The sequence below is a fragment of the Streptomyces sp. NBC_00012 genome, assembly GCF_045040875.1.
GTDB lineage: Bacteria > Actinomycetota > Actinomycetes > Streptomycetales > Streptomycetaceae > Streptomyces.
In genome coordinates this window covers 8,189,561-8,303,009 of record NZ_CP108309.1, presented here as the reverse complement: position 1 = coordinate 8,303,009, position 113,449 = coordinate 8,189,561, and the positions used below count along the sequence as shown (strand labels likewise).

At 69.9% G+C, this 113,449-nt stretch carries 106 protein-coding genes and 4 pseudogenes (1 of these 110 only partly in view); 47 read left to right on the top strand and 63 right to left on the bottom strand.

What is annotated here, in order from left to right; translation table 11 throughout:
- Positions 1-544: the 5' portion of a MurR/RpiR family transcriptional regulator gene (locus tag OHA19_RS37400; protein ID WP_405708645.1), read on the bottom strand. It extends 311 nt beyond the left edge of the window; only the first 544 of its 855 coding nucleotides appear in the window; it begins with the start codon at positions 542-544; its stop codon lies beyond the left edge, outside the window.
- Positions 545-606: 62 nt separating this feature from the next.
- Between OHA19_RS37400 and OHA19_RS37395 the strand changes: the two genes are divergently transcribed.
- Positions 607-1,473 carry an EamA family transporter gene (locus OHA19_RS37395; protein WP_405708648.1) on the top strand — a complete coding sequence of 289 codons (867 nt, stop codon included), beginning with the start codon at positions 607-609 and terminating at the stop codon, positions 1,471-1,473.
- Between the two features lie 19 nt (positions 1,474-1,492).
- On the opposite strand, the gene OHA19_RS37390 is transcribed toward OHA19_RS37395, so the two are convergent.
- Entirely contained in the window at positions 1,493-2,602 is a 1,110-nt protein-coding gene (locus OHA19_RS37390) for a LacI family DNA-binding transcriptional regulator (RefSeq protein WP_405708651.1), read from the bottom strand.
- Between the two features lie 226 nt (positions 2,603-2,828).
- On the opposite strand from OHA19_RS37390, the gene OHA19_RS37385 reads away from it, so the two are divergent.
- From OHA19_RS37385 to OHA19_RS37335, 11 genes are all read left to right on the top strand, one after another.
- Positions 2,829-4,097 (top strand): ABC transporter substrate-binding protein, encoded by a 1,269-nt coding sequence (locus tag OHA19_RS37385; RefSeq protein ID WP_405708654.1) that lies wholly within the window; start codon positions 2,829-2,831, stop codon positions 4,095-4,097.
- A gap of 12 nt (positions 4,098-4,109) precedes the next feature.
- Positions 4,110-5,078 carry a carbohydrate ABC transporter permease gene (locus tag OHA19_RS37380; RefSeq protein WP_405708657.1) on the top strand — a complete coding sequence of 323 codons (969 nt, stop codon included), beginning with the start codon at positions 4,110-4,112 and terminating at the stop codon, positions 5,076-5,078.
- A complete protein-coding gene (locus tag OHA19_RS37375) occupies positions 5,065-5,988 on the top strand; it encodes a carbohydrate ABC transporter permease (RefSeq protein WP_405708660.1) in 924 nt (307 codons plus the stop codon). Before OHA19_RS37380 ends, OHA19_RS37375 begins: the two co-directional genes overlap by 14 nt.
- Before the next feature lie 84 nt (positions 5,989-6,072).
- On the top strand, positions 6,073-6,837 hold the full coding sequence (locus OHA19_RS37370) for an SDR family NAD(P)-dependent oxidoreductase (RefSeq protein ID WP_405708663.1): 765 nt from the start codon (positions 6,073-6,075) through the stop codon (positions 6,835-6,837).
- Positions 6,825-8,615, top strand: a complete 1,791-nt coding sequence (locus tag OHA19_RS37365) for a heparinase II/III family protein (protein WP_405708666.1) — start codon at positions 6,825-6,827, stop codon at positions 8,613-8,615. Before OHA19_RS37370 ends, OHA19_RS37365 begins: the two co-directional genes overlap by 13 nt.
- A 3-nt stretch (positions 8,616-8,618) precedes the next feature.
- The gene (locus OHA19_RS37360) at positions 8,619-10,604 is read left to right on the top strand and encodes a hypothetical protein (protein WP_405708668.1); all 1,986 of its coding nucleotides are present in this window, start codon (positions 8,619-8,621) and stop codon (positions 10,602-10,604) included.
- Between the two features lie 3 nt (positions 10,605-10,607).
- Complete coding sequence (locus OHA19_RS37355) at positions 10,608-11,210, top strand: hypothetical protein (RefSeq protein ID WP_405708671.1); 603 nt, start codon at positions 10,608-10,610, stop codon at positions 11,208-11,210.
- Positions 11,207-12,286 (top strand): DUF1565 domain-containing protein, encoded by a 1,080-nt coding sequence (locus OHA19_RS37350; RefSeq protein ID WP_405708674.1) that lies wholly within the window; start codon positions 11,207-11,209, stop codon positions 12,284-12,286. The genes OHA19_RS37355 and OHA19_RS37350 overlap by 4 nt, the downstream gene beginning before the upstream one ends.
- 35 nt (positions 12,287-12,321) lie before the next feature.
- Entirely contained in the window at positions 12,322-13,434 is a 1,113-nt protein-coding gene (locus OHA19_RS37345) for an SGNH/GDSL hydrolase family protein (protein WP_405708676.1), read from the top strand.
- Positions 13,391-15,874 carry a polysaccharide lyase 8 family protein gene (locus tag OHA19_RS37340; protein ID WP_405708679.1) on the top strand — a complete coding sequence of 828 codons (2,484 nt, stop codon included), beginning with the start codon at positions 13,391-13,393 and terminating at the stop codon, positions 15,872-15,874. The genes OHA19_RS37345 and OHA19_RS37340 overlap by 44 nt, the downstream gene beginning before the upstream one ends.
- 4 nt (positions 15,875-15,878) lie before the next feature.
- Positions 15,879-16,853: an acetylxylan esterase gene (locus OHA19_RS37335; RefSeq protein WP_405753094.1), complete on the top strand. Its 975-nt coding sequence runs from the start codon at positions 15,879-15,881 to the stop codon at positions 16,851-16,853.
- A 10-nt stretch (positions 16,854-16,863) separates the two neighbouring features.
- Here OHA19_RS37335 and OHA19_RS37330 read toward each other — a convergent pair whose 3' ends face one another.
- The 4 genes from OHA19_RS37330 to OHA19_RS37315 form a co-directional block, all read right to left on the bottom strand.
- A complete protein-coding gene (locus OHA19_RS37330; protein WP_405753092.1) occupies positions 16,864-18,408 on the bottom strand; it encodes a phytoene desaturase family protein in 1,545 nt (514 codons plus the stop codon).
- A 52-nt stretch (positions 18,409-18,460) separates the two neighbouring features.
- A complete protein-coding gene (locus OHA19_RS37325; protein ID WP_405753089.1) occupies positions 18,461-20,704 on the bottom strand; it encodes a tetratricopeptide repeat protein in 2,244 nt (747 codons plus the stop codon).
- Between the two features lie 35 nt (positions 20,705-20,739).
- Positions 20,740-21,627 carry an oxygenase MpaB family protein gene (locus OHA19_RS37320; protein WP_405708691.1) on the bottom strand — a complete coding sequence of 296 codons (888 nt, stop codon included), beginning with the start codon at positions 21,625-21,627 and terminating at the stop codon, positions 20,740-20,742.
- Positions 21,628-21,860: 233 nt separating this feature from the next.
- The gene (locus tag OHA19_RS37315) at positions 21,861-22,739 is read right to left on the bottom strand and encodes a universal stress protein (RefSeq protein ID WP_405708694.1); all 879 of its coding nucleotides are present in this window, start codon (positions 22,737-22,739) and stop codon (positions 21,861-21,863) included.
- A 427-nt stretch (positions 22,740-23,166) separates the two neighbouring features.
- Between OHA19_RS37315 and OHA19_RS37310 the strand changes: the two genes are divergently transcribed.
- The 3 genes from OHA19_RS37310 (at position 23,167) to OHA19_RS37300 (ending at position 25,720) form a co-directional block, all read left to right on the top strand.
- Positions 23,167-23,628: a Crp/Fnr family transcriptional regulator gene (locus OHA19_RS37310; RefSeq protein WP_405708697.1), complete on the top strand. Its 462-nt coding sequence runs from the start codon at positions 23,167-23,169 to the stop codon at positions 23,626-23,628.
- Between the two features lie 136 nt (positions 23,629-23,764).
- On the top strand, positions 23,765-25,036 hold the full coding sequence (locus OHA19_RS37305; protein WP_405708700.1) for a cation:proton antiporter: 1,272 nt from the start codon (positions 23,765-23,767) through the stop codon (positions 25,034-25,036).
- Between the two features lie 354 nt (positions 25,037-25,390).
- Positions 25,391-25,720 carry a hypothetical protein gene (locus OHA19_RS37300; RefSeq protein WP_405708703.1) on the top strand — a complete coding sequence of 110 codons (330 nt, stop codon included), beginning with the start codon at positions 25,391-25,393 and terminating at the stop codon, positions 25,718-25,720.
- Positions 25,721-25,739: 19 nt separating this feature from the next.
- Here the strand turns inward: OHA19_RS37300 and OHA19_RS37295 are convergent.
- Together OHA19_RS37295 and OHA19_RS37290 are read right to left on the bottom strand one after the other, a co-directional pair.
- Positions 25,740-26,740 (bottom strand): annotated as a pseudogene (locus OHA19_RS37295) (IS5 family transposase).
- A 71-nt stretch (positions 26,741-26,811) separates the two neighbouring features.
- On the bottom strand, positions 26,812-27,852 hold the full coding sequence (locus tag OHA19_RS37290) for an NAD(P)/FAD-dependent oxidoreductase (RefSeq protein ID WP_405753086.1): 1,041 nt from the start codon (positions 27,850-27,852) through the stop codon (positions 26,812-26,814).
- A gap of 468 nt (positions 27,853-28,320) precedes the next feature.
- Here OHA19_RS37290 and OHA19_RS37285 point away from each other — a divergent pair, with 468 nt between their 5' ends.
- Positions 28,321-28,458, top strand: a complete 138-nt coding sequence (locus tag OHA19_RS37285) for a hypothetical protein (RefSeq protein WP_405708709.1) — start codon at positions 28,321-28,323, stop codon at positions 28,456-28,458.
- 68 nt (positions 28,459-28,526) lie between these two features.
- Here the strand turns inward: OHA19_RS37285 and OHA19_RS37280 are convergent.
- Positions 28,527-29,376 (bottom strand): annotated as a pseudogene (locus OHA19_RS37280) (IS5 family transposase).
- A gap of 127 nt (positions 29,377-29,503) precedes the next feature.
- A complete protein-coding gene (locus tag OHA19_RS37275; RefSeq protein ID WP_405708711.1) occupies positions 29,504-30,400 on the bottom strand; it encodes an IS982 family transposase in 897 nt (298 codons plus the stop codon).
- Between the two features lie 205 nt (positions 30,401-30,605).
- On the opposite strand from OHA19_RS37275, the gene OHA19_RS37270 reads away from it, so the two are divergent.
- Together OHA19_RS37270 and OHA19_RS37265 are read left to right on the top strand one after the other, a co-directional pair.
- Positions 30,606-31,250, top strand: a complete 645-nt coding sequence (locus OHA19_RS37270; protein WP_266501864.1) for a TetR/AcrR family transcriptional regulator — start codon at positions 30,606-30,608, stop codon at positions 31,248-31,250.
- The gene (locus tag OHA19_RS37265) at positions 31,225-31,920 is read left to right on the top strand and encodes a hypothetical protein (protein ID WP_405753083.1); all 696 of its coding nucleotides are present in this window, start codon (positions 31,225-31,227) and stop codon (positions 31,918-31,920) included. The genes OHA19_RS37270 and OHA19_RS37265 overlap by 26 nt, the downstream gene beginning before the upstream one ends.
- 335 nt (positions 31,921-32,255) lie before the next feature.
- On the opposite strand, the gene OHA19_RS37260 is transcribed toward OHA19_RS37265, so the two are convergent.
- From OHA19_RS37260 to OHA19_RS37250, 3 genes are all read right to left on the bottom strand, one after another.
- On the bottom strand, positions 32,256-33,434 hold the full coding sequence (locus OHA19_RS37260; protein WP_405708720.1) for an acyl-CoA dehydrogenase family protein: 1,179 nt from the start codon (positions 33,432-33,434) through the stop codon (positions 32,256-32,258).
- 101 nt (positions 33,435-33,535) lie between these two features.
- Entirely contained in the window at positions 33,536-34,693 is a 1,158-nt protein-coding gene (locus tag OHA19_RS37255) for a methyltransferase (protein ID WP_405708723.1), read from the bottom strand.
- 80 nt (positions 34,694-34,773) lie between these two features.
- Positions 34,774-34,974, bottom strand: a complete 201-nt coding sequence (locus tag OHA19_RS37250; protein WP_405708726.1) for a hypothetical protein — start codon at positions 34,972-34,974, stop codon at positions 34,774-34,776.
- Positions 34,975-35,225: 251 nt separating this feature from the next.
- Between OHA19_RS37250 and OHA19_RS37245 the strand changes: the two genes are divergently transcribed.
- Positions 35,226-36,050: an endonuclease I family protein gene (locus tag OHA19_RS37245; protein ID WP_405708729.1), complete on the top strand. Its 825-nt coding sequence runs from the start codon at positions 35,226-35,228 to the stop codon at positions 36,048-36,050.
- Between the two features lie 51 nt (positions 36,051-36,101).
- Here OHA19_RS37245 and glsA read toward each other — a convergent pair whose 3' ends face one another.
- Together glsA and OHA19_RS37235 are read right to left on the bottom strand one after the other, a co-directional pair.
- Positions 36,102-37,448, bottom strand: coding sequence for a glutaminase A (gene glsA, locus OHA19_RS37240; RefSeq protein ID WP_405708732.1), 1,347 nt, complete (start codon positions 37,446-37,448; stop codon positions 36,102-36,104).
- 12 nt (positions 37,449-37,460) lie between these two features.
- Complete coding sequence (locus OHA19_RS37235) at positions 37,461-38,027, bottom strand: hypothetical protein (RefSeq protein WP_405753081.1); 567 nt, start codon at positions 38,025-38,027, stop codon at positions 37,461-37,463.
- Between the two features lie 274 nt (positions 38,028-38,301).
- Between OHA19_RS37235 and OHA19_RS37230 the strand changes: the two genes are divergently transcribed.
- On the top strand, positions 38,302-39,417 hold the full coding sequence (locus tag OHA19_RS37230) for a chemotaxis protein (protein WP_405753078.1): 1,116 nt from the start codon (positions 38,302-38,304) through the stop codon (positions 39,415-39,417).
- A gap of 133 nt (positions 39,418-39,550) precedes the next feature.
- Complete coding sequence (locus OHA19_RS37225) at positions 39,551-39,874, top strand: plasmid stabilization protein (protein WP_405708740.1); 324 nt, start codon at positions 39,551-39,553, stop codon at positions 39,872-39,874.
- Between the two features lie 27 nt (positions 39,875-39,901).
- Here OHA19_RS37225 and OHA19_RS37220 read toward each other — a convergent pair whose 3' ends face one another.
- From OHA19_RS37220 to OHA19_RS37190, 7 genes are all read right to left on the bottom strand, one after another.
- Complete coding sequence (locus tag OHA19_RS37220; protein ID WP_405708742.1) at positions 39,902-42,298, bottom strand: phosphoketolase; 2,397 nt, start codon at positions 42,296-42,298, stop codon at positions 39,902-39,904.
- Positions 42,299-42,319: 21 nt separating this feature from the next.
- On the bottom strand, positions 42,320-43,738 hold the full coding sequence (locus OHA19_RS37215; RefSeq protein WP_405753076.1) for an NADP-dependent succinic semialdehyde dehydrogenase: 1,419 nt from the start codon (positions 43,736-43,738) through the stop codon (positions 42,320-42,322).
- Positions 43,739-43,923: 185 nt separating this feature from the next.
- Entirely contained in the window at positions 43,924-44,427 is a 504-nt protein-coding gene (locus OHA19_RS37210) for an ATP-binding protein (RefSeq protein ID WP_405708748.1), read from the bottom strand.
- Between the two features lie 173 nt (positions 44,428-44,600).
- Positions 44,601-46,700: a xanthine dehydrogenase family protein molybdopterin-binding subunit gene (locus tag OHA19_RS37205; protein ID WP_405708751.1), complete on the bottom strand. Its 2,100-nt coding sequence runs from the start codon at positions 46,698-46,700 to the stop codon at positions 44,601-44,603.
- A 73-nt stretch (positions 46,701-46,773) separates the two neighbouring features.
- Positions 46,774-47,760 carry an FAD binding domain-containing protein gene (locus OHA19_RS37200; protein WP_405708754.1) on the bottom strand — a complete coding sequence of 329 codons (987 nt, stop codon included), beginning with the start codon at positions 47,758-47,760 and terminating at the stop codon, positions 46,774-46,776.
- On the bottom strand, positions 47,757-48,323 hold the full coding sequence (locus OHA19_RS37195) for a 2Fe-2S iron-sulfur cluster-binding protein (protein ID WP_405708757.1): 567 nt from the start codon (positions 48,321-48,323) through the stop codon (positions 47,757-47,759). Before OHA19_RS37195 ends, OHA19_RS37200 begins: the two co-directional genes overlap by 4 nt.
- A gap of 107 nt (positions 48,324-48,430) precedes the next feature.
- On the bottom strand, positions 48,431-48,820 hold the full coding sequence (locus tag OHA19_RS37190) for a hypothetical protein (RefSeq protein ID WP_405708760.1): 390 nt from the start codon (positions 48,818-48,820) through the stop codon (positions 48,431-48,433).
- 206 nt (positions 48,821-49,026) lie between these two features.
- Here OHA19_RS37190 and OHA19_RS37185 point away from each other — a divergent pair, with 206 nt between their 5' ends.
- Positions 49,027-49,359, top strand: a complete 333-nt coding sequence (locus OHA19_RS37185; protein WP_405708763.1) for a DUF6479 family protein — start codon at positions 49,027-49,029, stop codon at positions 49,357-49,359.
- A gap of 137 nt (positions 49,360-49,496) precedes the next feature.
- Positions 49,497-50,324 carry a VOC family protein gene (locus tag OHA19_RS37180; protein WP_405708765.1) on the top strand — a complete coding sequence of 276 codons (828 nt, stop codon included), beginning with the start codon at positions 49,497-49,499 and terminating at the stop codon, positions 50,322-50,324.
- A gap of 27 nt (positions 50,325-50,351) precedes the next feature.
- On the opposite strand, the gene OHA19_RS37175 is transcribed toward OHA19_RS37180, so the two are convergent.
- Positions 50,352-50,867: a DUF6328 family protein gene (locus OHA19_RS37175; RefSeq protein WP_405708768.1), complete on the bottom strand. Its 516-nt coding sequence runs from the start codon at positions 50,865-50,867 to the stop codon at positions 50,352-50,354.
- Between the two features lie 214 nt (positions 50,868-51,081).
- Between OHA19_RS37175 and OHA19_RS37170 the strand changes: the two genes are divergently transcribed.
- Positions 51,082-51,471 (top strand): VOC family protein, encoded by a 390-nt coding sequence (locus tag OHA19_RS37170; RefSeq protein ID WP_405708771.1) that lies wholly within the window; start codon positions 51,082-51,084, stop codon positions 51,469-51,471.
- Positions 51,472-51,542: 71 nt separating this feature from the next.
- On the opposite strand, the gene OHA19_RS37165 is transcribed toward OHA19_RS37170, so the two are convergent.
- From OHA19_RS37165 to OHA19_RS37135, 7 genes are all read right to left on the bottom strand, one after another.
- The gene (locus tag OHA19_RS37165) at positions 51,543-52,034 is read right to left on the bottom strand and encodes a GNAT family N-acetyltransferase (RefSeq protein ID WP_405708774.1); all 492 of its coding nucleotides are present in this window, start codon (positions 52,032-52,034) and stop codon (positions 51,543-51,545) included.
- Positions 52,035-52,103: 69 nt separating this feature from the next.
- The gene (locus OHA19_RS37160; RefSeq protein WP_405708777.1) at positions 52,104-52,508 is read right to left on the bottom strand and encodes a DUF1992 domain-containing protein; all 405 of its coding nucleotides are present in this window, start codon (positions 52,506-52,508) and stop codon (positions 52,104-52,106) included.
- Between the two features lie 136 nt (positions 52,509-52,644).
- On the bottom strand, positions 52,645-53,586 hold the full coding sequence (locus OHA19_RS37155) for a hypothetical protein (RefSeq protein WP_405708780.1): 942 nt from the start codon (positions 53,584-53,586) through the stop codon (positions 52,645-52,647).
- A 105-nt stretch (positions 53,587-53,691) separates the two neighbouring features.
- Complete coding sequence (locus OHA19_RS37150) at positions 53,692-54,489, bottom strand: tyrosine-protein phosphatase (RefSeq protein ID WP_405708783.1); 798 nt, start codon at positions 54,487-54,489, stop codon at positions 53,692-53,694.
- Between the two features lie 319 nt (positions 54,490-54,808).
- A complete protein-coding gene (locus OHA19_RS37145; RefSeq protein WP_405708786.1) occupies positions 54,809-56,749 on the bottom strand; it encodes an ABC transporter permease in 1,941 nt (646 codons plus the stop codon).
- Between the two features lie 88 nt (positions 56,750-56,837).
- Positions 56,838-57,632, bottom strand: a complete 795-nt coding sequence (gene modA / locus OHA19_RS37140; protein ID WP_405708789.1) for a molybdate ABC transporter substrate-binding protein — start codon at positions 57,630-57,632, stop codon at positions 56,838-56,840.
- Between the two features lie 47 nt (positions 57,633-57,679).
- On the bottom strand, positions 57,680-58,075 hold the full coding sequence (locus OHA19_RS37135) for a molybdopterin-binding protein (protein ID WP_405708792.1): 396 nt from the start codon (positions 58,073-58,075) through the stop codon (positions 57,680-57,682).
- A 217-nt stretch (positions 58,076-58,292) separates the two neighbouring features.
- Here OHA19_RS37135 and mutA point away from each other — a divergent pair, with 217 nt between their 5' ends.
- From mutA to meaB, 3 genes are read left to right on the top strand one after another with little or no spacing between them, the layout of a single operon-like run.
- Positions 58,293-60,155: a methylmalonyl-CoA mutase small subunit gene (gene mutA / locus OHA19_RS37130; RefSeq protein WP_405708795.1), complete on the top strand. Its 1,863-nt coding sequence runs from the start codon at positions 58,293-58,295 to the stop codon at positions 60,153-60,155.
- Positions 60,155-62,356 carry a methylmalonyl-CoA mutase gene (gene scpA / locus OHA19_RS37125; RefSeq protein WP_405708798.1) on the top strand — a complete coding sequence of 734 codons (2,202 nt, stop codon included), beginning with the start codon at positions 60,155-60,157 and terminating at the stop codon, positions 62,354-62,356. The genes mutA and scpA overlap by 1 nt, the downstream gene beginning before the upstream one ends.
- Before the next feature lie 12 nt (positions 62,357-62,368).
- Positions 62,369-63,394 carry a methylmalonyl Co-A mutase-associated GTPase MeaB gene (gene meaB / locus OHA19_RS37120; RefSeq protein ID WP_405708801.1) on the top strand — a complete coding sequence of 342 codons (1,026 nt, stop codon included), beginning with the start codon at positions 62,369-62,371 and terminating at the stop codon, positions 63,392-63,394.
- A 93-nt stretch (positions 63,395-63,487) separates the two neighbouring features.
- On the opposite strand, the gene OHA19_RS37115 is transcribed toward meaB, so the two are convergent.
- The gene (locus tag OHA19_RS37115) at positions 63,488-64,369 is read right to left on the bottom strand and encodes a GNAT family N-acetyltransferase (protein ID WP_405708804.1); all 882 of its coding nucleotides are present in this window, start codon (positions 64,367-64,369) and stop codon (positions 63,488-63,490) included.
- A 396-nt stretch (positions 64,370-64,765) separates the two neighbouring features.
- On the opposite strand from OHA19_RS37115, the gene rho reads away from it, so the two are divergent.
- Both rho and OHA19_RS37105 read left to right on the top strand, forming a co-directional pair.
- A complete protein-coding gene (rho, locus tag OHA19_RS37110; RefSeq protein WP_405753073.1) occupies positions 64,766-65,956 on the top strand; it encodes a transcription termination factor Rho in 1,191 nt (396 codons plus the stop codon).
- Positions 65,957-66,010: 54 nt separating this feature from the next.
- Positions 66,011-67,009: an aldo/keto reductase family protein gene (locus OHA19_RS37105; protein ID WP_405708810.1), complete on the top strand. Its 999-nt coding sequence runs from the start codon at positions 66,011-66,013 to the stop codon at positions 67,007-67,009.
- A gap of 67 nt (positions 67,010-67,076) precedes the next feature.
- On the opposite strand, the gene OHA19_RS37100 is transcribed toward OHA19_RS37105, so the two are convergent.
- From OHA19_RS37100 to OHA19_RS37085, 4 genes are all read right to left on the bottom strand, one after another.
- Positions 67,077-68,438 (bottom strand): NAD(P)/FAD-dependent oxidoreductase, encoded by a 1,362-nt coding sequence (locus OHA19_RS37100; protein WP_405708812.1) that lies wholly within the window; start codon positions 68,436-68,438, stop codon positions 67,077-67,079.
- Positions 68,439-68,570: 132 nt separating this feature from the next.
- Positions 68,571-68,912 carry a hypothetical protein gene (locus OHA19_RS37095; protein ID WP_405708815.1) on the bottom strand — a complete coding sequence of 114 codons (342 nt, stop codon included), beginning with the start codon at positions 68,910-68,912 and terminating at the stop codon, positions 68,571-68,573.
- Positions 68,913-68,941: 29 nt separating this feature from the next.
- Positions 68,942-70,672, bottom strand: coding sequence for a cytochrome c oxidase subunit I (ctaD, locus tag OHA19_RS37090; RefSeq protein WP_405708818.1), 1,731 nt, complete (start codon positions 70,670-70,672; stop codon positions 68,942-68,944).
- A 464-nt stretch (positions 70,673-71,136) separates the two neighbouring features.
- Complete coding sequence (locus OHA19_RS37085) at positions 71,137-73,359, bottom strand: NADP-dependent isocitrate dehydrogenase (protein WP_405708821.1); 2,223 nt, start codon at positions 73,357-73,359, stop codon at positions 71,137-71,139.
- Between the two features lie 307 nt (positions 73,360-73,666).
- Between OHA19_RS37085 and OHA19_RS37080 the strand changes: the two genes are divergently transcribed.
- Both OHA19_RS37080 and OHA19_RS37075 read left to right on the top strand, forming a co-directional pair.
- Positions 73,667-74,596, top strand: coding sequence for an LLM class F420-dependent oxidoreductase (locus OHA19_RS37080; protein ID WP_405708825.1), 930 nt, complete (start codon positions 73,667-73,669; stop codon positions 74,594-74,596).
- Between the two features lie 818 nt (positions 74,597-75,414).
- A complete protein-coding gene (locus OHA19_RS37075) occupies positions 75,415-76,539 on the top strand; it encodes a tyrosine-type recombinase/integrase (RefSeq protein WP_405708828.1) in 1,125 nt (374 codons plus the stop codon).
- Positions 76,540-77,035: 496 nt separating this feature from the next.
- On the opposite strand, the gene OHA19_RS37070 is transcribed toward OHA19_RS37075, so the two are convergent.
- Together OHA19_RS37070 and OHA19_RS37065 are read right to left on the bottom strand one after the other, a co-directional pair.
- Positions 77,036-77,611 (bottom strand): DJ-1/PfpI/YhbO family deglycase/protease, encoded by a 576-nt coding sequence (locus OHA19_RS37070; protein ID WP_405708831.1) that lies wholly within the window; start codon positions 77,609-77,611, stop codon positions 77,036-77,038.
- Positions 77,604-78,404 carry a VOC family protein gene (locus tag OHA19_RS37065; protein WP_405708834.1) on the bottom strand — a complete coding sequence of 267 codons (801 nt, stop codon included), beginning with the start codon at positions 78,402-78,404 and terminating at the stop codon, positions 77,604-77,606. Before OHA19_RS37065 ends, OHA19_RS37070 begins: the two co-directional genes overlap by 8 nt.
- Before the next feature lie 1,292 nt (positions 78,405-79,696).
- On the opposite strand from OHA19_RS37065, the gene OHA19_RS37060 reads away from it, so the two are divergent.
- The 4 genes from OHA19_RS37060 to OHA19_RS37045 all read left to right on the top strand — a co-directional run bounded on the left by OHA19_RS37060 (position 79,697) and on the right by OHA19_RS37045 (position 81,424).
- Positions 79,697-79,870 carry a CsbD family protein gene (locus tag OHA19_RS37060; protein WP_405708838.1) on the top strand — a complete coding sequence of 58 codons (174 nt, stop codon included), beginning with the start codon at positions 79,697-79,699 and terminating at the stop codon, positions 79,868-79,870.
- 316 nt (positions 79,871-80,186) lie between these two features.
- A complete protein-coding gene (locus tag OHA19_RS37055; protein WP_405708841.1) occupies positions 80,187-80,444 on the top strand; it encodes a DUF5133 domain-containing protein in 258 nt (85 codons plus the stop codon).
- 76 nt (positions 80,445-80,520) lie between these two features.
- A complete protein-coding gene (locus tag OHA19_RS37050) occupies positions 80,521-81,183 on the top strand; it encodes a HemK2/MTQ2 family protein methyltransferase (protein WP_405708844.1) in 663 nt (220 codons plus the stop codon).
- Positions 81,184-81,220: 37 nt separating this feature from the next.
- Positions 81,221-81,424 (top strand): CDGSH iron-sulfur domain-containing protein, encoded by a 204-nt coding sequence (locus tag OHA19_RS37045; protein WP_405753372.1) that lies wholly within the window; start codon positions 81,221-81,223, stop codon positions 81,422-81,424.
- Here the strand turns inward: OHA19_RS37045 and OHA19_RS37040 are convergent.
- From OHA19_RS37040 to OHA19_RS36990, 11 genes are all read right to left on the bottom strand, one after another.
- Positions 81,404-82,402, bottom strand: a complete 999-nt coding sequence (locus OHA19_RS37040; RefSeq protein ID WP_405708850.1) for an iron-containing redox enzyme family protein — start codon at positions 82,400-82,402, stop codon at positions 81,404-81,406. The two genes, OHA19_RS37045 and OHA19_RS37040, sit on opposite strands and share 21 nt — an antisense overlap.
- A 345-nt stretch (positions 82,403-82,747) precedes the next feature.
- Entirely contained in the window at positions 82,748-82,921 is a 174-nt protein-coding gene (locus OHA19_RS37035; RefSeq protein WP_405708853.1) for a CsbD family protein, read from the bottom strand.
- 16 nt (positions 82,922-82,937) lie between these two features.
- On the bottom strand, positions 82,938-83,345 hold the full coding sequence (locus OHA19_RS37030; protein ID WP_405708856.1) for a gas vesicle protein K: 408 nt from the start codon (positions 83,343-83,345) through the stop codon (positions 82,938-82,940).
- Positions 83,335-83,583, bottom strand: a complete 249-nt coding sequence (locus OHA19_RS37025; protein WP_266735695.1) for a gas vesicle protein — start codon at positions 83,581-83,583, stop codon at positions 83,335-83,337. The genes OHA19_RS37030 and OHA19_RS37025 overlap by 11 nt, the downstream gene beginning before the upstream one ends.
- Positions 83,580-84,395, bottom strand: coding sequence for a GvpL/GvpF family gas vesicle protein (locus OHA19_RS37020; protein WP_405753071.1), 816 nt, complete (start codon positions 84,393-84,395; stop codon positions 83,580-83,582). The genes OHA19_RS37025 and OHA19_RS37020 overlap by 4 nt, the downstream gene beginning before the upstream one ends.
- A complete protein-coding gene (locus tag OHA19_RS37015) occupies positions 84,392-84,835 on the bottom strand; it encodes a gas vesicle protein (RefSeq protein ID WP_405708863.1) in 444 nt (147 codons plus the stop codon). Before OHA19_RS37015 ends, OHA19_RS37020 begins: the two co-directional genes overlap by 4 nt.
- An 81-nt stretch (positions 84,836-84,916) precedes the next feature.
- Positions 84,917-85,168, bottom strand: a complete 252-nt coding sequence (locus OHA19_RS37010) for a gas vesicle protein GvpG (protein WP_405708866.1) — start codon at positions 85,166-85,168, stop codon at positions 84,917-84,919.
- Positions 85,169-85,177: 9 nt separating this feature from the next.
- Positions 85,178-85,891: a GvpL/GvpF family gas vesicle protein gene (locus tag OHA19_RS37005; RefSeq protein WP_405708869.1), complete on the bottom strand. Its 714-nt coding sequence runs from the start codon at positions 85,889-85,891 to the stop codon at positions 85,178-85,180.
- A gap of 3 nt (positions 85,892-85,894) precedes the next feature.
- On the bottom strand, positions 85,895-86,359 hold the full coding sequence (locus OHA19_RS37000) for a gas vesicle structural protein GvpA (RefSeq protein WP_405753069.1): 465 nt from the start codon (positions 86,357-86,359) through the stop codon (positions 85,895-85,897).
- Positions 86,360-86,446: 87 nt separating this feature from the next.
- Positions 86,447-86,842, bottom strand: a complete 396-nt coding sequence (locus OHA19_RS36995; protein ID WP_405708875.1) for a gas vesicle protein — start codon at positions 86,840-86,842, stop codon at positions 86,447-86,449.
- Positions 86,843-87,169: 327 nt separating this feature from the next.
- The gene (locus OHA19_RS36990) at positions 87,170-88,396 is read right to left on the bottom strand and encodes an IS701 family transposase (RefSeq protein WP_405707965.1); all 1,227 of its coding nucleotides are present in this window, start codon (positions 88,394-88,396) and stop codon (positions 87,170-87,172) included.
- Between the two features lie 461 nt (positions 88,397-88,857).
- Between OHA19_RS36990 and OHA19_RS36985 the strand changes: the two genes are divergently transcribed.
- A complete protein-coding gene (locus tag OHA19_RS36985; RefSeq protein WP_229846355.1) occupies positions 88,858-89,013 on the top strand; it encodes a DUF6131 family protein in 156 nt (51 codons plus the stop codon).
- A gap of 211 nt (positions 89,014-89,224) precedes the next feature.
- Here the strand turns inward: OHA19_RS36985 and OHA19_RS36980 are convergent, their stop codons facing one another.
- The 6 genes and pseudogenes from OHA19_RS36980 to OHA19_RS36955 all read right to left on the bottom strand — a co-directional run.
- The gene (locus OHA19_RS36980) at positions 89,225-89,350 is read right to left on the bottom strand and encodes a hypothetical protein (RefSeq protein ID WP_405708882.1); all 126 of its coding nucleotides are present in this window, start codon (positions 89,348-89,350) and stop codon (positions 89,225-89,227) included.
- Positions 89,351-89,865: 515 nt separating this feature from the next.
- Entirely contained in the window at positions 89,866-90,903 is a 1,038-nt protein-coding gene (locus OHA19_RS36975) for an SRPBCC family protein (protein ID WP_405753066.1), read from the bottom strand.
- A 6-nt stretch (positions 90,904-90,909) separates the two neighbouring features.
- Entirely contained in the window at positions 90,910-91,749 is an 840-nt protein-coding gene (locus tag OHA19_RS36970) for a histone protein (protein ID WP_405753063.1), read from the bottom strand.
- 887 nt (positions 91,750-92,636) lie between these two features.
- On the bottom strand, positions 92,637-93,095 hold the full coding sequence (locus OHA19_RS36965; protein WP_405721186.1) for an SRPBCC family protein: 459 nt from the start codon (positions 93,093-93,095) through the stop codon (positions 92,637-92,639).
- 113 nt (positions 93,096-93,208) lie between these two features.
- Positions 93,209-93,364: a DUF6131 family protein gene (locus tag OHA19_RS36960; RefSeq protein WP_405721189.1), complete on the bottom strand. Its 156-nt coding sequence runs from the start codon at positions 93,362-93,364 to the stop codon at positions 93,209-93,211.
- A 691-nt stretch (positions 93,365-94,055) separates the two neighbouring features.
- A pseudogene (locus OHA19_RS36955) lies at positions 94,056-95,255 on the bottom strand (IS4 family transposase); the annotation flags it as partial.
- A gap of 169 nt (positions 95,256-95,424) precedes the next feature.
- Here OHA19_RS36955 and OHA19_RS36950 point away from each other — a divergent pair.
- Positions 95,425-96,822 carry an IS1380 family transposase gene (locus OHA19_RS36950; RefSeq protein WP_405753060.1) on the top strand — a complete coding sequence of 466 codons (1,398 nt, stop codon included), beginning with the start codon at positions 95,425-95,427 and terminating at the stop codon, positions 96,820-96,822.
- A gap of 160 nt (positions 96,823-96,982) precedes the next feature.
- On the opposite strand, the gene amaP is transcribed toward OHA19_RS36950, so the two are convergent.
- The 5 genes from amaP to OHA19_RS36925 form a co-directional block, all read right to left on the bottom strand.
- Positions 96,983-97,579 (bottom strand): alkaline shock response membrane anchor protein AmaP, encoded by a 597-nt coding sequence (amaP, locus tag OHA19_RS36945; RefSeq protein WP_405753058.1) that lies wholly within the window; start codon positions 97,577-97,579, stop codon positions 96,983-96,985.
- An 8-nt stretch (positions 97,580-97,587) separates the two neighbouring features.
- Positions 97,588-98,265: a DUF6286 domain-containing protein gene (locus tag OHA19_RS36940; RefSeq protein ID WP_405753056.1), complete on the bottom strand. Its 678-nt coding sequence runs from the start codon at positions 98,263-98,265 to the stop codon at positions 97,588-97,590.
- A complete protein-coding gene (locus OHA19_RS36935) occupies positions 98,262-98,546 on the bottom strand; it encodes a hypothetical protein (RefSeq protein ID WP_405708896.1) in 285 nt (94 codons plus the stop codon). Before OHA19_RS36935 ends, OHA19_RS36940 begins: the two co-directional genes overlap by 4 nt.
- Positions 98,547-98,719: 173 nt before the next feature.
- The gene (locus OHA19_RS36930) at positions 98,720-98,941 is read right to left on the bottom strand and encodes a hypothetical protein (RefSeq protein WP_259930015.1); all 222 of its coding nucleotides are present in this window, start codon (positions 98,939-98,941) and stop codon (positions 98,720-98,722) included.
- Positions 98,942-98,979: 38 nt separating this feature from the next.
- Positions 98,980-99,408 carry an Asp23/Gls24 family envelope stress response protein gene (locus tag OHA19_RS36925; RefSeq protein WP_266735721.1) on the bottom strand — a complete coding sequence of 143 codons (429 nt, stop codon included), beginning with the start codon at positions 99,406-99,408 and terminating at the stop codon, positions 98,980-98,982.
- Positions 99,409-100,454: 1,046 nt separating this feature from the next.
- Here OHA19_RS36925 and OHA19_RS36920 point away from each other — a divergent pair.
- The 7 genes and pseudogenes from OHA19_RS36920 to OHA19_RS36890 all read left to right on the top strand — a co-directional run bounded on the left by OHA19_RS36920 (position 100,455) and on the right by OHA19_RS36890 (position 105,689).
- Entirely contained in the window at positions 100,455-100,943 is a 489-nt protein-coding gene (locus tag OHA19_RS36920; RefSeq protein ID WP_405753371.1) for a transposase, read from the top strand.
- 54 nt (positions 100,944-100,997) lie between these two features.
- Complete coding sequence (locus OHA19_RS36915; protein ID WP_405720615.1) at positions 100,998-101,372, top strand: transposase domain-containing protein; 375 nt, start codon at positions 100,998-101,000, stop codon at positions 101,370-101,372.
- Positions 101,345-102,187 carry an IS4 family transposase gene (locus tag OHA19_RS36910; RefSeq protein WP_405753053.1) on the top strand — a complete coding sequence of 281 codons (843 nt, stop codon included), beginning with the start codon at positions 101,345-101,347 and terminating at the stop codon, positions 102,185-102,187. The genes OHA19_RS36915 and OHA19_RS36910 overlap by 28 nt, the downstream gene beginning before the upstream one ends.
- Positions 102,188-102,378: 191 nt before the next feature.
- A pseudogene (locus OHA19_RS36905) lies at positions 102,379-102,765 on the top strand (hypothetical protein); the annotation flags it as partial.
- Between the two features lie 863 nt (positions 102,766-103,628).
- Positions 103,629-104,621, top strand: a complete 993-nt coding sequence (gene dhaK, locus OHA19_RS36900) for a dihydroxyacetone kinase subunit DhaK (RefSeq protein ID WP_405708909.1) — start codon at positions 103,629-103,631, stop codon at positions 104,619-104,621.
- 46 nt (positions 104,622-104,667) lie between these two features.
- Positions 104,668-105,282 carry a dihydroxyacetone kinase subunit DhaL gene (gene dhaL / locus OHA19_RS36895; RefSeq protein WP_405753051.1) on the top strand — a complete coding sequence of 205 codons (615 nt, stop codon included), beginning with the start codon at positions 104,668-104,670 and terminating at the stop codon, positions 105,280-105,282.
- The gene (locus OHA19_RS36890) at positions 105,279-105,689 is read left to right on the top strand and encodes a PTS-dependent dihydroxyacetone kinase phosphotransferase subunit DhaM (protein ID WP_405708915.1); all 411 of its coding nucleotides are present in this window, start codon (positions 105,279-105,281) and stop codon (positions 105,687-105,689) included. Before dhaL ends, OHA19_RS36890 begins: the two co-directional genes overlap by 4 nt.
- A gap of 68 nt (positions 105,690-105,757) precedes the next feature.
- On the opposite strand, the gene OHA19_RS36885 is transcribed toward OHA19_RS36890, so the two are convergent.
- Positions 105,758-109,213 (bottom strand): phosphodiester glycosidase family protein, encoded by a 3,456-nt coding sequence (locus OHA19_RS36885; RefSeq protein WP_405753369.1) that lies wholly within the window; start codon positions 109,211-109,213, stop codon positions 105,758-105,760.
- A 286-nt stretch (positions 109,214-109,499) separates the two neighbouring features.
- On the opposite strand from OHA19_RS36885, the gene OHA19_RS36880 reads away from it, so the two are divergent.
- A complete protein-coding gene (locus OHA19_RS36880; RefSeq protein ID WP_405753049.1) occupies positions 109,500-110,042 on the top strand; it encodes an NUDIX domain-containing protein in 543 nt (180 codons plus the stop codon).
- Positions 110,043-110,227: 185 nt separating this feature from the next.
- On the opposite strand, the gene OHA19_RS36875 is transcribed toward OHA19_RS36880, so the two are convergent.
- Positions 110,228-111,172 (bottom strand): M56 family metallopeptidase, encoded by a 945-nt coding sequence (locus OHA19_RS36875; RefSeq protein WP_405753046.1) that lies wholly within the window; start codon positions 111,170-111,172, stop codon positions 110,228-110,230.
- 58 nt (positions 111,173-111,230) lie between these two features.
- Positions 111,231-111,563: a BlaI/MecI/CopY family transcriptional regulator gene (locus OHA19_RS36870; RefSeq protein ID WP_405721195.1), complete on the bottom strand. Its 333-nt coding sequence runs from the start codon at positions 111,561-111,563 to the stop codon at positions 111,231-111,233.
- A 255-nt stretch (positions 111,564-111,818) separates the two neighbouring features.
- Between OHA19_RS36870 and OHA19_RS36865 the strand changes: the two genes are divergently transcribed.
- Both OHA19_RS36865 and OHA19_RS36860 read left to right on the top strand, forming a co-directional pair.
- Positions 111,819-112,487, top strand: a complete 669-nt coding sequence (locus OHA19_RS36865) for a DedA family protein (RefSeq protein ID WP_405753043.1) — start codon at positions 111,819-111,821, stop codon at positions 112,485-112,487.
- Positions 112,487-113,080, top strand: coding sequence for a phosphatase PAP2 family protein (locus tag OHA19_RS36860; protein WP_405753041.1), 594 nt, complete (start codon positions 112,487-112,489; stop codon positions 113,078-113,080). Before OHA19_RS36865 ends, OHA19_RS36860 begins: the two co-directional genes overlap by 1 nt.
- Before the next feature lie 25 nt (positions 113,081-113,105).
- Here the strand turns inward: OHA19_RS36860 and OHA19_RS36855 are convergent, their stop codons facing one another.
- A complete protein-coding gene (locus tag OHA19_RS36855) occupies positions 113,106-113,429 on the bottom strand; it encodes a DUF6191 domain-containing protein (protein WP_405753038.1) in 324 nt (107 codons plus the stop codon).
- Between the last annotated feature and the right edge of the window lie 20 nt (positions 113,430-113,449).

Sequence of the window (113,449 nt, the reverse complement as noted above, 5' to 3'; positions counted from 1 at the left end):
CACCCGAGGGCAGTTGGGCGGCGGCGAGCTGGGCGGTGAGGGGGTCGGCGGGGGCGTCGACGACGCACCCGAGGGCACGCAGGCGGTAGGCGGCATCGACGGCCACGGCGGCGGAGAGGCCGGCCGCCGCGACCACGATGCGGGGCGCGGCGTTCAGCGCGGCGGCCGCGGCGAGCAGCCGGTCGGCGGTCAGCGTGGTGGCGAGGTCGCCGAGGGCTTCACGGGAGGCATGGATCGTGTCGGCCAGGGCGCGGGCGGCCGGGTCACCCTGGGGGTCCGGCGCCGGTGCGCGGGTGGGACTCTGGCGCGCTGCCGCGATCTTCAGTTCCTGGTAGCCACGGAAGCCGAGGCGTTGGCAGGCGCGGACGACCGATGACGGCGCCGTGCCGGCCAGGGCGGCGACGTCGCTGACGCTGAGCCGGACGAGGTCGGCCCCCTGGTCGAGGATCACCTGCGCGACGCGGGCCTCGGTCTCGCGGAGCTCCGGCAGCTTGGCCCGTACGTGAGCGCCGAGCCGGTACTCATCGGCGGAATTCTGTTCCATGTGATTAGAGTAGCGCGGAATCCCATTCCAGATAGTCTGCTGCCGCCTGGAGCCCTTTCGTCATGCCCTCGTTTCTCCCGGCGGGCACAGCCGTGCCCGCAGCCGTGCTCACCGCCGCCGTTCTGCATGCCCTGTGGAACGCGATGGCCCACCGCATCACCGACAAACTCGTCGGTTTCACCCTCATCAATCTCGCGTACACCGGCTGCGCGGCGGTCATGGTCTGTTTCACACCGATACCCGAGGCCGGGGCCTGGCCGTTCATCCTGGTTTCCGCCGCGCTGGAGGTGCTCTCCCAGCTCTTCCTGCTGCGCGCCTACCAGCTCGGGGACTTCGGCCAGATGTACCCCATCGCCCGAGGCACCGCCCCGCTGCTCGTGGCCGTCGCCTCCGTGACCGTGCTGGGCCAACCGCTCACCGTCGCCGAAATGGCGGGGGTGCTGGTGATTTCCGCAGGCCTGGCCGGCCTGGCCTTCGCGGACGGGTGGCCCGGGCGCGCCCAACTGCCCGCGCTCGCCGCGGCGGTGGCCACCGGAGTCGTCATCGCCGGCTACACAGTCGTCGACGGCACGGGCGTCCACCGCTCCCAGACCGTGATCGGCTACATCGCGTGGCTCTTCCTGTGCCAGGGCCCCGTCCTGCCGCTGCTGGCACTGGCCCGACGCGGCCGCCCCCTGTTCGCACAGCTCAAGCCGGTCTGCGGGATCGGCCTTACGGGCGGTGCCGTCTCCTTGCTCGCCTACGGCCTCGTCATCTGGGCGCAGGCCCACGGCGACCTGGCGACCGTCGCCGCCCTGCGTGAAACCAGCATCCTCATCGCGGCGCTGATCGCCACGCTGCTCTTCCGCGAACGGTTCGGGCGGCTGCGCCTCACCGCCGGCGCCGCCGTCCTCGCCGGCATCGTCGTACTCGAACTCGCCCATCCCTGAGCCGCCGGATACGCCCCTGCTACGCCGTCCGGCCCGCGACCGGCTGCTCCGCGCCGGCCGGTGCGGGGATCACGGCGGCAGCACCGGCCGGCGCCGGGGCCGTCGACTCCCGTACGACCAGCCTCGGCCGGATGAGCAGCGACCGTCCTGCCGCCGGGGCAGAGTCGATCCGGGCCCGCAGCTGCTGGAAGGTCTCAGCGGCCATCTCCGGCAGCGGCTGGCGGACCGTGGTGAGCGGCGGTTCGAAGAGGTCGGCGAGGAGGATGTCGTCGAAGCCGACCACGGAGACGTCCTGTCCGGCGCTGCGCCCGGCATCCTTGGCCCCCCGGCAGATCCCGATCGCGCACATGTCGTTGATGGCGACGAACGCGGTGGGCGGGCGCGGGCCGCCGAGGAGCTCCCTGGCGGCGTTCCGCCCCAGTTCGGCCGCGTCCTTGTCGCCGAACTCGGTGGCGTCCGCGCCGGGCCAGACGATCGCGTCGGCCGGGTCGAGACCGGCCGCCTCCAGCGCGGCCCGGAATCCGCGCAGTCGTTCGCGGCGGTTGACGCTGTTGACCGAGCCGGAGACGAACGCCAGTCGGCGGTGGCCGAGTTCGATCAGATGGCGGGTGGCGATCTCGGCACCCATCGCGTTGTCGACGCTGATCGAGGCGAGCGACGGCGGATCCCCCGCCTGCGCGGTGCGGTCGAAGGCGATCATCTTCAGCCCTCGGCTCAGCAGCGGTGTCATATGGTCGAGCGAGGGCAGCGAGGAGCAGAGCACCACTCCGCTCACCCCGTCCGCGAGCAGTTCCTCGCCGTACTTGAGCTCACGGGCCGCATCGCGCTCGCTGTTGCAGAGCAGTACGTGGTACCCCTCGGCGAGGGCGATGGCCTCCAGCTCGCGGGCGAGCGCCCCCCAGAAGGGGTTGGCCACCGACGGCACGATGAGACCGATGACCTTGATGCGGCCGGTGCGCAGCATCCGGGCAGCACGGTTCGGCCGGTAGCTGAGCTGCTCGATCACCTGCTCCACGCGGGCCAGCGTGGCCGCCTGCATACGGTCCGTCCGCCCGTTGAGGACGTTGGAGACCGTGCTCGCGGAGACCCCCGCGGCCTCCGCGACCTGATGGATCGTTACCCCGCTCATGCCACCTCCGGTTCGGAACCCGATGAACCATACCAGTGTATCGATTTACTGAACTTCGTTTACCGGTACACCCGTTAACACTCCCGAAAATTCATGTGCATCAGCTGTTGACGTCCCTCTGACGACGTTCCTAGCATCAGTGCATCGATTTACCAGCGCTTCTCAGCCATGGCCGGGATGCCATCGCTGGATCGATCCACAATCTCCACCTCAAAAGGGGTGTCCCATGGAACTCAAAAGACGGTCGCTGCTTGCTGCCATCGGCGCCGGCACCGCTGCCGCCGCCCTCAGTGCGTGCGGCACCGGCACTTCGGCGGGCGGCTCCGCCGACGGCCCCGCCGAGGGTGAGATCACTCTGCTCACCCCGATCTACGAAGGCGCCGACGGCAAGACGCTGTTGGAGAAGGAGATACTCGGCGGCTTCCGGAAGAAGTACCCGGACGTCAAGGTGAACGTGGACTACACCACGTACGACCAGCTCAACGAGAAGATCACCACAGGGCTCGCGGGCGGTCTGCTGCCCGACGTGCTGATGATGGGCGTGGGCTGGATCCCGCCGTTCGCCGCGAAGAAGGCGATCGCGGAGCTGCCCGAGAAGTTCGCCACCGCGCACGACTACGAGAAGCGGGTGCTTGAGCCGTCCCGGTACGACGGCAAGCTGTACGCGCTGCCGGTCGTCCTCGACACCCGCATCGTCGTCTACCGCAAGGACCACTTCGCCGAGGCCGGCATCAAGAAGACCCCGGCGAACTGGGCCGAACTGCGCGCCGTGGCCAAGCAGCTGACCAAGAACGGCCGGTTCGGATTCGACCCGTTCTCCATCCATCTGCGCCAGTGCTGGGAGACCTTCCTCTTCGCCAACGGCGGCCAGCTGTTCAGCGCGGACGGCAAGAAGGTGCTGTTCACCGACGCCCGCGGGGTCGAGGCGCTGCAGTTCTTCAAGGACCTGATCAAGGACGGCTCCGCCGACTACGCCAAGAAGACGGACCTCGGGGCCCCGACCAACGTACAGACCGGCAAGGCGTCGATGATGATGACGAGCAGTGCCCTGTGGAAGCAGGTCGGAGAACAGAATCCGGAACTCCTCAAGGACGACAAGCTCGGCGCGTTCGTCCTCGCCAACCGCAAGCCCGCGATGCTCCAGGGCGGCACGCTCGTCACCCAGTCCGCCACTTCCAAGCACCCCGCGGCGGCCCGTGCGCTCGTCGAGTACCTCGCGACGCCCGAGTCGATCCTCGGTGCGGCCAAGCAGCGAGGATCGGTTCCCGGGCTGAAGGATCTCAGCGACTCCAGCTATGTGAAGGAGAACAAGTTCGTCGATCTCTCCCTGCAGAGCATGGGTGACGCGTGTTCGGAGGGCGGCACCGCTGCCTGGATGGAGATCCGCGAAAAGATCAAGCCCACGCTGGAGCCCGCCATCGTGGGCAACCAGTCGGCGAAGGACGCCATCGCGGAACTCGGCCGGCTAGCCGAGGCCGCCATCGGCCGGATGTAAGGACCCGTCACTGTGGGAGCGACATCCGTATTGAAGGCGAGGCCCGCGCGGCCGCCTTCCCCGACCGAGCACACGGTCGCGAAGAAGCGCACCGGCCGGGCACCCACCGGCCCGGGGCGCCGCAGGCAACGCGCCGGCATGCTGATGGTGGCGCCCGCGCTGCTGCACGCCTCGCTCTGGATCGGCCTGCCGGTCGTCGCGTCGGTGGTTCTGGCCTTCACGAAGTACGACGTGCTGACGGCGCCGCAGTTCGTGGGCCTGGACAACTTCCGGGACATGCTGGACGACGCGGTGTTCCGCAAGTCCATCGTCAACACCGTCATCTACACCTTCTTCACCGTTCCGTTCGGCATGATGCTGGGGCTGCTCGTGGCCCTGGCGCTGCACACCGGGCTGAAGGCGCGGGGCATCTTCCGTACCGCGGTCTTCATTCCCCAGGTGACGGCGACCGTCGCGATCGCCCTGGTCTGGCTGTGGATCTACAACCCGGGCAACGGGCTGCTGAACACACTCCTGTCGTTCCTCGGCATCCAAGGCCCGGCCTGGCTGTCGTCGACCTCGTGGGCGATGCCGTCGGTGATCCTGGTCGGCATCTGGCAGGGCATCGGCATGAAGATGCTCATCTACTTGGCCGCGCTGCAGTCCCTGCCGAAGGAACTGTACGAGGCGGCTTCGGTGGACGGCGCGTCCAAGGTGCGCCAGTTCTTCTCGATCACTCTGCCGCTGCTGAAACCCGCGACGTTCTTCGTCCTCATCACGTCGATGATCAGCGCGTTCCAGTCCTTCGACCAGATCTACATCCTGACCGACGGCGGCCCGGGCAACAGCACCACGATGATGACGTTCGAGATCTACAAGTCCGCCTTCCGGGAGTTCCGCATCGGGTACGCCTCCGCCCAGTCACTTGTGCTGTTCGTGCTGCTGATGGGCTTCACCCTGGTCAACCGGCGGATCATGGGAGGCACCCGTGGCCACAACTGAGCTGCACGCGCCGGGGGCCGCAACCAAGTCCCGGCCGGTGAAGAACGGCAAGCCGCTCACCGCCGGCCGGATCGCGCTCTACGTGACCCTCACCGTCGTCTCGCTACTGATGGTGGTGCCGTTCGTCTGGATGGTGCTCACCTCGCTCAAGACCCCGGTGGAGATCGCCTCCCAGGACGCCGGACTGCTGCCGGAACACTGGGAGTTCGGCAACTACGTCGACGCGCTGAAGGCGGCGCCGTTCGCGACGTACGCACGCAACAGCTTCATCATCGCGTTCAGTCACACCCTCATCAACGTGGTCGTGGCGTCGATGGCTGGTTACTCGCTGGCGCGGATCAAGTTCCGGGGCAGCGAGGTCATCTTCTACCTCTTCATCGCCGCGCTGATGATCCCGACGTACACCAAGGTGCTGCCGGAGTTCCTGATCGTCCGCTTCATGCCGCTGGCCGGCGGGAACGACATCTTCGGCCAGGGCGGCAGCGGCTGGCTGGACTCCTGGTGGGCGCTGATCATCCCCGGTGCCGTCACCCCGTTCGCGGTCTTCCTCTTCCGGCAGTTCTACCTGGATCTCCCGGTGGAGCTGGAGGAGGCGGCCAGGCTCGACGGTCTGGGCGAGTTCCGGATCTACGCCCGGATCATGACGCCGCAGGTCAAGCCCGCGCTCACCACCGTGGCGCTGCTGACCTTCGAGTCGTCGTGGAACAACTTCCTCTGGCCGCTGCTGGTGACCCGAACGGACAGCCTGCGAGTGATCCAGGTCGGGCTCTCCGTCTTCAAGACGGAGAACGGCCCCCAGTGGCACTTCCTGATGGCCGGCACCACGCTGGCCACCCTGCCCATGGTCATTCTCTTCCTCATCGGCCAGCGCTACTTCGTGCAGGGCTTCGCGACCGCCGGTCTCAAGTGACCGGTTCCGGTCCCCGGTGACCGGAGCAGTCCCGAAGCCACCGGCTTTCGCCCGAACGACCGTTCTTCGAAAGGTACTTACTCCATGTCTGCTGATCTCAACGGCTCCCGCGCACTGGTGACAGGGGCGGGCCACGGCATCGGCCGCGCCATCGCCGTCGCGCTCGCCGAGGCCGGCGCGGACGTCGCCGTCCACTACCACTCCTCCGCCGACGAGGCCGCGAAGACGGTCTCCGCCATCGAGGCTCTGGGCCGCCGGGCGAAGGCGTTCAAGGCAGATGTCACGGTGACCGGCGATGTGGACCGGCTCGTCGACGAGGCGACCGGCTTCCTCGGCGGACTGGACGTGCTGGTCTGCAACGCGGGTCATCTGATCGGCCGGGCCACCATCGCCGAGATGTCCGACGACCACTTCGACCAGGTTCTCTCCACCAATCTGACGTCCACGTTCCGCACCGTGCGCGCCGCGATCCCCCACCTGACGCAGTCGTCGGCCGGCCGCATCATCACGATGTCCTCGCTGGCCGCGCACAACGGCGGCGGCCCCGGCTCGGTGGCCTACGCGGCGGCCAAGGCCGGGGTACGCGGCTTCACCAAGGGTCTGGCCAAGGAGCTCGGCTCCACCGGCATCACCGTCAACGCCGTCGCGCCCGGCTTCATCAAGGGCACCGCCTTCCACGACACGTTCACCGCGCCCGAGGCGCAGCAGGCGATGGAGGCGGGCATCCCGGTCGGCCGGGCCGGCACCCCGGAGGACGTCGGCGCCGCGGTCGTCCACCTGGCGTCGCCGTCGTCCGGCTTCCTCACCGCCACCACCGTGGACATCGACGGTGGCGTGTGGCCGCGTTGAGGCGGATCGCCCGGGAGCGGGGCGGCTGGTGGCACGCGTACGTCTGCCCGGCGCACGGCGTGGAGCTCGACCACGGCGACCTGCTCTCCGGGGTGTTCCCCCAGGACGGTGCGCGCTGTGCGTACGGCTGCCGGGTGGACGACGAGGCGGTGCGCGGCGCCTGGCTGGTGCTCTCGCACCAGGCGTGGGCGCGGCACCTGCGGGTGCTCGCCCACCGCAAGGAGCGCGCCGAGTCCGTGTCGCGGCTGGTGGAGTACGCGGGGCTGTACGCCTCGCTGGCCACCGAGCGGCACGGCGAGGCCCAGTCCTGGATGCTGCGCGGCCGGCTCTTCCACCAGGCGCTGACCGACGCCATCTGGGCGGTGAACGTCGGGCACGCCGTGATCACGCTGGCCGAGCAGTCGACCGAGGACCTGGCGCCGGTGCTGCCGCTGCTGGACGCGCTGGAACAGGCCGCTCTCGACGCCCGGTCCGTGCTGACCGGCCAGGGCCACCTCGCGTCCAACTACACCGCCTGGCTCAACGCGGCCGGTGTGGCGGCGAGCCGGGGTGCCGCGGCGGCCCGTGGCCGGGAGTGGGACGGCGCCGGGCAGTGGCTGGAGGGCGAGCACGGGCTGTACGCGCATCTGCGGGTCGCGGTCGCCGATGACGGCTGGGAGTGGGAGGGCAGTACCTACTACCACGGGTTCGTGCTGCGGGCGGCGCTGCTGGCGCTGCGGGGCACCGACCCCGCGGCGGTTCCGTCCGATGTGGTGGGCGTGCTGGCCGGGATGACGGATGTGCTGGCGACGATCGCCACCCCGGGCGGCATCCTGCCGGCGCTGCACGACGGCCCGTATCTGCGCGCTCCACTCGCTCTGGAGTGGCTCGAACTCGTCGCGCTGGCCCAGCAGTTGGTGCCGTCCCCGGCGTTGGAGGCGGTGGCCGGGCGGGCCCGGTCCGAGCTGGGCGCGCAGGACGACGGACTCGACCGGGAGCTGGGTGGCTGGTTCGCCGGTCCGCCGCTGCCCGAGCGCCCGGCGCCCGGCCCGCTGACGGTGTTCCCGACCGCCGGGTACGCGGTGCTGCACCACGCGGGCGTCCACGCGCTGCTGGACTTCGGTCCGCACGGCGGCTCGCACGGCCACCGCGACAAGCTGTCGCTGTATCTGTACGGCGACACCACCCCCTGGCAGCCCGACCCCGGGCAAGTGCCCTACGCACACGCCGAGTTCCGGGATCTGTACGCATCGACCGAGGCCCATCCGGCGTTCCGGGTGGACGGCGGCGAACAGGCCGAGTGCAGCGGGCGGCTGCTCGACTCGGACGGTTCATCCGTCACCGCCGAGGTGACGACCGCGTACGAGGGTGTGCGCGCGGTGCGCCGTGTGGTGCTCGGTGGCAGCTATCTGGTCGATCTGCTGACGGTGCGGGCCGAGGACGAGCGGTGCCTCGCCGCGCAACTGCGCCCCGGAGTCGCGCTGGACGTCCAGCTCCAGGCCTCGGGCGAGGTCCGCACCACCTGGTACGGCGACGAGACCCTGCACGGCTGGCACACCCACACCCCCGGTGCGACCGTGCGTCCGGTCTCCCGGCCGGGCCCGGGTCCGGCCGACGACCCGCAGCGGGTGCGCACCCGGGTCGATTTCACTACTCGGTCGGACCGGGTCGTCTTCGCCTCGGTGTACCAGGCGGCGTCGGCCGGGCCCGCCGTGGCCGACGTGACGCTGGACGGTGACGGGGTGCTGGCGGTCTCGCTGACCAATGGCGACACCGCACGGTTCCGGACGGAGGACTGACCCTTGTTGCTCTCGGCGACCCCGCCGCCCGGCCCGCGCCCCGCACAGCAGGCGCGGCTGTACGAGGAGGCCGCCCGCCACCGCGGGCTGACCCCGCCGCGTACACACCCCCTGGCCAGCATCACCTGGCTCGGCCCCGCCGCCTCCAACCCGGCGCTGGCCTACCGGGTGAGCGGCGACCCGGTCCATCTGGCGGAGAGCCGGCGCTGGATCGAGGCCGCGGTGCGACTTCCGCACTGGGGCAAGGCCCATATGCCGGACCACGATCTGGACGCCGGCTGGCTGCTGCACCATCTCTCGATGGCCTACCGGTGGATCGGCGACGACCTGCCGGACGGGGTGCGGGCACTGCTGCGGTACAAACTGCTGCTCCAGGGGCGGCGGATGTACGAGTTCGCGGTGGCGAGCGAGGGCCGCTGGTGGTCGTCGTCGTACTGGCAGAACCACAACTGGATCTGCTACGCGGGTCTGGCGACGGCCGGTTATGTGCTGGGCAAGGAGGCGTGGACCGAGCGCGCCAAGGACAACCTCGGTACGGTCCTCGATCTGATGCCGGACGACGGTTCGCACGCCGAAGGGGTCGTCTACTGGCGCTACGGCGTGCCGTTCCTCGCCATCCACCTGGACCTCCTCCAGGAGGCGGAGGGCGTCGACTGGTGGGGGCGGGGCGGCTTCCTGACGAACACCTTCCGCTACCGGCTGCACCAGCTGGCCCCGGGCTTCGCGTTCAACGTCGACCACGGCGACTGCCACGACCGGCGCAGCGGACACAGCGCCGGTCTGTACTACCGGCTCGCGGCGCAGTACGGGATTCCCCAGGCGCAGTGGCTGGGCGATCTCGCCTCGGGTGAACTGCTGTGGCAGGAGGCGGCGGAGAGCGGGGTGCGGCCGGGGATCCTGCCGGAGGCGTATCTGGAATACCTCTGGTACGACCCGTCGGTGGCCGGTGCCCGTCCCACCGAGACCAGGGCGTTCTTCCCGGACCTCGGGCTGCTCGCGGCCCGGACCGGGTGGGACGACGACGCCAGTCTCGTCTCGTTCAAGGCGAGCCCCGGCGGTGGTCACAAGGCGTGGGAGACCTCCGCGAAGCACCGGGCCGAGCTGGGCTGGGAAACCCTCAACCAGGGGCACCACCACCCCGATTCGGGATCGTTCGTGCTGGTGTCGCAGGGTGCGTTCCTCGCGGTCGACGAGGGGTACAGCAACCGCAAGCGGGCCGCACATCACAATCTGCTCCTGGTGGACGGCCAGGGGTACGCGGACGAGGACCGCTACCACGTCTACAAGGACATCCCGTACGAGCGGCAGGCCCGGCAGCGCGATGTGCTCGCCGGTCCCGACTGCGGCTGGGCGCACGCCACCGCGGAGATCGCCGCGATGTACGACCCCGCGCTCGGGGTGCGGCGGCTGGACCGGACGCTGGTGTTCACCCCGTCGGGACGGCTCGTGCTGCTGGACCTCGCCGAGGCGGACACGGAGCGGGAGTGGTCGTTCCTGCTCCAGACCGACCGGCCCACCGAACCCGGGCCGGACGGCGGCCGGCTGATCCGGTCCGGGGCGGCCTCCGCCCTGGTGCGGCGGTTCGCGCCGCAGGATGCCTCGGTCGTCTCCGAGGCCACCGAGGTCGAGGCCAATCCGACGTCGAGCACGCCTGAACTGCGCCTCACCCGCACGCTGCACACACTGCGTGCGACGACCACGCGCTCGACGGACGCGCTCTTCCTCACCGCGATCGTCCCGGGAGCGGCACCGGCCTCGGCCGAGCAGGTCGTGTGCGCGCAGGGCCAGGGCGTCACCTTCGGCGAGGAGACCGTGCTCCTGTCCCCCGTCGCCCGCCGGATCCGCACCGCGACGGTGTCGGCCGACGCGGCGGCGGTGCTGCTCGGCGCGGAAGGCTCGGCGCCGTACGTGGTGGCGGCCACCCGGCTGGAGCTGGACGGCCGCGTGGTGCTCGAAGTCCCGGAGCCGTACACAGGAAAGGTCGGCTGAATCATGCAGGCAACCCTCTCGTCCGGCTGGCCGACGCTGCTGCGGCGGCTGGAGTTCGTGGCCTACCCGGCCGCCGCCGGGGCCGCCTTCACCCTGCTGTCGCTCGGTGCCGTGACCTGGCTTCCCGCACTCGCCGCGATGGGGCACGCGCTCCAGCGGTGGCGGGCGGAGGGCGACAGCCGCTGTTTCACCAACACCTTCGCCGCCTTCCCGCAGTACTGGCGGTCCCTGTGGCGCCACTCTCTGGCGTCCACCGCGGCAGGCGTCGTCCTGGCCGCCAACATCGTCCATCTGCTGGGCCGTCCGGAGCCGTGGACGTTCGTGCTGCTCGCCGCTCAGGTGGGCATCGCGGCCGCGCTCGCCATTCACCATGTGGCGCTCGCGGCCGAGGCGGGCCGCTCTCCGCGCGGAACGGTCCGCACCTGGTCGCGCGGTGCACTGGCCCTCGGCTTCGGGTCGGCGGCCCGTGGCACCGCACTGCTCGGCGCGGTGATCTCCGCCGCGCTGATCTCCCTCGTCGTACCGCTGGGGCCCCTGCTCCTCGGCCCCAGCATCCCCGTACTGCTCGCTCTGTCCTTCGCAGACCCCAGGAGGCACACCTCATGAGCCGTGTACTGCGCACCACCCTCGTCGCCGCGCTCGCCGCCGGCGCACCGCTCGCCTTCCCCCCGCCGTCGGTGGCCGCCGAGGCCGCCACCGCGTACTACGTGTCGCCGTCCGGCAGCGACTCCAATGCCGGTACGTCGGCGAGCACCCCGTTCGCCACGATCCAGAAGGCGGTCGATCTGGCGCCGACGGGCGCGGTGGTGAACCTCGCCGCCGGTACGTACAAGCAGGACGTCGTGACCAAGCGCTCCGGAGTCACCATCACCGGTCCGGCGAACGCCGTGGTGAAGGGGGCCGGCGACGCCCGGATCATCCAGGTGCAGCACGACTCGACGACGCTCAGCGGCTTCACCGTGGACGGGCTGCACGGGTCATCCACCGATGTGTCGGGGTACCGCCTCAAGCTCATCTATGTCATGAGCACGACTCCCGGCAACGGGGTGGGCGCTCTGCGGATCACCGGGATGACGCTGAAGAACGCCGCCGACGAGTGTCTGCGGGTGCGCTATCTGGTGACCGGGGCGGACATCTCCGACAACACGATCACCAACTGCGGGGTCGCCGACTTCAAGTTCGGCGGCGGCGGCAAGAACGGCGAGGGCATCTACCTCGGCACGGCCCCGGAGCAGCAGGGGGCGAACGGCGCCCCGGACGCGGCCCCCGACATCAGCAAGAACAACCGCATCCATCACAACACCATCGCCACCCAGGGCAACGAGTGCGTCGATGTGAAGGAGAACTCGACCAACAACTACGTCGAGTACAACGACTGCAGCGGGCAGAAGGACTCCAGCTCCGGCGGCCTGGACGCCCGCGGCAGCGGCAACATCTTCCGCTACAACACCATTCACGACAACGTCGGCGCGGGCATCCGGCTCGGCGGTGACACCGCGACCGACGGCATCGACACCAGTGTTTACGGCAACACCATCACCGGGAACGCGGGCGGCGGCATCAAGTTCATGCGCACCCCGCAGGGCCCGGTGTGCACCAATACCATGAGCGGCAACACCGGTGGCGACGCGGTCGGCACCTACGGCAGCGCGTACGACCCGACGGGTGCGTGCCCCCAGTGACCGGGCGGGGACCCGCGAGACGCGGGGTACTGACGGTGGCGGCCGGTCTGGCGGCGGTCGCTGCCACGGCGCCGGGGGCGCAGGCGGCCGAGCGGTCGGGCAGCGGAGCGAGCCGGTCGCGCTGGACGACGTCCTGGGCGACCGCGCAGACCGCTCCCACCGCGACGGACACGGTGGCGAGCGCCGGCCTGACCGGCGGCACCTGCGTCGCCAACGTACGGCTCTCCGCCGGCGGAACCGTCCGGCTGCGTTACGGGCATGCCTTCGGCACGGTCCCGGTCCTCGTGGGCCCGGTGACGGCGGGCGGCCTGCCGGTGACGTTCGGCGGGCGGCAGCAGGCATGGCTCGCCGCGGGCGGGTCGCTGACCAGCGACGCGGTCGCCGGGCTGCGTGTGGCCGAGGCCTCACGGCTGACGGTGGAGACCCGACTCCCCGGCCCCACCGGTCCGCTCTCCTTCCACCGCAACACCCATGCCTCGCACTCCGTGAACGGCGAGCGCACCACATCGGTGTTCCTGCTGACCGGCGTCGAGGTGACGGGCGCGCACGGGCCCGTGATCGCGGTGCTCGGCGACTCCATCACGGAGGGCGTCGGCACACCCGACGACGCCGATCTGCGCTGGCCCGACCAGCTGGCCAGGCGGCTTCCCGGTTCCGCCGTCGCCAATCTCGGCATCAGCGGCAACCGGCTGCTGCTGGACGACGCCCGGTTCGGGCCGGGCGGACAGGCGCGCTTCGACCGCGATGTGCTCTCGCTGCCCGGACTGCGCACCGTACTCGTCCACCTCGGCGTCAACGACCTCCAGCAGCCGCCGAGCCAGACCGACCCGGCGCTCGTCCTGGCCGGGTACCGGCAGCTGGTGCTGCGCGCCCGCAACGCCGAACTGCTGACGGTCGGCGCGACCATCGCCCCGTTCGGCGGCTGGACCCGCTGGACACCCGAGCTCGAAGCGGTACGGCAGCGGATCAACGCGGCGGTGCGTACCGGCCGGGTCTTCGACGCCGTCGTCGACTTCGACGCGGCGCTGCGCGACGCGGAACACCCGGCACGACTGCTGCCCGCGTACGACAGCGGGGACGGACTCCACCCCAACCCTTCCGGTCATGCCGCGCTGGCAGCGGCCGTCGACCGCCGACATCTCCTGTGAGGGCCGCATGACGAACCCAGCCACCACTGCGGGCACCACCCGGCGCACCGTTCTCGCCGGGGCGGCGGCGCTCGGCGCGGCCGCCGCGCTGCCGCTGACGCTCACCACCGCCGCGGACACCGCGCACGCGTCGGACGGGGCCGCCGTCATCGACGACGCCACCGCGCTGCGCTCCCGCTGGCACACCCTGCTCACCGGAGGCCCCGGTCTCGACCTGACGGACCCGCAGATCGCCGCGGCCGTGGCGAGGATCGGCAAGGCCGCGACCACCTCGGTCAAGGGCCTCGACCCGGCCCGGACGGACGGGCTGTTCCCCGATCTGACCAGCACCACGCTCTCCAACCACGTGACGACGTCGTTCAAACGGCTCGCCACGGTCGCGACCGCGTGGGCCGTCCCCGGCACCCCGCAGTACGGCGACACCGCGCTGCGCGATCTGCTGCTGGCGGGCCTCGACTGGATGCTGACCAACCGCTACGGCGCCGGCCACACCCGGTTCGACAACGACTGGGACTGGGAGATCGGCTCCGCGCTCGCCCTCAACGACGCGACCGTGCTGCTGTACGACGCGCTCGGCACGGAGCGGCTGGGCCGGATCACCGCAGCGGTACGGCACTACACACCCGACCCGAACCTCTGGCGGGCCGACCGGCAGATCGCCACCGGCGCCAACCGGGTGTGGATCTCCACCGTGGTCGCCGTCAACGCGGTGCTCACCGGCACGGGCGGCGATCTGGCGCGGGTCCGTGACGCTCTTTCGGACGTCGAGGGTTCGGGCGCCAACAGCGTCCTCGCCTTCAACGACGCGAGCGCCGCGGCGGAGGGCACCGGCGAGGGCTTCTACTCCGACGGTTCGTTCCTCCAGCACTACAAGCATCCGTACAACGGCGGGTACGGCAAGGAGCTGCTGAACAACCTGTCCCGGCTGCTGAACCTCCTCGCCGGGACCGCGTGGGCCGTCACCGACCCCGACCTCGACAACATCCGCGGCTGGGTCGACGAGGGCTTCGACCCGCTGCTGGTGCGCGGCGACGTGATGGCGTCGGTGTGCGGGCGGGAGATCGCCCGCCCCAGCAAGCAGGGCCATGTGTCGGCGCAGACGGTCATCGAGGCGGTGGTGCGGCTGATCCCGAGCTTCCCCGGCGAGACGGCGGACCGGTTCACCTCCCTGGTCAAGCAGTGGATCGCCGAGGACACCTACCGTGACTTCCTGGCCGTCACCGACCTGGCCTCACTGGTCGCCGCCCGGCAGGTCATCGCCTCCCCGGTGCCGGCCCGGGGACCGCTGGTCGCGCACAAGCAGCACCCGCGGATGGACAAGGCGGCCCACCACCGGCCGTCGTTCGCGCTCGGCATCTCCGCGTACTCGTCCCGGATCTACAACTACGAGTCGATCCAGAACGAGAACCTGCACGCCTGGCACCTCTCCGACGGCATGGTCCTGCTCTACACCGACGACCTCGGCCACTACAGCGAGGACTACTGGCCGACCGTCGACCCGGCCCGGCTGCCGGGCACCACGGTCATCGCCGGCCGCCCCGCGGACGCGGCGGGCCAGCGCACCACCAGTACGGCCGACTGGACGGGCGGCACCGCGCTGCCGGGCACCACGCTCGGCGCGTACGGCATGGAGCTGCGCGCGTACGGCAGTTCGCTGCACGGGCTGAAGAGCTGGTTCTGCCTGGACGACGTGATCGCCTGCGTCGGCTCGGGCATCGGCGCCGACGCGGGCACGGCCGAGACGGTCGTGGAGAACCGGAAACTGCGCGACCCGAAGGCCGCCCTGCTGGTCAACGGCACGGCAGTGTCCCCGGACGCCGGCTGGTCGGCCCGCCTCGACAAGGTCCGGTGGCTGCATGTGGCCGGAACCGGCGGCTATATCTTCCCCGAGCCCGCCACGCTGAACGGTCTGCGCGAGGACCGCACCGCGACCTGGCGCGAGATCAACCTCAAGTACGGCACGGACACCTCGGTCACCCGCCCGTATCTGACGCTGTGGCAGGACCACGGCGCCGCACCGAGCGGGGCGGGCTACTACTGGCTCCAGGCCCCGGCGGCCTCGGCCGAGCGGACGAAGCAGTGGTCGTCCGCGCCGCCGGTGAAGCTGATCGCCCGCTCCACCGCCGTGCACGCGGTACGCCGGTGCGCGGACGGGCTGCTCGCCGCGAACTTCTGGACGGCCGGCACCGCGCAGGAGCTGACCTCGGACGGACCCGCCTCGGTGCTCGTCAGGCCGGACGGGAAGACGGTGAAGGTGTCGCTGTCCGACCCGACACAGCTGCGGTCCTCGGTCGTGCTGGACCTGGCGCAGCGCGGCCTGAGTGTCGTCTCCGCCGATCCGGGCGTCAGCGCCCGGTCAACCGGCGACGGCATCCGGATCACCGCCGACACCGCCGGACGCCACGGTGCAACCCTCAACCTCACCCTGAAGAGGAGCTAGACCCTTGCTGTTCGACATGCCTCTGGACCGGCTGCGCGACTACCGGCCGGAACCGGAGGAGCCGGCCGACTTCGACGCCTTCTGGGAGAAGACGCTCGCCGAGACGGCCCGCCACGACCTGGACGCCGAGTTCGTCCCGTATGACGCCGGTTTCGCGACCGTCGACGTGTTCGACGTGACCTTCCGGGGCTGGGGCGGGCAGCCGGTGAAGGCCTGGCTGATGCTGCCGAGGACGCGTTCGGGCCCGTTGCCGGCCGTGGTGCAGTACATCGGCTACAACGGCGGCCGGGGCATTCCGTACTCCTGGCTGACCTGGAGCGCGCTCGGGTACGCCCATCTGGTGATGGACAACCGGGGCCAGGGCGGCGGCGGCAAGAACACCGCGGACACCCCGGACATCGGCCCGGACGGGCACGGCTCCTCCTCCCCCGGCTTCCTGACCCGGGGCATCGAGGACCCGTACCGCCACTACTACCGGCGGCTGATCACGGACGCGGTGCGGGCGGTGGACGCGGCGAAGGCCCACGAGGCGGTGGACGCCTCACGGGTGGCGGTGCTCGGCGGCAGCCAGGGCGGCGGGCTCGCGCTGGCCGTCGCCGGGCTGCGGGACGACATCGTGGCCGCCGTCGCCGATGTGCCGTTCCTCTGCCACTACCGGCGTGCCTCGCAGATCACGGACGCCGGACCGTACGCGGAGATCGCCCGCTGGCTGTCCGGGCACCGCTTCCGGATCGACGAGGCGATGGAGAGCCTGTCCTACTTCGACGGGGTCAACTTCGCGGCACGGGCGACCGCCCCGGCGTGGTTCTCGGTCGGCCTGATGGACAAGATCTGCCCCTCGTCCACGGTGTTCGCCGCCTACCACCGCTATGCGGGTCCGGCCGAGATCGAGGTGTTCACGTACAACGGGCACGAGGGCGGCGCCGAGTACGACCTGCCCCGCAAGCTCGGCGCGCTGCGGGGCGTGTTCGGCGGGTAGCGCACCGCGGTCACCGGCCCAGCGCCGCCATCGCGGCGTTGTGGCCGGGCACCCCGCTGACCCCGCCGCCGCGCACCGCACCCGCCCCGCACAGCAGCACATTGGCGTGCGCCGTCTCCACACCCCACCGGTCGGTGGACTCCGTGGCGTAGGGGAAGGCGAGGTCGCGGTGGAAGATGTGGCCGCCGGGCAGGCGAAGATCCCGCTCCAGGTCGAGCGGTGTCTTCGCCTCGATGCACGGCTCGCCGTTCCCGTCGCGGGCCAGGCAGTCGGTGACCGGCTCGTCCAGGTGCGCGTCGAGTTCGGCGAGCGTCGCCGCGAGCAGTTCGGCCCGGGTCGCCTCGTTGTCGGCGGCGAAGAGCCGGGCGGGGGCGTGCAGGCCGAAGAGGGTGAGGGTCTGGTAGCCGCGGGCGGCCAGGTCCGGGCCCAGGATCGACGGATCGGTCAGCGAGTGACAGTAGATCTCGGACGGCGGGGCGGCGGGCAGCCGCCCCGCCGCGGCGTCCCGGTAGGCGTCGGCGAGCTGTCCGTATCCCTCGGCGATGTGGAACGTCCCGGCGAAGGCCTCGCGCGGATCGACGGAGCGGTCGCGGAGCCGGGGCAGCCGGGTGAGCAGCATGTTCACCTTCAGCTGCGCGCCCTCGGCCGGGGCGGGCAGTTCGTCCCCGAGGAGCGCGGCGAGCGCCTGCGGCGAGGCGTTGACCAGGACCTTGCGGGCCGCGACGACCTGCTCCCCCTCGGGTGAGCGGACGGCGATCTCGGCCCGTGTTCCGTCGGTGTCGATACGGGTGGCCTCGTGCCGGACCCGGATCTCTGCCCCGGCCTCGCGGGCGGCCCGCGCCAGGGCGTCGGTGAGCGCGCCCATCCCGCCGACGGGAACGTCCCAGTCACCGGTCGCGCCGCCGATGACGTGGTAGAGGAAGCAGCGGTTCTGGAGCAGCGAGGGATCGTGCGCGTCGGCGAAGGTGCCGATCAGGGCGTCGGTGAGGACGACTCCGCGCACCAGGTCGTCGGTGAAGTTCTTCTCGACGGCGACGCCGATTGGCTCCTCGAAGAGCGTCCGCCAGGCCTGCGGGTCATCGATCCGCTCGCGCAGGGCGTCACGGCCGGGCAGCGGCTCGGTGAGGGTCGGGAAGACGCGTTCGGCGACGCGCCGCGTCATGCCGTAGAACCGCTGCCACGCCTCGTACTCCCGGTCGGAGCCGGTGAGCGCGGCGAAGGAGTCCCGGGTGCGTTCCCCGCCGACGAGCAGCCCGGTGGCGCGGCCGCCGCGCACGGTCGGGGTGTACGAGGAGACGGTCCGCTTCCGTACCGCGAAGTCCAGGCCGAGATCACTGACGATCTTCCTCGGGAGCAGGGACACCAGGTACGAGTAGCGCGACAGACGGGCATCGACCCCTTCGAAGGGGCGGGTCGAGACGGCCGCTCCCCCGGTGCTGGCCAGCCGCTCCAGGACCAGGACGGACTGCCCGGCACGGGCGAGGTAGGCGGCGGCGACCAGACCGTTGTGGCCGCCGCCCACGATCACTGCGTCATAGCTCTCGGATGCGGGCATGACCCTTCGTAGCACGGCGCGATCGCCCGTGGCCAGAGGCCGTGCTGCCCGCTCAGTGCGGCGGCTGCTGACCGCTGCGCAACGCCGCGACCTGCCGGTAGAGCTCGACGGCCTCCGTTCCTCGGCCGAGCTGCTCCAGACAGTGCGCCTCGTCGTTGCGGGCGGCGAGGGCATCGGGGTGGCCGGCGCCCAGGAGCCGGTCGCGGGCCGCGGCGACGGTGCGGTAGACGGTGAGGGCGTCGGCCCAGCGGCCGAGCCAGCCGAGGCCGACGGCGACCTCGCGGCGGCTGACGAGGGTGTCGGCGTGGTCCGGGCCCAGGACGCGTTCGCGGATCGCGCACACGTCGCGCGCCTCGTCGAGCGCCTCCTCCCAGCGGGCGAGGCGCCCCAGGTTGACACCGAGGCCATGGCGGGCGCGGAGCGTCTCGGGGTCGGCGGCGCCGCCCACCCTGGTCCGGTCCGCCACGAGGGCGCGGTACAGCTCCAGGGCCTCCTCGCTGCGGCCCAGGCGGCCGAGGCTGATGCCGACCTCGTAGCGGGCGGAGAGCGTCTCGGGGTGGTCGGGGCCGAGCGCTCTCGACCGGGCCTGGGCGACTTCGCGGTACGCCTGCAGGGCCTCCGTCCAGCGCCCCAGCCGGCCCAGGGTGTACGCCACTTCGTAGAGCGTTACCAGGGTGTCGGGGTGGTCGGCGCCCAGCAGCCGGCTGCGGGCCGCGGCCACGTCCCTGGCCATCCGGTACGAGTCCTCCAGCCGGCCGAGCCTGCTGAGGTTGAAGGCGAGGTTGTGACGGCAGCGCAGGGTGTCGGGGTGGTCGGGGCCCATCGACCGTTCCCGGGAGGCGAGAACCGCCGCGTACACCTGATGGGCCTCGAAGTGCCGGCCCAGCCTGCCCAGCACGTACGCCGACTCCTGGCGGGCCGCCAGGGTATCCGGGTGGTCGGGGCCCAGGGTGCGTTCGCGGCCCCGGGCGACGCGGTCGAACTCCCGCAGGGCGTCCGCGGCGCGGCCGGTGCGGCTGAGGGTGAAGCCGATCTCGTACCTGCTGGCGAGCGTGTCGGGGTGGTCGGGGCCCAGCGCGTGCTCGCGTTCGGCGGCGACCGCGCGGTGCACCTCGCCGGCCTCCTCCCAGTGGCCGAGGCGGCCGAGGTTGAGGCCCGCGCTGTGCCGGCTGGCGAGGACCGACAGCAGTTCCGGCGACGGGGTAGGGCGCTCGGCCCTGACCGGTGGCAGTTCGCCGGTGAGGCCGCGCAGGTCGGTGCCGGTGGTCCACTCGCCGGTGAGCCCTGCCCAGTGGTCGGGCGGGGCGAGCGCGGGGTGGGTGCCGGTCGCCTTGTGCCCGGTGGTCATGGAATGGGCCCAGGCGGGCAGCTGCTGCCCCGGAAGTACGACGGGAACGGGCGGTGCCAGCGGCACCCGCCCGGTGGGCGGCAGGTGCGGCTGCTCTCCGGTGCGGCCGACGGCGATCCGTTGCCGGAGGTCGCCCGCGTCGACGGGACGCTCCTCGGGGGTCTTGGCCAACAGTTCCAGCACGACCCGGTCGAAGAAGCCCGGGAGTTCCGCGCGGTGGGTGCGCAGCGGCCGGGGCTGGGTGTCGCGGTGCCCGACGAGGACGGCCCAGGCGTCGTCGAGGTCGAACGGCGGTACCCCGGTGGCGATCTCGTACAGCACGCAGCCCAGGGAGTAGAGGTCGCTGCGGTGGTCGATCTGGCCGCCGCTGATCTGCTCGGGCGACATGTAGTGCGGGGTGCCCATGGCGATGCCGGTGCCGGTCAGGCGGGAGGTGAAGCCGATGTCGTGGCCGAGCCGGGCGATGCCGAAGTCGCAGATCTTCACCGTGCCGTCGGCCAGCCGCATGATGTTGGCGGGCTTGAGGTCGCGGTGCACGATGCCCTGCTGGTGGGTGTAGCCGAGGGCGTCGGCGACCTGTTCGGCGATGTCCACGACGTCGGGCACCGGCAGCGGGTGCTGTTTGTTGTCCTCCAGGAGCTGGCTGAGATTGCGCCCGTCGAGGAGCTCCATGACCAGGTAGAGGACGCCTTCGTGCTCGCCGAAGTCGTGGACGACGGTGACGCCGCGGTGCTGGAGCGCGGCGGCGACCCGGGCCTCGCGGCGGAAGCGTTCCCGCAGGACGCGGGTGAAGGACTGGTCGTGCTGGGGCCCCATCGGCTTGAGGCATTTGACGGCGACATGGCGGCCGAGCGACTCGTCGCGGGCACGCCACACCTCACCCATGCCCCCGCGCCCGATCAGATCGAGCAGTCGGTACCGGCTCTGGATCAGCCTGGTGTCCGCCATCGCCTGCTGTCGCCCCCGTTTGCTCCGCCTGCTGTCTACCGCTGCGCCCTCCCCGGCCCGTCCAGTATGGCGGCCCGGCTTCGCAGTTTGTACGGGGTGGGGCGGCTGCCGGGACCGAGCCGGGCCATCGCGTTCAGAATGTGACCGGGCGGGAGCTGCCAGCGGAGCCGGGCGGGGATGCGGCGCAGCAACGTTCCGGCGGTGCGCAGGCGCCGGTCGACGGTGCGCACCGGTGCGACGGGTCTGCCGTAGATCTCGTGGGCGTACGGGGGCAGTGACTGGTAGGCGAGCGCCGCCACGTGCCGCCAGAGCAGGGCCCGCACCGGTACGAGCAGCGGGTGGACGGGGGGCCGGCGCAGGAAGTCGTCGACGTCCAGCGCCTCCGGGGACGCGGCGAGCCGGGGACGCACGCTCTCGAAGTAGGCGGCGAGCTGTGCGGTGGTGGCCGGGACGTCCACGGGGTCGAGGCCGACGAGACGGGCGCTGTGGCGGTGCTCGTCGACGTAACGGTCGGCCTGGGCGGCGGTGAGCGGGAAGCCGGACCGGCGTTCGACCTGGAGGTAGGAGTCCACCTCCGCGCAGTGCACCCACAACAGCAGTCCGGGTTCGTCGATGCCGTAGCTCTCCCCGGTCTCCGGGTCGGTGGCCTTGATGAGCCGGTGGATCCTGCGGACCCGGGCACCGGCCTTCTCGGCGGCCTCGGTGGTGCCGTAGGTGATCGTGCCGACGAAGCCGGCCGTGCGCATCAGCCGCCCCCAGGCGTCCTTTCGGAAGTCGGAGTTCTGCATGACGCCGCGCACGGCGCGCGGGTGCAGCGCCTGGAGGTAGAGCGCCCGGACTCCGGCGATCCACATCATCGGGTCGCCGTGCATCTGCCAAGTGACGGATTCGGGCCCGAAAAGCCCCGGGTCGGCGTCCACCATGTCGCTCGTACCTCCCGCTCGGCAGCGTACGTACGTATGCCGTACGCACCCACAGGATGCGCGTGACCGGGCCGAAGCTCCAGACCCCCGTCCCGCCCCGCCGCGCAGGACGTCATCACACGCCGGTACGACCGCCGGCACACCCGTCCCGCCGACGGCGTACGGGTGTCGAAGCGCTCGGGCGAGGCCGACGCACACCTCGACGCCGACGGGCCCCTTGCGGGTCCCCGGCGTCAGTCGTGGGGGACGACCGCGACGGGGCAGCGTGCGTGATGGATGGCGGCCTGGACCACGGGCCCCAGGGACGGTGCCGGGCCGCGACGGCGCCGGCCCCGGCCCCGGCCGACGACCAGCAGATCGGCCCCCTCGGCGGCCTGTACGACGGCCTTGGCGGGGCTCACGAGTGCCGTGCCGTCGGTGACCTCGACCTGCGGGAACCTGTCACGCCAGGGAAGGAGCGCCCGGTCGAGGAGCTTCTTCGCGTCCTGGACGACTTCCTCCGCCACGTCATGGTCCACGCCCCAGGGCACGTACGCGTCCACCGGCAGACTCCGGCCGTGGACGGCCCGAAGGGGCCTGCCGCGCGCGGCAGCGGCCTCGAAGGCGAACCGGAGCAGGTCGTCGCAGGGCCCGTGCAACTTGAGTGCCACCACCACGCCACCCGTCCCGGTCCGGGCGGACTGCCGGCCGTCGTCTCCCGTTCCGGCCCGTACCAGGACCACCGGCCGCTCGGCGTGGGCCACGACGGGCAGGCTGATGTCGCCGAGGAAGTAGCTCTCGACGCGCACCAGCCCACGCGAACCGAGCACGGTCATCTCGGACTCCGATGCCGCTTGCAGCAGCGCGTGCTCGGCATCGTCGGCGACGAGGCTGCCGACGATGGAGAGGCCCGGGTGGTGCGCCTGGAGTTCCACCCGGGTGTTCTGCACGATCCGCCTCGCCCAGTAGTCCTGATCCATCTCGGCCCGGACACCGTCCGGTTCCTCCACCAGCAGGGGCCATGCGTGCAGCAGGCACAGCGTGAGCTTGCGCCGCTCCGCTTCGTCGGCGGCCCAATGGGCGGCGGCCAGGCTCTCGGGGGACCCGTCGAGGCCGACGGTGACGTGCTCCATGACGAATGCCTCCGTCTCTCGGGGTGCCGGAACGGCGGCAGAGGATCGACGAGGTCGAGCAGCTGCGCGGACGCGCCGGGCACCAGTCCTCTTCATCCGACAAGTACCCCAGATCCTCCGGCGGCGCATATGGAAGGTGCCCTCCGGCTGGCCCGGGATGCACGGGAGGCCGATAGTGGAGAGGCGGAGCATCGGGCAGAACCCGCTGGAGGGTGCTCACGGACTCTCCGAACCGGTCCGACGGCCGGGCGCAAGGAACGACCCCGGCCGGCAGAGCCGCCTAGGCGGTGGGATCGCGGAGTCCGCGGCCTCGGACCGGACGGACCACGGCGGGGGCCGGTCGGCGCATGTCCGCGCGGCGGCCTTTCGGCGAGGCCGAAACCACAGGCCGCAGGCCGCAGAGGAAGCTCGCAGAGGAGGCCACCCCATGAGCGCTTCTCCCACTCGTATCACCACAGCCCTGCCCGCTTCGTACCGTGCCCGCCTGATGCAGATCGGGCAGGAGGTCAATTTCGACGAGGGGACCCGTCTCTTCGACGAGGGGGACCACGCGGACCGCTTCTGGATCCTGCGTTCGGGCGCCGTCACGCTGGACTTCCGTGTCCCGGGAGGCTCCCGGGCCGCGATCGAGAACCTCGGATCCGGCGAACTCGTGGGCTGGTCCTGGCTGTTCGAGCCCTACGTCTGGCACCTCGGGGCCGAGGCCATGACGCCCGTCCGTACCCATGAGTTCGACGCGGCGACGGTACGGATGGCGATGGACGCCGATCCCGCCTTCGGCTCGGCCATCGGCCACTGGGTCGGTCAGGTCCTCGCCCACCGGCTGCAGGCCGCCCGGATCCGTCTCCTTGATCTCTACGCCCCGCACGGCAGCGGCGGCCTCATGTGACCGGTACCGCCGTCCGGGCCCGGGCCCCCACTCGGGTGAAAGCTGCGCTCACGCCCTCCGGTTGAACCCTCGTGGCACCACAACCACCGAGAATCGGCACTCCGCCGATCTTGCGGCCACGATCACGGAGTGCACGGTGGATGGGACCATCTCTCTGATTCTCCTTCTTCTCTTCCTCTGGGGTCTGTACTCGCAGCGACTGGCACGCGTCGAACTCACCGCCCCCGTGGCGTTCGTACTGCTGGGCCTGCTGCTGGCCGAAGGGCTCGGCGTACTGGACCTGGCCCCCTCGCCCGGTACGGTGCGAGCGCTCGCCGAGACCACGCTGACCTGGGTGCTCTTCACCGACGCCGCGCGGTTATCCTTCCGCGCCCTTCGCCCAGACCTCGGTCTGTACCTGCGGCTGCTGGTGCTCGCCCTGCCGATGTGCATCGGTCTCGGCGCGCTTCTGGCCATGGCCCTGCTCCCCGGGGTGTCGGGCTGGGCCGCCCTGTACGTCGGGGCCGCACTCGCCCCCACGGACGCCGCGCTCGGCGCCACGATGATGGTCGATCCGGTGGTGCCCGAGAGGATCCGCCGGCTCATCAACGTCGAGAGCGGCCTGAACGACGGAATCGCCACCCCTTTCGTCGTCATCGCCCTCGCCGGGGTCGCCGCGTCCGGAGGTACGTCGAGCGCCCATGCCTCCGAGGGCGCCCTGGTGGAACTCGCCATCGGTCTGGTCCACGGCATGGTGCTGGGGCTGATGGCCGGGTGGCTGCTGCGTTCCGCACTGCGCAGAGGCTGGAGCACCGAGGCCGTCGCCGGGCCGGGCGTCCTGGCGCTGGCCCTGTTGAGCTACACCTCGGCCATCGCGATCGGTGGCAACGGTTTCGTCGCCGCCTTCATCGCCGGTCTGGCCTTCGGCTCGACACAGGCCGCCCCACAGCGCGTGCTGCTGTTCGTCGACCAGTCCGCTTCGCTGCTATCCGTACTGGTCTGGCTGCTCTTCGGTGCCGTACTGGTGCCGGCCGCCGTCACCCACCTCACCTGGCAGGCTGTGCTCTACGCGGTGCTGAGCCTGACAGCGCTGCGCATGGTGCCGGTGGCCCTGTCCTTGACCGGAAGCGGTCTGGACGGGAGAACCGTCCTGTTCGTGGGCTGGTTCGGCCCACGCGGACTGGCATCCGTCATCTTCGGCCTGCTGGCGATCGAGGACCTGGCCCCGTCGGCCTCACGGACGATCGTCCCGGTGGTCGCCTGCACCGTGCTGCTCAGTGTCCTGGCGCACGGCATCACGTCCACTCCCCTCGCCCGGCGCTACGGCAGAGCCTCGAAGGCCACCGGGGCGCCGGCCAAGGGCCCGGCCGGGAACGGTCTGCCCGTCCGGGGCATGACGACGGGCGTCACTCCCGGTCACACGCCGTGAGGGTTCGGCGCGGAAACCGCGATGCCGGGCACACCGGTACGCCTTGAGGCTCCTTGCCCCTCGTGCTCTGCTCCGCTCGCACACTCGACGGGCCAACTCGCACACTCGACGGGCCAACAATTGGTCTGTACCAAATCTGGCGAAGCTCTTGCCGGAAGCCGCACACCTGGGCAGGATTCAACTCGCGATCAAGCAGGCAATCACTTGCTTTCTCATCTCTTGTCGCGCTTTGGCATCCGCGGCGTCCGTGGCACCCCATGGATCCGCCCGTCGAAGCCGGATCGCTCCGCCCCACGCTCCACTCGCGCATGTGCCTCTTCCCACCACGCGTCGTCATCGGACGAAGGAGTTCCCATGTTCACGAAGTCCCCTTCCAGGAAGCGCGGTGTCGCCGGTGCCGTGGCCTTCGCGGCGGCCACGGCGGGCATGATGCTGGCCATGGCGCCCGCCGCCCAGGCAGCGCCCGGCGACTGCACCATCTCGTCCGGGAGCAGCAGCCTCTCCAGCCTCTGCACCACCGGAACCGGTCAGCACCGGATTCACGCGGTGCTCAACCCGCTCGACCCCAGACTGCCGCAGCGCATCATCCTCGGTAACTGGGCCCCGGTCGGCCAGACTTCGGTCGCCTCCAACCCGTGGGGGGCGGGGTACGTCGCGAGCGCCTGGGCGGACCGCGTCGACTAGGGCGCGTATCGGGTTGTGATCAAGAGGTTGCCTGGGTGAGGTCTTTGATCCAGATCATCGAGGCGCGAAGGTGGAGGCCGGCGAGGTAGCTCTCCGGGGTCCTGTCGTACCGGGTGGCGATGCCTCGCCAGGCCTTCAGCCTGTTGATCAGACGCTCGACGGTGTTCCGCTCCTTGTAGAGGTCGGCGTCGTGGCTGACGGGCCGACCGCCCCTGGAGCCCTTGTTCGCCCGGTTGACCGCCCGGTCCCTCTTCTCCGGGATGACTGTCTTGATGCCACGTTTCCGCAGGTGGGCGCGGCTACCGCGGGACGAGTAGGTTGTCCCCGGCGACCGCGTCCGGCCGGGTGCGAGGACGGCCGACGGGTCCCCGGACCCGTATCTTCTTCAGCACCGGGATGGACTGCGGGCTGTCCGCGGCCTGTCCAGCGGTCAGGACGAACGCCAGCGGGCGGCACTTGCGGTCGGCGGCGAGGTGCGCCTTGCTGGTCAGGCCCCCCTCGATCGTCCGAGCAACGCGACTTTCAGCCGGAGCTTGCGACGGCGCCGGATATGTCGCCGTTCCTCTCGTTCCGGACCGTCTGCGGTGTTCTGCCCGGATTGTTCCTCTGGACCGCCCCCCTTTGCCGGGCCTTCTCCTCCTCTACGGCGGCCTTCTCCAGGGCGGCGAGCGTGTCGGAGCCGAGGCGCATCCCAGCAGCGTCGTGGTGGGCCCTGGCAGTGGTGGAGTCCACGCTGACCAGGGACAAGTCCACCTCGCCGCGCTTCGCGGCTTCAGCGATCAGACCCTCCAGGAGGGCCTCGAAGACGCCAGCGTCTCTCCATTGCCGGAAGCGGTTGTGGACGGTCGACCAGGCACCGAACTCCTTCGGCATCTCCCTCCACTGCCCCGCCGTCCTGAAACGCCAGATCACACCCTCGAACTGCTGCCGCAGTCGCCCGGGGTACGGGCCGAACCCGCCGATCGGAAGGTACGGCTCGATGAACTCCCACTCCACGTCTGTCAGTTGCACTCGCGTCACGCATGACGAGTTACCTGATCAGACTCCGCCACGAAGCCGAATCCGGCAGATTGATCACAACCCGATACGCGCTAGGAGTTCCCGAGTTGTTCCGCCGCACGCAGCGCCAGCGAGGCCGCGAGCGTCACCCCGGGGTGCGCAGCCAGCGCGACGATCCCCGGAACACTCGCCAGCGATGCGCAGAGCACGCCGTCGCCTGCCGGGATCGGGCGGACGCCTATTGTCACGTCCCCCAGCACCGGTTCCTGCGGCAATCCGAACGCCTCTCTCACGGCACTCAGGGACGCACGCACCCGCGCCCGCGTCGCCGTCTCCGTCTCGCCCGGGACCACGTCCTCGGCGCCGACGAAGCCGTGCCGGGCGGACGGCCGGATCTCGAACGTCGGCGTGGACACCACACGGTCCAGGCGTAGTTCCGGCGCGGTGAAGGTGAAGCGCGCGGCCGGGACACCGGGCACTTCGATGTGCTCGCCGAGCTGCTCCGCGAGGGCGGGCAGGCCCGTCCCGCAGGCGAGTACGATCCGATCGACGACGAGTGCCGCTCCGGTGCCCTGCAGCTCGTAGCCGCCCGCCCGCCGCGCCCGGATGCGATCCACCCGCATGGCGACTACGGTGGCGCCGCCGGCCCGCGCGCGGGCGAGGAACGCGCGGCGCAGGTCGTCCGGCTCGACCATGCCCTCGTCGCTCGCGTGCGCGACGACCGGCGGCGCCACCCGCAGGCCGGGAAGGATCTGCCGCAGAGCCTCCGCCTCGACGGTCGCGACGCCGGAACCCGATTGCTCGGCGAATCGAGCCGTCGCGGCTGCGGTCGATGCCCAGCTCACGGCGCCGTTCCAGGTGATGACGCCGTGCAACGGCGGCGTCGCCGTGACGTTGCGCAGCACGCCGAGCGACCGGGCGAGCTCGTCCCGATCGCGCGCGCCCGACGGCGGCTCCGCCGCCGACCCGTGCGAGTTGAGCCAGCCGAACGCCACATCCGTCACCGGAGGCCGCGACTCCTCCGCCGTGCAGACCACGACGGACAGGCCGCGGCGCACGAGCTCGTCCGCCACCGCGGCTCCCAGTGCGCCCGAGCCCACCACGGCGACGCGCATCATGCTCTCCCGAACCATTTGCCCACCTCTGCTTCCTCGGCGACCATGCGCACCGCACGGCGACGGAGCTCAAGCGGGTACCGGGAAGGCCGTGCCACGACTCGATCCTTTCATGAAATCGAGTCTCCATTCGAGCCGCGGCGGTCCGGCCTTGCACCCTTCACTGCCGGCACCTTCTTGTGCTGCACCCTGCAGCGACTGGCTCGGGCCCCCAAAGACGCGGCACCGGCCTGAGCCTCTACCAAGTCGTCCGCGAGCTACAGATCCTCCTCGCGGTGTGGACCGGTGCCTGCCCCACCTGCCACCGCAACATGCCCACCCCGATACCAACCTGACCAAGCACTACTAGTGCCGCATCAGGCAGCGTTTACCCCGTCGACGACGGCTCGTAGGTTCTGGTCGTTGGCATGGCGGTTTCGCCAGACGGGGCCGGTCCTTTCGCGATACCCGCATCCGCCGAGCGCCGAATGCGAGGTGGGGCGGAACATGCAGAAGCTGCTCGAGGTGGAGTTCCAGGACGCGGAGCGGGCCATGAAGGAACGGCTCGGGCGGACGACGATCGCCCACCTTGTCCGGCAAGTGCTGGCCAGTGAGCGCGAGGTCGCGCAACGCGTCACCAACTGACCGATGGCGGAGGCGGTGCCCTCCGCCATCCTTTTACCCTAGACGAGTAAGACCCACCGGCAAATGGATCATTTGAGGCGTCGGGTGGTGGGGCGGCCGTCCCAGCGGTAGCGGCTCGTCGAGCGTCGAATGAGCATGCGGAGCGTGACGAGTGCGGCGGCGAGGTAGAGGTAGAAGTCCACGACATCGCCGCTCCTCTCGGTGCAGCGCCGCAGCTTGCCGTAGTCGTTCATCCACGAGTGTGTGCGCTCCACCACCCAGCGCTTGCCGGCCTGGATCGGGGCGGGCACGCCTTTGCGGGCGATCTCGGCCGAGAATCCCAACTCGCCGATCAACACACGTGACTTGGTGCTGTCGTACCCGCGGTCGAGGTTGACGTTGACAGCCTCCGGAATCGCACCAGCCTGCTCTTTGGCCGCTGCCAGGGTGGGGCCGAGCAGCGGCGAGTCGTGCCGGTTCGCCCCGGCGGATACGATCCCGAGTGGAACCCCGCACGCGTCGGAGGCGACCGAGCGCTTCAGTCCTTGCTTGCCCCGGTCGACAGGCGAGCGCCCCGCTTTCTCCGCCGCACGGCGCCTTGGTGATGCAGCCGTCGACCGAGATTTCATCGAGGTCAAGGCCGATCATGCGGTCGTACGCCTCCAGGGCGATCCGGTGCAGCGCTTGTGAGATCCCCATCTGAGCCCTCAGCTTGACGCGGCGTCGGATCGTGCGGTCGGAGCATCCGGGCGAGGAGATGCGCTCGTATCCGGAGCCGTGGACCAGCGCTTGGACGACGTGGTCGAACACGACGCGGTCCGGTATACGCCGCCGATGGCAGCCGAGCGGATGGTCGGGGTCAAACTCGGCCCGATCGGGCAGCAGGGCCCTGAACTGGTCCCAGGCGGGTTCAAGCAGGCATGATGGCAGCGCGGGCACAGTCGTCCTTCGCGGTCACAGAGCGTAGAGAACTCCATGATCACGCGGGCCTGTGCCCGTTCTGCTGCCACCCCTCATCGCGACCGTGCTCCACCACCTACTGCCGGTCGGTCTAAGTCCGATGTGTTCAGTGATCGAATGCGATCAGCGACCGCATGGTCGGGGCGCCGGTCTTGTGGTTGCGCCAGATCGCGGCTGCCATCGCGAGGATGCGCTGGGCGACGCGGACGGCGACGCCCTCAAAGGTCCGTCCGCCGTGCTGTTCGAGGTCCAACTGCCCCTTCAACGTGTCATTGACCGACTCGATCAGCTGGCGCACGGACTTGAGGAGGGACTCGCCCTTGCGCTTCTTCTCCCGCTTGAAGGCGGGCCGCAGCAGGTCGATGCCCCGCATCGCGAGGTCTCTCTCGAACTCCTTGGAAGCGAAGCCCTTGTCGGAGATCAGCAGTAGGCCGGGCCGGTCGGCGACCAGGTCCTCGTCGACGTCAAGCAATGCCTGGAGCACCTCGCGTTCGTCCATCTTCGGGTTCGCGAGCGCCCACAGGATTGGCATCCCCGTCGGGGTGCAGACCAGGTACAGGCGCAGGCCCCAGAAGAGTCGGGAGTGGGAGGCGCAGTAGCCGTAGCCGGCCCAACCAGCCATGCTCGAGCGTTTGACCGTCGACCGCGAACGCCCGCACTCCACCGGCGTCGAGTCCACGATCCAGTGGTTGTCGAACCAGAAGTCGCTGTCCGCGGCGAGCAGTCGTATCTCCTTCTTGACCAGCGGCAACGCGGCCTTGAGGCGCTTGTTGTATCCGGACTGCTGCGGCAAGTACGGAAACATCGCCGCGAGGTGCTTGCGCGCATACCGCAGCCACCGAGCTTCGGAGTGGAAGCCGAGCAGGGACTGGGCCACAGCGAGCGTGACCAACTCGGCATCGCTCAACTGCGGCGGACAGCCCATCCATCGCTCCACCTCCAGCTCGTCGTCGATCTTCACGTACAGTGCCGTCAGCAGGGCGTCCAAGTCTTCGTTGTTCACAGAACGATCTTGGATGCCCTCTTCGCGTTTCCAGGCACGCCGTCAAGCATCGAACTGACTCGTTTAGGGCACAAGGGGCGAACTATCTAAATGAACGCCTCCTGAGGTGGACCGGAGACCTTCCGGGCCTCCCGCCGCGGACATGGTGGCTGAGGTGTGCACTATTCTTTGATTGTCTGGTCAGTTAATGAATAGGAGGTGCGGGATGCCACGAACGGCCGACCCAGTGCGGCACGCGCGGCGGCGGGAGGCGATTGTCGCCGAGGCGGGCCGCCTCTTCGGGGTGCAGGGATTCGAAGGGACGACGGTCGCGCAGATCGCGTCGGCCGCCGGGCTCAGCTCAGGCAGCGTCTTCTACTACTTCGCCGACAAACAGGCCCTCTTCCGCGCGGTCTTCGAGCAGGACCTTCCGCGCGCGGAGGCGCTCATCGCCCGTCACGAGGGGACCGACGACCCCCTCGCCGCCATCCTCGCCGTCGTGACCGCGCTGGCCGCGGAGGCCGAGGACCCGGGCGCTTCGGGCATGGTCGTCGAGCTGCTGCGGCGCGTCGGGCACGACGCCGAGCTCCTCGACGTCGTCGGCCGCACGTCCCGGGTGGTTTGCGACGGGCTGGCGGGGCTCCTCGCGCGCGGAATCGAGGCAGGTGCCGTCGACCCGGAGCTCGACCCTGCCGAGGCCGCCGCCTGGCTGGAGAACCTGGTGGACGCCACGTACCTGGGCGCCCGCCCCGACCACTCCCCGCTCCCCGCGCTGCGCCGCACCGTCGCGCGCTACCTGGCGCCCGCAGGGACGGACCGAGAGCCCGAGAGGACGGAGCGAGAGAGTGAGAACACCGATGGCCAAGCGTGAGCCCCCCATCACTGTGCGGCTGCCCGAGGCGTGGCTGCGGGCCATCATCCTGGGCGGGGCCGCGCTCGGCCTCGGCGCCGCGTTCGCCGTGGGCCCGCTCGCCGACTGGATGATCAGCCTCTTCGACAGCGCGCCGGGCCCGCTCCGGCTGGCGGCCGCGCTGCCACTCGTGTGGGCCGTGCCGGTGCTGACGCTCTGCGGCGGCGTGGCCGGGGCGTGGGTGGCGGGCACCTGGCGCAAGGAGAATCCCGTGATCGAGGTAGGCGCCGACAGCGTCGTCGTCTACGACGCCACCGGCGGCTGCCACGTCGAACGGGCCCGGATCGCCGAGGTGTTCACCGACGGCCGCGAGCTGGTGCTGCGCGATGCCGGCGGCCGGGAGCACATCCGCACCCGAGTGGACAGCGGCCTCGCGGGGCGTCTGCAGTCCGCGTTCGAGCAGCAGAGGTATCCCTGGCATGGCGCCATCGACCCGCACGAGGCGGATTACACCGCCTGGGTCGACAACGGGCCGGGCCTCGACGAGCGTGCCCACACGTTGCTGCGGATGCGGCAGCGGGCGCTCGCCGACGACCGGAACGGTGCCGCCGACGAAGCGCGCGACGAGCTGCGCACGCTCGGCATCAGCGTGCGAGACCGGGGCAAGGTCCAGCAATACCGCAAGGTGTGAGGCGCCCGCCGACGGTCAACCAGCGGACAGTACGGGGGGTGTTGGCGTTGGCGTGGCGGGCTTCCACCGCCCGCCACGCCTCCTCCTCGATCAGGTCCATGCCGACCATGGCTCCGGCACGGCGGACGGACCTTTGAGGGCGTCGCCGTCCGCGTCGCCCAGCGCAACCTCGCGATGGCAGCCGCGATCTGGCGCAACCACAAGACCGGCGCCCCGACCATGCGGTCGCTGATCACATTCGATCACTGAACACATCGGACTTACTCGTCTAGCTGTAACCACCATGGTGGCAGAAAGTCGCCCAGCCACGACCATGAAATCCACATCACAGCTGCTCACCGCCGTACGCGCGGCATCCCCAGCCCGATCCACGAGATGATCTCCCGCTGGATCTCGTTGTTGCCGCCACCGAAGGTGAAGATGACGGCGGAGCGGTATCCACGTTCGAGTTCGCCGTGCAGCACGGCGCCCGCGGAGCCCTCCTTGAGCGGTCCCGCCGAGCCGGCGATCTCCATCAGCCAGGCGTAGGCGTCGCGGCGGGCCTCGGAACCGTAGACCTTGACGGCTGAGGCGTCCTGCGGGGTGAGGGTGGCGTTCTGCACCGCGGAGACCATCTGCCAGTTGAGGAGCTTCATGGCGTCGAGCCTGGTGTGGGTGCGGGCCAGCAGGGCGCGGACCCAGCCGAGGTCGATCACGCGGCGGCCGTCGGTGAGCCGGGTGTCCGCGGCCCAGCGCTGGACGTTGTGGAGGGCGCGGATGGCCATGGTGCCGTGGGCGGCGAGGGTGACGCGTTCGTGGTTGAGCTGGTTGGTGATGAGCCGCCAGCCCTGGTTCTCCTCGCCGACCCGGCGGGAGACGGGGACCCGGATGTTCTCGTAGTAGCTGGCGGTGGTGTCGTGCGAGGCGAGGGTGTTGATCAGGGTGCAGGAGTAGCCGGGGTCCGTGGTCGGGACGAGCAGCATGGTGATGCCCTTGTGCGGTGCCGCGTCCGGGTCGGTGCGGACGGCGAGCCAGACCCAGTCCGCGGTGTCGCCGTTGGTCGTCCAGATCTTCTGCCCGTCGACGACATACTCTTCGCCCTCGCGCACGGCCCTGGTCTTCAGGGCGGCGAGGTCGGTGCCCGCGTCGGGCTCGCTGTATCCGATCGCGAAGTCGATCTCGCCGGAGAGGATCTTCGGCAGGAAGTACGCCTTCTGCTCGTCGGTGCCGTACCGCATGATCGTCGGGCCGACGGTGTTGAGGGCCATCAGCGGCAGCGGCACGCCCGCCTGGGCGGCCTCGTCGAAGAAGATGAACTGTTCCATCGGGGACAGCCCGCGTCCGCCGTACTCCGCCGGCCAGCCGACGCCGAGCCAGCCGTCGGTGCCGAGGCGACGGATCGTCTCCCGGTAGAAGGCCTTCTGGGCCGCCGGGGCGGCGTAGCGCGCGTAGGCGTCGTCGGGGACCAGTGCGGCGAAATAGGCGCGCAGTTCGGCGCGCAACTGCTGCTGTTCAGGCGTGTATTCGAGGTGCACGGCCCCTCCGGGAGTCTCGCGGTCGCGTCGTCCGTATGCGGCGGCGCACACAGTAGAACGTGTTGCAAGAATCCGGAAGGGCCGGGACGGTTCCCGCCGGGTCAGCGCCTGACGGCTCGCAGCACGACGAACTTCGGGTCGCCCGCGACCGTGACGCAGTTGCCGAAGATGCGGCGGAGCCGGGCGTGGTAGCCGAGGTGCCTGTTGCCGACGACCCACAGTTCGCCACCGGGCCTCAGTGCGTCACGGGCTCCGTGGAACATGGCGCGGGCCGTCGCGTCGGTGGTGGCCTGGTGGGAGTGGAACGGCGGGTTGTTGAGCACCAGGTCCACGCTGGCGGGCGGCAGTTCCGCCAGACCGTCGCCGACGACGAACTCGGCTTTGGAGTCCGGTCCGGTGTTGGCCCTGAAGGTCTCCTCGGCGGAGGCGACCGCCTGGTACGACTCGTCGACGAAGGTGACGGTCGCCTGGGGATTGGCGAGCGCAGCGGACAGCCCGACGACGCCGTTGCCGCAGCCGAGGTCGACGACCCGGTCGGGGCCGCTTCGCGAGGGGAGGTGACCGAGGAAGAACCGGGTGCCGATGTCGAGGCGCTCGGCGCAGAAGATCCCGGCGTGGTTGGTGACGGTCCGGCCGGAGACCGGCCCGATCCCCTGGGGCAGCTCGTACCGGTACGGCCAGGGGCTGGGTGTGCGGGCCGTTCCCGGGCCCGGGGTGCAGAAGATCAGCCGGGCCTTCTTGACCGCGAGGGATGTGCGGGTGGGGCCGATGATCCGCTCGAAGAGCTTGAGGGTGGAGGTGTGGATCTCCTTGACCATCCCGGTGCCGATGACGATCGTGCCGGGGTGGACGGCCGGCGCGAGGCGGTGCAGCTGGTCCTCCAGGAGCGCGAGGCTCTTCGGGACGCGTACCAGCAGGACGTCGATACGGTCCGGCGGGGTGTCCCTGGCCGACAGCAGGCGCACCGCGTCCTCGTCCAGGCCGTTACGGTCCAGGTTCGCCAGGGTCGCGCGCTGCGCCAGGCAGGAGTCGGTGATCTGTACGGGCCGGTGCCCGGCCAGTACGGTGCTCAGCGCGCCCCAGCGGTCGCCCACCACGACCACGGCGCCCGACAGATCGACCGGATCCGAGCCATCGGCCCCTTCCAGCCGCCGCAGCAGGTACTCGTCGGCTGCATCCCATGCGCGGAACGGGTCGCGCGGGTCCTCCGGGTAGCGGGCCAGCTCGAACCCGGCCCCTGACGTCGTCAAACGGTTCATTGTGCACCCAGGCTAGCCGAGCCGCGGGGAGCGCCCACACACTCCCCGCACCACCCCTCGGCCCGGAGCGGTGCCGACGCTCAGGGCAGCGCCTTGTCGATCGCCGACCGGCCCTCCCGGGCGAGCCTGCGCTCCGCCCACTGGAGATTCTTCGGAGTCAGGTCCCGCCCGGAGGCGAGCACCAGGTCCTCTGCCGACGGATTGTCGCTGCCGCCGGTGTGCAAGAGGCTGTCGGGAGTCACTCCCCGAAATGCGGATACGGATTCGGGCTCGTCGCTCATGCCGCCTCCTCGGTCCTTTCGGTCATTCTCGCCCCGCGCCCGGCCCGCCGCATCCGAGGCCTCGCGGGCCTCTCCCGGCGTCACGATCAAGCCATCACTTGACCTGCACATGATAGGTACACGCTGTTCACACCATGGTCACGGTGCGTGTGGAAGGCTCCCGCGTACCACGTACCACACGACCGCCGCGGCGCCGCCCCCCACCTTGTGACGGTGTCGTGGCGCACGCATTTTCGGAGAGGACACCCCACATGTCCCGTCGTCACCTTCGTTACCGGCGCCCGCTGCTGGCGACCCTTGCCGCCTTCGCGGTGCTCGGCGGCACCGCCGCCGCCGCACCGGCCGCCACACCCGAGGCCACGCCCACCACCGCGTCACCGCTGCGGGTACTCGACGACACGTACTACCAGGACGCGCTCGGCAAGACCGGCACCCAGCTCAAGAGCGCCCTGCACGAGATCATCAGCGACCAGACCAAGATCTCCTACAGCCAGGTCTGGGAAGCCCTCAAGGACACCGACCAGGACCCCGCCAACAGCTCGAACGTGATCCTCCTCTACACCGGACGCTCCCAGTCCAAGAACTCCAACGGCGGCGCGGTCGGGGACTGGAACCGCGAGCACGTCTGGGCCAAGTCGCACGGCGACTTCGGCACCGCCACCGGCCCCGGCACCGACATCCACCACCTGCGCCCCGAGGATGTCACCGTCAACTCGATCCGCGGCAACAAGGACTTCGACAACGGCGGCAGCGCGGTCAGCGGCGCACCGGGCAACTACACCGACAGCGACTCCTTCGAGCCACGCGACGCGGTCAAGGGCGACGTGGCCCGCATGATCCTCTACATGGCGGTGCGCTACGAGGGCGACGACTCCTTCGCCGACCTGGAGCCCAACGAGAAGGTGTCCAACGGTTCCGCGCCGAACATCGGCCGACTGTCGGTGCTGAAGGCGTGGAGCCAGGAGGACCCGCCGGACAGCTTCGAGAAGCGGCGCAACGACGTCATATTCGACAAGTACCAGCACAACCGGAACCCGTTCATCGATCACCCCGAGTGGGTCGAATCCATCTGGTAGGCCCGACCGCTCCGGAGGTCCGGCGGAGGTCCGCCGGACCGGCCGGGGTTATCAGCCGGCCGGGCTTCCGGCGCACCAGGCCACCGCCTGCTCACGGGTGGCGAAGCACCTGAGGCCCGTCGGTGCGTCCGCCTGTCCGATGCCGGGCCGGGCGAGCTGTCGCGCCGGGTCGGCGACGGCGGTGCGCGTGCCGTCCGCCGCGATCCGGCCGAGCCCGCCGCGCAGCATCGCCCGGGCCACCCGGTCCACACCGGTGACCTGGCACAGGTCCAGCACAACCGGCCCCGTACCCCGGGGGCGCGACTCGTCCAGCGCGTACAGCACCCGCTCGGCCGCGGTGAAGTCGATGGCGCCCTGGGCGGCCACGACCGCGACGCGTTCGCACGGGGCGCTGTCCCGCGGGGCGGCCCCGGCGGCGGGCAGAGCACCAGCGGTGGCGACGAGCGTGACGGTGGAGGCGGCCAGTGCCGGATTGTGCATCAGATGCAGGCCGAGCCTTTCCGACAGGGCACCGAGCGCGGCGCGCCCGCGTACCGAGGTGCCGCTCGGGTCCAGCCGGGGGCTGTACGTCGCCAGCCCGAACCGTGCGGGGCCCGCGGCGATCAGCCCACCGGACACACCGCTCTTGGCAGGCAGCCCGACGCGCAGCAGCCACTCGCCGGAAGCGTCGTACATGCCGCAGGTGGCCATCACCGCCAGCACCTGCGCGGCGACCGGCTCCGGGACCACCGCCTCGCCGGTGAGCGGATTCACGCCGCCGTGCGCGAGGGTGGCGGCCATCGCGGCCAGGTCGAGCGCGGTGACCCGTACCGCGCACTGTCTGAAGTACGTCTCGACCGCCGCGACCGGGTCGACGGGCAGCGGTCCTGTGCTCCGGATGAGATAGGCCAGGGCGCGGTTGCGGTCGCCGGTGGCGGCCTCGGAGGCGTACACCTGCTCGTCCACGTCCAGCCGCCGGCCCGCGAACCGGCTCAGGCAGTCGAGGATGCGGTCGAACCTCGGGGCTTCGAGGGTGTCGGGGACCAGCGCGGTGGTGATGATGGCCCCGGCGTTGACCATGGCGTTGTCGGGCCGCCCGGTGTCCGGTTCCAGGCTGATGGCGTTGTACGCCTCCCCACTGGGCTCGGCGTTGACCCAGCGGCACACCTCGTCGAGACCGAGGACGGACAGGGCGAGCGCGTAGACGAACGGTTTCGACACGGACTGCATGGTGAACGGGGTGTCGACGTCACCCGCGCTGTAGCGGTGACCGTCCATGCTGATCAGCGCCAGCCCGAACGCGTCCGGGTCGGTCCGCGCCAGCTGCGGGATGTAGTCGGCCGGTCGGCCGTCCCGCAGCCCGGCGAACCGTGTGTGCAGTTCACCCAGGGCTTCGGTGACGGCGTCGGCGGCGCTCACCCGGTCCGGCCGTCAGCCGCGCTCGGCCTGGGCGATCCGGGGGAACGTCTTGACACCGGCCGCCTTCCGGCTGTTGGCGTTCTGGGTGACGGTCCGTCCGGGCTGCGCGTCCGGGAAGCCGAGCACCACGGAGTCGAGCACCTTCCCCGACGCGTCGACGAATTCCACCTTGACGGCGTAGAAGGCGGCCTTGTCCGTGGGGTTGGTGACGCGGACGACGGCGCTGCGGAACTGCTCCGCCTTGGCGACCGGCAGCCCGGTCACCGACACGTCCTCGACCGCGTCGCCCCGGCCCTGCACACCTTCGAGCTGCTTCGCGGCCTGCTGCCGGTTGCGCTCGGCGGCGGCGGAGACCGAGGCGGCGAACTCCTGCTGGGTACGCGAGGTCGGACTCGCGGACCGGGTCATGGCCGGTTCGGGCGAGACCGTTCGGGTGCTCCTGGCCGTGCCCGTCGAGTTGGTGTCGGAGCCGCCGCAGGCGGCGGTACCGGCGATGATCACCGCGGCCAGCACGGCCGGGGTCAGATTGCGGACCGCGCGGCCGCCGAGGGTGTTGCGCGAAGGACTGGTCGGGTTCACCGGATGCTCCGTCTGCCCGGAAGGGCGTAGGTGAAAGTCGGTGGGAGGAGAGACAGGAAGAGGCAGGGGCGGACGGGGCACGGGGAGGGGAGAACGAGGCGAGGAGAGCGCGGGTCGCCGCTCTCTGGCCGTTCGTCCGGACCGCCGTTCGGCACTGCCCGGGAACAACAAGGAAGAACTCGCTCATATTAGGAGCAAAAGGTATGAATTGACTCGTCGAATTCACCCGCTTCGTTCGGGAGCGGATTCCGGCCGAAACCCCTGGGAGAGAACGATGGATACGGACGCCCTGACCGCCGGCCTGTTGCAGAAACTGCGGGCGGTCAAGCCCTATCCGGCCCTGTCGCTGACCATGCCGACGCACCGCCGCGCTCCGGACAACACCCAGGACGCCGTTCGGCTGCACAACCTGGTGGCCGAGGCCGCCGGGCGGCTGGAGGCGGACCCCGCGGTCACCCGCGAGGCGCGGGCTGCGGTCGAGGAGCAGCTCGACCGGGCGGTCACCGAGGTGGACCCCCGACGGGCCCTGGACGCGCTGGTCCTCCTCGTCACCGCCGACGAGCACCAGATCTGGCAGCTTCCGCGCACCGTGCCCGAACGGGTGGTGCTCAGCGACACCTTTCTGACCCGCAACCTGGTCGCCGCGAAGGCGCAGGCCCGCCCCTTCTGGGCGCTCACCGTCTCGGCCGACCGGGCCGTCCTGTGGAGCGGCACGGCGGACGCCCTGCGCGAGGAGCGGACCGGCGGGTTCCCGCTGACGGCTCCGCAGGAGCCGCCCAACCCGCAGCGCGAGGAGCAGATCGGCGACACCCCGAGCACCTTCAGCGACGAGGAGACCCGCAACTTCCTGCGCACCGTCGACGAGAAGCTGCGCGCGGTCCTGGCCGCGGACCCTCGCCCGCTCTACCTGATGGGCCTCGCCCCCGCGCTCGCCCTGCTGGACGAGGTCGGGGAGAGTGCCAAGTCCGCGGTCGGCCGGGTCACCAAGGGCGCGCCCGCCGACATGACGCCGAGCGAGCTGCTCAAGGAGCTGCGGCCGGCGCTCCACGAGCGGCAGCAGCGGTTCGCGGCGGAGATCGACGGAAAACTGGACGAGGCCCGGGGCCGACGTGCCTTCGCCGGCGGTCTCGACGAGGTGTGGGCCGCCGTACGGGAGGGCCGTGCCGGGCTGGTCGCGGTGGAGGAGCACTTCCAGCAGACGGTCCGGGTGACGGAAGAGCACCTGGAGCCGGTGAGCGGCGGAGCCGCGGACCTCACGGACGGCTCGGTCCGCGAGGACATCGTGGACGAGCTCGTCGAGGCGGCCCTGGACAGCGGCGCCGACGTGGTCTTCCTCCCGGACGGCTCGCTCGCGGAGCACGGAGGGATCGCGGCGGCCCTGCGCTACTGAACGGACCGGCGCGACACCGTACCCCTCCCCGGGCCCGCATGCCTCAGGCGTGCGGGCCCGGGGGTGCGCTGGGAGACTGGGGAGGGGCCGCCGGGCCCCGGGGCAGGCCCCGGAGAAAGAGGGTGACCGCACCATGCCACGCGGATCCGACACCAAGCGGGTACGGCAGTACGAGCACATCAAGGAGAGCGCGCAGGAGCGCGGGGTCAGTGAGGAACGGGCCGAGGAGATCGCCGCCCGTACGGTCAACAAGGCGCGCGCCCGCGCCGGTGAGTCGAGGACGGCGAGCCGTACCTCCATCGAGGACATGTCGTCCTCGCGGCGCGGTGGTCAGCGCTCCCACAGCGGGGCGGAAGGGCCGACCCGCGACCAGCTCTACGAGGAGGCGCGGAAGAAGAACGTCCACGGGCGGTCGAACATGACGAAGGCCCAGCTGGCACGGGCGGTCGGCCGCTGAGCCCAGGTCGGGGGAACCGGGTCGGTGTCAGCCGCTCCAGGTCCAGTCCGCCACCTCCGGCAGGTCCGTGCCGTGTTCACGGATCCAGGCGTGGTGGCGGGTGCGGACATCCGCCATCGCCTGGCGCACCGCCGCGGCGCGGACACCGAGGCCGGGCACCCTGTCGATGACGTCCATGACCAGCCGGTAGCGGTCCAGGTCGTTGCGGACCACCATGTCGAAGGGCGTCGTGGTGGTGCCCTCCTCCTTGTAGCCCCGCACATGCAGCTGCGCGTGGCCCGCGCGCCGGTAGGCGAGCCGGTGGATCAGCCACGGGTAACCGTGATAGGCGAAGATCACGGGGGTGTCCCTGGTGAACACCGCGTCGTACTCGGAATCCGGCATTCCGTGCGGGTGTTCCTCGCGGGGCAGCAACCGCGCCATGTCGACCACGTTGACCACCCGTACCGCCAGTTCCGGCAGGTGCCTGCGCAGCAGGTCGGCGGCGGCCAGCGTCTCCAGTGTGGGTACGTCGCCGGCGCAGGCGAGCACCACGTCGGGTGCGCGGCTGCCGTCCTCCGTGCCCGCCCACTCCCAGACGCCGGCGCCGCGGGCGCAGTGTGCGCGGGCCTGGTCGAGGGTGAGCCAGTCGAAGGACGGCTGTTTGCCGGCCACGATCACATTGACGTAGTCGCGGCTGCGCAGCGCATGGTCTGCGACGGAGAGCAGGGTGTTGGCGTCCGGTGGCAGGTAGACCCGTACGACCTCGGGGCTCTTGTTGAGGATGTGGTCGACGAAGCCCGGGTCCTGGTGGGAGAAGCCGTTGTGGTCCTGGCGCCAGACATGCGAGGTGAGCAGGTAGTTGAGCGAGGCGATGGGGCGGCGCCAGGCCAGCCTGCGGGAGGTCCTGAGCCATTTGATGTGCTGGTTGACCATCGAGTCGACGATGTGGGCGAACGCCTCGTAACAGGAGAAGAGGCCGTGCCGGCCGGTGAGGAGGTAGCCCTCCAGCCAGCCCTGACACAGGTGCTCGGAGAGCACCTCCATGACGCGTCCGTCGCGGGCGAGGTGTTCGTCGGTCGGCAGCGTCCGCTCCTGCCATGCCTTGGCGGTGGCACCATAGAGGGCGTCGAGCCGGTTCGAGGCGGTTTCGTCGGGGCCCACGACGCGGAAGTCGCGGCGCTCGGCGGTGGCGGCCATGACGGCCTCCAGCAGGCCGCCGAGCACCCGGGTCGGCTCGTGCAGCGCGGTGCCGGGCTTGTCGACCTCGACGGCGTGGTCGTCCAGTGGCGGGATCGGCAGATCGCGCAGGAGCAGACCGCCGTTGGCGTACGGGGTCGAGCCGAGCCGGGCGTCGTTCTCGGGGACACAGGCGAGCACCCGGGGGCCGGGCCGTCCCGACGCGTCGAAGAGTTCCTCGGGCCGGTAGGAGCGCATCCACTCCTCCAGCTGCCGCAGATGCTCCTGGTTGTCCCGGACACCGGGCAGTGGGACCTGGTGGGCGCGCCAGGTGCCCTCGACGGGCACCCCGTCGACCTCCACCGGCCCGGTCCAGCCCTTGGGGGTGCGCAGCACGATCATCGGCCAGTGCGGACGGCCGGTGTCGCCTCCGGTGCGGGCGGCGGCCTGGAGCTCCCCGATCCGGTCGACGGCCCGGTCCATCGCGGCGGCCATCGCCCGGTGCACGCTGAGGGGCTCGTCGCCGCCGACGTACAGGGGTTCGTGCCCGTAGCCGCGGAGCAGGGCGTCGAGCTCCGTCTCGGGAAGGCGGGCGAGCAGGGTGGGGTTGGCGATCTTGTAGCCGTTGAGGTGGAGGACCGGGAGGACGGCGCCGTCGTGCACCGGGTCGAGGAACTTGTTGGAGTGCCAGGACGCGGCGAGCGGTCCGGTCTCGGCCTCGCCATCGCCGATGACGCAGGTGACGAGCAGGTTCGGGTGGTCCAGGGCGGCCCCGTAGGCGTGGGTGAGTGCGTAGCCGAGCTCGCCGCCCTCGTGGATGGATCCGGGTGTCTCCGGTGCCACGTGGCTGGGCACCCCGCCGGGGAAGGAGAACTGCTTGAACAGCAGCCCCATGCCTTCGGCGTCACGGGTGACGTCGGGGTACGTCTGTGAGTAGCTGCCCTCCAGCCAGGAGTTGGCGAGGACGGCGGGTCCGCCGTGGCCGGGTCCCCAGACGCAGAGGCCCTGGATCCCGCGGGCCTTGATGACGCGGTTGAGGTGGGTGTGGACCAGGTTCAGTCCGGGCGAGGTGCCCCAGTGGCCGAGCAGACGCGGCTTGATGTCCTCCCGGGCGAGCGGCCGGGTCAGGAGCGGGTTGTCCATCAGGTAGATCTGGCCGACGGTGAGGTAGTTGGCGGCCCGCCAGTGGGCGTCGAGGGCCGCGATCTCGTCGTCGGACGGGCCGGACGGGCCGGACGTGACTGCCGGGCCGGGGGCGTTGCTCATGGTGTCTCCAGACGGGAGGCCCTATGGGCCGACGGGCTCGGGGCCGTACCAGACCGTGGTCGCGTTGCAGAATGCGCGGATGCCCTGCCCGGCGAGCTCACGTCCGTAGCCGGAGCGCTTCACACCGCCGAAGGGCAGTGCGGGGTGGGACGCCGTCATGCCGTTGAAGAAGACACCGCCGGCCTCCAGATCGCGCACGCAGCGACGCGCCTCTTCCGCGTCGCGGGTCCATACGTTGGAGCTGAGGCCGAAGGGGCTGTCATTGGCGAGCGCCACGGCTTCGGCCAGTCCGTCGACGCGGTAGAGGGAGGCTACGGGGCCGAAGGTCTCCTCGCGGTGGATGCGCATGGCGGGGGTGATCCCGGTGAGGACCGTGGGGGCGTAGAACCAGCCCCGCTCCAGTTCCGGGGCCAGGCCGTCGGGCCTGCCGCCTCCGCACAGCACTCTCGCGCCCCGCCGTACCGCGTCGTCCACCAGCTCCTCCAGGTCGGCGCGGCCCTGTTCGCTGGCGAGCGGTCCGACATCGGTGGATTCCTCCATCGGGTCGCCGACCGTCAGGTTGCTCATGCCCACGGCGAACCTTTCGGCGAACTCCTCGTACACCTCCGTGTGCACGATGAACCGTTTGGCGGCGATGCAGGACTGCCCGTTGTTCTGCACCCGTGCGGTCACGGCGGTGCGGGCGGCCCGGGCGACGTCCGCGGACGGCATGACCAGATACGGATCGCTGCCGCCCAGCTCCAGGACGGTGCGCTTCACCTCGTCGCCGGCGATCGACGCGACCGAGCGGCCCGCCGGTTCGCTGCCGGTGAGGGTGGCCGCGACGACCCGGCGGTCACGCAGGATCGCGTCGACCGCCCCCGAACCCACCAGCAGGCTCTGGAAGCAGCCCGCCGGAAATCCGGCCCGGCGGAACAGGCCCTCCAGATACATCGCCGTCTGCGGAACGTTGGAGGCGTGCTTGAGCAGGCCGACGTTGCCCGCCATGAGGGCCGGGGCGGCGAATCGTACGACCTGCCAGAGCGGGAAGTTCCACGGCATCACGGCGAGCACAGGACCGAGCGGCCGGTAGTGGACGTAGGCCCGGGAGGCGCCGGAGTCCCGCACATCGGCCGGGGACGGGTGCTGGTCCGCGAGGAGCTCCTCGGCGTGGGCCGCGTACCAGCGCATCGCCTTGGCGCATTTGGCGGCCTCCGCGCGGGCCGCCTTGACCGGTTTGCCCATTTCGATGGTCATGGTGCGCGCGATGTCCCGCTGGTCCTCGTCGAGCAGGACGGCGGCCTGGTTCAGCAGGCGGGCCCGCTCGGCGAACCCGGTGGTCCGGTACTGCCCGTACGCGGTGGCGGCGGCGTCGAGCCGCTGCTCGATCCCCGCCTCGTCGAGCGCTTCGAATCTTCTGAGGGTTTCGCCGTTCGCGGGATTGACCGTCGCGATGGGCATGGCCGTGTCCTCCTTGCCTCGGTCCTTCGACCGTGCCGTGCCGTACGCCGCGCCGCAACGCGGGCCCGCCGGGCGGACACCCGGCCGGCGCGGTCCGTTCGTGCGCTCTGCACGTCGTCCGCGCCGGGAGGGGGAAACGTCCAGCGGGTACGGATGGCGGCGGTGCCGGTCCCGGTTGGTCCGGCTCAGACGAGAGCCGGGTCGGATGCCGTCGCGGGCTCGGCTACGGGGGCGGCGGCCACTGCGGGCGGGCGCCGGAACTCGCGCACCCCGGGCAGCGGCGGGAGCTGTACCCGGTCGACGCTGTACGGCTCCTTGGCGTACCTGGTGAACCAGACGACCTTGCCCTCGGCCGTGCGGCAGGTGCCCCAGCTGTCGCTCAGGGCCATCACCCGGCTCAGGCCACCGCCGCCGTTGCTGAGCAGTCGCGGCATCCCGGAGCCGTTGTCGGCGACGGAGACCGTGAGATGCCGCCCGGACCAGCGGAGTTCGACGACGCAGTCGTTGTCGTCACCGACATGCCGGTGGACATTGGTCAGCAGCTCCTCCACACCCCGGCATACCGGCCGGATGTGGAGTTCGAGACTCCAGTGGCGGAGGTGCGCCGCGATTATTCGTCGCAGCTGGGACACACGCTCTGCCGAAACCTGGAGTTCGACCAGGTAGTGCCGGTCGAGTGGAACGGTCATCGTCGAGGCTCCTCACATCGAGGCCCACTGGCTTCGCCCCGTTGAACCAACGACCCCCGAACACGAAGAGTGAGCAGATGTCACTTCTGGGTCACTCCACAGCGTGACCCCGCAGAACCGGTCGCGCAACACAAAGGTCACCCGGCCGGTCGTCGAGCAGGGACCCGTCCGGCTCACAGGAGGTACGGCAGCAGTGTGTCCGGGGTGAGCGGGAGACTGCGCAGCCTGATACCGGTGGCATGCCGGACGGCGTTGCCCACGGCCGCCGCCGCGCCGACGATGCCGATCTCGCCGATGCCCTTGCTGCCCATAGGGTTGAGATGCGGATCCACCTCGTCGATCCAGTGCGCCTCGATCTCCGGCACGTCGGCGCAGGCCGGCACGTGATAGGAGGCGAGATCGCTCTCGGTGTGGTCGCCGAAGACGGGGTCCATGGTGGAGGCCTCGGTCAGCGCCATGCCGACCCCCATGGTCATGCCGCCGATGAACTGGGAGCGCGCGGTACGGGAGTTGAGAATGCGCCCGGCGGCGAAGACGCCGAGCATCCGGCGCAGCCGCACCTCTCCCGTCCGTGCGTGCACGGCGACTTCGGCGAAGTGGGCGCCGAACGCGTGGCGTGCGTACGGGGATTGCCCGGCGGTCTCCTGCTGGGTGTCGGCGGTGACGGTGAGCCCGTCGGCGGGGACCGGTCCGGTGCGCTCGCCCAACTGGCGCAGCAGCAGGGTGGACGCCTTGTGCACGGACCAGCCCCAGGAGGCGGTGCCCGACGATCCGCCCGCCAGCGGGGCGTCGGGCAGTTCGCTGCTGCCGATGTCCACCCGGATGTTCTCCACGGGGGTGGCCAGGACCTCGGCGGCGATCTGCGCGAGCACGGTGCGGGCACCGGTGCCGATGTCGGTGGCGTTGATCCGGATGCGGTACGAGCCGTCGGCGGCCGCGTGCGCCGAGGCGCTGGATGCGGCGATGTACACGGGGTACGTGGCGGCGGCGACGCCCGTACCGAGCAGCAGCGGCCCCTCCTCCCGGCTCGCGGGGCGCGGATCGCGGTCGTACCAGCCGAAGCGTGCGGCGCCCTTCTCCAGGCAGGCGGCCAGGCCGCGGCTGCTGAACGCGCGCCCGGAGTCCGGTTCGTTCGCCGGGTCGTTGCGGATGCGCAGTTCGACGGGGTCCATGCCGAGCGCCGAGGCGAGTTCGTCCATGGCGGATTCGAGCGCGTACATGCCCGGGGCTTCGCCCGGTGCGCGCATCCAGGAGGGGCTCGGCACGTCCAGGGCGACGACCCGGTGGGCGGTGCGGCTGGTGGCGGAGCCGTACATGATCCGGGCCGGTACGGCCGCCTGCTCCACGAACTCCTTGATGGTGGAGGTGTGGGTGATGCTCTCGTGGTCGACCGCGGTGAGGGTGCCGTCGAGTTCGGCGCCGAGCCTGATGTGCTGGATGGTGGGGGCGCGGTGGCCGACCAGGGCGGCCAGCTGGCGGCGGGGCAGCGCGATCTTGACGGGGCGGCCGGTGTGGCGCGCGGCCATGGCGGCCAGCACGGCCTGCGGGCGTGGGGTGCCCTTGGACCCGAAGCCGCCGCCGACGTGCTCGGAGACGGCGGTGATCTGATGCGGCCGGAGTCCGAAGGCGGTGGCGAGGCTGTCGCGGACCGTGGTGGAGCCCTGGCTGGAGTCGTGGACGGTCAGATGTCCGTCGTCGTCCCACCGCGCCGTCGTGGCGTGCGGCTCCATGGGGTGGTTGTGCAGGGCCCCGACGGTGTAGGTGGCGTCGACCTGTACGGGTGCCGTGGCGAAGGCCCGGTCGGTGTCGCCGCGTTCCCGGACGGCGGGGTAGCCGCCGTTGACCGTCTCCGGGGTGTACAGGCCGGGGTGGTCCTCGGTCAGCAGGACGTCGTGGCTGTCGGTCTCGTACGTGATCCGCAGTGCCTCGGCCGCGGCGCGGGCGCCCTCCGGGGTGTCGGCCACCACGAGCGCGACGGGCCAGCCCCGGTGCGGGACCCGGTCGTTCTGGAGGACGGCGAGGATCGGGTCGTCCGGCTCCTTCAGCCGCGGCGCGTTGTGGTGGGTGAGCACGGCGTGCACGCCCGGCAGGGCCAGCGCCTCGTCCGCGTGGACCGCGTCGACGCGGCCGCGGGCGATCGTGGCGGGAACCGGCCGCCCGTACAGACACCCCGGCGGGGTGTGCTCGGCGGCGTAGCGGGCGGTGCCCATGACCTTGTCCCGGCCCTCACGGCGGACGACGGGGGTGCCCAGTGGTGACGGGGCCTGACTCATGACGGGGTCCTCACGGCGGGGGGCGTTGGTGCGGTTGCTCGGCCGGCGGCGCGGCGGCTTCGGAACGGGGCGCTCAGCTGTCGGCGGCGAGTTCGGCGAGTGCGTCGACGGCCAGGTTGCGGGCGAGTCCGACCTTGAACGCGTTCTCGCGCAGCGGCCGGGCCGCGGCGAGCTCGGCGTCCACCGCCCGCTCGAAGGTCTCGTCGGTGGCCGGTGCGCCCCGGAGCAGGTCCTCGGCGGCCCGTGCGCGCCAGGGCCGGTGGGCGAGCCCGCCGAAGGCCAGCGCGGCATGCTCGATCCGGCCGCCGCGGACGCTGAGTACGGCGGCGACGGACGCGAGGGCGAAGGCGAAGGAGGCGCGGTCGCGGGCCTTGCGGTAGAGGGAGGCGGCACCTTCCGGGCGCGGTGGCAGGACCAGCTCGGTGATGAGTTCGTCCGGCCGGATCTCGGTGTCCCGGTCGGGGGTGTCGCCCGGCAGGCGGTGGAACCCGGTGGCGGGCACGGTCCGCCCGCCGTCCGGTCCGTGCAGGTGGACGGCGGCGTCGAGGACGCAGAGGGCGACGGCCATGTCGGACGGATGGGTGGCGACGCAGTGCGCGGAGTGGCCGAGTACGGCGAGGTCGCGCTGGGCGCTGTCGAGGGCGGGGCAGCCGGTGCCGGGTTCCCGTTTGTTGCACGGCTTGGAGGTGTCCTGGAAGTACGGGCAACGGGTGCGCTGAAGAAGGTTGCCGCCGGTCGTGGCGGTGTTGCGGAGCTGCCCGGAGGCGCCGGACAGCAGGGCCTGGGACAGGACGGGGTAGCGGGTGCGTACCGCGGGATGGGCGGCGAGGTCGCTGTTGCGCACGGTCGCGCCGATCCGAAGGCTGCCGTCCTCGGTGTCGGTCACGTGGTCCAGCGGCAGCCGGCTGATGTCGATGAGCCGGTCCGGGGCCGCGACGCCGAGCTTCATCAGGTCGACGAGGTTGGTGCCGCCGCCGAGGAACACGGCGCCCGGGTGGGCCGCGCGCTCGCGGACCGCTTCCTCGGCGGACCGGGCGCGGAGATAGGCGAAGGGTTTCACAGCGCCACGTCCTCGATCGCCTCGACGATGCGGGGGTAGGCGCCGCAGCGGCACAGGTTGCCGCTCATCCGCTCGCGGATCTCGTCGGCGTCGAGCGGCACCTGGGCCGCTGCCGGTGCCCTGCGGGCGGTGACATGGGAGGGGAAGCCGTCCGCCGCCTCGCCGAGCATGCCGACCGCCGAGCAGAGCTGGCCGGGGGTGCAGTAGCCGCACTGCAGCGCGTCACGGTCCAGGAAGGCCTCCTGGAGGGGGTGGAGCCGGTCGCCGTCGGCGAGGCCCTCGACGGTGGTGATGGCGGCGCCGTCGTGGGCGACGGCGAGCAGCAGGCAGCTGTTGGCGCGCCGGCCCTCGACGATGACGGTGCACGCCCCGCACTGTCCGTGGTCACAGCCCTTCTTCGCGCCGGTGAGGCCGAGGTGCTCGCGCAGGGCGTCCAGGACGGTTGTGCGGTGATCGAGCGTGAGCGTCCGCTCGGTTCCGTTGATCTGCAGGGTCAGGGTGGAACGGTCACCGGTTGCTCCGGGCTGTTGCGCACCGTCGTCCCGCCCGTGAGAGGGGTCCACGCACTCGCACCTTTCAGGAGTGGCCTTTTGTCCGCTTTCTACCAGACACGTGAGGGCTTCCCGCTCCATTGCTCCGCCGCCGGGCCGCGCCCCGCCGGCCCATCGGCCTACCGGCTCGCCAGACGCAGTCGAACCTCTTCCTCCTGGTCGCCCGAGACGGTCCCGACGACGGTCACGTCGAAGGCGTGCGCCAGGCTCTGCCGGAGCCGCTCCACCGCCCAGTAGCCGCCCTGCACGTCGACGCTCACGGGTGCGCCCAGCGCGACCGGGCCGGAGACCACCCGCGCCTCGGTGACGTCGACGGTCACCACCCATGCGGTGGGGCGCCTGCCCGCGACGTCCTGCGGCACGTCGACCGAGGCCCGGTCGGTGGTGAACGCGGCCCGCAGCACATCGAAGACCATCCGTGCGTCGGCCTTCTCGCATCCGCTGATGACGACCGAGACCTCCTCGGTGTACCCGCTGTCCTCCGTCTGCTTCTCCTTGATGGTGTTCACCGCGCTTCCTTCCGCTCCGCGCCCCTGGGGCGATTCGGGGATGTCTCCAGGCTCACCCCGCGGCAGGGCGACGGCGACACGAGACCACCGGGATTCGAACGGATCGCGACCCTCCGGAGCGAAACACCTTTCAGGTCATATCCACTTAAAACATGAATTCATGTGAATTATTGAGTGAGGGCTCCGCCTCGGGGTATCCGGCAAGCATGGACGTTTCGAACGCAGACCTGAGTTCGCTGGCCGTCACCTTCGCCGACGGGCGGGGCGCCACCGGGTCGGTGATGGGCATTGTCGGAGTGGTTCTGGTGGCCGTACTGATCGGCGCCTTCTGGCTCGGACAGCGGCGCCGCGACCAGGAACTGCCACCACCCCGCCCCGACGAGCAGCCACCGCGGCCGGACCACCGCAGCCACGTCGAGGAACGCGATGTGCACGGCGACGACCACTTCCCGCCCGACCGCCGGGGCCTTTCGCCGTACGAACTCGGTGACCACGGGAACGAGCCCATCCCCCGCGAGACCGACGAGCGGCGCGACTGACCCCGCGGACCTTCCCCGCACCGGCGGTCCGCGGTGGGGCATCGCGTGTTGCGGGGCGACTGCCTGCGGTGAGGCTGGTGTGGGCCCGCCGGCCACGGGCGTACCCAGACCTCGGAACCGATGAAGGCAGTAGGACCATGACCGGAAGCCACCCGGGGAAGGCGTCGACACCGGCGCCGCTGACCGGATCCGCAGCGCCCTGCTGGGTCAACCTCATGACCCGTGACCGGGGAGCGGCGCAGGAGTTCTACGGCACGGTGCTGGGGTGGACCTTCCGTCCGGGCAAGCTGGGGCAGGAGTTCTCGGTCGCGCGCCGGGGCGACGTACCGGTCGCCGGCATCGGCGCGGTGGCGACCGCCTACCGGATGGCCGTGGCCTGGACGCCGTACTTCTCCGTCCCCGACGCCGACGCGGCGGCCTCACGCATCCGTGAGCGCAGCGGCACGGTCGCCGTGGGGCCGATGGCACTCGGCAAGGGGCGCGGGGCGCTCGCGGCGGACCGGGACGGTGCGGTGTTCGGGATCTGGGAGCGGACCGAGCCCGCGACCTCGCCGCCCGCGCCGGACGGCCATTCGCACGCCTGGCTGCGTCTGCACACCAGGAACGCCTTCGACGCCGCGATCTTCTACGGGCAGGTGCTCGACTGGGCGAGCGGGCGCCCGGGATGCTGCGAGGTGTCGTACGAGGGGGACGAGGTCATCGTCGAGTGCGACGGGCGCCGGCTGTTCCGGATCAGCTCCGGCGCGGTGGAGGCGGCGCCCGATCCCCTGGTCCGCCCGCACTGGCAGGTGCACTTCCCGGTCACCGATGTGGTGGCCACGGTCGCGACGGCGCGGGAGCACGGCGGCAGCCTGGTCGAGCAGCGGGCGCTGGCGCAGGGCACGGAGGCGACCCTGCTCGACCCGGACGGCGGCCTTTTCACGGTCACGGACGTCCCCGGGCTCGCGGCGGACGGTCCCGGCTGACCCGGTCGGCCCCTCGTCGGCCGCCGGTCATTTCCCGCGTACGGACGAGGACCGGGCCCGCGCCCAGGCCGGGTAGACGAACCAGCAGATCAGGAACCACAGCGCCATCGCGCCGACCAGCCACAGCGCGACGGAGTTGTGCAGGGCCACCCGCAGGATGAGCAGCAGGGTGGAGCACATGGTGCAGAACAGCAGGAAGAGCCCGAGCACGGTCATCCGTGACGCCCAGGCGACCGTCTGCGGCTTGAGCCGCCGCCCGGTGAGCAGCCGGTGGTACGAGACGGGCCCGATCAGGGCGGCGGCGGTGGCCGACCCCAGCATCACCGTGACCACGTAGATGGTGCGGTCGGTGTCCGAGAGCCCGGCGAAGCGGGGCTGGAAGACGACGGCGAGCAGAAAGCCGAACAGGATCTGGACGCCGGTCTGGGCCACGCGCAGTTCCTGGAGCAGATCGGTCCATCGCCGGTCCGCCCGTTCCTCGGGCGTCTCGTCGCGGCCGTCGTCGTGGCCCGGACTGTCGGGAAGACGTGCTGTCGAGGTCACCGGGGGCCTCCGTCCGAATACCCGGAGTGCTTGGGCTTTCTCCCCTCCCCCACCGTAACCGGTCACCGGGGCCGGACAGTGGCCGGATTCGTCCGCCCGCACCTCGACGATCAGTTCGACCTCACCTAGGATTTTGGGTACGGCATCGCGCGTCGGTCACCGGCCGGGTGAGGCGTGGAGGTGCCCGTGAGATGCCTGTTGGAGGCATTCCACAGTGTCAGTCGAGTTGAATCACACCATCATCCACTCCCGGGACAACCGGAAGTCCGCGGAGTTCCTGGCGGACATACTGGGGCTCGAAGTCGGCGAGGAGTGGGGCCCGTTCATACCGGTCACCACCGCGAACGGCGTCACACTGGACTTCGCGACCATTCCCGAAGCCTCGATCACCATGCAGCACTACGCCTTCCTCATCTCGGAAGCGGAGTTCGACACGGCGTACGCCCGCATCAAGGAGCTCGGGGTCACGTACTTCGCGGATCCGCACCGGAAGCATCCGGGCGAGATCAACCACAACGACGGCGGCCGGGGCGTGTACTTCCTCGATCCCGCCGGTCATGCCATGGAGATCATCACGCGGCCGTACGGCGGATTCCCCTCGTAACACGGCGTCCTGAGAAGGGGGTTCGGCCGGGGCTCGTGCACGCGTCCCGGCCCGACCCCCTTCGTCCGGGATCAGGTGACCGGCAGCAGCAGCTCGGGCCGGTCCCACATCACCGCGGGCGGGGCGGCTGCCAGGGTGCCGGTCCGCCGGGCACCCATACTCCGGTAGAAGCCCTCGGCGGGCGGGTGCGAGACGACGCGGACCCCGGTGAGACCGGCGCGCTCCGCCTCCTGGCGCAGATGCCCGATGAGGAGCCGCCCGATGCCGAGTCCCTGCGCATCGTCGGCGACGAACATCAGGTCGAGTTCCGGCGGATCGAGAACGAGCGAGTAGAAGCCCAGCACCCGCTCGGTGCCGGGCTCCACGGCCGCGAAGACCCGATGGGTCTCGATGTAGTCGGGACCCACCCGGTATCCGGCGACCATGGCGGCGTAGTGCCCCTCGTAGGCGCGGGACGTCCTGACCAGCCGGGTGAGCCGCTTGGCGTCCCGGGCGGTGGCACGCCTGATGCCCACGGTCTCCCGCAGCTCCCCGTCGCGCCGGCGCGTAACGCTCGATGTCATGGACGGAGTATTACGTATCCGGCCGGCGGACACCCACCCGCGAGCCGGCCGGGACTCCCCGGCCCCGGCTCAGGACGGATCGCGCGCCGCGCGCCACTCGTCGACCATGGCATCGATGTCGAACGGCTTGAGGTTCAGCGGCGGGCCCGGCGGCGGCCGCCTGACGGCCGCCGCGATCCTCTCGTTGACCTCGGACAGCATGCGCCGCACCTCGGCCTCCGTCCGCGCCCCGGACACGGATTCGGCCACGTCCTCCGCCTGCCTGCGCAGGGCCAGGGCCGGCGGGAGCACCGAGACCCCCTCGCGCTGAAGTTTCTGCTTGATCCACCAGTTCTCGTCGTAGGGAGCCCCGATACCGTCGAGCGGCTTGCCGAACCCCGGCAGCTGCGAGATGTCGCCACGCTGTTCGGACTCCCGGATCTGCTTGTCGACCCATGATTCGAAGCTGACGCCCGCAGGCTTGCGCTCGGTCAACGTACGCCCCTCTCGGAGGATTCGTAATCCGGTCCCTTCACCATACCCAGGGGCCCGTGGGGCGCCCGGTGGCCTCACGGACCCGCCATCCGCAACCCCCTTCGGCACGAGGCCGCTTCGGGACCGGGCAACCGCTTCAGTGCGCGTGTCCGGCGGGCGCCCCGGTCCGGCTCTCCTGGGCTCCGCCGCCGTCGTTCCCCGCTTCCGCCACGCGGACGGTGAAGGCCGCGGTGCGCACCTTGCCCTCGTGCTTGAAGTCGAGGAAGAGCCGGTACGTTCCGGCACTGGGTGCCGTCGCGGTGAAAGACACCACCGGCCCCGGGCCGCCCTCGTTCGGGTGGACGTGCAGATAGGCCAGGTCGCCCGAGCGCAGCGCGACGAGGTGACCGTAAGCACCGAGGTAGGGCTGGAGATCGGTGACGGGACGGCCGTTCCTGCTGACGGTCAGCTTCAGTTCGCCGCTCCGGCCGGACCGGAGATCGCCGCCGAGCGCGACGCGGTAGCCGTCCACCTCGACGGTGGCGTCCGGGGCCGGGAGAGCGGCTGGGCGGTAGGCACCGGATACGGCCAGATCCGCGCCCAGCGTGAGGTTCTCGGCACCCGCTGCCGCCGGGGTGAAGTCGGCGAACACCCGGTAGCCGCCGGCATCGGGAAGGTCGACGGGGGTCGACCAGGTGCCATCGGCCGCGCGGACCGGGTGCAGGTGCCGGTACTGGGTGAGGTCGGTGGAGGCGAGGATGAAGTGCAACTCCTTGCCGTGTTCACGCTGGTAGGCGGTGACCTTGCGCCCGCTCTCGTCCTTGACGGCGAACCGGATCTCGGCCCGGTCCCCGGCCCGGACCGTTGGCGTCGCCAGATCCAGCGTGTAGCCGCCCTCGGAGATCTGCAGCCCGCCGGGCACCTGGTCCGCCGCCGCCTTCGGCCCGCCTTCCTCTCCCCCGCCGTGACCACCGTGCTGCTGCGCGGGGCGGTCCTCCGCGGCCACCAGCGGATCGACGCCCCTGCCCACTCCGTACGCGGTCCCGAAGGTCGCGGCGAGCGCAGCGGCGAAGGCGGTGATCTTCAGTGCGTTGTTCATGACGGTCTCCTCCATCGGGTCGACCGGGAGGCAGCGCTTCCCGACGCCTCACAACATACCCCCTGGGGGTATCAAGTCAACCCCGGAGCGCACCATCGCCCCGCCTCAGGCGGGCACCACCAGTCCGGCACGCAGTCGCTCCACCGCGACTTCGGGAATGCGCAGACCGTCGCGCACATACCCGTCGAGTCCGCCCCACCTCTCGTCCATCGCGTCCAGCGCCGTGTCGAGGTAGCGGGGACGGACCCCGGTGATCGCGGCAGCGGTCTCCGGATCCCCGCCCGCGTCGAGGAAGTCCTGTACGTACGGCGCGAAGGCGACCCGTACCACCGGATCGACCGCGAGGAACTCGGCGCGCACGACGTCGCGCGACGCGCCGAGCATCATCAGGAGCAGGGCGGCGGCCCAGCCGGTCCGGTCCTTGCCCGCCGTGCAGTGGAACAGCACCGGGCGGGCACGGTCGTCGGCGACCGTCTCGACGAAGGCCCGGTAGGCGGCGCACGCGGCCGGCGAGAGCACCATCTGCCGGTAGGTGTCCGCGAACAACCCCGCCGCCTTCCCGCCGCCCAGCAGCTGCTCCGCGGCGACGGGATCGGCGAGCAGGGCGCGCAGCCGGGCGGGCGCCACGCCCGGGTTGCCCCCGAGCACATCGGCGACGAACAGCCGCGCCCCCGGCGGCAGCCGGTCCGGGGCCGCGGCGCGCTCGTCGGCGGTCCGCAGATCGACGACGGTACGGATGCCGAGTGCGGCCACCTGCGAGTCCTGCGCCGCATCGAGCCCACTGAGCTGACCGGACCGCAGCGCGACGCCGGCCCGGACCCGATGGTCCGGCCCCAGGGCGATACCGCCCAGGTCACGCAGGTCGAGGATGGTGGATGCCGGGACGGCCCTGGCGGTCTGCACGATGAAATTCCCCTTTTCCCGACGCGTATCCGAATTCATTCGGTTTTGCCGGATCAAACGTCGCACGCAGTCGGGAAATCGACAAAGTAAAACGCCGGAAGGCATCGATCGGCGGCACCTGAAGGGATAAAGAAAATGTGAAATTGCAACCGCCCCCACCCAGGTCAGGGGCCACATCACACCAATAGCGGCGTGTTCCGCGAATCCCGGCTCGAAGGGCAACGCCGATCGGCGCACGGACCGCCACGACGTCCCTCGAATTTCCGGACCGCGATTCCCGCCGGGGAACGGAACGGACTGGGCCGCGGAATGCTCGCGCTCAGAGCACGACGACGGTGACCTCGGTCGCCTTGACGCTCGTCCATACGGCGGTCCCCTCGACGAGACCCAGCTCGGTCGCCGCTTCAGGGGTGATCTCGGCGACCAGGTCAGGCGCCTCACCGGAGGCGATCACCACCCGGAGCCTGCTCCCGACGGCGAGGAGTTCGCGCACCGTTCCGGACCAGACGTTGCGGGGGCTCCCGCCCGGCCTGTCGTGGTGCACGGAGACCGCTTCGGGCGCGATGATCGCGAGGGCGGCCGTCCCCTCGGCGGGCGCGTCCGCCACGACCAGCCGTCCGCCGCCCGCGAGCGCCAGGGTGCCGTCGGGCGCGGCGGTGCCGGGCCAGGCGTTACGGCCGAGCATCCGGGCCACCCAGGGCGAGCGGGGATTCCGGGCGACCTCGGCCGGCGGCGCGTCCTGGAGCGTGCGGCCTTCGTCGAGCACCAGCACCCGGTCGGCCAGTGAAACCGCTTCGACGGGGTCGTGGGTGACGATCAGGCAGACGCCGCCGAACCCGGCGAGATGGGTGCGCAGGGTGTGCCGGACATGGGCGCGGGTGGTCTGGTCGAGTGCGGCGAGCGGCTCGTCGAGCAGCAGCAGCCAGGGGCGGGCGGCGAGTGCCCTGGCCAGTGCCACGCGCTGGGCCTGGCCGCCGGAGAGCTGGGCGGGCCTGCGGTGGGCGAGGTGGCCGACGCCCAGCCGGTCGAGCCACCGCTGCGCCTCGCGGCGGGCCTCCGCGCGGGCGACACCGTGGGCCCGGAGCCCATACGCCGTGTTCGTCAGCGCGCTCAGGTGCGGGAAGAGCGCGCCGTCCTGCGGCACCCAGGCGACCTGGCGGCGGTGCGGGGGCAGCTCGGTGACGTCGGTGTCGCCGAGGCGCAGCCGGGCCCGGGCGCGCGGGGTCAGGCCGAGGAGCGCGCGTAGCAGGGTCGTCTTGCCCGCACCGTTGGGGCCGACGACGGCGATCGTGGTACCGGGCGCCGCGTCGAGGGTCAGCCGGTCGAAGCCGGTGACCTCGGCGTGCAGCGCCCGCTGTTCACTCGGGACCGGGGGCGCCTCGTGGCCCGTTCGGGCCTCCGGGGCCGTGTCGGCCGTATCGTCCGCCACGGGTCGCCCGCCGTGTGCGCGGTCATGCGGTGTTCCGGTCCAGCGCCCGCGCAGAGTGATCAGTACGGCCATGGCGATGGCGAGCAGCAGCAGCGATACGGAGGTGGCGGCCTCCGGGGAGTCCTGGAGCAGCAGGTAGACCTGGAGGGGAAGCGTCTGGGTGGTACCCGGCAGATTGCCGGCGAAGGTGATGGTGGCACCGAACTCACCGAGGGCCCGCGCCCAGGTGAGGGCGGCGCCGGCGGCGAGCCCGGGGGCGACCATCGGGAGGGTGACGGTGAAGAACACCCGCACCGGTGAGGCCCCCAGGGACGCCGCGGTCTCCTCGTACGCGGGACGCAGTCCCGCGAGTGCGCCTTCGAGGCTGATGACGAGGAACGGCATCGCGACGAAGGTCGCCGCGACCACCGCGCCCGAGGTGTGGAAGGGCAGTGTGATCCCGAAGGTGTCCTCCAGCCAGGGGCCCAGCAGTCCCCGGCGGCCGAAACCGAGCAGGAGTGCCACGCCTCCGACGGTGGGCGGCAGCACCATCGGGAGCAGCACCAGGGAGCGGACGAACGCCTTGCCGGGGAAGTCGGTCCGGGCCAGCAGCCAGGCCAGCGGCACCCCGAGCAGCAGCGAGAGGCCGAGCGCCCAGAAGGAGACCAGCAGGGACAGCCTGAGCGCCTGGGTGACTCCCGGGCTGGTCAGGTGGGTGCCGAGGTCGGCCCAGGACGTACGGGCCAGAATGCCGAACAGCGGAATCAGCAGGAACGCCACGGCGAGCAGCGCGGGGATCGCCAGGGCGACGGGTGTGCGCACGCCGGGCACCCGGCTGCGGAGGGCTCTCATCGGGGGTTCCCGGGATCGGTCGGTTCGGACGGGGGCGCTCACGCTCCCCCGGCCGGCCGGCCTGACTGCGGCCGGCCGGATCGCGGGACTACGGCTGCTGGAAGCCCGCCGACCGCAGGATCTTCTGCGCCTGCGGGGTGCTGAGCCACTTCACGAACGCCGTGGCGGCCTCGGTGTTCTTGGACTGTCGCAGCGTAGCCGCCGGGTAGGAGGCCACGGCGTTCTGCGCGTCGGGGATGTCGACGGCGTCGACCTTGTCGGTGGCCGTGGCGGCGTCGGTCCGGTAGACGATGCCCGCGTCGGCCTCGCCGAGTTCGACCTTGCTGAGGACCGCGCGGACGTTGGGCTCCTGGGAGACCGGCTTGACGTCGAGCTTCTGGGCGTCGAGGACCTGCTTGCTGTAGCGGCCGACCGGCACCTCGGGTGCGGCCAGGACGACCTTCAGCCCGGGGTCCGTCAGGTCCTTCAGGCCCGCGATCTTCTCCGGATTGCCCTCGCGGGTGGCGATGACGAGGCGGTTCTTGGCGATGACGGTGGACGTCGCCGTGTCGGACTTCAGCCCGTCCATCGTCTTGGTGTCGGCGGTGACGAGGGCGTCGGCGGGCGCGCCCTGCTTCACCTGGGCGGCGAGCTCCTGGGAGCCGGCGAAGGAGAACGTCACCTTCGTGCCCGGGTGCTCCTTCTCGTACGCGGCGCCCGCGGTCTTGAACACGTCGGTGAGCGAGGCGGCGGCCAGCACGGTCAGCCGGGCCCCGGACGGCGCCGGCTTCCCGATGGCATCCTTCTCGCTGTCGTCGCCGCTGCCGCACGCGGCGAGCGGGAGGAGCAGTGCGGCGGTGATGACCGCGGCGGCGGTGCGCCGCCCGGTGAGGGTGGTCGGCATGGTCCGGTGACTCCTTGAAGTTGATGCGTGCCGTGGGTGACGCGCAGTCAGACGCGGTCGATGTGCACGCTGGTGGACTTCACGCGAGCGGTGGCCTGCATGCCCACCTCCAGCCCCAGTTCCTCTACGGCCTCGCGGGTGAGCAGCGACACCAGCCGGTGCGGGCCTGCCTGGATCTCCACCTGGGCCGCGACGTCGCCGAGTTTCACCGCGGTGACGATGCCCGGGAAGGCGTTGCGGGCCGAGGTGTACGAGGCCTCGTCCTCGCCGCCCGCTCCCTGGCCCACCTCGATGGAGAAGGCGGCCAGGTCACGGCCGTCGATGAGCCTGCGGCCGCTCTCGTCGCGGTGGGTGGCGACCCTCCCGGCGTCCGCCCAGCGGCGGGCGGTGTCGGGGCTGACCCCCAGCAGGCGTGCCGCCTGGCCGATTGTGTAGGACTGCATGTGCGACAAGATATTCGAGTCATCCTCGCAGCTGCAATCCATCCGAGTGATCCGTGGAGCAAATGCCAGGTGCATTGGAGGAATCACCGAACGCCCGGGGCGGGACCGGGCCGGGCCGGCTACGCGGCGGTGGGTGCAGGATCAAGTGCGCTCGGAGAGGGCAAGGTCACAAGCGGAACCCCTGCGGCCCTCAAGTGCCCTGACCTAGCATCTGGGCATGACGGTCCTGCCTGCCGACGGGCTTTCGTTGGCCGCCGAATTCCCCGCCCCCGCCCATGAGCACTGGCAACACCTCGTCGAAGGTGTGCTGCGCAAGTCGGGCAAAGGGGCTGCGGGTTCGGCCGCCGAGGAAGCACTGTCCACCACGGTGGAGGACGGGCTCATCACCCGCCCCCTCTACACCTCGCGCGACAGCGCGCCCGATGCCGGATATCCGGGCTTCGCTCCCTTCACCCGCGGCAGCAAGGCCGAGGGAAACGCGGCGGGCGGCTGGGACGTACGGCAGCGGCACACCCTGCCGGATCCCGCGCGTCTCAACGAGGCGGTGCTCGCCGATCTGGAGAACGGCGTCACCTCCCTCTGGCTGACCGTGGGCGGTGCCGCGGGTGTGCCGGTGTCCGCACTGTCGGGGGCCCTGGACGGCGTCTACCTGGATCTGGCTCCCGTGGTGCTCGACGCCGGCGACGAGACCGATGCCGCGGCGACGGAGCTGCTGCGGATCTGCGCTCAGCGGGGCATCGACCTGGGGAGCGTGCGCGGCAACCTCGGCGCGGACCCGTTCGGGCAGTCCGCCCGCAGCGGCGCCGAGCCCGACCTGTCGGCCGCGGTGCACTGGGCGCGGCGGTGCGCACGGGAGTTTCCCGGGCTGCGGGCGCTGACCGTCGACGCACTGCCGTACCACGAGGCCGGCGGTTCGGCGGCCGAGGAGCTGGGCGCCTCGCTGGCGACCGGCGTGGCCCTGCTGCGGGCGCTGACGGACGCCGGGCTGTCGGCCGAGGACGCCTGCGGGCAGCTGGAGTTCCGGTACGCGGCGACCGCCGACCAGTTCCTGACCATCGCCAAGCTGCGGGCCGCGCGCCGTCTGTGGTCCCGGGTGACCGAGGTGTGCGGGGCCGCCGACGCCGGGGCGCAGCGCCAGCACGCGGTGACGTCGTCGGTGATGATGACGCGGCGCGATCCGTGGGTGAACATGCTGCGCACGACGCTGGCATGTCTGGGGGCGGGGGTCGGCGGCGCCGACTCCGTCACCGTGCTGCCGTTCGATCACGCGCTGGGCCTGCCGGACGCGTTCGCCCGGCGCATCGCCCGTAACACTTCGACGATCCTGCTGGAGGAGTCACACCTGGCCCGGGTGATCGACCCGGCCGGCGGTTCCTGGTACGTGGAGCGGCTCACCGCCGAACTCGCCGACGCCGCCTGGTCGTTCTTCCAGGACATCGAGCGGTCCGGCGGTCAGGCCGCCGCGCTCGGCTCGGGGATGATCGGCGAGCGTCTCGCGGCCACCTGGGCGGCGCGCAGCAAGGATCTGGCGCGCCGCAAGGAGCCGATCACCGGGGTCAGCGAGTTCCCGCAGCTGGCGGAGCGACCGGTGGAGCGCGAACCGGCCCCGGCCGGACCGGCAACGGCCTCGGGCGGTCTGCCCAGGGTCCGCCGGGACGAGGCGTTCGAGGCGCTGCGCGCCCGGTCGGACGCGCACCTCGCGGCGACCGGGCAGCGGCCGAAGGTCTTCCTCGCCGCGATCGGCCCCGCCGCGGCGCACACCGCGCGGGCGTCGTTCGCCGCCAACCTCTTCCAGGCGGGCGGCATCGAGCCGGTCCACGACCCGGTCTCGGTCGACGCCGCTTCGGCCGCCGGCGCGTTCAGGGCCGGCGGGGCGACCGTGGCGTGCCTCTGCTCCAGCGACGCGCTCTACGCCGAGCAGGCCGAGGCGGTCGCCGGGGCGCTGCGCTCGGCTGGCGCGGAGCGGGTGTTCCTGGCCGGGCGGCCCGGCGAGTACGCCGGCGTCGACGAGTACGTCTTCGCGGGCTCCGATGTGGTGGCCGTGCTCTCCTCCCTTCTCGACCGTATGGATGTGGCGTAATGCGTATCCCCGACTTCTCCGGCATCGAGCTCGGTCCGGGCGGCGCCGCCGAGGTGTCCGAGGACCAGTGGCGCGCCTCGGTGAAGGAGTCCTCCGGCAGTTCCGACGGCGATCTGCTGTGGGAGACCCCGGAAGGCATCGCGGTCAAGCCGCTGTACACCGGGCGCGACCTCGAAGGGCTCGACTTCCTCGGCACGTATCCGGGCATCGCCCCGTATCTGCGGGGTCCGTACCCGACGATGTACGTCAACCAGCCCTGGACGATCCGGCAGTACGCCGGGTTCTCCACGGCCGAGGAGTCCAACGCCTTCTACCGCCGCAACCTCGCTGCCGGGCAGAAGGGTCTCTCCGTCGCCTTCGACCTGCCGACCCACCGCGGCTACGACAGCGACCACCCGCGGGTGACCGGCGACGTCGGCATGGCGGGCGTGGCGATCGACTCGATCTACGACATGCGACAGCTCTTCGACGGCATCCCGCTGGACCGGATGTCGGTGTCGATGACGATGAACGGCGCGGTGCTCCCCGTACTGGCGCTGTACATCGTGGCCGCGGAGGAACAGGGCGTCGGGCCCGAGAAGCTGGCCGGGACCATTCAGAACGACATTCTGAAGGAGTTCATGGTCCGCAACACCTACATCTATCCGCCGAAGCCCTCGATGCGGATCATCTCCGACATCTTCGCGTACACCTCGCAGAAGATGCCGCGCTACAACTCGATCTCCATCTCCGGCTATCACATCCAGGAGGCGGGTGCGACGGCCGATCTGGAGCTGGCGTACACCCTCGCGGACGGGGTGGAGTACCTCCGGGCCGGCCGGGACGCCGGTCTCGACGTGGACGCTTTCGCACCGCGGCTGTCGTTCTTCTGGGCGATCGGCATGAACTTCTTCATGGAGATCGCGAAGCTGCGGGCGGCCCGGCTGCTCTGGGCCAAGCTGGTCAAGGAGTTCGAGCCGAAGAACGCCAAGTCGCTTTCGCTGCGCACGCATTCGCAGACCTCGGGGTGGTCGCTGACCGCGCAGGACGTGTTCAACAACGTCACCCGGACCTGCGTGGAGGCGATGGCCGCCACCCAGGGGCACACGCAGTCGCTGCACACCAACGCGCTCGACGAGGCGCTCGCCCTGCCGACCGACTTCTCCGCCCGGATCGCCCGCAACACCCAGCTGCTGCTCCAGCAGGAGTCGGGTACCGGCCGGGTGATCGACCCGTGGGGCGGCAGCGCGTACGTGGAGAAGCTGACGTACGACCTGGCGCGCCGGGCCTGGCAGCACATCGAGGAGGTCGAGGCGGCGGGCGGCATGGCGCAGGCCATCGACGCGGGCATCCCGAAGCTCCGGGTGGAGGAGGCCGCGGCCCGTACCCAGGCCCGGATCGACTCCGGACGCCAGCCGGTGATCGGGGTGAACAAGTACCGGGTGGAGAGCGACGAGCAGATCGATGTGCTGAAGGTCGACAACTCCTCGGTGCGCGCCCAGCAGATCGAGAAGCTGCGCCGGCTGCGCGAGGAGCGCGACGAGGCCGCCTGCCAGGCGGCGCTGCGGGCGCTGACGGCCGCGGCCGAACGTGACCCCGGCCCCGGCCTCGAAGGCAATCTGCTGGCACTGGCCGTGGACGCGGCACGCGCGATGGCCACCGTGGGCGAGATCTCGGACGCCCTGGAGAAGGTGTACGGGAGGCATGCGGGCCAGATCCGTACGATCTCCGGTGTGTACCGCAACGAGGCAGGTGAATCCCCTTCCGTGGACCGGACCCGGGCGCTGGTGGACAGGTTCGAGGAGGCCGAGGGGCGCCGTCCGCGCATCCTGGTCGCCAAGATGGGACAGGACGGCCACGACCGCGGCCAGAAGGTGATCTCGACCGCCTTCGCGGACCTGGGCTTCGACGTGGACGTCGGCCCGCTGTTCCAGACGCCGGCCGAGGTGGCACGGCAGGCGGTGGAGGCGGACGTGCACATCGTGGGCGTCTCCTCGCTGGCCGCCGGGCACCTCACGCTGGTGCCGGCGCTCCGCGAGGAGCTGGCGGCCGAGGGGCGCGAGGACATCATGATCGTGGTGGGCGGGGTGATTCCGCCGCAGGACGTCGAGGCGCTGCACGAGGCGGGCGCGACGGCCGTGTTCCCGCCCGGCACGGTGATCCCGGATGCGGCGTACGACCTGGTGACGCGGCTCGGTGCCGCGCTCGGCCACGAGCTGTGAGCCGCTGACCCGATGGCTCCCAGGATCGACATCGACAGCTATGTGAAGGGGGTGCTCGACGGGAAGCGGGCGCACATCGCGCGCGCCATCACTCTCGTCGAGTCCACCCGCGCCGATCACCGGGCGCTGGCCCAGCGGTTGCTGCGCGAGCTGCTGCCGCACTCCGGCGCCGCCCGGCGGATCGGCATCAGCGGCGTGCCCGGGGTCGGGAAGTCCACCTTCATCGACGCGCTGGGCACGATGCTCACCGGGCTGGGACACCGGGTCGCGGTGCTGGCCGTCGACCCCTCCTCCAGCCGTACGGGCGGTTCCATCCTGGGCGACAAGACCCGGATGGAGCGGCTCGCGGTGGACCCGGCGGCGTTCGTGCGCCCGTCCCCCACCGCCGGGACCCTCGGCGGGGTGGCCAAGGCGACCCGGGAGTCCATCGTGGTGATGGAGGCCGCGGGGTACGACGTGGTGCTGGTGGAGACGGTCGGCGTCGGGCAGTCGGAGACGGCGGTGGCCAATATGGTCGACACGTTCCTGCTGCTGACGCTGGCACGGACCGGCGATCAGCTCCAGGGCATCAAGAAGGGTGTGCTGGAGCTGGCGGACGCGATCGCGGTCAACAAGGCGGACGGCCCGCACGAGCGTGACGCCCGCGCGGCCGCGCGTGAACTGGCGGGTGCGCTGCGGCTGATGCACCCGGTGGACGCGGCGTGGACACCGCCGGTCCTCACGTGCAGCGCCCGTGAGTCGGCCGGTCTCGACACCCTGTGGGAGCGGCTGGAGCAGCACCGCGCGCTGCTGGAGTCGACCGGGCGGCTCGCCGCGAAGCGGCGTGACCAGCAGGTCGACTGGACGTGGACGATGGTGCGGGACGAGCTGCTGGAGAGTCTGCGCGGCCATCCGGAGGTGCGCGCCCTCACGCCGGGGCTGGAACAGCGGGTGCGGGACGGGGAGTTGACGGCCACGCTGGCGGCCGAGCAGATCCTTTCCGTGTTCCGGGGCGCGGCAGCGGCTGCGGCTGCGGAGGCCGGTGACCCGGTGGCCTGACGGTCCGGGCAGCGGGTGTCTCCGTCCGGCGGCCCGGGACCCCCGGGCCGCCGGGCGCCCGAAGCCGCTAGACCCTGATCCGCCGGACAGGGGCTACAGATCGAGCTGGTACTCGACCGAGCCGTGTGTCGGCTCGTAGCCGAGCGCGTCGTTGATGCGCCGCATGTGCGTGTTGCTGTCGGCGGTGTCCGTCAGCAGCCCTTCCAGGCCCGGGTGGCTTTCGCGGGCCCGGAGGATGGACCGCGCCTTCATCCATGTGCCGAGGCCGTGCCCCCGGTGCTCGGGAAGGACTCCGGTGCCGTAGTGCTGGCCGTCGCCCCTTCCGTCGCCCGGGACGACCAGTTCCGTGAAGCCCACGATCGTGGAGTCGGACTCGTCGACCGCCGCGACGGTGTGGAGGAGGTCGCCGCGGTCCGCGACCGCGGCCGCCGCGGACCGGACCCGGTCCACGTCCCAGACGACCGTCCCGAAGTCGGTGTCGTCCATGGGCATGTCGTCCATGGCCCGGCGGGAGGCGGCGAACGTCGGCGCGAGCTCGTCCGGGACGGTGCCTTCCCAGGAGATCAGCCGGTAGCCCGGGTGCGGCCGGCCGACGGTCCGGTGCAGGGCCTCGGTGTCGGCCTTCGCCAGCGGGAGCCGTACGTACGTCAGGCTGAGGACCTTGCGCAGTCCCTTGGCCCGCAGGAAGTGATCTCCCGCCGATCCTGCCTCGGCCTGCGCGATGACGCTGCGCCGGTCCTCGTCGCGGGCGGCCGCGACCGCGGCGTCGAACAGCCGTGAGCCGACGCCGTTGCGGCGCTCCGCGGGGTGCACGTGGAGTTCCAGTTCGGCGAGGTGGTCCTGGCCCTCGCGGGTGAACACGCGCAGGAACGCCGAGCCGACGGGGCTGCCCTCGGGGCCGGAGGCCAGCCAGGCCAGCCGGTGGCTCCCGGCGGACTTGCCGGGGTCGGCCAGTGCGGTGATTCGTATCGACAAAGTGATTCCTCCGCGCCCAGGGCGCCGGTCGGGACGGGTTCTCCGGGCGGGTGGCCCGGAGAACCACATCACTCCGCGAAAGCCTCGGCAACCGGATTTCGGAACCCGGCACGGTCCTGTCATCTCTTGGGCGCGGCCCTCTTCCCGCAGCGCCGTGCTACGGTGTTCGTGGTATCGGTGTCCGCCTCGCTTCGAGGCCCGGTGCCGATCCATCTCCGCGAAGCTGCCACGCCCGTCCTTCTCCGACCGGCGATCCAGCTCTCCGCATCACCTCATCCAGTCCGGACCGGGTTTTCTCCGTACGGGCTTTCCCGCCCGTCGTCGGGGGCGTGTTCCCTTCCGCCCCGTGCCGTCCGGCCCCTTCGTTCGCCATGTCCGCGAAAGGACCCCCTCTCCATGACCAGCACTCTCGAACTTCCGCCGTACCAACGGCAGTTGACCACCGATGCCACGCACACCACCGCGGCCGCCGGCGTCCTCGACCTCACACACCAGGGGAACGGCGCGCTGCGCGTACGCGACGGCCTCCCCTCCCCCGGTGACGTGGCCGTGCCCGCCGCACTGATCCGCCGGCACGGCCTGCGCCGGGGCGATGCCGTCGCGGGGCTCTGCGACCGGCCAGGCACCCTGTCCACCGTGGAACGGGTCAACGGCCGCTCCCCGCAGGAGCTCCGCGGCCGACCCCACTTCCGCGACCTCACCCCGCTCCACCCCCGGCAGAGGCTGCGGCTGGAGACACCGTCCGGCGGCGCCGCGATGCGTCTCGTCGACCTGGTCGCACCGATCGGCAAGGGGCAGCGCGGGCTCGTCGTCGCGCCGCCCAGGACCGGCAAGACGGTGCTGCTCCAGCAGGTCGCCGCGGCCGTCGCCGCCAACCACCCCGAGTGTCACCTGATGGTGGTGCTGGTCGACGAACGCCCCGAAGAGGTCACCGACATGCGCCGGTCCGTCCGGGGCGAGGTGCTCGCCTCGACCTTCGACCGGCCCGCGAAAGACCACATCGCACTCGCCGAACTCGCGGTGGAACGTGCCAAGCGCCTGGTCGAGCAGGGCCAGGACGTCGTCATCCTGCTCGACTCCCTCACTCGTCTGTGCCGCGCCCACAACAACGCCTCCGCCACGGGCGGACGCACGCTCAGCGGCGGCGTCGACGCCGCCGCCCTGCTCGGCCCCAAGCAGCTCTTCGGTGCCGCACGGCTCACCGAGGAGGGCGGCTCCCTCACCATTCTGGCCACCGCGCTGGTGGAGACCGGCTCCCGTGCCGACGACTACTTCTTCGAGGAGCTGAAGAGCACCGGCAACATGGAGCTCCGACTCGACCGCGCACTCGCGGAGAGGCGCGTCCACCCGGCCGTGAGCATCCCGTCGTCCGGCACCCGGCGCGAGGAACTCCTCGTACCGGCAGGCGAGTTGCGGGTGGTACGGGGACTGCGGCGCGCACTGGGCGCCAGGGACCCGCAGACCGCCCTCGAAACACTGCTGGACCGGCTCCGCCGCACCCCGGACAACGCGGCGTTCCTCCGTGCCGTCCACGGCACCGTCCCGGCTGCCCGAACCTGTCCGGACGGCAGCGGCGCGGACGCATAGCATGGCCCGGCGATCGCATGATCCGCGCCTCACGAGCACAGGGAGAGCAGCCACATGGAGTTCCGCCGACTCGGCCGCAGCGGCCTGACCATCAGTGAGATCGCTTACGGAAACTGGCTCACCCACGGTTCCCAGGTGGCGGAGGACGCGGCGGTCGCCTGCATCCGCGCCGCCCTGGACGCCGGAATCACCACCTTCGACACCGCGGACGTCTACGCCGAGACCCGGGCCGAAGCCGTCCTGGGCCGGGCGCTCAGGGGCGAACGCCGTGAGGGCCTGGAGGTGTTCACCAAGGTCTACTTCCCGACCGGCCCCGGACACAACGACCGGGGGCTCGGCCGCAAGCACATCATGGAGTCCATCGACAACTCGCTGCGCCGTCTGCAGACCGATTACGTGGACCTGTACCAGGCCCACCGCTACGACCACTCGACCCCGCTGGAGGAGACGATGGAGGCGTTCGCCGACGTCGTCCGCTCCGGCAAGGCCCTCTATATCGGCGTCTCGGAATGGACGGCCGACCAGCTCCGCGCCGCGCACGGACTGGCCCGCGAGCTGCGGGTGCCGCTGATCTCCAACCAGCCGCAGTACTCGGCGCTGTGGCGGGTCATCGAGAGCGATGTGGTGCCGGCCTCCGAGGAGCTGGGCATCGGCCAGATCGTCTGGTCACCGATCGCTCAGGGTGCGCTCACGGGCAAGTACAAGCCCGGTGCGCCGCTCCCGGCGGGTTCGCGGGCCACCGACGACAAGGGCGGCGCGAACATGATCGCCGACTGGCTGCGCGACGACGTGCTGGAGCGCGTCCAGCGGCTGCGGCCGCTCGCCGACGGCGCCGGGCTCAGCCTGGCCCAGCTCGCGGTCGCATGGGTACTGCAGAACTCCAATGTCTCGGCCGCGATCATCGGTGCCTCCCGGCCGGAGCAGGTGGCGGAGAACGCCGCGGCGGCCGGCGTGACGCTCGACGCGGAACTGCTGAAGGGGATCGACGACATCCTGGACCCGGTGGTCGCGCGGGATCCCGGGCTGACGGCCGGGCACGCGGGCAACGACTGACCCGGCCCCGGACGGCCCCGGCCCTGGAATTTCGCCACGTGGCGGGCCGGTGCCGTCCGCTGCGGGATCAGGTGCCGGTGTGCAGCGAGGCGGTGTGCTCGCGGACCTGTTCCGGTGTGAGGTAGGCGTCCGTGTGCTCGAAGTCGCGCAGCTTCGCCGGTTGCCGGGACAGGAAGCCGGTGCGTACGAAGTCGTCGCCCGCGACGGCGTTGAGGAGCCAGTTGGTCGCGACCCGCGCCTTGGCGACATTGGTGCGCAGCGCCGACCAGTGGTAACCGCGGGCGACGGCCTGCGCGGGAACCCCGTGCAGCTCGATGCCGAGCGGCTTGGAGACCGCGTCCTTGCCGCCGAGGTCCACGACGAGACCGAGGTCCTTGTGGACGTACGGCTTCAGCGGCTGGTTCCGGAGTGTCGCGATGAGGTTGTCGGCGAGTCTGCGGCCCTGGCGCATGGCGTGCTGTGCGGTGGGCGGGCAGACCGCTCCGTCGCCCTTGCTCAGGTCCGGGACGGCCGCGCAGTCGCCGAGGGCGAAGACGCCGTCGAAACCCGGCAGAACCATCTCGGGGGTGACGGCCAGCCGGCCGCGTACCGTCTCCGCGTCGAACGTGCTGACCAGTGGGCTGGCGGCGACGCCCGCCGTCCAGATCAGGGTCCGGCAGGGCAGCACCCGGCCGTCGGTGAAGGTGACCTTCTCCGGGGCGGCCTCGGCGATCGAGACGCCGAGCGACACCTCGATGCCGCGTGCGCGCAGCACCTGAAGGGCGCTACGTCCCAGCTTGTCCCCCAGCTCGGGCATCAGCTTCGGGGCGATGTCGATGAGGTGCCATTTGATCAGCTTCGGGTCGAGCCGCGGGTAGCGCCGGACCGCGTTGGTGGTGAGTCGTTGCAGGCAGGCCGCGGTCTCGGTGCCCGCGTATCCACCGCCGACCACCACGAACTGGAGGCGCGAGGCCCGTTCGTTCTCGTCGTGACTGGCGTCCGCGAGGTCGAGCTGGGAGATCACGTGGTCCCGTACGTAGGCGGCCTCGGCCAGCGTCTTCATGCCCCGGGCGTTGTCCAGCAGGCCGGGGATGTCGAAGGTCCGGGTGACGCTCCCGGCGCTGAGCACGAGGTAGTCGTAGGGCTCGTCGACGATCTCGTCGGTGATCTTGCGGATGACACAGATCTTCGCCTTGGGGTCCACGCCGATGGCCCCGCCCGGAATGATCCGGGTGCGGTGCTTGCGGCTGCGGCGCAGCGAGATGGCGACCGACTGCGGGGTGAGCACTCCCGACGCCACCTGTGGCAGCAGGGGGAGGTAGAGCTGGTACGAGAACGGGGCGACGAGCGCGATCTCCGCCTCACCGGGGATGAGCCCGCGCTCCAGACGGCGGACGCACTCCACTCCGGCGAATCCGGCGCCGACAACGAGGATCCTGGGTCGTGCCACGGTTTTCGTCCCTTCTCGGGCCTGTACGTTCATCCGTTCGCCTGCCACGTCGCACGCGCCCGTCCACCCTCATCCTTACGAGCCCGGGACGAGTTCGCCTGCTGAGGGCGGCGGAACGGACGACGCGTCCGGTCAGCGGGTGAGCAGGGTGACCGCGGTGCAGGTGCCTCCGACGGCGCAGACGGCCACTGCGCCGGCGGCCACGCAGCGTGCCCTGAGCCTGCGGTAGCGCGCCTCGTACTCGCCGCGCAGGGCGGTGGCGCGGGTGGAGATGCGGGAGAGCGTCGCCCGTGATGCGGCGAGCCGGTCGGCGGTGTAGACGCGTTCGACGTCCTCGCGCTGGGCCGTGGTGAGCCAGGGCAGCTCGTCGGTGAAGCAGCCCGCCCGGCGGCGGGCCTCCTCGACCTCGGCACTCCACAGCAGGTAGCCCTGCAGCTGCGCCAGACCGCGGGCGCTGTCCTTGTCGGGGTCCACTCGCTCCTCCTCCCGCCGGGCCGTCGCGCTCAGGCCCGTTCGTCCCCCGGTGTCCGGGGCAGTTCCGTTTCCGGACGGTTGAGGGCCTCGTCGAACACGCGGACCGAGGGGTGGTGCAGGTCGAAGGCCGGGGATTCGGAACGGATCCGGGGCAGGGTGAGGAAGTTGTGCCGCGGCGGCGGGCAGGAGGTCGCCCACTCCAGCGAACGGCCGTAGCCCCACGGGTCGTCGACCCCGACGTTCCTGCCGTACTTGGCGGTCTTCCACACGTTGTAGAAGAACGGCAGCATCGACAGGCCGAGCAGGAACGAGGAGATCGACGAGATCGTGTTCAGCGCGGTGAAGCCGTCCGCGGCGAGGTAGTCCGCGTAACGACGCGGCATGCCTTCCGCGCCCAGCCAGTGCTGCACCAGGAACGTGCCGTGGAAGCCCGTGAACAGCGTCCAGAACGTGATCTTGCCGAGCCGCTCGTCCAGCATCTTGCCGGTGAACTTGGGCCACCAGAAGTGGAATCCGGCGAACATCGCGAAGACCACGGTGCCGAAGACGACGTAGTGGAAGTGCGCGACGACGAAGTACGAGTCCGAGACGTGGAAGTCCATCGGGGGCGACGCGAGGATCACCCCGGTCAGACCACCGAACAGGAAGGTGACCAGGAAGCCGATCGACCAGAGCATCGGTGTCTCGAAGGACAGCGACCCGTGCCACATCGTGCCGATCCAGTTGAAGAACTTCACACCGGTCGGTACCGCGATGAGGAAGGTCATGAACGAGAAGAACGGCAGCAGCACGCCGCCCGTCACGTACATGTGGTGCGCCCATACGGTCGCGGAGAGACCCGCGATGGCGATCGTCGCGCTGATCAGGCCGATGTAACCGAAGATCGGTTTCCGGCTGAAGACCGGGATGATCTCACTGACGATGCCGAAGAACGGCAGGGCGATGATGTACACCTCCGGATGACCGAAGAACCAGAAGAGGTGCTGCCAGAGCAGTGCTCCTCCGTTGGCCGGGTCGAAGACGTGCGCACCGAACTTCCGGTCCGCCTCCAGCACCAGGAGGGCCGCCGCGAGCACGGGGAAGGCCAGCAGGACCAGCACACCGGTCAGCAGGACGTTCCAGACGAAGATCGGCATGCGGAACATCGTCATGCCGGGCGCGCGCAGGCAGATGATCGTGGTGATGAAGTTGACCGAACCGAGGATCGTGCCGAAGCCGGAGAAGGCCAGACCCATGATCCACATGTCGCTGCCGATGCCGGGCGAGCGGACCGCGTCGGTCAGCGGGGAGTAGGCGAACCAGCCGAAGTCCGCCGCCCCGTTCGGGGTGACGAAGCCGGCCACGACGATGACCGAGCCGAAGAGGTACAGCCAGTAGGCGAACATGTTAAGCCGCGGGAACGCCACGTCGGGCGCGCCGATCTGCAACGGCATGATCCAGTTGGTGAATCCGGCGAACAGCGGCGTCGCGAACATCAGCAGCATGATCGTGCCGTGGATCGTGAACGCCTGGTTGAACTGTTCGGGCGAGACGATCTGCATCCCCGGACGCGCCAGTTCGGCGCGCATGACCAGGGCCAGTACACCGCCGACGACGAAGAAGGCGAATGAGGTGACGAGGTAGAGCGTGCCGATCGTCTTGTGATCGGTGGTGGTCAGCCATTTGATGACGACGTTTCCCGGTTCCCTGGCGTGCACCGGAAGCTCGTTCGCGTACGCCTCCTCCGCGTCGGCTGCCCCTGTTGTGCCCGTCGTCGTCACTGGGACGCTCCTTCGATTGTCGTTCGCGGGTGGACCGAGCACCCGGCAGGGGAGCCGTTTCCACCGGGACAGCCGGCAGACCGGTCTGCGCGCGTCACGCCAGATTCCAGGAGCAGCAAATCAGCAGCGGGGCCGCTATGCGTGGCCCGCCGCCCGCCGTCGTACGACATTCACCCGTCAGGGCGCCCACGGGCCGGGGGTGGGTACCGTGCCGCCGGCCCGCCTCGGGTTCGGTGCTCGCGGGCCGAACTCCTTTGCTGTCGGGGGTCGTTACGGGTGATCCGGTCGACACCCCGGCCGGGTTCTCGCTCCAGGACCGGACGCTGAACCGCCCCGGCCGGGTTGTCGCTGCGCTTCCGGGCCCGGACACGGAACCGCCCCGGCCGGGCATGGTGCCGGCCGGGGCGGGAGGGCGGGGCGCCGCGACGCGTCCCGTTCCGCGGGGTTTCCCGTCAGGTGCTCCGTCAGCCGATGGAGGCGATGGCCTGGACGAAGGTCTGCGACGGACGCATGACGGCGGAGGCCTTGGCCGGGTCGGGCTGGTAGTAGCCACCGATGTCGACCGGCGAGCCCTGCACCGCGATCAGCTCGTCGACGATGGCCTGCTCCTGCTCGCCCAGCGTCTTCGCGAGCGCGGCGAACGCCTGCGCGAGCTGCGCGTCGTCGGTCTGCTGCGCCAGCTCCTGGGCCCAGTACAGGGCCAGGTAGAAGTGGCTGCCGCGGTTGTCGATGCCGCCCAGCTTGCGGCTCGGCGACTTGTCCTCGTTGAGGAAGGTGCCGGTCGCGCGGTCGAGGGTGTCGGCGAGGATCTGGGCGCGCGCGTTGCCCGTGGTCGTCGCCAGGTGCTCGAAGCTGGCCGCGAGCGCGAAGAACTCGCCCAGGCTGTCCCAGCGCAGGTAGTTCTCCTTGACCAGCTGCTGGACGTGCTTGGGCGCGGAGCCGCCGGCGCCCGTCTCGAACAGACCGCCGCCGTTCATGAGCGGGACGACGGAGAGCATCTTCGCGCTCGTGCCCAGCTCCAGGATCGGGAACAGGTCGGTCAGGTAGTCGCGCAGCACGTTGCCGGTGACCGAGATGGTGTCCTCGCCGCGGCGGATGCGCTCCAGCGAGAAGGCGGTCGCCTCGACCGGCGACATGATCTCGATCTGCAGGCCGTCCGTGTCGTGGTCGGCGAGGTACTTCTTGACCTTGGTGATCAGCTGCGCGTCGTGGGCGCGGTCCTCGTCCAGCCAGAACACGGCCGGGACGCCGGTGGCGCGGGCGCGGGTGACGGCGAGCTTGACCCAGTCCTGGATCGGCAGGTCCTTGGCCTGGCACATGCGGAAGATGTCGCCGGCGCCGACGGCCTGCTCCAGCACGACGTCGCCGTTGCCGTCGACGACCCGCACCGTGCCGGTGGCGGGGATCTCGAAGGTCTTGTCGTGGCTGCCGTACTCCTCGGCCTTCTGCGCCATCAGACCGACGTTCGGCACCGAGCCCATGGTCGACGGGTCGAAGGCGCCGTTGGCACGGCAGTCGTCGATGACGACCTGGTAGACGCCCGCGTAGCTGCTGTCCGGCAGCACCGCGAGGGTGTCGGCCTCCTGGCCGTCCGGGCCCCACATGTGGCCGGAGGTGCGGATCATGGCCGGCATGGAGGCGTCGACGATGACGTCGCTCGGCACGTGCAGGTTGGTGATGCCCTTGTCCGAGTCGACCATGGCCAGCGCGGGGCCGTCGGCGAGCTCGGCCTCGAAGGACGCCTTGATCTCGGCGCCGACGTGCGGCACCGAGTCCAGGCCCTTGAGGATGGCGCCGAGACCGTCGTTCGGGGACAGGCCGGCGGCCACGAGCACCTCGCCGTACTTGGCGAAGGTGTTCGGGAAGAAGGCGCGGACCACGTGGCCGAAGATGATCGGGTCGGAGACCTTCATCATGGTGGCCTTGAGGTGGACGGAGAACAGCACGTCCTCGGCCTTGGCGCGGGCGACCTGCGCGGTGAAGAACTCACGCAGGGCCGCGACGCGCATGACCGCAGCGTCGACCACCTCGCCCGCGAGCACCGGCACCGACTCGCGCAGCACTGTCGTGCTGCCGTCGTCGCCCGCGAGCTCGATGCGCAGCGAACCGTCCTCGGCGATCACCGTGGACTTCTCGGTGGCGCGGAAGTCGTCGACGCCCATGGTGGCGACGTTCGTCTTCGAGTCGGCGGTCCACTTGCCCATGCGGTGCGGGTGCGCCTTGGCGTAGTTCTTGACCGAGGCGGGGGCACGGCGGTCGGAGTTGCCCTCGCGCAGCACGGGGTTCACCGCGCTGCCCTTGACCTTGTCGTAGCGCGCGCGGACGTCCTTGTCCTCGTCGGTCTGCGGGTCGTCCGGGTAGTCCGGCAGCGCGTAGCCCTGCGCCTGCAGCTCGGCGATGGCCGCCTTGAGCTGCGGGATCGAGGCCGAGATGTTCGGAAGCTTGATGATGTTGGCCTCGGGCCGCTTGGCCAGCTCACCGAGCTCGGCGAGCGCGTCGTCGATGCGCTGGCCCTCCTGGAGACGCTCGGGGAAGCTCGCGATGATGCGTCCGGCCAGCGAGATGTCACGGCTCTCGACATTGACCCCGGCCGTCGAGGCGTACGCCTGGATCACGGGCAAGAACGAATACGTCGCCAGGGCCGGGGCCTCGTCGGTGTGTGTATAGATGATGGTCGAGTCAGTCACCCTGTGCTCCGCTCCACGTCTGCAACATTGCTTGACATCAAGATATCTCGTGATCGCCCCGGCCTCGACGGGGCCCTGCGTTCATCGGTGCCGAACTGTGTCGCCACGGCCACGGCCACGCACCGCACATGCGCCCCGGCCCGGCCCGGCGGCCACCCTTCGGCGTACGCCCCGGTCGCCACGTACACACCGCACCGGTCCCACGGACCGCGGCCGCCCCCGGGAGCACTTCACGAAGAGAGCCGCACGAGCAACGGACAAGTGTCATACGGTGGTTGTCCCGCTGCTCACCAGAAGGAGTACGCACATGCCGGTCTCGCTGGGCCTCGGTCTTCCGCAGATGAAGCAGTACGACATCGGCCGCGACGTGGCCGCCGTGGCACGCGCGGCGGAGGAGGCCGGCTACGAGAGCCTGTGGGTCTTCGAGCGGATCATCTTCCCCGAGCCCGCCACACAGGGGCTGTACGGCGTTCCGGGGCTGCCGTGGCCCGAGCAGTACCGCAGCGTCGCCGACCCGCTGATCACGCTCGCGCTGGCCGCCGGGGCGACGAGCCGGGCCCGGCTGGGCACCAGCGTCCTGGTCGCGCCGCTGCACGTACCGTTCCAGCTGGCCCGCTCACTCGCCTCGCTCGATGTGGCGAGCGGCGGCCGCGTGATCGCGGGCCTCGGCACCGGCTGGTCCCTGGACGAGTACGCCGCCGCCGCGGTCGCCCCCTTCGAGAAGCGCGGTGCGGTGCTGGACGAGCTGCTGGACGTGTGCGCGGCCGTCTGGGGCCCGGACCCGGTCTCGTACGAGGGCACGCTGACCACCATCGCCCCGTCCGTGGTCGGCCCGAAGCCGGTGCGCCCCATCCCGGTCTATCTGCCGGCGAACAGCCCCCGGGCCACCCGCCGCCTGGTCGACCGGGCCGACGGCTGGATGCCCGTGGCCATGGGCGCCGCGCAGCTGACCGAGCAGTGGAAGCGGGTCCAGGACCTGGCGGCCGAACGAGGCCGGGAGCGTCCGGTCGGCGTCTGCGCCCGCGCCAATGCCCGGTACACCGCCGAACCGGTCGCCGGTGCGGGCCGCACCCCCTTCCACGGCAATGTGGCCCAGATCGTCGAGGACCTGGTGGCCCATGCCGAGACGGGGGTTCCCGAGGTCCTGCTGGACCTTCAGGGGACGACGCGCGATGCCTCGGAGCTGATCGATGTGGCCGCCGAGGTGTACGAGGCGGCTCGGGCAGCAGGCGTCTGACCGGGAACGACGCGAGGGGCCGCGCGGGCCGGCCCCACCGGCCGGCCGCGCGTGCGCATTCCACCGCTTACCTTCGCCTCCCGTCGCCTCCCATCGCCTTCCGTCGGGAATGATCTGCTTCGACTTTCCCGCCGAATCCGCGATGCCGGCCGCGTTCCGGTCGCAGAAATCCTGCTTCTCGCCGACCGCCTCGCCCGGGAAGAAGTCCGCACCACCGCCGGTGTCCAGGGGACAGGACCGCCGGACGGCCATTCGGCACGGCATCTCCGTGGCCCGGCCGACAGCCACCTGCCCCCGGGAGCCCCGCGAGCTCCGGGAACCGATCTTGAGTCGCCGCAGTCGTCGTGATGTTCGACCCGCTGCTGATCCTGGGCGACGACGAACCGGAGCGCCCGGCGCCGCGGACACGCGCCCCGTACCCTCCGGGTCGCTGACACGGCTCGCACCGAGGGCGGACGGGCCGGTGGATGTCCCGGCTCCGGCTCCGGTGATCCGCCGAACAAGCGGACTCCCGTCCCCCGGCCGGGCATCGGTTCGGCTGTCTCCGACACAACGTGATACCCCATCAGTAGAGTCGGCGGCGACCCGGCGACAGCTCGGCCGGAGCCCGCCGTCCGGTGTCGTGCACCCGGAGACCGACGAGGCGGCGGATCCTCCCGGGCTGTGTGAACCCCGCTCGGCGCCACGCCGTCCCAACTCCCAGGAGATACCGCTGAAGATGCTGATCAACGTCCCCTAGTTTGGCGCGGCCGCAGGTCAGGGCCATGCTGTGGGGCCGCTGGTCAGCAAACTCCCAGCATGAGTCAGGAGCGGTGCACGTGGCGACCAAACTCATCCGTGGGATGGGCAGTTTCTTCAAGACCTGCAGCTGCAAACGGCAGGGCGGATGCGCACACCCCTACGCTATCCGGTTCCGCAACGGAGCGGGGCGACAGTGCGAAGAGTCGGGCTACCCGACGCAGGACAACGCGCTCGACCGCCTCACACAGATCTACAGGGAGAAACGCAGCACTTCTGCGCAGCAGGCCGAGATGAAGCGCACGCTGGGCAACCAGCGCTTCGGGGAGTACGCAGACACCTGGCTGCCGCGTCAGCGCCACTTCGCGCCTGGCACGATACGCACGGTCAAGCACCTACTCGACCGCCAGATACTCCCGGCCCTTGAGTCCCGCCGGATCAACAGTTTCTCGCCGACTGTCGTCGATGACTTCATCATGTCGATGGAGGAACGCAAGGTCGGGCTACCCACCCAGCAGAACACCTTCGACACCCTCAAAAAGATCCTTCGGGACGCCCATCGCAGGGGCGGGATCAGCGATGACCCCTTCCGGGGCGTTGTCCCTCCTGAGTACATCCCCAACCGAGTCACGATCCCCACTCTGGAGGAGATCCACGCCCTCAAAGAGGTCGGGTCCAAAGCTCTCGTAGTCATCATCGACCTGATGTCCGGGTGCGGGCACCGGAACGGTGAGGCGTTCGCGGCCAACCTCGAAGGAATGGTCGCCGACGACGTGTACCGCATCACGGAGCAGATCGAGGGCAAAACCCGTCAGCGCGCCTCGCTCAAGCACCGCAAGCCTGGCGAATTCCGCGAGGTTCCCATGCCGGCGACGGTCCGGGAGTCCCTCCTCAGGTACGCGCACGAAGCCGGCGCGGATGAGAACGGCTTCCTGCTGCGTACTCAGCGCAGCCCCTGCTGGTCGTACAAGACGCTCGAATACCAATGGAGCGCAGCCAGGAAGCGGGCCGGCATCACACGGAAGCTGAACCCCTACACCTTGCGCCACTTCTTCGCCTCGAACTGCCTTTCCAAGGGAATCCCCATCACCGACGTAGCCGAGTGGATGGGACACTCAAATATCAACTTGACGTACCGCATCTACCGCCACCTGATGCCAGCGTCAATCGGGCGTGCGGCCAAGGCCCTCGAGGCCGGACTCTAACGGGAAGACAGCAGGGGCCGGGTTTGTCACCCGGCCCCTGCTTCACGAAACCTTTTGTTGCTGCGCCCACCGATCAAGGTCCTCGACCTTGAATTCAAGTAGCCCTCCGACGTAGTACCGCGGAATGCCGTACCTCCGCGAATCGCGGCACATCCAGCGCTGAGACACATCCAAGTACTCGGCCGCTTCAGATATGCCAAGGAATCGGCGACTCATACAAGACCTCACCTCTCACCGACGTTTCGGCCAGATGGTATGGGGAAACAGCGGCCGACCCTAACTGATCATTTCAGAATGAGTTTGGCTCAGGGGCTTGGTAGTTGGGCTGGTGGACGGCAGAGTTCTGCGAGCGGCCAGTAGAGGTAGCACACCCCGCCCGTACCGCTTCTGACCTGGCCGTTCGCGTCGTAGCGCTTGGTGCGGAGAGCAGCTACGGGGTACTGCGCTGTGGCATGAGCAAGTCTTTTGGCCGGAAGCCGCGTAGCGGCACGACCGGTCACGTTAAGTCAGCGCTTACGGCGAGCGCTGCATCGATCTCCTGGAGGAACGGCTCCAGATCACCTGGGTTGCGCGAGGTGATGAGGGTCCAGCCGCAGGAGTCATCCTTGACGACCGGCTCGTCAGCCCATTCGCCACCGGCATTGCCGATGTCTGTCCTCAGCGAGGGGTAGGAGGTGAGCCTCTTACCTTCGGTGACACCCGCCTCGACCAAGGCCCAAGGTCCGTGGCAGATGGCCGCTACGGGGCGCCCGGACGACGTGAAAGAGCGCACGATCTCCGTCGTCGAATTCTGCAGACGCAGTGCATCGGCGTTCAATGTGCCACCCGGCACGAGCAGGAGGTCGTAATCGGCCAGATCAACGTCGCTCAGAGTGAGTTCGGGTCGGATGGTTTTTCCGGGAACTTTGTCGCCGACCAGGGTCTGGACGTCGTCAGCAGACACAGCAGCGACGTCCACATCGGCGCCCCAGCCCCGCAGGTGTTCGAGGGGCACCAGCAGTTCGTCCTGCTCGACGCCGTAGTTCGTGACGATGGCCAGCACCTTCCGCATGCTCACGTCGTTGTCAGACATTCCCAGGTCCTTTCGGGTCGGAACGGTCCGCCGGGAGTGGTTTGGAGTCGTGGGTTCCCCGAATCTTTGCGCTATATGCGGCCTCGCCAGGCCTCCCGGCCTGCGGGGACCGATCGGAACCTCCGCCAGGCCGGAGCCCAAACGCCGCGCTGATGATCACGGAGCCGCGTGGAGACTCGACACCGAAGACAGCGCCGTGCGGGTCGTGCAACAGGGCCGTGCGGTGATCACCCGCTACGGCCCGGCCGATGGTTCCGCCACCGCGCTGGGAGGCCGCCTCGGCTGCCGCGTCAGCATTCGGTACGGGGAAGTAGACGTTCCAGCGCGGACTCGTCCGCTCGCCGCTCAGCACCGTACCGGCCGGTACGATCCGGGCTGCCACGCTTCCGACGTCCCGTAGCGCGACGCCGCCATGCTCGTAGCGGACCTCGCAGCAACCGTGCCGGGCGCAGGCCCACTCGAGCACCTCGCCGTAGAAGATTGCGGCCTCGAACATGTCTCCCGCGCGCAGTTCCAGTCGCCACGGCCGGTGTGCGCGCCAGGACTCCCAGTCGCCAATCAGCTGCCCTTCCCAGATTCCGAAACGATCGCCCTCACGGTCGGCAGCCAGCACCCCGCGACCGAGGGGAAGGCGGACCGGACCCACTGCGATAGTGCCGGTGCGTTCCACAATGCGGGCCGCGGCTTCGTCGGCGTTTGTGACGCAGAAGTAGGGTGTCCAGTCCAGGGCCACCTGCAAGGCTGGCGTTGTGCATCCCAGGCTCGCGGTGGGCACGCCCGCCCAGAGCGCCATCCTGAAGTCCTCGCCCAGGGAGGTGCGCCGGAACCCCTCCCACCCGAGTACGGCGCCGTAGAAGTCTTCGGCGGCTCGGGGGTCCGGCGTGGCGAGGCTTACCCAGCAAGGGGCACCAACAGTGCATACGGCCAGTTCCGTGACCTCTGCCGGTGGTCTGTGTGACCGGGGCCGGCTGGGCGTGGAAACCATGGCGTCACCTTACGAGGCAGACACGACCCCTTTGTCAGCATGCACGTTTGGCCCTCCGGCGGCGAGCGTACAGCGGCAGCTGAAGCGGGAAGCCACTGCGCTGTTCCCCCACCCATGCGCTGAGCAGGCATAAGAGCCCCTCGGAGAGAACGCTGCGCGCACTCCGTGTCGAGGCCGGACGCGGCCGGCACTCCTACTCCGATGCCGTCTCCCGCCTTGAGCTTCGAGAGCAATCGGGCTGGGGCGGCCGGCCTGGCCTGACGACCCGAGGAGCCGGTAGCTCGTGCGGCCTCGTCGGAGGCATGCTCGGAACGTGCGTCGCATGGCAGCTTGAGTGGACACAGCCACGCGCACCGGGCGAACTCCGGGGCACGGTGGAAGCATGGTCGGAGAGGGCGCGTTCGACGCCCGTGACGAAGACCGACGCATGCAGTCATTTATGGGCAACTTCAAAGTGACGCGATCCCGCGACGCCGTCCTCTCGCTGCCGCACTTGGACGTCCTCGCCACCTCGCAGGACGAAGGGACGAGCAGCGAGGATCGTCACCGGTGCCACGGTGCATCCCCCGGCCGCGCGGCGGGCGAGAGGACCGCGGTCATACGCGGGCCCGGTCCGTTTTGCAGATAGCGGCCCAATTCCTGTACCGACGGTCACTTCCCCGTGTGAGATGCCGACTGTGGAGCCAGGCCCCTGCCACGTTGCCAGGGACCATTTCCGAGGCGACCTCGCTCGACTCGCGGTGGGTCCGCTGGGATGTTGGGAAGCACCGACGCGAGAAGGGACGAGAGCAATGACCACAGAACCTTCTCCCGGGGGCCCCGGGCCAGTCCCCAGTCGGCCGGATCCGGTGCCACACGACCCGCAGCCGCCGTGCGAGCCAGGCCCCAGCGAGCCCGAGCCCCAGCCAGACGCGGAGCCGCCCCCGGCGCCGGATCCCGGTTCCCGCCCGGTCCCCGAGCCGCCCGACTGATCGGAGAGTGCCGCTCCTGCGGCTCTTCCTTCCAGTTGCTCGTGAGCGCGGCACCTAACCGATTGCGGCCTCGGAGTGGTCGACGCAAGGTGGATTACGTCATCCCCCACAGTGAAGGGCAGAATCGTCATGGGTAAGGCAAAGGCGAAGGCCAAGCAGGTCAAGGGCAAGCTGAAGGAAACCGTCGGCAGTGCCACGGACGACAAGGACATGCAGGCTGAGGGCCGCGGCGAGCAATTGGCAGGCAAGGCCCAGGAGACCGCGGCAAAGGTGACTGAGCGGCTGAAGAAGTCCGGACGGTAGTACCTGCATTGCGGGCCAGGCACCCGGGGCGACCGCATCCGGGTTTCACGGCTCTCAAGGCGCGGCGTGGTGCCGGCCGCGCGGCCGGCACCACGCGTCAGGGTTCGTTGTTCGGTGAAAGTTCGCTGACGTTCAGCGGTCCCGGGCTATTGCAACACCGGGTCGCTCAGGCTGATTGCGCCACCCTGCTTTCATCATGTCCCCCATTGAGGAAAGCGCCGCCGTCTCGACTCGGGGCTACGAGTGGTGTCGGCGCTTACGCGCGTGGGTCGTCGCCCAGCCTGTGTGGGCCGCCACCCAGCCCTAAGGAGCCGCGATGTTACTTCCGGACAAATCCATGGTCGTTTCGCTGCTGCGGCGCTTTCGCGCGTGGGAGGTTGTCCTCCTGGCAGAGCCGCACGACCTGGCTAAGGGCTGTCGACGCCTTGCGGATGTCGCATACACCTTGTGTGTGCTCATGGGGCAGCGCACCACCCGCGATGCGATTTCCGAAGCCGAGTTCTACCTCGGGTGGGCCCGATCGGTGGTGCCGGCCGCCGTTGCGAGGTCGCGGGGCGGAAATTCAGCCTCGTGAGTCCTCGGGCCCGAGCGGCTGGGCGGAGAAGACCCTTCTGCCCACCCTGCGTGATCTCTGAGAGCCGGACGCAACAATGAAACTCCTTCAGCCTCCGGGTGTCTACGTGCCACAGGAAGACACAGCCATGCTGATATCCGCTCTGCGGCGCGAGCATCTGTCACCCGGAGCGGAGGTACTCGACGTGGGTACCGGTACCGGCGCCGTGGCGATCGCCGCCGCCCACCACGGCGCTGCCCACGTGATCGCCATCGACACGTCGGCCGCGGCGGTGCTCACGACACGAATGAACGCACTGCTGTCGGGGCACGCGCGGGCCATCCGGGCCAGCCGCGGGGATCTGACGCAGCCTGCGACCGGCCTGAGGTTCGACCTCGTGCTGGCGAACCCGCCGTACGTACCGTCCGCGAACGCCCGCGTGCCGCGCCGCGGTATTGCTCGGGCCTGGGAGGCGGGGATCGACGGCCGGGCGGTACTCGACCGGCTCTGCGCCAAGGGCCCCGCTCTGCTGCGCCCCGGAGGTGTGCTACTCGCGGTCCACTCCGTGCTGAGCAACCCAGCGATGACCCTGGCGCGGCTGGCTGAAGCCGGATTGGACGTGGCTGTGACCGACCGCCGGTTCGTTCCCTTCGGGCCTGTCCTGCGAGAACGGGCCGGCTGGCTGGAGACCCAGGGCCTGATCGAGCACGGCCAGGAGACAGAGGAACTGGTGGTGATCCGTGCAGAACGACCGCACTGAACCGGAGACCGCACCTCGGGCAGCCGCACGGCGCGTCATGCAGGAGCCGGGCGGACCCATGCTCGTGGAGGGGCCGGTCGAAGTGCTCCAGGAGGACGGCCACATTGCCCGCTCGGACCGGCCTGTCGTCGCACTGTGTACCTGCCGGAGGAGCCTCATCTTCCCTTGGTGCGACACGAGCCACCGCGGTCGGAAGAGGCCGAAAGCCCCACCGCCGGCCTCAGAGCGGCACACAGACTGAGGACTCGCCGCCCCGCCATGCGCCGAGCAACTGCTCCCCGAACCGGTCTTCCAACCATCCCGTGGCTGCGATACCGAAGGCAACGTCCGGTGCCAGATCCGGCTCCTCCTGGAGCAGACCGGCGACGACCTCATGCCGTACGAGCTGCTCATGCACGGCGTCGGCCTCCACATGCTCCGCGTAGAAGTGGATGGCCGCAGGCCCGGCACCGGCCCGCTCCAAAGCCTGAGCGAGGCGCCGCGACCCTGGTGGCGATGTGGTCTCCACTGAGGCGAAGTGACCGACCAGCGCACCACGGTGTGAGCGGTGGAGTCCAAAGAGTGACATGAGATTGACGGTCGCGAGCATCTGCCGAGAGCCGGCGTCGAGGTAGCGCCCGTACGAGGTGTCCAGGTTGAGGTCCGCCATCAGATCGGCGAACAGCTTCGAGTGGACCTGTTCTGCCCGTCCCGCTCCGAATTCGTCGTACTCCACAGCGGCCATTCCTGCCTTGGCCCGGCCCGTCAGGCGCGGGATCACCCACACGTGCGGATCGGCCTCCTTGAGGTGGTAGAGCGAGCGGTGGGCGGCGTACTCACGCAGATGCCACAGCTCGCCCTCGTCCCGCAGGAAGTACGACACGCCGTCGGGGTCCGACGGCTCCAGAACGAGTTCGTCCAGCGCGCTGCCGACGTCCTCGGCCACCGGCACGTCAGCACGCAAAGCTGCCATGAACTCCCGCTCCAACGCGGCACGCACCTTGAGCAGTTCCGGATCCCACTCCCAGGCACCGTCCACACCGTCGAAGCCGCGGTAGTGCAACTCGTAACAGAGGTACAGGGCGAGTTGGAGGTCGTCGTCGTACGGGTCGGTACCCGCTACCAGGCGTATGTCGGGCAGGCTGCGCCGACCCGGTTCCCGGCCGAGCGCCTCGATCAGAGCGGCAGACACCTCGCCTCGGGTTTCCGGGAGCCTCACGGCGCTTCCCTTCCTTGACATTTGTCTCCATCGCTTGCGACGGGTCTCCAGCTTCGCGGACTCGGAGCAGCCCACAACGGGGACTCTGACGGGCATATGATTGCCCATACCCGTCAGCGATTGGAGAAACGGGCGGCCGGTGGTGGCGGAGATGTTCCAGGCACATTCGTTTCAGCGGCCCGTTGCACACCACCACCCGGACATAGATGAAGTGAGCGCAGACAAACGCTCTCCTTCAGCACCTCGTACACCGAGCGCGCACTGTCCCGCCGCCGGCTGCGTCGATTGCAGCCGGCCGACGCTTGCTCCGCTGAACGCCGGCCCGCCCTTGAGTGTGGCAGCGGGTCAGTGCGGCGTGTCTTTCTCTCAGTGCCTGAAGGTGTCCTTGCCCTTCTCGATGACCTGCTTCACTTTACCCTTCACTTTTTGGGCCCTCCCCTTTCCCTCCAGCCTTTCGTTACCCACGGCCCGCCCGACCGATTCCTTGGTTTTTCCCTCCGCGATTTCGCCAATATTCTTGGACTTCTTTCCGATGCCCATTTGTTTCTCCCTGACGTCATTCGGGTGGTGGTAGCAGAGTTCCGAGAGGTCCGAGATCCAAGTTGAGATCTTGCATGGAAAGGTCGTACCGAGAGCAGAGTTCAATCATACGACTGTGCAGAATCATCAAAGTTGCTCCTAGGCGCTCCTCCTGTTCCTCAGTGAGGTCTCCTGCGTCGACCCGCTGAAGGGCTTGGCGTTCCATGAGCTGTCGTAGCAGCTCGACGAGTGTGAGTACGAGCTTGATCAGGTCCCGTTCCACCGTGTCCGGGGCGGTAGTGATCCGATGGGCCGGCCTTCGTGCCTCCGCACCGCCCCGGGGCAGGATGTCCTGCGGCATTGCGGGCAGCATGCGGAAGGCGCGGTCGGCGGCATCGGCGATCTCGTCCAGGCGGCTTCCGGACGGACGGTCCTTACCTGACATGGTCGTCTCCTGTGGGTGCTGAGATGGCATGCCACGGGGAAGGATTCTGTTCGCTGATGGAGACGATCAGCGCGCGCAGCGATATGCGTACGAGGTCGATATCGGCGATGGAGAGCACGACGTCACCGGTGAGGACCACGCCTCCGCTGAGCAACCGGTCCAGCAGGTCGATCAGTGCGATCTGCCGTTGCGGCAGCGGCTCCTCCGGCGTGGCCTCCGGCCTGCCCGCCGCCCTCACGGCGTGGCCCTCTTCAGCGGTTCGGCTTCGGTGAGGGTGGCGAAGGAGTACGGGGCCCACGGCCCGGTGACTTCGACGCGTACCCCGGGTAGTCCTTCTGCGGTCTGCATGACATCGGCGCGGAAGTCTTCAGCCTGTTGCAGCGGCACAAGGTAGGCGTCGTTGATGACGTTCTCTCCCGGCCCGCGGGCGAGTTCGCCTTGCTGCGGCCGGTGCTGGACGCGATCAACCGCATAAGCGCGGGCGGCGGCCTCGACCCGCTCGGCTGCCTGTTCTGCGTCCCTGTAGGCGTCTTTGCGGGCGTTTCGCTGTGCTCTGCGCCGGCTGAGGTAAGCCCGCCCGGGGGTCAGACCCGCATCTGTGGGTGGGCCTGCTGGCCCCTCGGCCTCGGCGGCCGCTTCGACATAGATCTTGACGCCCCACTCCACCTGCGCTGCAAGGTCGGTCAGTCTGTCGGCAAACGCCTCGCGGCGGGCCCGGAGCATGAGTCGCACCCGCTCGTCGTCGAGGTACACCGTGGCCAGACGCAGTGGCAGGACGGCGGTGCGGGCGGCCAATGCCTCGATCACCCGGTGATGAGCGCGGGCGACTGACTCCAGCCAGTCCAAGTCCTCAAGATGCGCTCGCAGCGCGGCCTCTTGGAAGTCTCGCTCGGGTACCGGGCTCACGGCGACCACCACATCGTCGCTGTGTTCTACACGCACTAGATGCACCGTCGCCTCCGCCACTCCAGGGAGCCCGGACAGAGCTTCTTCCAGCGATCCGTCGGCGTCCCGTGCTACGGCGTACGCATAGGAGACCGTGGCGGTCATGGCTCGTCCCGCCTCTCGCTGCGGGGGCTTGGCTCTGCCCGTTTGGTGCGTGTGGTGCGGCGGGGGGCCGCGGCGCGGCTCTCCTCGTTCTTGGCCGGTGGCAGCTCACGGTCCTCGCGCAGCGCCGTGATCTCAGCCTGCAGCCGTCTGTTCTCCTCGGCGAGTGAGCGGCCGTCGTTGGCGCGTGACGACAGTGAGGGATCGTGCTCCCACCAGTCAATGCCCATTTCCTTCGCTTTGTCCACCGAAGCGATCAGTAGGCGCAGCTTGATGGTAAGCAGTTCGATGTCCAGGAGGTTGATCTGGATATCGCCTGCGATGACGATGCCTTTGTCCAGGACGCGCTCCAGGATGTCGGCGAGATTGGCCGAGGAGCCCTGGCCATACGGGGCGGACCTGGACGGGAGGTCGCCCAGCCTCCTGGCGACGGGTTCGGTCACGGCCGCTGCACCTCAATTCCCTGGTGTCCCGGAGCTTCGACGGGAGCGCGTGGCAATTGGCCCGTTCCACCGGCTGCGCGATCAGGTATCGACGCCCTGGACATGGGCCCTGATCTCGTCCAGCCGGTCCAGCAACTCGTCCTCGCGCTGGTCGAAGGTTTCCTCGTCGATTTCTCCCGCCACGAGCGCTCGCTCAAGTGCGGCGAGTTCCCGTTCGACGGGGGCCGGGTCGTAGTACTCGTTCTCCGCGGCCTCGACGACGCGCTCCATGACCCAGGCCACGCCGCGCACCGGCGCCAGCGGAAGAGTTGCGAGTTGAGCCAGCAGTCCCATGAGGACTCCTCAGACGAAGCTGTAGGCGGGCAGCGGGCCGACCAGTCGCAGGTCGAAGTCCTCGCCCAGTTCCTTGGCGATATCCTGTTCCGCGCCGAGGAAAGTCTTCTCGTTGTCCCGCTCCACAAGGAAGGACACATTCAGGAAGTCGTTTCCGGTCGGCTGCGACGAGCGTTCTTCCCGAGCGAATCCGCGCAGCGCATCGAGGACTTCGACGGCGAGCCGTTCCTGCCGCGCTTGCACTTCTTGGGAGACCAGTTCCCCGAGGGCGAGCGGCAGTTCCGGGCTGCTGCGGCCGCGTCTGATCTCCTCGTTGAGTTCGCGCGCCTCGTCGGACTCCTGAAGGATCTGGCGCAACAGCGCGTCCTCGTCCTGGGCCGCCTTCAAGTGGTATTCCACGCAGCCCTCCAACGCCCGCAAGCGTTCGCTGAAATCGTCCGTGCCCTCCTCCAGGACCGCTCGTACAGCTTCGTCGTCCACGGTGGTGAAGCCGAACTGCAGGGGCAAAACGGTGCCGTCGGCCATCAGTTGTTCCTGGACGGCCTGGTGTGCGCTGAGATCCCGGCGTTTGGGACGCAGCCCCTCGGGCGCGTCGCTGACGACCGCGGACAGCACTTCTGTTTGCACCGTGCGGAGGATCGCAGGCGGGTCCCCCACCCCGTGGAGGCCGTCCAAGCGCTGCGGATGGGTGGCCAGGACAATGGAATACACGTATACGGCCATGGTTCACTCCTCCCGGCGTCGGGCGGCAGGCCGACGCCGCGGCCGCTCCCGCCTCTCCTCGGGCTCCTCGCGCCTCTTTTCTGACTGCTCGGCCTCCTCGTCGTCACGCCCTCCCTTCAGGGCGTCGGTCAGCACCTCAGCGGCACCGCTCAGCGCACCCTTGGCTTTGCCATGCGCTCCGCCCTCGGTCACCTCGCCGACCAGGTCGGTCAGCTGAGACGGAGCCTTGCGGCCCTCTTCCAGGTCGAGGCGGTTACAGGCCTCCGCGAAGCGCAGGTAGGTATCCACGCTCGCCACGACGATGCGGGCATCGATCTTGAGGATCTCGATGCCCACCAAGGACACACGCACGAAGACATCGATTACCAGGCCGCGGTCCAGAATCAGCTCGAGGATGTCGTAAAGGTTCCCCGACCCTCCTCCGCCGGCCCTGGAAATGGTTCCTCCGCCCTGCGGCACCATAGTCATGGTGCCTCCTTTCAGCAGCTCACACATGGCTCGGGACGAGGCCGCTTCCGTTCGTCCGTCGAGCGGTGCAGCCGCGGTATTCCGGCCCTAGCCACGAGGGTCGATCTGGGCTCGGGTGTAGCGGCGGGTGCGCTCGTATGCCAGCAGTTCGCCTTCCTCGTCCAGCGTCACCCGGTAACTCGCCATCACGCTGGTCGTGCCGGGGATACGCTCCAGCTCCAAAACTTCCACGTCCGCCTGCCAGCCGCCTTCCGTCGGCTTCAACGCCGAGACGGACTCGGGTGCTCGCCCCAAAAGCTCCTGGAGCTGCTCAGCCGCATAACGCATGGCTCGCGGGGCCGAAACCCGACGTGCCGCACGCTTCGTTTCGTTCGTGCCGCTGCTGGCCCGTCCGGTGCTGGTTTTCCTGGCGGTCTTCTTGACGGGCTTCTTGCTGGACGGACGCCGGACGCGCCCTGTCTCGTCCTCTTCGCCTACGGCCATGTTCCCGCTCCGGAATCGGAGACGACATGATGCCCGCGTCACCTTCACAAGACGCCGTTCCATGATATACGGCCTGGGCCGACCGCATCTCGGAGCTCGCACATTGCTTCAGCGCCGGACACAGCCTCAGCCTCCTAACCGCGTGCCCTAATACTCCAGCCGGACTTCTTCATTCGTGCTGGTCAGCGGCTTGGGTGTGGGGAGTGTAGCGGGCTGGAATGGGGGTGGGGCGGTCTTTGCCGGGCCGTCCCACGAAGGCATGGCCGCGCTGCCTGTAGTGGCAACGGCGGGCGCGTGCTTGGTGGCGGCGACGCCAGTGGGACCACGTCATCGCGTGGTCGCGGTCCGGAGCACGGCGGTAGGGTCCAACTGCCAGCAGACGTCGAATCTCGGCCGGTGTGAGGTCCACGAGGTCGGGTGTGTCCCGCTCACTGCCCCCTTTTCTCGTTCCTGGCTGGCCAGGACAGCGAGGAAAGCGTGCGCGAGCATGGCGAGTGTGATGTGCCGGTACCAGCCCACGTAGCGGCGGACTTCGTACTGGTCCAGGCCGCATTCGTTCTTCGCGCTCTGGAAGCATTCCTCGACCTTCCAGCGGCAGCCGGCGATGCGTACGAGGTCGGCGACGGTGGCTTCCAGGGGTGCGCTGGCGAGGTAGTAGGCGAGTTCGTCGGGCTTGGCGATGCTGCGGCGGGCCAGCATCCAGCGTTGCCGGGTGGGTTCGTCGCCGTCGAATTCCCACACAGCGGGCAGGCGGGCTGCGGCCCAGTCGTAGAAGCGCTCGCCCTTCGCGCCGCTTCCTGCGGATAGCCGCTGCCATGCTTCGGGCGGGGCCTGGCTGATGAGGTGGTCGATGCGCGGGCCGTGGACCTGCTGGGACTTCGGAACGGCCACGACGTAGGAGAGCTGGTGGTCTTCCAGGAAGCGGCGGAAGTGGGAGTCCTGGCCGTAGGCGGAGTCCGCGGTGACCCAGCCGACGGGCAGGGGTGAGGCGAGGGCCCGCAGGATGATGGCCCGCGCCAGTTCGCCCTTGGTGGCGAACACGCGGTCGTCGGGGACACGGGCGGCCCGACAGCGTTCGCGGTCCTCGGTCCAGGACTTGGGCAGGTAGAGCTCGCGGTCGACCAGGGTATGGCCGCGGAAGGTGGCGTAGGCGGCGAAGACCCCGATCTGGCAATTCTCGGTGCGGCCTGCGGTGCCGGAATACTGGCGCTGGACCCCGGCGGAAGTGGTGCCCTTCTTCACGAAGCCTGTGTCGTCAATGATCAGCACGCCGTTCTTCGCGCCGAGGTGCTCGGCGACGTAGGCGTGCAGGTCGTCGCGGACCTCGTCGGCCTCCCAGCGGCTCCGGGAGAGCAGGTGCTGCAGCCCGTCGGGGGTGGCGTGGCCGGCGTATTCGGCGAGCTGCCAGCCGTTCTTGCGGCCCACCGGGCCAAGGAGCCCACGGACGTAGTCCCGCATCCGTCGCCGGGATTCCACCCGGGCAAAACGTCCTCCGATCCGCAAGAGCAGCTCAGCAAGTCCCTCTTCCCACAGGCCCGTTGGTACATCACTCATGCGAGCGGCCTGCCCGGAAGGTTGCCACTACAAGCAGCGCGGCCACACGTTCGTGGGGCGACCCGGCAAAGACCGCCCCACCCCCATTCCAGCCCGCTACACTCCCCACACCCAAGCCGCTGACCAGCACGAATGAAGAAGTCCGGCTGGAGTACTAAGGGCTGTCCACCGGCTGCATAGCGCCATCGCTGCCGCATAGGAAACGCCGTGAATGGTGGGGTGATGGGCGCACTATCCCCCGAGAAAGAAATCGCTTCCACTGAGGCTCTGGGCGCTGATGACGAACGCAAAGGAGGTCAGTATCATGCGCGTTTCGCAAGTGGTGGAACACCGGGTTTCACTCTTGTTGACCCGTTCCCCGACGGCCCTGGACGCATGTGCCCATTCCCTGAGCAGTTGCCCTTGCAGCGCGCAGGGACCACAGTAAAAAAAGAGACATATGTGCGAGATCGGAGAACGCCGTGATCATTCTCGGAATCATTTTGCTTGTCGTCGGGTTCGTGACCGGTATCTCCATACTGTGGACAATCGGGATAGTTCTCGCGGTTATCGGGGTTGTCTTGTGGATCTTGGGGTCGCTGGGGCACGCGGTCGCTGGCCGAAGGCACTACTGGTAGCCCGGCAGAGTCTCACCACTCAGCGACTTGTACAGGGTCCTTCCTCCGCTGGAGGTGTTTTCTGGCCTTTGGTTGGAGGCCGCCGCAGATTTCAGGTGCTGCCGACCCCTAGAAACTTGAGCAGGCCGCCGAACGGGTCACCGAAGGCATAGTCCCTCATCCACGTCGTCTGTGGCGACGACGTGGATGAGCACGTTCGGGCGGTCCGCGCCTATGTGGAGGCCGACTTTGGCGAGGCGCCGTCTGCGGTCATGTCGGCGCTGGAGGGCGGATAGCCGGTACGCGGCGTGGTGGCGATCCAGTACGCCGGGTCAACAGTCCGGTGTTCTGCAGCCATGCCTCCTCAGCTTCCGCATCGACCGGGATACGCGCAGTTGCAAGCGAAGCACGGCGCCCGCAGCGCGGGCTGTACGCACTATGCCAACAGGACGCGCTCGACCGGACGGCCGCACTCTGCGCCGAACGGAACATCGACGCCGACCTGGAGCACTCACCCGCCTACACCTACACACGGGATCCGCCGCACATCGATGCGGTCGGGGACGAGGCAGAGGCTGCACGGCAGGTAGGGCTCGACGCGTCCTTCCGTGACCGACACGGAACTGCCCTTCGAATCGAGGTGTCCGGTGCGGTACGCGTGGCGGGGCAGTTGCAGTCCCACCCGCGGGAGTTCCTGGCGCGCCTCTTCCGAAGCAGAGCCACCTTTGGCCCCGGACAGAACCACGGTCATCAACGGCTGTCCGCGCCGCAGCACCAAGCCGTGCACGAATTGCTCTCCCAGAGAACCTCGTTGCATGGAATCAGCCGGGATTTTCAGCTCGCCCACTGCGCAGGCCGACGCCAGTCACGGCGTCACCTCTGTCGTCCCTGCCCCCGGGAGGGGGTTACGTCCTCTTCCTCTCCTTCTTCTTCCTCGTATTCGCCTTCCTCTTCGTCCTCGTCCTCGTAGTCCTCGTCCTCGGGCTCGTCCTCGTCCTCGTAGTCTTCGCCTTCGGGCTCGTAGTCCTCGGGCTCCTCCTCGTAGTCCTCGTCCTCGGACTCCTCGCCTTGTGAGTCCTCCTGCTCGGCGGCCTCTTCTTCCAAGGCGTCTTCGTGGGACACGACGACTTCACCGTCCCGGATTTCACCGCGCCAGCCCTCGGGCTCTTCCTGGGCAAGGGTGACGTATCGCTGAAAGTGCTTGAAGTCGAGTCGCATTCGGCGCCCTTGGGCGCGCCACAGGTTGCCCGTCTTCTCGAAGAACCCGGACGGGTAGTACTCCACGACCAGGACGATTCGAGTCAGGCTGGGTGCCAGCTCATGGAAACTGACCGCACCACGGGTAGTTCCCTTGGCCCCCTCGGATGTCCAAACGATGCGGTCGTCGGGAATCTGTTCCTGGACAGTCGCTTTGAAGCCGCGCGAGGAAGGGCCGACTTTAACCTTCCAGTCACTGGACATCTCATCGCTCTTCGAGACATCGCGAACGCCCTTCGCGAAGCTGCTGAACTGGTCGTACTGCGTCCAGTGGTCGTACGCGACACGCAGGGGCACTCCCACATCGAGAACCTCGATAATGTTCATGACCTTGCCGCCGCTCGACTTGCGTTTCCCCTTTCCGCCGCCAAACGCTTCCTTGACCTTCCCCACGACTTTGTCCTTGACACCCTTGGCTTTCTCTCCGACGAATGCCTTCAGCGGGGAATCGCCCTGGAGAATACGGGAGCCGATCGCAGGAAGCGATCCACTCTCGGCCACATCGGTGAGCTGCCCAGTGACATCGGTCAGTTTGTCGCCCGCCTTCTCGGCGAGCCTCTCCACCTGTGCACTGAGGAAGTTGGACGCCTCTTCGCGAAGCCGGTCCACACCCGACTTTTCTGCCGCGGCCTGGTCTGTTTCCGTCCTGGTCATAACTGGCTACCTCCGACGATCGGCGCGCTTGGATGCTGCTCGCTTCGACGACGTCGTCTTCCGTGCGGCGGACTTCTTGGCCGGCGCAGTTTTCTTCGCAGTCGTCTTCTTTGCCGGGGCCGTCTTCCGGGCGGCAGGCTTCTTGGCCGACGCAGCTTTCTTCGCAGTCGTCTTCTTTGCCGGGGCCGTCTTCCGGGCGGCAGGCTTCTTGGCCGTCCGAGGCTTCTCTCCATGGGCGGGAGCAGCCTTCTTCCGCGCCGCGCCTCCTCTGGGCTGGGCTGATCGACGAGAACTGCGGCGCTGCTTCGGCTGCCTCGCTTCCGGCTCTTCCTCTTCCTCTTCCTCTTCCTCCTCGTATTCCTCTTCTGGCTGCTCCTCCTCTTCCTCCTCTTCCTCCTCTTCCTCAGCCTGGCCCTCTTCGTACTCGGCCTCCGGCTCTTCCTCTTCCGGTTCCTCCTCTTCCTCGTACTCTGCGCCTCCCTCTTCCAGCTCGTACTCCTCCTCGTCCCCCTCCTCCTCCCCCTCATCCTGCTTCTCACCGAGCCGGGCCGTACGGTCGCTGATGGCGTCGGCAAGCGAACTCATGCCCCGGTCGGCGGCGGCAGCCACTGCCTTACGGCCTGCGTCGAAGACTTCCCCTTTCAGCTGCTCCTGCAGCTCGGCGAACTGGGGAATCTCTCCTAGTCTGCGCATCCCTTCGGCTGCAAGCTGTCGGGGTTCAAGGCCGAATCGTCTCCCTGCCAGGTACGTTGCAATGGTCAGGGCCAGCCGGCCCTTCTTCGTCCGGCCCAGCACATAGCCGCCCACTACTGCGGCCGCGAGGGTCACCTTGGCTGTGTCATCCATGAGTGCGTCACCTTCGATCGTTCGGTGCGGGGCCGACCTAACCGGTCGAGTAACCCTTCCTCTTCCCGGTTCGAACTCCCTCCGTCCTGAGTCGTGCAGTTCGCGCTCGGCAGTGTCGCGGAGCTTCCGCCAGCCCGATCAGACCGCGGACCGGTGCGATGGGGAGCGTGAGCAGTCCCGTGATCAGTCCCATGGTCAGACTCCGGCGGCCTGAACGTGAGTGCCTGCAGCGGCGACGAATTTGCAACAGGGCAGCGGACCCTCAGGACGCAGCTCGACGTGTTCACGATGCGCGCTTCCAAAACGCTCCGCCGCGCCTCGCAATTCGTGGCTTTCGCCGCAGGGCTGTCGTTCTCCTGCCATGCATTCAAGTCTGATCGGTATCGGGCGCCTCGCACCTTGAGCGGAACTAGCGGGCACATCAGCCGGAGTGGGAGGCCGCTGTGGGGGTCGATGTCTCGGCGGTGTAGCCGACGACGGCACGAGCCCATCCTTCATCTGCCGTGTGGCCACAGTGCTCTTGCCCCCGTAACGCTTTCGCCGTGACCGTTCAATTCCTTCTGCCGCACCTGTGGCGTTCCCTGACCTGGGACCAGGGCGTGGAGATGGCTGCTCACCAGCCGTGCACCAAGGCCACAGACATTCGGTCCACTACTGCTACACGGCGAGTCCCTGGCAGCGCGGCTCGAGGGAGAACACCAACGGCCTTCTGCGACAGAATTTCCCCAAGGACATTGACTTCTCGTCGCACACGCCTGAGCTGCCGGAAGTGGTGGCCGCCGGACTCAACAGCCGACCACGAAAGACGCTCGACTGGGAGACCCCAGCCGAGCGTCTTACTAATCTACTGCACCCAGTCAGCTGATGCGCAGTTGGGGCTGATCCTCTCAGCCTTTCGCTCGCCCCGTGTCCCGGGGTAGTCCTTCGACGACTTCCGCAAGTCGCCGCAGCATGCTGCGGTGCCGGATCTGCGCAAAGGCGTCGATAACTGTGTTGTGGAGGCTCCCTCCCAGGCCGCGCAGCGGATGCTCGTCGAGAATGACCAGGGTCTTGTCGCCCCACGGCCGGATGTCGAAGGCGATCCGTGCCGTACCCAACGGCCCTCCGTGCGCTTCGAGTTCCAGCGCGTGCGGCGCATCGAGGCGACGGACCGTCGTATGTCCGTGGAACTCTTTCAGCCCCACACGCACCGTGTATTTGATCGACGATCCGACTTCCGGCCAACGCCCGTTGCCCGGGGCGGAGTCCAAGGTCCCCACCACCCAGTCCGCGTAGCGGCTCTCGTCCTCCAGAACCGCCCAGAGTACGGACGGCTCCCGGGCGATGAGCTTATGACGTACAGCCATGTGTGCTCCCATCCGGGACGCTGAATAGCACGCGGCACCCGAGTACACAGGGATCACAGCCGCCGCTGGACATCACAGTGGCCGCGTGCACGGGGAGCCGGAATAAAGCAGCACTACCAATAATGCCGTCGACCGCCCACCGCATTCCCGACGGCACCCAGAATCCAAAGAACAAGCCCGATCGCGACGAGCACGATACCTATCGTCCACAGGATCGATATGCCGGCCACCAAACCGATGACCAGCAGAATGACGCCGAGGATGATCATGGCGTCCTCCGTTCTCCCAGGTCCTTTTAGTATGCGCCTCACACGTATATGCGGCGATGCAGACCGCGCGAGGCGATCGTCCACCAGACCAGGCAAAGGCCATGCCACGAGGGCCGGCACATCCTGCGCTTCCGCCTGGCCGTCAGCATCGCCAGTGCGCTCGGCACCAGCGACGTCGTATCGCGCCCCGTCAGCTTCTGGCAGAAGCCTCTGCCAGGCGGTCAAGGCCCCCGGTCCTTCCCCAACAAAGGCCGCGCTGAAGCGCGCACCGAACGCCTTCGACATCGCCCTCGAAGGCAGGCCGTCTCTCAGCAGCCCACCCGATACCTCAACAACGTGAGCTGCATCGCTCGTTTGGCAGCCCCGCGGGAGAGCCTCCTGCCGGCGGAGATATCGCAATCCACACCGAACCAGAAGGCCTCACTCGTTCAAGATCACCACGCTCATGCCACACCAATCCCCCATGGACAGCCCTTAGCCTCAATACCGTTCAGTTAGTGGCTTGGATGGTGATGTGGGGGCTGTGTTTGGGCTGGGGCCAGTGTGTGTGGTGGGAGCGTTTCGCGGCCCATTTCAGGACTTTGCGTTTGACGACTCGGGGGTGTGAGCGTTTTCGGCGTGTTGGGTTGAGGTGTTGGGTGAGCCATCGGATGGCGTGATGCCAGATCGCGTCGGCTGCGTCAGCGCCCGGAGGGGGAAATGCGCTCTGCGCGACTGAACGGCGAGCGATGCGGAGGGCTTTGACGAAGGAAACTCTGTCGGGGTCGTGGCCGGAGAGTGCGGCAGTGTCGGCCATCAGGGTGCGGATGGCGTAGTGGCAGCACAGGTGTCCCCAGATTTCTTGCTGGACAAGGTCGGGGGCTTTCGAGCGCAGTACCGCGCGGGGCCCGCGCTGGTGGGTTTTCAGCTCGTCGAAGGTGGTCTCGATCTCCCACCGTTGGGCGTAGGCGGCTGCGAGGTCCTCGGCGCCGGCCTCGGCAGGGTCGAGGATCGTGGTCAACAGCCGGTACTCCTCGGCGTTGTCCCGGCCGTCATCGACCGTGTAGTCGATCACTCTGACCGTGAGCGGCTCCGTCGTGGCCCGGTTCGTGCCCGACGTCGGGACGATCCGGGCCAGCCAGGACCCATCGGCCAGGGTTTCCAGATACCGGGGCCGCAGGTTCGTCTTCACTCGCCAGAGCAGATCCGCACCCGTGGCCGCGGCCTGCTGCCAGAGGCGGAACCCGTAGAAGCCCCGGTCTGCCAGGACCAGCTGGCCCGGCTCCAGCCGCCCGACGAGCTGCCGGGACAACTCGATCTCCGACACGCTGCACGGGCCGGTGGCAGCGTCGAAGACCACATGGGTGCCGCATTCCGCCAATGCCACCAGGCGGGCCTGCGGAAACGCGGCCCGCTCCCCCCGGCTGGAAGCGGGCCGCCCGAAGAACTCCGCGTTGGCTGCCGTGTCTGCCACATCCAGGCACGTCCCGTCGATCGCCACCAGGCGACGCCCGGCCAGCCACGACCCCGGCGTGCCAGGCCCCGCCAGCGGACGCGCAACCCGAGCGAAGAGATCCCGCACCGGCTCGAACCCCAGACGAGACCTGGCCTGGAAGATCGCCGACTTCGAGGGCGGCGTGAACGACTCCGACCACCCCGACGCCCACGACAGCCCGTCCGTGAGCTGCGCGAACACATCCTCGTAGGAGCCATCCGAATACAGCGCCATCCCGATCGAGAAGTACGCCATCACCCGTGCGGGCAACGACCGGTGACGCCGCTCGGTACGCCCCGCCTCCTCGATCACCGCGTCAACCACATCCGCGGGAAACACCCGCGTCAGCAACCCCACAGACACCAAATCCGACAACCGGACATCAGACGACGGCTTCACCCAACCAGAACGCGGCATCCCCCACGATAACCCAGAAGCACTTAACTGAACGGTATTGCCCTTAGCCTCGATCCACCGGGTGATGGTTCGTCCAGTGCCTGGACATGAAAGTGGAGATGCACTCTGACCTGGGAAAATAGGAGTTCTCTAGGCTTCTACTCAACCAGTTCGGAGGTGCATCTCCGGGATGCATTCTTCCACGCCGCCACGTGCGGTGTCCGCTGTGTTCGATGACCCGAACCTGGTTGCGCATGCCGGGCTGGTTCCGGTGATGCGGCTGGCCGAACGGTGTGGGCTGTCGGACCTGGTGACGCAGAAGGTGAAGCTGACCGGGACGACGAACGGCGCGGGGGCTGCGGCGGACTCCAAGATCAGCAGCATCGTGGCCGGCATGGCGGCGGGCGCGGACAGTATCGACGACCTCCGCGTGCTGCGGCACGGGGCGATGCCGACGCTGTTCGGCGGTATTCGCGCCCCGTCCACGCTGGGCACCTTCCTTCGCGCGTTCACCCACGGTCACGCCCTCCAACTCCATGCTGTGCACCGCAGATTCCTGGCCGCGCTGGCCGCACGCACTCCACTGCTGCCCGGCTCTGGAGAGAAGGCGTTCATCTATGTCGATTCCACCCACAAACGCGTCTACGGCCGGACCAAGCAGGGCGCCGAGTACGGCCGGTTCAAGGGCATCCGCACCCTGCACCCCCTCCTCGCCACGGTCTGCACCCCGCACGCACGGCCGGTCATCGCCGGGGTGCGGATGCGACGTGGCAAAGCAGCAGACTCCCGAGGCGCCCCGAAATTCGTGAGCGAGGCCCTGGCCACCGCCGTCGAGGCCGGCTGCACCGGCCTGCGCATCCTGCGGGCCGACTCGCAGTTCTACAACGCCGGGGTGATCGCCGCCTGCCACCGGGCCGGAGCCCACTTCTCGCTCACCACCGGCATGAACCCCTCCATCAAACGAGCCGTCCTCGGCATTCCCGACGAGGCCTGGCAGCAGATCAGTTACCCGACCGCGGTGCCCGACCCCGAGACCGGTGAACTCATCTCGGACGCCGAAGTTGCCGGGATACCCGAATGCACCGCGTTCGCGAGCCGAAAGGAAGCGGAGCGGGTCACCGCGCGGCTGATCGTGCGTCGGGTCCGTGACCTGGCCAAACCCGCCGTCGTGGGCGAGCAGGGCGAGTTGTTTCCCGTCTGGCGCTACCACCCCTTCTTCACCGATCAGCCTGCCGCAATGCTGCGGGCCGAGCGGGAACACCGGCACCATGCGGTGGTCGAGCAGGTCATCGCGGACAGCAAGGCCGGTGCCCTGGCCCATCTGCCGTCCGGGCACTTCCACGCCAACGCTGCCTGGCTGACCCTGTGGGCGATGACCTACAACCTGCTGCGGGCCGCAGGTTCCCTGGCCTCCGCGTTCCACACCAAGGCCACCACCGCCACCCTCCGGGCCCATCTGGTCCAGGTCCCGGCCCGGATCGCGCGATCCGCACGACGCATCACCCTGCATCTGCCACACAACTGGCCCTGGGAGCAAGCCTGGGCACACCTCTTCGACACCGTCCACGACCCACCCGCATCGGCCTGATCCCCCTGACCACCCCGCCCGCCAGGGCCCGACCGGAACCGAACCCGTGGAAAAGCTGGGCAGACCAGCAGATACCACCTGCCCATCCACGACCACCGACCGAAACCAGCTCACAAAACGATCAAGAGATCATCTTCAGAGCACGTCGGTGGATCGAGGCTTAGGCGACGCGGCGGGAGCGGTGGCGGACTTCCCGGAGCCGGACCTCCGACGGTAGGCGGTCCAGGCCTGCCGAGTCCCGTGCGTTTACGAGCGTTTCCCCGCTCAGTTGCTCCAGAGTCCGCACTGGTTCTGCATGAGGCTCGAGCAACAGCCGTACTCGTGCGGCCGGAGCAGCACGCCGACCCGTCAGCCGCACATGAACCTGCGAGATCCCATCCAGCACCTTCGCCTCTTCCTCGATTGCGTCCTCCAGCGCACGGCCATTGAGTCGGGCCGCCACATCACCTTCGCTCTCGATGAGGACCTGGCCCGGCCGATGTCTGTGCAACTGCGCCAGAAGCCACCAAAGCAGCAGCGCGAGAAGCACGACGAGCACCGCAATGACAGCCGGCCACCACCAGTCCTCCTCCCGCCACCGGGCGCGTCCCCAGGTGCCCAGCACGACATCCTCCGGGCCTCGGAAGGGCCACCAGCCCGGCATGTCGAACCCCCAGTGGCGCTGCAGATCCAGCCCACCGAGCAGCACGCCGCCGCCCAGGGCGAACAGTCCAAGGCCGAGCAGTCCCAGCAACACCCGGTTCACTGCCTTGAGCATGGGACACCTCACCCCTTCTTCGGGCGCCGGACGCGCACGTCCAGGGTGGGCTTCCGGGCGAGACCCAAGTTCGACACGGCTTCGCTCAGCACGGCGTCCAGATCCGCGTGGACCTCGTTGAGATCGCGGAAATGTGCCTGTGCCCGCGCTCTGACTTTCCGGCGGCCAACATCGACCCGTGCCGATTGCACACCGGACACCCGTACGGCCCGGTCGCGCAGATTCAGCGCGGCTGCGTGGCGGTCGAGCCCGGCGTGGACCTCCACTGTTCTGGCAACTCCGGTGGGCTGCCGCATGGGTAGCACTCTGCGCAGTCCCGGCGTCACCGCCAGCAGGAAAAGCAACAGGCCAAGGGCCATCGCCACCGCGGCCCCGACGATCATCCAGATGTCATCCAGCGGTCGTGTGGCCAGTTCCTCGGCGAGTCGCCGTCGCCAGCTCATCCCGGGCTGGTCTGCCCGCACCGAGACCACGTCGTACAGGAGCAGCCCCATGCCTGCGACGGACAGCAGCGCCACAATGGCTGCGGGAATCCGTCGCGCTGACCAGAAGCGGCGCGCCGACCGGCGCGATTCGTGGACCGCTGCTGTCGCGCCCCCAGTGGGGGTACCTGCGGATGATGCCTGTCCCGTACCGGAGGGAATGTCGCCATCGCCGGTCGGCTGCCGCCTGGTGTTCGCGCTCATCTCACTCTCTCCCGGTCTCTATGCCGCGAGTGCACCGAGTGCAGCCTCTCGACCGACACCGTGAGTTCGGAGACGTCCATGCCGGCCCATGTCCTGAGCTGCTCGATGACCTCGCGGCGCACCGCAGCGCACTGAGCACCGATGTCGGACGGATAGCCCAGCTCCACGGCGATACGCATCCGTACTTCGCCGAGCATGTCCGGACGGCCATGGGTGGTATCGCCGACTCGTCCTGCGGCGTGCTCGTTCCGCTCCGGTGCCCGTCGCACAGACGTCGTCACGCGTGGTGTCCGGCGGCCGGGCGGTACACGGCGGGCCGAATCGGTGAACCGGCTCAGCGCCTCGCGGGCCACGTGGGAAGCGATCTTCGCGACGGCATGGTCGGAGACGGTGGTCGCACCCCGCTCTCTGCGAGGAACGCCCGGAGGACGATCGACGTCACTGGTCACTACCGTCAGTCCCCCTGGGCCTGTCGCCGGCTATCGCGTACCCGCTGGTGGTCGTCATGGCGGCGGCGGATGAAGTCACCCGGCTCGAGATCGCCTTCCATCAAGCGCCCGGCGACAAGTCCGACGGCGCCCAGTACCAGCACCAGCAGGAAGGCCCAGAAGCCACCGAAGTACCCGGCGAAGCCCAGTGCCATTCCGGCAATCAAGCCGACCACAGCCTTGCTCATCACGCGCTCCTTCGCTCAAGCGGGCTGCTCCCCCTTGGCTACTGGACCCGCTGCTGCTCCCCTTCGTCCTCCTCGTCGGGCAGCTTCACATCGCTGACCGCGATGTTGACTTCCACGACTTCCAGGCCCGCCATCCGCTCCACTGCGGAGATCACGTTCTCGCGCACGTCACTGGCCACGTCCGTGATCGAGACGCCGTAGTCGACGACGATCTCCAGATCGATGGCCGCCTGCAACTCTCCCACCTCGACACTGACCCCGCGCGTGACGGACTTACCGCTACCTGCGCCGGGCATCCGCTCCCGCATGGATCCCATCGAGCGTGCGAATCCACTACCCAGGGCATGGACGCCGAGCACATCGCGAGCCGCCATTCCGGCGATCTTCTCTACCACCACGTCGGCAATGGTCGTCCGACCGCGAGAGCCGGGCGCACTGCCGTGCTTTCCGCCGGTGTTCTCAGTCATCGGGCTATTCCTCCCTGAAGGAGATCACCTAGCACTCTCTAACCGGATTATATTCGTTTTAGTGGGATCTATCAGGGTTTGAGTCATGAGACGGAGGGTTCAACGAGTGGTACGAAGTGCCCCTGCCCAGAGCATCTGCGGGATCGTTGCGCACTGCGGGAGGAAGAGGACCGCGGCCATGGAAGAGGGCGAGAGTCCGGTGAAAACTGAGGCATGGATGCAGGCAGTACGGCGCCAGCTCGACCTGGGTCGGCTGCTCCCTCTCGGAGGGCCTGACGACGGGACGTGGATCACCGAGCAAGCAGCCGTCCGGGCCCTCGGGCGCACGGCCGCCGAGATTCCCGGCGTTTGGCTGGAAAGCCTGCGCATCGGACCGGCATCGCTCGGGCCCGTGTCCGAGCCGTCCGTCCGTCCGCCGGCCAGCGCGCTACCCCCTGGCCCGCTCAGGATCGAGGCCGCATTCACCGCATTCATGGGGCAGCCACTGCCCCGCACCGCGGAGCAGTTGAGGAGCGCATTGCTCAACGTGGCCGCTGAAAGACTCGGCTTGGCCACTGAGTCAGTCGATCTGCGCGTCACGGATCTCCACGAGGGCCCGGAGAGAGGCGTCAGGCCACAGACCGCAGAGAACGCCATGGGGCCCCAGCCAGAGGCTGCAGCCGCGCGAAGCTCGCTTCCAATGACCGGAACGGGACCCATGCAGGGCCCCTTCGGGGAGCTGGCCAATGTCGCAGCGGCTGTTCCGGGCGTGGCCCGCCTCACCGCAGTGCTGGGAAGTCGCCCGGTCAAAGTGGAGCAACATGACCAACCACCAGGCCGGCACATCGAGGTCCAGCTTGCGGTCGCTCCCGGGTACCATCCGCTGGCGGTAGCCCGCGCCGTCCGGGCGGCGGTAGCCGACGCAGCCACCAGTGACACCTCGGGCCCGGTAACCGCCGCCGTCCTCATCGCAGAGACCGCGGCCTAACCTCGCCGTTTCACTTGGGTACGGCGAGACCAAGCTTGGCGTTTATCGTCCGCGGTCGAACGTAGCGTCCGCGCCCGTCCTGGTCGTCGTCGATGCCGGCTATGACGTGACCCGTCTGACTTTCCTGCTCGCGGACCCGCCCGTGGAGCTGCTGGGCCGGATGCGTTCGGACCGCGTCCTGTACTTCCCGCCCCCGCCGCAGCCGGCGGGCAAACGCGGGCGCAAGCCCAAGCGCGGGGCGGAGTTCGCGTTCGAGGTTGCGGCCACTCAGCCGATCCCGTCGGTCACCACGGTGACCGACACCACCCACTACTGGAAGGCCGTCGCCACTGCCTGGGATCGACTGCACCCACTACTGGTCCGGCGCTCGGCCTGGCCAACCACCCCGAAGGAGACCTGCCGGTCATCGAAGGCACCGTCATCCGTCTTCAGGTCGACTACCTCCGTGGAGACCGCAACCCCAGGCCGGTCTGGCTGTGGTGGTCGGCCACCGCCGCGACTGCTGGGAATGTGGACCGGCTCTGGCAGGCATTCCTGCGCAGATTCGACCTTGACCCAATACCGTTAGTTTAAGGTGCCCTTGATGTAGGTGTGATGGTTTGTCAGGTGCGAGGAGAGTTTGGTGCCGGGGGCTCGCGATGTCGTGAGTGTGGGGCTGTTGGCGCGGGTGTATCCGGCGGCGGAGATCGAGCGGGCGATCGCGGCATGCGGGCGGTCCGAGCAGCGGTCCAGACTGCTGCCGGCCCGGCTGGTGTTGTACTTCGTGCTCGGGCTGGCACTGTTCTCCCCGGACCCGTATCTGGAGGTCATGCGCAAGATGACCTTCGGGCTTCGTCAGGTCGGTCTGATGGGGGCCTGGCGGGAGCCGGCCAAGTCCTCGATTTTCCTGGCTCGTCGGCGCCTGGGCTGGGAGCCGTTTCGGGAGTTGTTCGCCGGCTCTGTGGTGCCGCTGGCCGAGCCGTCGGACACGTGGGCGTTCTGGCGGGTCTGCGGCTGATGGCGGTGGACGGCACCTGCGTTGACATCGCCGATACCCCGGCCAATGACGAGGCGTTCGGCCGGCACGGCGGACGGCCCAAGCCTGGGAAGCGGCCCTACAAGCGGGCCGCGTTCCCGCAGGCCCGGATCGTGGGGCTGGTGGAGTGCGGCACTCATGTCATCGTGGACGCTGCGATCACGGAGTACAGCACGCACGAGACCACCGCGGCCAAGGATCTGGCCCGCTCCATGCGTCCGGGGATGCTGGTCCTGGCCGACCGCGGCTATCCGGGAGTTGGCCTGTGGCGGGTCTGGTCGGCCTCGGGCGCCCAGTTGCTGATGCGACTGGCGACCAAACGCCACAGTCTGGCCCCCGACCAACTCCTGCCGGACGGGTCATGGCTGACCACCCTCTACGGGTACACCGACCGCCGGCACGAGCACGGCATCCAGGTACGCGCCCTGCGCTACCAACTCGAGCCGGACGGCGAGGAGTACACCCTCCTGACCACGCTGACCGATCACGAGCGGTATCCCGGCAACGAGCTCGCCGCTCTCTACACCGAACGTTGGGAGATCGAGACGACGTTCAAGGAACTCAAGGCACAGCAGATCGGAGCCGGAGAGGTCCTGGCCAGCAAGACACCCGACGGCGTGCACCAGCAGCTCTGGGGCCACCTGCTCGTGCACTACGCACTGCGCGTCCACATGCTCGAGGCCGCCCGGGCCAACAGCGAGAACATCGACCCCGACCGCCTGTCGTTCATGACCTGCCTGCGCGTCGCCCGCCGCATCACGATGATGCCGCCGGCGGCCTTTCCCCCCTCGGCCTGACCACGCCTGGACCCTCGCCCTGGACGAACTCCTGGCCAACCTCACCCCGCCGAGACGTCCCCGGTCCAACCCGCGAACGGTCAAACGCATCATCTCGCGCTACCGAATCAAGAAACCCGGGGACCACGGCACCCGAGCCCCCTTCCGAACCCCTCAACTCATCCCACCACCCACTTAAACTAACGGTATTGGACCTTGACTACACCTTCAGGATGTTCAAGCAGACGTTGGGGTAGACCGCTCCGAAACTCCGCGAACCGGCCGCCGCCGACCGTTGGACCTGGCTCGTCATTGCAGCCCACACCCAACTCCGCCTTGCCCGGCCCCTCGCAGAAGACCTCCGCAATCCCTGGGAGCGGCCCGCCCGCCAAGGGCGCCTCACACCCGCGCGCGTCCGTCGAGGATTTCGCCGCCTCCACGGGAAAACGCCTCAGCCGGCCAGCGCACCGAAACCCAGCACCGCAGGCCCCGGCCGGCCAATTGGGATGAAGAACAAGCACCGCGCACGCGAGCACCCCGTCGGGAAACAGGACAAACCAAAGCTCGCGGCAGCCACCACAAACAGCAGAGCTGCATAAACGCCAAGCTAAGGGGTCGTAACGCGATCTCGTTGAGGTGCCCTGGTTGAGCCTCGCCCCGTGCCGAACCGGGGCTCTCCCTCGAGGAGGTCTTGCTCTTCGCATACAACGACCTTTTACCTACGACTTCAACAAGGATCGATCGGCCATTCCGGTGCATTACCACCATCTCACCCTGACATTCGGAGTGATGTAAGCAGATCAGCGGCACTCAGTGCCACCATTGGGCCTGATGGGGTTCCTGCACGTCGCCGCTCGGATCAGCCGGGGCGGCCGCCGCCTCCACCTTCGGATATCGACGACCCGGCTGAGCTCACGGTCGCATTCCACCGTCTGGCCACGCTGCCCCGCCCCGCCAGCTGACTCGCTGCCCCCGCCCACCTCGCCTCAGGGACCTTGGAGAACCCGACCCCGCGTCGGGCCCTCACCGCGCCCACCGGCCGACGCAGCCTCAACTGAAACGCTGAGGTCAGCCATGGATGGACGGCAGTCTGCAGGAAGTGGCCTCCCCCGGTCCGAGCAGTACCGGCCCGGCATCCTCGGGGGATGAACGGGCGGACCAGCGACCTCCCTGGCACACGGTCATGACAGAAGCGGGATCACCTGCATCCGACCGATGGCGCACTGGCGCGCGCCCGCACCCTCGCGTCGATAATTACGCCATGATGCACATTCGCAAAGGTCGCCACCCGCTAACCCCACTTGACGCTCCATCAGGAAACTCAGCAAAGAGTCAGCATCAATACCGCGCGGAACCGCTTCGAGACGCCATGAACCGCCAAGATCAATAATCCGCCCCACCCATCCTGACCTGTGAAAACCGTGCTCAACAACTTGCCTGCTAAGCTCACCAGGAGGTACCCGTGAGGATGCTGATCAACGTCCCCGAAACCGTTGTCGCGGACGCACTGCGCGGTATGGCCGCCGCCCACCCCGAGCTGACCGTGGATGTGGAGAACCGCGTCGTCGTACGGCGTGACGCGCCCGTGGCCGGGAAGGTGGCGCTCGTCTCCGGCGGTGGTTCCGGGCACGAGCCGTTGCACGCGGGGTTCGTCGGGCCCGGGATGCTCTCCGCGGCCTGCCCCGGAGAGGTCTTCACCTCGCCCGTGCCCGACCAGATGGTGCGGGCCGCCGCCGCGGTCGACAGCGGAGCCGGGGTGCTTTTCGTCGTCAAGAACTACACGGGTGACGTGCTGAACTTCGAGATGGCCGCGGAGCTCGCCGAGGACGAGGGCGTGCGGGTCGCCCAGGTACTGGTCAATGACGACGTGGCCGTGACCGACAGTCTTTTCACGGCGGGGCGGCGGGGCACGGGCGCCACCCTGTTCGTCGAGAAGATCGCCGGGGCGGCGGCCGACGAGGGCGCGCCGCTGGAGCGGGTGGAGGCTGTCGCCCGGCAGGTGAACGAGGTGTCGCGGAGTTTCGGGGTGGCTCTCGGCGCCGTCACCACACCGGCCAAGGGCTCCCCCACGTTCGATCTGCCGCCCGGTGAGCTGGAGCTGGGGATCGGTATTCACGGCGAGCCGGGGCGGGAGCGCCGGCCCATGATGACCTCGCGGGAGATCGCGGACTTCGCGGTGCACGCGGTGCTGGACGACCTGCGGCCGACCGGTCCGGTGATCGTGCTGGTCAACGGCATGGGCGCGACGCCGCTGCTGGAGCTGTACGGATTCAACGCCGAGGTCCAGCGGGTGCTGTCCGAGCGGGGCGTCGTCGCGGCTCGTACGCTCGTGGGGAACTATGTGACCTCGCTCGACATGGCGGGCTGTTCGGTGACGGTCTGCCAGGTGGACGAGGAGCTGCTGCGGCTCTGGGACGCGCCGGTGGACACTCCGGCGCTTCGCTGGGGCCGCTGATCCACCCGTACCGCACCCCGTCATGCCGGAGCGACAAGGAGATCATGTGCTCGACGCCGACTTCTTCCACCGTTGGATGACCGCGGCCGCGGCTGAGGTGAGCCGTGAGGCGGACCACCTCACCGACCTCGACTCCGCGATCGGGGACGCCGATCACGGCAGCAACATGCAGCGCGGGTTCGCGGCGGTGACCGCGGTCCTCGACAAGGAGCCGCCGCAGACTCCGGGGGCCGTACTGATGCTGGCCGGAAGGCAGCTGATCTCGACGGTCGGCGGTGCGTCGGGCCCGTTGTACGGGACGCTACTGCGACGTACGGGAAAGGCGCTGGGCGATGCTCCCGCCGTGACACCGCAGGAGTTGGCGGAGGCGTTCGGGGTGGGCGTCGCGGCAGTGGCGCAGCTCGGTGGGGCGCAGGCGGGGGACAAGACGATGCTCGATGCGCTGCTGCCTGCCGCCGAGGCGCTCGGCACCTCGTTCGGGGCGGCCCGGGAGGCGGCCGAGGCCGGGGCGCTGGCGACGGTGCCGATGCAGGCCCGCAAGGGCAGGGCGAGTTACCTGGGTGAGCGCAGCATCGGCCATCAGGATCCGGGGGCGACGTCCTCGGCCCTGCTGATCGCCGCCCTGGCCAATACCGGGGCGGCGGACGGGAGCGCGGCATGAGCGACGGGAATCAGGTCGGGATCGTGCTGGTCTCGCACAGCGGCCCGGTGGCCGAGTCCGTGGCCGAGCTGGCCCGGGGGCTCGCGGCAGGCGGCGCCACGGCGCCGGTGGCCGCCGCCGGCGGCACCCCCGCGGGTGGCCTCGGGACGAGTGCGGAACTGATCGCCGAGGCCGCCAGGTCGGTGGACTCCGGCGCGGGCGTCGCGCTGCTGGTGGATCTGGGCAGCGCGGTGCTCACGGTCAAGTCCATGCTGGCCGAGGGTGACGAACTGCCGGACGGCTCGCGGCTGGTGGACGCGCCGTTCGTGGAGGGTGCCGTGGCTGCCGTGGTCACCGCGTCGGCCGGTGGCGACATCGCGGCGGTGGAGGCCGCGGCGTCGGAGGCGTACGAGTACCGCAAGCTGTAACCGGGCGGGGCCGCCCGCACCCGTGTCGGGGTGCGGGCGGCCCCGTTGCCGGTCCGGCTCCCGGTCCGTCAGGCAGCCGACGCGGCCCCGGCTGCGCCGATCCTGATCCGTACCTGCTGTGTCGTGCCGTTGACCGTCACGGCGAGGGTGATCGTGCCCGGCCGGAGCGCGGTGAGGGTGCCGGTGGACGGGTCGAGGACCGCCGTGTGGCGGTGGCGGACACCGCTGCGGTCGCCGATGTGCACGTTCGGCGAGCCGGTCCAGTCCGCGGCCAGCGGGAAGCCGACCGGGACGCTCCGGGTCCCCTGGGTGACCGTCGCGGTGACCTTCGTACGGCCTCCGGTGGCGAGCACCGGCGGCGCGTCGATCCTCAGCGCGTCCACATGGGCGCGGGTCTGCACAGAAATCCAGTCGGGCCCGCCCTGCCACGGCCGTTGCCGGGCCGCGGCCTGGGCTCCCTGGCCGATGCGGTCGGCGCCGACCAGCGACCAGCCGGTGAAGCCGCCGTCATCCGCGGGCCCGGCCGGTGCCTTGCCGGAGTTGCCGTTGACCAGGTACGGCACTCCGTCGACATGCGAGGCGTGGAAGACCCCGACGTGACTGCCGATGAGTGCCACGCCCTTGCCCGTCGTACGACGGAAGCCGGCGAGCCACTGCTCGACCAGTGCGGCCTCCTTGCGGTCCCCGAGCTGGCTGCCCTTCTGCACGGTCGGATCGCGCGGCGGCACATGCTCGATGACCATCAGCGAATCGACGGTCCGGTCCTTGGCCGCCGCGTCCAGCTGCGCGCGGAGCTGCTTGATCTGTTCGAAGCCGCCGCCGCGCAGGCTGAGGCTGGAGGTGTCGAGGGTGATGACGCGGGTGCCCTTGTGGTCGAACGTCCGCTGGGCGGGCCCGAATTCGGCGGTGAAATTGTCGATCCTGCCGCCCATCACCTCATGGTTGCCCGGTACGTAGTACCAGGGAAGCGAGTCGCCGAGTTCCTCGGTGAGGACGCGGCGGGCGAAGGCCAGGTCCGCGGGCGATCCCTCGTCGACGAGGTCCCCGTTGATGACCAGGAAGTCCGGGGCCGCCGCCTTGATCTCGCGCAGGGTGCGCCGGGCCTGGGCAACGATCGCGCTGTCCGGGTCGCGGGCGACGAACTGGGCGTCGGACATCACCGCGAACCGCCAGTCCCGGCGCTCGGTCACGGCCGCCGGGTCGATCAGCGGGTCGGCGGCAGCGGACTGTTCGGGCAGGTCGACGGTGGGCGGTACCTGGGCGGTGAGGTCGTCGATCACGATCTCGCCCGTGTACTGCTTGGCCGCCGCGGTCTCCGCGAGGTAGAAGCGGGACACGGAGAGCGGCATGGCGGCTCCCGGTGGCACGTCGAAGGTGACCTGCCGCCAGCCGTTCCAGGTGATGTACGGTCCGCGCAGCAACTGGTCTGAGCCGGCGGCATCCTTGAGGTGCAGGGTCGGCCAGGCGCCATGGCCGTCGCCCTTGATCCACAGCTTGAACGACTGGGGCTGGCCGGGCACGGTGACCGGTTGGGGCGGGGTGGCGTAGGCGGCGCGGGTGGCGGTGGACCGGGTGAAGTCGTAGGTGAGCTTCAGTGCGGTGCCGGTGTGGCCGTCGGGTGCGGCCGCCAGAGATCCGTCCGCCCGGGCCTGGCTGAACTTCCAGGACCCGGCGTCGTCGAAGGAGGAGACGGCCTGCTCGGTGAGGCCGACGCTGACGGCGAGCACGGTGGTGGTGCCCGCGACGGTCGCCTTGATCTGCCCCGCGCCGGAGCCGGTGCGCGAGGCGACGGTGAAGGAACCCCGCCCGTCGTCGCGGATGTCGAAAAGGGTGTGGTCGTAGTCGAGCGTGATGTCGCGCGGTTCGACGGGGGCGCTGGTGCCGTGGGCGTCGAGCCCGGCGATGCCGAACGTGCCGGTCGCCCCGGCGTCGGCGAGGCCCACTCGCTCGGTGGTGGGCCGGATCCGGGCCAGCTCGTCGAGGACGGTCACCGAGGTGGTGCCGTGCGCCGGTCCGCGTTCGGCCCGTACGTCGGTGGTGCCGCTGCGGCGTGCGGTGAAGAGCCCGTTGCCGTCGACCGTGCCGACCGATCCGTGTGCGGTGCGCCAGCGCGGAGCGCCCTGCGCGGGGCCGTACGTCTCGTCGTACCCGGTCGCCGTGAGGCGTCGGGTGAGTCCGGGGAAGACCCGGTCGGGGTGGCCGCCCTTGACGGGGTCGACGCCCGGAGCGGCGCCGGCGGGTGTGCGGGGCTGGACCCAGTAACCCTTGAGCCGTCCGCTGCCGTCCGGGGCGGTGAGGGCGAGGCCGTTGGGGACGGTGCGTTCGCTGCCGTCGGACGGGCTGTTCTCCACCCGGAGCGCGTCGCTGCCGGGTTCTCGGGCGACGAGGGTCGACGATCCGCCGCCGTCCAGGTTGAGGGCGCTGTACGAGCCGGCGCGCTTCATCATCAGGGCGAGTTCGGTGAGGGTGACGCCGCCGCTGTCGGCCTGCCGTCCGTCGACGGTGAGGATCTGCATGGTCCGGCCGTCCTCGGAGAAACCGACGGCGGTGCGGGGCGCGGCGGTGTTGTTGCCCTCACCGTCGTGGTTCTGCGCGACTCCGTCGACGACGAGGAGTTCCCGGCCGCCGACGGCGGTGCGCGGCACGGCCCCGCTGTCGGTGCGTGCCCGGTAGGTCAGGGACACCGGGTCACCGGGCTTCAGGGCGGTGAGTGCGACGGCGCCGGCTTCACGGCCGACCAGGACGGTGGTGCCTTCGGCGACGGCCCCCGAGCCGGGTGCGGGCGAGACGGAGACGACCCTGCCGTCCCGTACGACCGCTTCGGCGACCGGGCTCGCGCTGTCCACGGTCAGTGCGCGGTCGGCGGTTCCCCATGCGGAGGTGTACGCGCCGACCTGGCCGGCCGGCACGTTGGCCGCGTTGTACGCGGCGAGCGGCCGCTGCCCGGCGGGCAGGGTGAGCGTGCCCTCGAAGTACAGGTTCAAGATGCGGCCCGCGCTGTCGGGGCCGATACCGACGGCCCGGTTGATCCCGGGGGCGGGCGACTGGACGGTGGCCCCGTCCTTGATGCCGATCCCTTCGGGCGCGCCGGTCTGGTTGATGTCGAAGAAGTCGGCGTTGATCGCGGCGACGGTGCGGCGGCCGCGTCCCGCGTCGTGTCCGGCGGCGAGTTCGGAGACGACATGCCGTTCGGAGACCTTGCCGGAGGAGAGGTAGTCGGCGCGTACGCCGCCGTTCGCGAGGTCGACGGCGAGGTTGTCGACCCGCAGCCACTTGTCGGACTCGAGCCGGTCGTACGAGCTGAGGCGGACCCCCGGGGCGATCGGGCGGGAGGTGTGTGCGGTCTCGATTCCGTCGCCGTCCGCGACCGAGCGGGGCGCCCCTGTCGGGTTGCTCGCGGGTGGCGGGGCGACGGGTCTGAGGATCTCGGCGGGGGTGCGGGGTCGTGGGTCGGGGTTCGAATCGGCGAGTGCGGGAGAGATCGCGCCGACGGTCAGGGCGGACACCGTCGCGAGCAGCACCAGCGGGCGCGCGAGAGTCCCGTGCCCACGCGCCGCCCTCCCGCGCGGTCCGGTTGTCCTGCCGACTATGCCAGGGCCCACAAGTCCTCCTAGATTGCCGATGGTTGCGCGGCCCGGTCCGGGCGCAGGCGCTGTCGGCGGACAGCATGGCCGGGTACGCAGGGGCGCACCAGGGGGCATCGGGAACCTCGCGGCGAACAGGACGCGTCGGCTCGATGACGGCAGTGATCAGGGCGAAAAGGGGTGTCATGGGCGGCACTCCGCCCCGGTCCGGCGCAGACTTGACGGCATGCCATCCCAGAAACGCGCCAGGCACAGTGCGGGTCTTCTCCTGTTCCGCCGGACGGACGGGGCCGTGCGCGGTGCGGCCGCGGAGGACGGCGCCGGTTTCGAGGTACTCGTCGGGCACATGGGCGGCCCGTTCTGGGCGGGTCGCGACAGCGCCGCGTGGTCGGTCCCCAAGGGTGAGTACGGCCCCGACGAGGAGCCGGAGGCCGCCGCCCGGCGTGAGTTCGAGGAGGAGTTCGGGCATCCGGCGCCGGACGGTGAGTGGGTGGCGCTGGGCGAGGCACGTCAGTCGGGCGGCAAGACCGTGACGGTGTGGGCGCTGGAGGCGGATCTCGATGCCGCGACGGCCGTCCCCGGAACATTCACCATGGAGTGGCCGAGGGGGTCGGGCGTGCGGCGGGCGTTCCCGGAGGTCGACCGGTTCGCCTGGTGCACGCCCCGGGAGGCGGCGGTACGGCTGGTCACGGGACAGCGGGTCTTCCTCGACCGGCTGCGGGAACACCTGACGGGCGGGCGGGTGACGCCCGATCAGGACGGGCGCTGAGCCGGACGTTCACCGGGCCTGGCGGGCGTACGTCTTCGTACCTGGCCGTCGGTCAACGGGCCTGGCGGTTGGTTCCCGGGTCGGGCGGTCGGTCACCGGGCCTGGTGGCCCGTTCCCAGTTCCCGGAGCGGGCGGTCGGTTCCCCGGAGCGCGCGGAAGACATCGATCGCGCCGTGTCGGGAGCGTCAGTGGTGCGCGCCCTCGCCCTGCGCCACCTCGATGCTGTTGTGCAGATCGGTCGTCGCGTCGAGCGCGGCGACTCCGGAGGCGACCAGGCAGGCCAGCAGCGCCGCGGCCGCGGCGCGGCCGACGCGGGGACGTACGGCGTTCCGGCCGAGCAGTGCGGCAACGCGGCGCGGTACGGGCCCGGCCGCTGCGGCGAGCGCCAACCCTGGGCGGGGCTGCGGGGCGCCTTCGGCGGCGCGTGCGGCGAGGGCGGCCCGGCCGATGGCCCGGGCGGCGACCCGCCGGTCGCCGACGGCGGAGGCGGCCGCCTCGTCGGCGCAGCGTTCCAGGGCGTAGCCCATGGGGGCCCGCAGGGAACGCAGCGCCGGGTGGCAGAGCGCGGCAGCCTCGATCGCGCCGATGAAGAGGTGGTGACGGCCCACGAGATGGGCGCGTTCGTGCGCCAGCAGGGCATCGCGTTCGGCGGGGTCGAGGGCGCGCAGCATTCCCGTGGTGACGACGATCCGGCCGGGAGTGCCGGGGCGGCCGGGCAGCGCGTAAGCGTCGGGCCGGCTGTCGCGCAGGACGGCCAGCTCGCCGTCGGCGCGTCCGCCGAGCCGTCCGGCGCGGCGCAGCTCCGCCCAGTGGCGGCGGGCGGCGCGGGCGACTGCGGCGGTACAGCCCACGAGGAGAACAAGTGCGGCGGCGGCCAGCGGCACGGTGGCGGCCGGGACGGCGTCGGAGAGCGGTCTGACCAGCTCACCCAGGGCGGAGACCATGGAGAACCGGGTGGCACCGGGCACCACGAGCAGAACCAGGGCGAGAACGCTGCACAGGGCGAGGCCGACGCCCGTCGCGGCGAGCAGTCGTACGGCGCGCACCGGCGAGAGTGCGTCCGCCAGTCGGCGGGCCGCGGGCACCGCCAGCAACGGCATCAGCAGCGGCACCCACACTGCGTAGATCATGGGGCCTCCCCGCTCGCGGCACAGATCATGAGGCTTCCTCGCTCGCGATGACAGATCATCATGAGGTTTCCCCATCGAGCAGGTCCCGGAGCAGTTGCTCGTCCTCGTCGGTCAGCTGTGAGACGAAGCGGGCCAGGACGGTGCTGCGGTCCTCCTGCTTCCGCAGTTCGCTGTGCATGCGGCGAGCGGTCAGTCCGGGCTCGTCCTCGGTGGGCGTGTAGGCGAATCCGCGCCCGGCCCGGGTGCGGTCGACCGCGCCCTTCTCGTACAGGCGCGACAGGATCGTGGTGACAGTGGTGCGGGCGAGTTCCGCGCCGATCGCGCCCTGGACCTGGCCGGGGGTGAGCGGTTTTCCGGCGGCCCACAGCGCCGCCAGGATCGTGGACTCCAGCTCGCCCGCGGGCCGCCGTTCCGCGGTGGCGGAGTACGGCGACGGGTGGTGCGGCGGCGCTTGCGGTACCGGTCCCGATGCCGTCTCGCCGGGCGCGCGGGGGCCGGGTTCGCCGCTCGATATCCCCTTCACCTGCGACATGGGAACTCTCCTCCCCCTTCGGGCGTCTACAGTGATGTAGACCGTCTACAGCACTGTAGTCAGTCCGGGCGCTCCACCGGGCCGCCCGCTCACCATTATGGGAGACCTTCCACCGTGTCCGTATTCTCACTGGCGTCCGCGCCCCAGGCGGTGAACCTGCTGGACGCGGGGTCGCTGCTCGGAGCGTTCGGTGCGCTCGGCATCGCCGTCGTGCTCTTCGCCGAGACGGGACTGCTCGTCGGCTTCTTCCTGCCCGGCGATTCCCTGTTGTTCACGGCGGGCCTGCTCTGCGTGTCCGGCGCGCATGGTCCGGTGCGGCTGTCGTTGCCCCAGGTCCTGATCGCCGCGGTGGCCGGCGCGCTGCTGGGCGCCCAGGCGGGTTACTGGATCGGCGGACGGGGCGGCCGGGCCCTGCTCTCCCGCAGCGGTTCCAAGCGGCTGCACGAGGGCGCCGCCCGCGCCGAGGAGCTGCTCGGCAGGTACGGCCACGCCCGGGCGATCGTGCTGGCCCGCTTCGTTCCTGTCGTGCGTACGGTACTCAATCCGCTGGCCGGGGCACTCGGCGTCCCGGCCCGGGTGTTCACGCTGTGGCAGGCCGTCGGCGGGGTGGTCTGGACCGTCGGGCTGGTCCTGGCGGGGTACGCACTGGGGTCCTCGGTGCCGAACGTCGACCGCTACCTGCTGCCGATCGTCGCCCTCGTGGTCGTGGTCTCCCTCGTCCCGCTCGCCGCCGAACTGCTCCGCTCCCGGGGCCGGCGCACCGCCGAAGGGGAGAACAGCTGATGCCCATCGCCACCTCGACCGACGGTGGTCTGTACACCTGGATCACCGAGCTGGCCCAGCGCTCCCCCGCCGCCGTGGACTCCGTCATCCGGATCTGGTCCGACTACGGGCTCGTCCTGTTCGCCCTGCTGATGCTCGCGTCCTGGTGGCGCTCCCGCTCCACCGATCCCGCCCGCACCGCCATGGCGCTCTGCGCCCCACTCGTCGTGGTGGCCGCGTATCTCGCCAACGACCTGGTGAAGTCGGTCTTCCACGAGCAGCGGCCGTGCCAGACCCTCCATGTCGTGACGGTGGAGGCGTGCCCGGCCCTCGGTGACTGGTCCTTCCCCAGCAACCACGCCGCCGTCGCGGCGGCCGCGGCGACGGCGATCTGGCTGGCCGACCGCAGACTCGCGGCGATCGCGGTGCCCGCAGCCGTGCTGATGGCCGCGTCCCGGGTGTGGATCGGTGTGCACTACCCGCACGATGTGCTGATCGGGCTGGTGACCGGCGCTCTCGTCGCCTGGCTGCTGACGACGGCGGCACGGCGCTTCGCCCCGGCGGTGGTCCGGCTGCGCGGCACCGCGCTGCGCCCCTTGGTGGCGACGCGGTGAGCCGGGACGCTCCGGTGCGGCGCCGCTACCGGGTGGCGCCGCCGGGCAGGCGGATGACGGCGCGGCCGCTGTCGAGGTCGACGGTGGAGCGGTGGGGCGGGGCGCCGTCCTCCTCGTCGTCGCGCATCAGCAGAGCGCTCCGGCGCTCCTTGAGCTCGCTCTGCTTGCCGGGCGAGAAGCTCGCGTGCAGCTGCTCGAACCCTGTCGCCGACACCTGCCCCTGCCGCGCGCCGTTGCGCCACGGCAGCAGGCCGGCCCGGCCCGCGCGCAGCATCAGCTGATCGAGGAAGGCGAGCGCGGTCAGCCCGATCACGAGTCCGGGCAGGGTCATCAGCGCGACGAATTCCATCCGCCGAGTCTCCCCCGCAG

Excerpts from the sequence above, each read along its gene's own strand:
- OHA19_RS37040 (WP_405708850.1), bottom strand. The coding sequence starts at position 82,402 with ATGTCAAGGAAGGGAAGCGCCGTGAGGCTCCCGGAAACCCGAGGCGAG.
- OHA19_RS37060 (WP_405708838.1), top strand. The coding sequence starts at position 79,697 with ATGGGTAAGGCAAAGGCGAAGGCCAAGCAGGTCAAGGGCAAGCTGAAG.
- OHA19_RS36860 (WP_405753041.1), top strand. The coding sequence starts at position 112,487 with ATGCCCATCGCCACCTCGACCGACGGTGGTCTGTACACCTGGATCACC.
- OHA19_RS37390 (WP_405708651.1), bottom strand. The coding sequence starts at position 2,602 with ATGAGCGGGGTAACGATCCATCAGGTCGCGGAGGCCGCGGGGGTCTCC.
- OHA19_RS37230 (WP_405753078.1), top strand. The coding sequence starts at position 38,302 with ATGGATACGGACGCCCTGACCGCCGGCCTGTTGCAGAAACTGCGGGCG.
- scpA (WP_405708798.1), top strand. The coding sequence starts at position 60,155 with ATGCGTATCCCCGACTTCTCCGGCATCGAGCTCGGTCCGGGCGGCGCC.
- OHA19_RS36875 (WP_405753046.1), bottom strand. The coding sequence starts at position 111,172 with ATGATCTACGCAGTGTGGGTGCCGCTGCTGATGCCGTTGCTGGCGGTG.
- OHA19_RS37180 (WP_405708765.1), top strand. The coding sequence starts at position 49,497 with ATGACCGGAAGCCACCCGGGGAAGGCGTCGACACCGGCGCCGCTGACC.
- OHA19_RS36940 (WP_405753056.1), bottom strand. The coding sequence starts at position 98,265 with ATGAGCGCGAACACCAGGCGGCAGCCGACCGGCGATGGCGACATTCCC.
- OHA19_RS36980 (WP_405708882.1), bottom strand. The coding sequence starts at position 89,350 with ATGGCTGCAGAACACCGGACTGTTGACCCGGCGTACTGGATCGCCACC.
- OHA19_RS37185 (WP_405708763.1), top strand. The coding sequence starts at position 49,027 with ATGGACGTTTCGAACGCAGACCTGAGTTCGCTGGCCGTCACCTTCGCC.
- OHA19_RS37355 (WP_405708671.1), top strand. The coding sequence starts at position 10,608 with ATGCAGGCAACCCTCTCGTCCGGCTGGCCGACGCTGCTGCGGCGGCTG.
- OHA19_RS36965 (WP_405721186.1), bottom strand. The coding sequence starts at position 93,095 with ATGGCTGTACGTCATAAGCTCATCGCCCGGGAGCCGTCCGTACTCTGG.
- OHA19_RS37055 (WP_405708841.1), top strand. The coding sequence starts at position 80,187 with ATGTTACTTCCGGACAAATCCATGGTCGTTTCGCTGCTGCGGCGCTTT.
- OHA19_RS37045 (WP_405753372.1), top strand. The coding sequence starts at position 81,221 with ATGCAGGAGCCGGGCGGACCCATGCTCGTGGAGGGGCCGGTCGAAGTG.
- OHA19_RS36975 (WP_405753066.1), bottom strand. The coding sequence starts at position 90,903 with ATGACCAGGACGGAAACAGACCAGGCCGCGGCAGAAAAGTCGGGTGTG.
- OHA19_RS37290 (WP_405753086.1), bottom strand. The coding sequence starts at position 27,852 with ATGGTTCGGGAGAGCATGATGCGCGTCGCCGTGGTGGGCTCGGGCGCA.
- OHA19_RS36970 (WP_405753063.1), bottom strand. The coding sequence starts at position 91,749 with ATGGATGACACAGCCAAGGTGACCCTCGCGGCCGCAGTAGTGGGCGGC.
- OHA19_RS37300 (WP_405708703.1), top strand. The coding sequence starts at position 25,391 with ATGTTCACGAAGTCCCCTTCCAGGAAGCGCGGTGTCGCCGGTGCCGTG.
- OHA19_RS36990 (WP_405707965.1), bottom strand. The coding sequence starts at position 88,396 with ATGAGTGATGTACCAACGGGCCTGTGGGAAGAGGGACTTGCTGAGCTG.
- OHA19_RS37220 (WP_405708742.1), bottom strand. The coding sequence starts at position 42,298 with ATGAGCAACGCCCCCGGCCCGGCAGTCACGTCCGGCCCGTCCGGCCCG.
- OHA19_RS37050 (WP_405708844.1), top strand. The coding sequence starts at position 80,521 with ATGAAACTCCTTCAGCCTCCGGGTGTCTACGTGCCACAGGAAGACACA.
- OHA19_RS36960 (WP_405721189.1), bottom strand. The coding sequence starts at position 93,364 with ATGATCATCCTCGGCGTCATTCTGCTGGTCATCGGTTTGGTGGCCGGC.
- OHA19_RS37135 (WP_405708792.1), bottom strand. The coding sequence starts at position 58,075 with ATGCAGTCCTACACAATCGGCCAGGCGGCACGCCTGCTGGGGGTCAGC.
- OHA19_RS37020 (WP_405753071.1), bottom strand. The coding sequence starts at position 84,395 with ATGACCGCCACGGTCTCCTATGCGTACGCCGTAGCACGGGACGCCGAC.
- OHA19_RS37000 (WP_405753069.1), bottom strand. The coding sequence starts at position 86,359 with ATGACTATGGTGCCGCAGGGCGGAGGAACCATTTCCAGGGCCGGCGGA.
- OHA19_RS37395 (WP_405708648.1), top strand. The coding sequence starts at position 607 with ATGCCCTCGTTTCTCCCGGCGGGCACAGCCGTGCCCGCAGCCGTGCTC.
- OHA19_RS36890 (WP_405708915.1), top strand. The coding sequence starts at position 105,279 with ATGAGCGACGGGAATCAGGTCGGGATCGTGCTGGTCTCGCACAGCGGC.
- OHA19_RS37080 (WP_405708825.1), top strand. The coding sequence starts at position 73,667 with ATGCCGGTCTCGCTGGGCCTCGGTCTTCCGCAGATGAAGCAGTACGAC.
- OHA19_RS36930 (WP_259930015.1), bottom strand. The coding sequence starts at position 98,941 with ATGAGCAAGGCTGTGGTCGGCTTGATTGCCGGAATGGCACTGGGCTTC.
- OHA19_RS37105 (WP_405708810.1), top strand. The coding sequence starts at position 66,011 with ATGGAGTTCCGCCGACTCGGCCGCAGCGGCCTGACCATCAGTGAGATC.
- OHA19_RS37250 (WP_405708726.1), bottom strand. The coding sequence starts at position 34,974 with ATGAGCGACGAGCCCGAATCCGTATCCGCATTTCGGGGAGTGACTCCC.
- OHA19_RS37255 (WP_405708723.1), bottom strand. The coding sequence starts at position 34,693 with ATGAACCGTTTGACGACGTCAGGGGCCGGGTTCGAGCTGGCCCGCTAC.
- OHA19_RS37155 (WP_405708780.1), bottom strand. The coding sequence starts at position 53,586 with ATGAACAACGCACTGAAGATCACCGCCTTCGCCGCTGCGCTCGCCGCG.
- OHA19_RS36995 (WP_405708875.1), bottom strand. The coding sequence starts at position 86,842 with ATGGCCGTAGGCGAAGAGGACGAGACAGGGCGCGTCCGGCGTCCGTCC.
- OHA19_RS37385 (WP_405708654.1), top strand. The coding sequence starts at position 2,829 with ATGGAACTCAAAAGACGGTCGCTGCTTGCTGCCATCGGCGCCGGCACC.
- modA (WP_405708789.1), bottom strand. The coding sequence starts at position 57,632 with ATGCCGACCACCCTCACCGGGCGGCGCACCGCCGCCGCGGTCATCACC.
- OHA19_RS37165 (WP_405708774.1), bottom strand. The coding sequence starts at position 52,034 with ATGACATCGAGCGTTACGCGCCGGCGCGACGGGGAGCTGCGGGAGACC.
- OHA19_RS37370 (WP_405708663.1), top strand. The coding sequence starts at position 6,073 with ATGTCTGCTGATCTCAACGGCTCCCGCGCACTGGTGACAGGGGCGGGC.
- OHA19_RS36950 (WP_405753060.1), top strand. The coding sequence starts at position 95,425 with ATGCATTCTTCCACGCCGCCACGTGCGGTGTCCGCTGTGTTCGATGAC.
- OHA19_RS36925 (WP_266735721.1), bottom strand. The coding sequence starts at position 99,408 with ATGACTGAGAACACCGGCGGAAAGCACGGCAGTGCGCCCGGCTCTCGC.
- OHA19_RS37320 (WP_405708691.1), bottom strand. The coding sequence starts at position 21,627 with ATGGTGGACGCCGACCCGGGGCTTTTCGGGCCCGAATCCGTCACTTGG.
- OHA19_RS37070 (WP_405708831.1), bottom strand. The coding sequence starts at position 77,611 with ATGTCTGACAACGACGTGAGCATGCGGAAGGTGCTGGCCATCGTCACG.
- meaB (WP_405708801.1), top strand. The coding sequence starts at position 62,369 with ATGGCTCCCAGGATCGACATCGACAGCTATGTGAAGGGGGTGCTCGAC.
- OHA19_RS37330 (WP_405753092.1), bottom strand. The coding sequence starts at position 18,408 with ATGCCCGCATCCGAGAGCTATGACGCAGTGATCGTGGGCGGCGGCCAC.
- OHA19_RS37315 (WP_405708694.1), bottom strand. The coding sequence starts at position 22,739 with ATGGAGCACGTCACCGTCGGCCTCGACGGGTCCCCCGAGAGCCTGGCC.
- amaP (WP_405753058.1), bottom strand. The coding sequence starts at position 97,579 with ATGCTCAAGGCAGTGAACCGGGTGTTGCTGGGACTGCTCGGCCTTGGA.
- mutA (WP_405708795.1), top strand. The coding sequence starts at position 58,293 with ATGACGGTCCTGCCTGCCGACGGGCTTTCGTTGGCCGCCGAATTCCCC.
- OHA19_RS37310 (WP_405708697.1), top strand. The coding sequence starts at position 23,167 with ATGAGCGCTTCTCCCACTCGTATCACCACAGCCCTGCCCGCTTCGTAC.
- OHA19_RS37205 (WP_405708751.1), bottom strand. The coding sequence starts at position 46,700 with ATGAGTCAGGCCCCGTCACCACTGGGCACCCCCGTCGTCCGCCGTGAG.
- OHA19_RS37065 (WP_405708834.1), bottom strand. The coding sequence starts at position 78,404 with ATGGCGCTCTGGGCGGGCGTGCCCACCGCGAGCCTGGGATGCACAACG.
- OHA19_RS37030 (WP_405708856.1), bottom strand. The coding sequence starts at position 83,345 with ATGTCAGGTAAGGACCGTCCGTCCGGAAGCCGCCTGGACGAGATCGCC.
- OHA19_RS37005 (WP_405708869.1), bottom strand. The coding sequence starts at position 85,891 with ATGGCCGTATACGTGTATTCCATTGTCCTGGCCACCCATCCGCAGCGC.
- OHA19_RS37245 (WP_405708729.1), top strand. The coding sequence starts at position 35,226 with ATGTCCCGTCGTCACCTTCGTTACCGGCGCCCGCTGCTGGCGACCCTT.
- OHA19_RS37350 (WP_405708674.1), top strand. The coding sequence starts at position 11,207 with ATGAGCCGTGTACTGCGCACCACCCTCGTCGCCGCGCTCGCCGCCGGC.
- OHA19_RS36855 (WP_405753038.1), bottom strand. The coding sequence starts at position 113,429 with ATGGAATTCGTCGCGCTGATGACCCTGCCCGGACTCGTGATCGGGCTG.
- OHA19_RS37340 (WP_405708679.1), top strand. The coding sequence starts at position 13,391 with ATGCCGCGCTGGCAGCGGCCGTCGACCGCCGACATCTCCTGTGAGGGC.
- OHA19_RS37270 (WP_266501864.1), top strand. The coding sequence starts at position 30,606 with ATGCCACGAACGGCCGACCCAGTGCGGCACGCGCGGCGGCGGGAGGCG.
- OHA19_RS37145 (WP_405708786.1), bottom strand. The coding sequence starts at position 56,749 with ATGAGAGCCCTCCGCAGCCGGGTGCCCGGCGTGCGCACACCCGTCGCC.
- OHA19_RS37215 (WP_405753076.1), bottom strand. The coding sequence starts at position 43,738 with ATGCCCATCGCGACGGTCAATCCCGCGAACGGCGAAACCCTCAGAAGA.
- rho (WP_405753073.1), top strand. The coding sequence starts at position 64,766 with ATGACCAGCACTCTCGAACTTCCGCCGTACCAACGGCAGTTGACCACC.
- OHA19_RS37225 (WP_405708740.1), top strand. The coding sequence starts at position 39,551 with ATGCCACGCGGATCCGACACCAAGCGGGTACGGCAGTACGAGCACATC.
- OHA19_RS37285 (WP_405708709.1), top strand. The coding sequence starts at position 28,321 with ATGCAGAAGCTGCTCGAGGTGGAGTTCCAGGACGCGGAGCGGGCCATG.
- OHA19_RS37010 (WP_405708866.1), bottom strand. The coding sequence starts at position 85,168 with ATGGGACTGCTGGCTCAACTCGCAACTCTTCCGCTGGCGCCGGTGCGC.
- OHA19_RS36880 (WP_405753049.1), top strand. The coding sequence starts at position 109,500 with ATGCCATCCCAGAAACGCGCCAGGCACAGTGCGGGTCTTCTCCTGTTC.
- OHA19_RS37035 (WP_405708853.1), bottom strand. The coding sequence starts at position 82,921 with ATGGGCATCGGAAAGAAGTCCAAGAATATTGGCGAAATCGCGGAGGGA.
- OHA19_RS37325 (WP_405753089.1), bottom strand. The coding sequence starts at position 20,704 with ATGGCGGACACCAGGCTGATCCAGAGCCGGTACCGACTGCTCGATCTG.
- OHA19_RS37210 (WP_405708748.1), bottom strand. The coding sequence starts at position 44,427 with ATGACCGTTCCACTCGACCGGCACTACCTGGTCGAACTCCAGGTTTCG.